This window comes from Bartonella sp. MR168JLCBS (assembly GCF_042194175.1).
This window is the reverse complement of record NZ_JBHIMP010000001.1, coordinates 367,354-470,007: the sequence shown is the minus strand read 5'-3', so window position 1 is coordinate 470,007 and position 102,654 is coordinate 367,354. Positions and strand designations below refer to the sequence as shown.

88 protein-coding genes, 1 tRNA gene and 8 pseudogenes are annotated in these 102,654 nt (G+C 39.4%); 48 read left to right on the top strand and 49 right to left on the bottom strand.

Going from position 1 to position 102,654, the window contains the following annotated elements:
* Together groL and groES are read right to left on the bottom strand one after the other, a co-directional pair.
* Positions 1 to 1,592: chaperonin GroEL (groL, locus tag ACFIK8_RS01890; RefSeq protein ID WP_375668901.1), on the bottom strand; the 1,592-nt coding region annotated here is incomplete at its 3' end.
* Positions 1,593 to 1,650: 58 nt separating this feature from the next.
* Positions 1,651 to 1,947: a co-chaperone GroES gene (gene groES, locus ACFIK8_RS01885; protein ID WP_005774667.1), complete on the bottom strand. Its 297-nt coding sequence runs from the start codon at positions 1,945 to 1,947 to the stop codon at positions 1,651 to 1,653.
* Between the two features lie 226 nt (positions 1,948 to 2,173).
* On the opposite strand from groES, the gene fumC (ACFIK8_RS01880) reads away from it, so the two are divergent.
* The 3 genes and pseudogenes from fumC (ACFIK8_RS01880) (at position 2,174) to ACFIK8_RS01870 (ending at position 5,887) form a co-directional block, all read left to right on the top strand.
* Positions 2,174 to 3,562, top strand: a complete 1,389-nt coding sequence (fumC, locus tag ACFIK8_RS01880) for a class II fumarate hydratase (protein ID WP_375635572.1) — start codon at positions 2,174 to 2,176, stop codon at positions 3,560 to 3,562.
* Between the two features lie 573 nt (positions 3,563 to 4,135).
* Positions 4,136 to 4,354 (top strand): annotated as a pseudogene (fumC, locus tag ACFIK8_RS01875) (class II fumarate hydratase); the annotation flags it as partial.
* A 642-nt stretch (positions 4,355 to 4,996) separates the two neighbouring features.
* On the top strand, positions 4,997 to 5,887 hold the full coding sequence (locus tag ACFIK8_RS01870; RefSeq protein ID WP_375652751.1) for an outer membrane protein: 891 nt from the start codon (positions 4,997 to 4,999) through the stop codon (positions 5,885 to 5,887).
* 1,350 nt (positions 5,888 to 7,237) lie between these two features.
* On the opposite strand, the gene ACFIK8_RS01865 is transcribed toward ACFIK8_RS01870, so the two are convergent.
* Positions 7,238 to 7,322 (bottom strand) — tRNA-Leu (locus ACFIK8_RS01865).
* Between the two features lie 221 nt (positions 7,323 to 7,543).
* Here ACFIK8_RS01865 and ACFIK8_RS01860 point away from each other — a divergent pair.
* The 4 genes from ACFIK8_RS01860 to ACFIK8_RS01845 all read left to right on the top strand — a co-directional run bounded on the left by ACFIK8_RS01860 (position 7,544) and on the right by ACFIK8_RS01845 (position 11,184).
* Positions 7,544 to 8,149 (top strand): YqaA family protein, encoded by a 606-nt coding sequence (locus tag ACFIK8_RS01860; protein ID WP_015856907.1) that lies wholly within the window; start codon positions 7,544 to 7,546, stop codon positions 8,147 to 8,149.
* Between the two features lie 12 nt (positions 8,150 to 8,161).
* Positions 8,162 to 8,734: a disulfide bond formation protein B gene (locus ACFIK8_RS01855; RefSeq protein WP_015856908.1), complete on the top strand. Its 573-nt coding sequence runs from the start codon at positions 8,162 to 8,164 to the stop codon at positions 8,732 to 8,734.
* Between the two features lie 294 nt (positions 8,735 to 9,028).
* Positions 9,029 to 9,553: a type II toxin-antitoxin system PemK/MazF family toxin gene (locus tag ACFIK8_RS01850; protein ID WP_375635568.1), complete on the top strand. Its 525-nt coding sequence runs from the start codon at positions 9,029 to 9,031 to the stop codon at positions 9,551 to 9,553.
* A 1,262-nt stretch (positions 9,554 to 10,815) separates the two neighbouring features.
* Complete coding sequence (locus tag ACFIK8_RS01845) at positions 10,816 to 11,184, top strand: hypothetical protein (RefSeq protein WP_375668900.1); 369 nt, start codon at positions 10,816 to 10,818, stop codon at positions 11,182 to 11,184.
* 761 nt (positions 11,185 to 11,945) lie between these two features.
* Here the strand turns inward: ACFIK8_RS01845 and ACFIK8_RS01840 are convergent.
* The gene (locus tag ACFIK8_RS01840) at positions 11,946 to 12,452 is read right to left on the bottom strand and encodes a hypothetical protein (protein ID WP_375668899.1); all 507 of its coding nucleotides are present in this window, start codon (positions 12,450 to 12,452) and stop codon (positions 11,946 to 11,948) included.
* Between the two features lie 1,065 nt (positions 12,453 to 13,517).
* On the opposite strand from ACFIK8_RS01840, the gene ACFIK8_RS01835 reads away from it, so the two are divergent.
* From ACFIK8_RS01835 to dut (ACFIK8_RS01825), 3 genes and pseudogenes are all read left to right on the top strand, one after another.
* Positions 13,518 to 14,327: a VIT1/CCC1 transporter family protein gene (locus ACFIK8_RS01835; RefSeq protein WP_375635564.1), complete on the top strand. Its 810-nt coding sequence runs from the start codon at positions 13,518 to 13,520 to the stop codon at positions 14,325 to 14,327.
* Between the two features lie 245 nt (positions 14,328 to 14,572).
* On the top strand, positions 14,573 to 15,103 hold the full coding sequence (dut, locus tag ACFIK8_RS01830) for a dUTP diphosphatase (RefSeq protein WP_375635563.1): 531 nt from the start codon (positions 14,573 to 14,575) through the stop codon (positions 15,101 to 15,103).
* A gap of 181 nt (positions 15,104 to 15,284) precedes the next feature.
* Positions 15,285 to 15,751, top strand: a pseudogene (dut, locus tag ACFIK8_RS01825) (dUTP diphosphatase).
* A gap of 835 nt (positions 15,752 to 16,586) precedes the next feature.
* Here the strand turns inward: dut (ACFIK8_RS01825) and ACFIK8_RS01820 are convergent.
* Positions 16,587 to 17,168, bottom strand: coding sequence for a biopolymer transporter ExbD (locus ACFIK8_RS01820; RefSeq protein WP_375668898.1), 582 nt, complete (start codon positions 17,166 to 17,168; stop codon positions 16,587 to 16,589).
* Positions 17,165 to 18,049 carry a MotA/TolQ/ExbB proton channel family protein gene (locus ACFIK8_RS01815; RefSeq protein ID WP_375635561.1) on the bottom strand — a complete coding sequence of 295 codons (885 nt, stop codon included), beginning with the start codon at positions 18,047 to 18,049 and terminating at the stop codon, positions 17,165 to 17,167. Before ACFIK8_RS01815 ends, ACFIK8_RS01820 begins: the two co-directional genes overlap by 4 nt.
* 1,002 nt (positions 18,050 to 19,051) lie before the next feature.
* Here ACFIK8_RS01815 and ACFIK8_RS01810 point away from each other — a divergent pair.
* Positions 19,052 to 19,381: a YqjD family protein gene (locus ACFIK8_RS01810; protein ID WP_375668897.1), complete on the top strand. Its 330-nt coding sequence runs from the start codon at positions 19,052 to 19,054 to the stop codon at positions 19,379 to 19,381.
* Between the two features lie 3 nt (positions 19,382 to 19,384).
* Complete coding sequence (locus ACFIK8_RS01805; RefSeq protein ID WP_375635560.1) at positions 19,385 to 19,828, top strand: hypothetical protein; 444 nt, start codon at positions 19,385 to 19,387, stop codon at positions 19,826 to 19,828.
* Between the two features lie 19 nt (positions 19,829 to 19,847).
* Here ACFIK8_RS01805 and ACFIK8_RS01800 read toward each other — a convergent pair whose 3' ends face one another.
* Positions 19,848 to 20,255: a hypothetical protein gene (locus ACFIK8_RS01800; protein WP_375668896.1), complete on the bottom strand. Its 408-nt coding sequence runs from the start codon at positions 20,253 to 20,255 to the stop codon at positions 19,848 to 19,850.
* A gap of 151 nt (positions 20,256 to 20,406) precedes the next feature.
* Positions 20,407 to 21,135: a nuclease gene (locus ACFIK8_RS01795; protein WP_375668895.1), complete on the bottom strand. Its 729-nt coding sequence runs from the start codon at positions 21,133 to 21,135 to the stop codon at positions 20,407 to 20,409.
* 158 nt (positions 21,136 to 21,293) lie between these two features.
* Between ACFIK8_RS01795 and ACFIK8_RS01790 the strand changes: the two genes are divergently transcribed.
* The 13 genes from ACFIK8_RS01790 to virB11 are packed head-to-tail and all read left to right on the top strand — an operon-like array spanning position 21,294 to position 31,305.
* Positions 21,294 to 21,644 carry a TrbC/VirB2 family protein gene (locus ACFIK8_RS01790; protein ID WP_375635557.1) on the top strand — a complete coding sequence of 117 codons (351 nt, stop codon included), beginning with the start codon at positions 21,294 to 21,296 and terminating at the stop codon, positions 21,642 to 21,644.
* A gap of 27 nt (positions 21,645 to 21,671) precedes the next feature.
* Complete coding sequence (locus ACFIK8_RS01785; RefSeq protein ID WP_375644477.1) at positions 21,672 to 21,995, top strand: type IV secretion system protein VirB3; 324 nt, start codon at positions 21,672 to 21,674, stop codon at positions 21,993 to 21,995.
* Positions 21,995 to 24,355 carry a VirB4 family type IV secretion/conjugal transfer ATPase gene (locus ACFIK8_RS01780; RefSeq protein ID WP_375644476.1) on the top strand — a complete coding sequence of 787 codons (2,361 nt, stop codon included), beginning with the start codon at positions 21,995 to 21,997 and terminating at the stop codon, positions 24,353 to 24,355. Before ACFIK8_RS01785 ends, ACFIK8_RS01780 begins: the two co-directional genes overlap by 1 nt.
* Complete coding sequence (locus ACFIK8_RS01775; RefSeq protein WP_375668894.1) at positions 24,352 to 25,125, top strand: type IV secretion system protein; 774 nt, start codon at positions 24,352 to 24,354, stop codon at positions 25,123 to 25,125. The genes ACFIK8_RS01780 and ACFIK8_RS01775 overlap by 4 nt, the downstream gene beginning before the upstream one ends.
* Before the next feature lie 24 nt (positions 25,126 to 25,149).
* Positions 25,150 to 25,551: an EexN family lipoprotein gene (locus ACFIK8_RS01770; RefSeq protein WP_375668893.1), complete on the top strand. Its 402-nt coding sequence runs from the start codon at positions 25,150 to 25,152 to the stop codon at positions 25,549 to 25,551.
* Positions 25,552 to 25,577: 26 nt separating this feature from the next.
* Positions 25,578 to 25,853, top strand: coding sequence for a hypothetical protein (locus ACFIK8_RS01765; protein WP_375668892.1), 276 nt, complete (start codon positions 25,578 to 25,580; stop codon positions 25,851 to 25,853).
* On the top strand, positions 25,846 to 26,268 hold the full coding sequence (locus ACFIK8_RS01760; protein WP_375615852.1) for an EexN family lipoprotein: 423 nt from the start codon (positions 25,846 to 25,848) through the stop codon (positions 26,266 to 26,268). The genes ACFIK8_RS01765 and ACFIK8_RS01760 overlap by 8 nt, the downstream gene beginning before the upstream one ends.
* 46 nt (positions 26,269 to 26,314) lie before the next feature.
* Positions 26,315 to 27,202, top strand: a complete 888-nt coding sequence (locus ACFIK8_RS01755; protein ID WP_375668891.1) for a type IV secretion system protein — start codon at positions 26,315 to 26,317, stop codon at positions 27,200 to 27,202.
* Between the two features lie 6 nt (positions 27,203 to 27,208).
* Entirely contained in the window at positions 27,209 to 27,496 is a 288-nt protein-coding gene (locus ACFIK8_RS01750; protein WP_208439391.1) for a type IV secretion protein VblB7, read from the top strand.
* A complete protein-coding gene (locus ACFIK8_RS01745) occupies positions 27,493 to 28,164 on the top strand; it encodes a virB8 family protein (protein WP_375661702.1) in 672 nt (223 codons plus the stop codon). The genes ACFIK8_RS01750 and ACFIK8_RS01745 overlap by 4 nt, the downstream gene beginning before the upstream one ends.
* A gap of 2 nt (positions 28,165 to 28,166) precedes the next feature.
* Positions 28,167 to 29,021 carry a P-type conjugative transfer protein VirB9 gene (gene virB9, locus ACFIK8_RS01740; RefSeq protein WP_375668890.1) on the top strand — a complete coding sequence of 285 codons (855 nt, stop codon included), beginning with the start codon at positions 28,167 to 28,169 and terminating at the stop codon, positions 29,019 to 29,021.
* Between the two features lie 27 nt (positions 29,022 to 29,048).
* Positions 29,049 to 30,233 (top strand): type IV secretion system protein VirB10, encoded by a 1,185-nt coding sequence (gene virB10, locus ACFIK8_RS01735; protein WP_375668889.1) that lies wholly within the window; start codon positions 29,049 to 29,051, stop codon positions 30,231 to 30,233.
* 19 nt (positions 30,234 to 30,252) lie between these two features.
* Positions 30,253 to 31,305, top strand: coding sequence for a P-type DNA transfer ATPase VirB11 (gene virB11 / locus ACFIK8_RS01730; RefSeq protein WP_375668888.1), 1,053 nt, complete (start codon positions 30,253 to 30,255; stop codon positions 31,303 to 31,305).
* Between the two features lie 842 nt (positions 31,306 to 32,147).
* Here the strand turns inward: virB11 and ACFIK8_RS01725 are convergent.
* The 12 genes and pseudogenes from ACFIK8_RS01725 to ACFIK8_RS01670 form a co-directional block, all read right to left on the bottom strand.
* On the bottom strand, positions 32,148 to 32,267 hold the full coding sequence (locus tag ACFIK8_RS01725; protein WP_375644463.1) for a hypothetical protein: 120 nt from the start codon (positions 32,265 to 32,267) through the stop codon (positions 32,148 to 32,150).
* Between the two features lie 163 nt (positions 32,268 to 32,430).
* Complete coding sequence (vbhT, locus tag ACFIK8_RS01720) at positions 32,431 to 33,948, bottom strand: type II toxin-antitoxin system protein adenylyltransferase VbhT (protein ID WP_375668887.1); 1,518 nt, start codon at positions 33,946 to 33,948, stop codon at positions 32,431 to 32,433.
* On the bottom strand, positions 33,935 to 34,123 hold the full coding sequence (locus tag ACFIK8_RS01715; protein WP_375668886.1) for an antitoxin VbhA family protein: 189 nt from the start codon (positions 34,121 to 34,123) through the stop codon (positions 33,935 to 33,937). Before ACFIK8_RS01715 ends, vbhT begins: the two co-directional genes overlap by 14 nt.
* Positions 34,124 to 34,292: 169 nt before the next feature.
* Positions 34,293 to 34,564 (bottom strand): annotated as a pseudogene (locus ACFIK8_RS01710) (HigA family addiction module antitoxin).
* Between the two features lie 16 nt (positions 34,565 to 34,580).
* Positions 34,581 to 34,691 (bottom strand): annotated as a pseudogene (locus ACFIK8_RS01705) (type II toxin-antitoxin system RelE/ParE family toxin); the annotation flags it as partial.
* Between the two features lie 300 nt (positions 34,692 to 34,991).
* Positions 34,992 to 35,234 carry a hypothetical protein gene (locus ACFIK8_RS01700; protein ID WP_375668885.1) on the bottom strand — a complete coding sequence of 81 codons (243 nt, stop codon included), beginning with the start codon at positions 35,232 to 35,234 and terminating at the stop codon, positions 34,992 to 34,994.
* A 221-nt stretch (positions 35,235 to 35,455) separates the two neighbouring features.
* On the bottom strand, positions 35,456 to 36,829 hold the full coding sequence (gene glmM, locus ACFIK8_RS01695) for a phosphoglucosamine mutase (RefSeq protein WP_375635540.1): 1,374 nt from the start codon (positions 36,827 to 36,829) through the stop codon (positions 35,456 to 35,458).
* A gap of 547 nt (positions 36,830 to 37,376) precedes the next feature.
* A complete protein-coding gene (gene ftsH, locus ACFIK8_RS01690; RefSeq protein WP_375635539.1) occupies positions 37,377 to 39,527 on the bottom strand; it encodes an ATP-dependent zinc metalloprotease FtsH in 2,151 nt (716 codons plus the stop codon).
* A gap of 114 nt (positions 39,528 to 39,641) precedes the next feature.
* Positions 39,642 to 41,129 carry a tRNA lysidine(34) synthetase TilS gene (gene tilS / locus ACFIK8_RS01685; protein WP_375635538.1) on the bottom strand — a complete coding sequence of 496 codons (1,488 nt, stop codon included), beginning with the start codon at positions 41,127 to 41,129 and terminating at the stop codon, positions 39,642 to 39,644.
* Positions 41,130 to 41,147: 18 nt separating this feature from the next.
* Positions 41,148 to 43,097, bottom strand: coding sequence for a tol-pal system protein (locus ACFIK8_RS01680; protein WP_375668884.1), 1,950 nt, complete (start codon positions 43,095 to 43,097; stop codon positions 41,148 to 41,150).
* Between the two features lie 52 nt (positions 43,098 to 43,149).
* Entirely contained in the window at positions 43,150 to 43,671 is a 522-nt protein-coding gene (pal, locus tag ACFIK8_RS01675) for a peptidoglycan-associated lipoprotein Pal (RefSeq protein ID WP_015856939.1), read from the bottom strand.
* A 202-nt stretch (positions 43,672 to 43,873) separates the two neighbouring features.
* Positions 43,874 to 44,569 (bottom strand): DUF1013 domain-containing protein, encoded by a 696-nt coding sequence (locus ACFIK8_RS01670; RefSeq protein WP_375611764.1) that lies wholly within the window; start codon positions 44,567 to 44,569, stop codon positions 43,874 to 43,876.
* A 367-nt stretch (positions 44,570 to 44,936) separates the two neighbouring features.
* Here ACFIK8_RS01670 and ACFIK8_RS01665 point away from each other — a divergent pair, with 367 nt between their 5' ends.
* Positions 44,937 to 45,683: a YebC/PmpR family DNA-binding transcriptional regulator gene (locus ACFIK8_RS01665; protein ID WP_005774608.1), complete on the top strand. Its 747-nt coding sequence runs from the start codon at positions 44,937 to 44,939 to the stop codon at positions 45,681 to 45,683.
* A gap of 1,080 nt (positions 45,684 to 46,763) precedes the next feature.
* Here ACFIK8_RS01665 and tolB read toward each other — a convergent pair.
* The 11 genes and pseudogenes from tolB to ACFIK8_RS01615 all read right to left on the bottom strand — a co-directional run bounded on the left by tolB (position 46,764) and on the right by ACFIK8_RS01615 (position 58,883).
* Positions 46,764 to 48,089 carry a Tol-Pal system beta propeller repeat protein TolB gene (gene tolB, locus ACFIK8_RS01660; protein ID WP_015856942.1) on the bottom strand — a complete coding sequence of 442 codons (1,326 nt, stop codon included), beginning with the start codon at positions 48,087 to 48,089 and terminating at the stop codon, positions 46,764 to 46,766.
* Positions 48,090 to 48,132: 43 nt separating this feature from the next.
* Positions 48,133 to 49,545, bottom strand: a complete 1,413-nt coding sequence (locus ACFIK8_RS01655; protein ID WP_375655758.1) for a cell envelope biogenesis protein TolA — start codon at positions 49,543 to 49,545, stop codon at positions 48,133 to 48,135.
* A 106-nt stretch (positions 49,546 to 49,651) separates the two neighbouring features.
* The gene (gene tolR, locus ACFIK8_RS01650) at positions 49,652 to 50,104 is read right to left on the bottom strand and encodes a protein TolR (protein ID WP_273787696.1); all 453 of its coding nucleotides are present in this window, start codon (positions 50,102 to 50,104) and stop codon (positions 49,652 to 49,654) included.
* A 15-nt stretch (positions 50,105 to 50,119) separates the two neighbouring features.
* The gene (gene tolQ, locus ACFIK8_RS01645; RefSeq protein WP_375652716.1) at positions 50,120 to 50,833 is read right to left on the bottom strand and encodes a protein TolQ; all 714 of its coding nucleotides are present in this window, start codon (positions 50,831 to 50,833) and stop codon (positions 50,120 to 50,122) included.
* A gap of 1,728 nt (positions 50,834 to 52,561) precedes the next feature.
* Positions 52,562 to 53,002, bottom strand: coding sequence for a tol-pal system-associated acyl-CoA thioesterase (gene ybgC, locus ACFIK8_RS01640; RefSeq protein WP_375635534.1), 441 nt, complete (start codon positions 53,000 to 53,002; stop codon positions 52,562 to 52,564).
* 213 nt (positions 53,003 to 53,215) lie between these two features.
* The gene (ruvB, locus tag ACFIK8_RS01635) at positions 53,216 to 54,310 is read right to left on the bottom strand and encodes a Holliday junction branch migration DNA helicase RuvB (protein ID WP_375613207.1); all 1,095 of its coding nucleotides are present in this window, start codon (positions 54,308 to 54,310) and stop codon (positions 53,216 to 53,218) included.
* 13 nt (positions 54,311 to 54,323) lie between these two features.
* A complete protein-coding gene (gene ruvA / locus ACFIK8_RS01630) occupies positions 54,324 to 54,938 on the bottom strand; it encodes a Holliday junction branch migration protein RuvA (protein ID WP_375668883.1) in 615 nt (204 codons plus the stop codon).
* A 13-nt stretch (positions 54,939 to 54,951) separates the two neighbouring features.
* Entirely contained in the window at positions 54,952 to 55,467 is a 516-nt protein-coding gene (gene ruvC / locus ACFIK8_RS01625; protein ID WP_273787693.1) for a crossover junction endodeoxyribonuclease RuvC, read from the bottom strand.
* 1,399 nt (positions 55,468 to 56,866) lie between these two features.
* Positions 56,867 to 57,027, bottom strand: a pseudogene (locus ACFIK8_RS13255) (DUF1465 family protein); the annotation flags it as partial.
* Positions 57,028 to 57,039: 12 nt separating this feature from the next.
* Positions 57,040 to 57,558, bottom strand: a complete 519-nt coding sequence (locus tag ACFIK8_RS01620) for a DUF1465 family protein (protein ID WP_015856950.1) — start codon at positions 57,556 to 57,558, stop codon at positions 57,040 to 57,042.
* A 182-nt stretch (positions 57,559 to 57,740) separates the two neighbouring features.
* Positions 57,741 to 58,883, bottom strand: a complete 1,143-nt coding sequence (locus ACFIK8_RS01615) for an OpgC family protein (RefSeq protein ID WP_375635530.1) — start codon at positions 58,881 to 58,883, stop codon at positions 57,741 to 57,743.
* 365 nt (positions 58,884 to 59,248) lie between these two features.
* Here ACFIK8_RS01615 and ACFIK8_RS01610 point away from each other — a divergent pair, with 365 nt between their 5' ends.
* Positions 59,249 to 59,917, top strand: a complete 669-nt coding sequence (locus ACFIK8_RS01610; protein ID WP_375668882.1) for a thiamine phosphate synthase — start codon at positions 59,249 to 59,251, stop codon at positions 59,915 to 59,917.
* A gap of 308 nt (positions 59,918 to 60,225) precedes the next feature.
* Positions 60,226 to 60,993, top strand: coding sequence for a TIR domain-containing protein (locus tag ACFIK8_RS01605; RefSeq protein ID WP_375668881.1), 768 nt, complete (start codon positions 60,226 to 60,228; stop codon positions 60,991 to 60,993).
* 305 nt (positions 60,994 to 61,298) lie between these two features.
* Here ACFIK8_RS01605 and ACFIK8_RS01600 read toward each other — a convergent pair whose 3' ends face one another.
* Positions 61,299 to 61,544, bottom strand: a complete 246-nt coding sequence (locus ACFIK8_RS01600; RefSeq protein WP_375668880.1) for a type II toxin-antitoxin system RelE/ParE family toxin — start codon at positions 61,542 to 61,544, stop codon at positions 61,299 to 61,301.
* A 17-nt stretch (positions 61,545 to 61,561) separates the two neighbouring features.
* A complete protein-coding gene (locus ACFIK8_RS01595; protein ID WP_375619989.1) occupies positions 61,562 to 61,750 on the bottom strand; it encodes an antitoxin in 189 nt (62 codons plus the stop codon).
* 496 nt (positions 61,751 to 62,246) lie between these two features.
* Between ACFIK8_RS01595 and ACFIK8_RS01590 the strand changes: the two genes are divergently transcribed.
* From ACFIK8_RS01590 to ACFIK8_RS01550, 9 genes and pseudogenes are all read left to right on the top strand, one after another.
* The gene (locus ACFIK8_RS01590) at positions 62,247 to 62,612 is read left to right on the top strand and encodes a helix-turn-helix domain-containing protein (protein WP_375668879.1); all 366 of its coding nucleotides are present in this window, start codon (positions 62,247 to 62,249) and stop codon (positions 62,610 to 62,612) included.
* A 366-nt stretch (positions 62,613 to 62,978) separates the two neighbouring features.
* Complete coding sequence (locus tag ACFIK8_RS01585; protein ID WP_273787687.1) at positions 62,979 to 63,344, top strand: helix-turn-helix domain-containing protein; 366 nt, start codon at positions 62,979 to 62,981, stop codon at positions 63,342 to 63,344.
* A 342-nt stretch (positions 63,345 to 63,686) separates the two neighbouring features.
* Positions 63,687 to 64,730: a tetratricopeptide repeat protein gene (locus tag ACFIK8_RS01580; RefSeq protein WP_375635525.1), complete on the top strand. Its 1,044-nt coding sequence runs from the start codon at positions 63,687 to 63,689 to the stop codon at positions 64,728 to 64,730.
* A gap of 603 nt (positions 64,731 to 65,333) precedes the next feature.
* Positions 65,334 to 65,693, top strand: coding sequence for a helix-turn-helix domain-containing protein (locus tag ACFIK8_RS01575; RefSeq protein WP_375652710.1), 360 nt, complete (start codon positions 65,334 to 65,336; stop codon positions 65,691 to 65,693).
* Positions 65,694 to 66,336: 643 nt separating this feature from the next.
* Positions 66,337 to 66,735, top strand: coding sequence for a hypothetical protein (locus tag ACFIK8_RS01570; RefSeq protein ID WP_375668878.1), 399 nt, complete (start codon positions 66,337 to 66,339; stop codon positions 66,733 to 66,735).
* 315 nt (positions 66,736 to 67,050) lie between these two features.
* On the top strand, positions 67,051 to 67,428 hold the full coding sequence (locus tag ACFIK8_RS01565; protein WP_375668915.1) for a helix-turn-helix domain-containing protein: 378 nt from the start codon (positions 67,051 to 67,053) through the stop codon (positions 67,426 to 67,428).
* 592 nt (positions 67,429 to 68,020) lie between these two features.
* Positions 68,021 to 68,596 carry an elongation factor P gene (gene efp, locus ACFIK8_RS01560; protein WP_273787683.1) on the top strand — a complete coding sequence of 192 codons (576 nt, stop codon included), beginning with the start codon at positions 68,021 to 68,023 and terminating at the stop codon, positions 68,594 to 68,596.
* 11 nt (positions 68,597 to 68,607) lie between these two features.
* Positions 68,608 to 69,399, top strand: a complete 792-nt coding sequence (locus tag ACFIK8_RS01555; RefSeq protein ID WP_015856959.1) for an inositol monophosphatase family protein — start codon at positions 68,608 to 68,610, stop codon at positions 69,397 to 69,399.
* Positions 69,400 to 69,491: 92 nt separating this feature from the next.
* Positions 69,492 to 69,767, top strand: a pseudogene (locus tag ACFIK8_RS01550) (inositol monophosphatase family protein); the annotation flags it as partial.
* A gap of 482 nt (positions 69,768 to 70,249) precedes the next feature.
* Here ACFIK8_RS01550 and ACFIK8_RS01545 read toward each other — a convergent pair.
* From ACFIK8_RS01545 to ACFIK8_RS01530, 4 genes are all read right to left on the bottom strand, one after another.
* The gene (locus ACFIK8_RS01545; RefSeq protein ID WP_375668877.1) at positions 70,250 to 70,726 is read right to left on the bottom strand and encodes a hypothetical protein; all 477 of its coding nucleotides are present in this window, start codon (positions 70,724 to 70,726) and stop codon (positions 70,250 to 70,252) included.
* A 45-nt stretch (positions 70,727 to 70,771) separates the two neighbouring features.
* A complete protein-coding gene (locus ACFIK8_RS01540; protein WP_375635522.1) occupies positions 70,772 to 71,287 on the bottom strand; it encodes a hypothetical protein in 516 nt (171 codons plus the stop codon).
* Positions 71,288 to 71,482 carry a hypothetical protein gene (locus tag ACFIK8_RS01535; RefSeq protein WP_375635521.1) on the bottom strand — a complete coding sequence of 65 codons (195 nt, stop codon included), beginning with the start codon at positions 71,480 to 71,482 and terminating at the stop codon, positions 71,288 to 71,290.
* 1,032 nt (positions 71,483 to 72,514) lie between these two features.
* Positions 72,515 to 74,305 carry an ABC transporter transmembrane domain-containing protein gene (locus tag ACFIK8_RS01530; RefSeq protein ID WP_375635520.1) on the bottom strand — a complete coding sequence of 597 codons (1,791 nt, stop codon included), beginning with the start codon at positions 74,303 to 74,305 and terminating at the stop codon, positions 72,515 to 72,517.
* Between the two features lie 187 nt (positions 74,306 to 74,492).
* On the opposite strand from ACFIK8_RS01530, the gene rpmE reads away from it, so the two are divergent.
* The 4 genes and pseudogenes from rpmE to ACFIK8_RS01510 form a co-directional block, all read left to right on the top strand.
* The gene (gene rpmE / locus ACFIK8_RS01525) at positions 74,493 to 74,714 is read left to right on the top strand and encodes a 50S ribosomal protein L31 (RefSeq protein ID WP_015856961.1); all 222 of its coding nucleotides are present in this window, start codon (positions 74,493 to 74,495) and stop codon (positions 74,712 to 74,714) included.
* Between the two features lie 243 nt (positions 74,715 to 74,957).
* Complete coding sequence (locus ACFIK8_RS01520) at positions 74,958 to 75,083, top strand: hypothetical protein (RefSeq protein WP_375635519.1); 126 nt, start codon at positions 74,958 to 74,960, stop codon at positions 75,081 to 75,083.
* A gap of 14 nt (positions 75,084 to 75,097) precedes the next feature.
* Complete coding sequence (locus ACFIK8_RS01515; protein ID WP_375668876.1) at positions 75,098 to 75,355, top strand: hypothetical protein; 258 nt, start codon at positions 75,098 to 75,100, stop codon at positions 75,353 to 75,355.
* Between the two features lie 67 nt (positions 75,356 to 75,422).
* A pseudogene (locus tag ACFIK8_RS01510) lies at positions 75,423 to 75,674 on the top strand (ABC transporter); the annotation flags it as partial.
* 1,974 nt (positions 75,675 to 77,648) lie between these two features.
* Here ACFIK8_RS01510 and ACFIK8_RS01505 read toward each other — a convergent pair.
* The 5 genes from ACFIK8_RS01505 to tkt form a co-directional block, all read right to left on the bottom strand.
* Positions 77,649 to 77,834, bottom strand: coding sequence for a hypothetical protein (locus ACFIK8_RS01505; RefSeq protein WP_375668875.1), 186 nt, complete (start codon positions 77,832 to 77,834; stop codon positions 77,649 to 77,651).
* Between the two features lie 892 nt (positions 77,835 to 78,726).
* On the bottom strand, positions 78,727 to 79,758 hold the full coding sequence (locus tag ACFIK8_RS01500; protein ID WP_375668874.1) for a class I fructose-bisphosphate aldolase: 1,032 nt from the start codon (positions 79,756 to 79,758) through the stop codon (positions 78,727 to 78,729).
* Between the two features lie 129 nt (positions 79,759 to 79,887).
* Complete coding sequence (locus ACFIK8_RS01495; RefSeq protein ID WP_375635658.1) at positions 79,888 to 81,081, bottom strand: phosphoglycerate kinase; 1,194 nt, start codon at positions 81,079 to 81,081, stop codon at positions 79,888 to 79,890.
* A 515-nt stretch (positions 81,082 to 81,596) separates the two neighbouring features.
* Positions 81,597 to 82,604 carry a type I glyceraldehyde-3-phosphate dehydrogenase gene (gene gap, locus ACFIK8_RS01490; protein ID WP_375635516.1) on the bottom strand — a complete coding sequence of 336 codons (1,008 nt, stop codon included), beginning with the start codon at positions 82,602 to 82,604 and terminating at the stop codon, positions 81,597 to 81,599.
* Between the two features lie 202 nt (positions 82,605 to 82,806).
* On the bottom strand, positions 82,807 to 84,813 hold the full coding sequence (tkt, locus tag ACFIK8_RS01485; protein WP_375668873.1) for a transketolase: 2,007 nt from the start codon (positions 84,811 to 84,813) through the stop codon (positions 82,807 to 82,809).
* A 334-nt stretch (positions 84,814 to 85,147) separates the two neighbouring features.
* On the opposite strand from tkt, the gene ACFIK8_RS01480 reads away from it, so the two are divergent.
* Positions 85,148 to 85,423 carry a DUF4164 domain-containing protein gene (locus tag ACFIK8_RS01480; RefSeq protein WP_005774573.1) on the top strand — a complete coding sequence of 92 codons (276 nt, stop codon included), beginning with the start codon at positions 85,148 to 85,150 and terminating at the stop codon, positions 85,421 to 85,423.
* Positions 85,424 to 85,435: 12 nt separating this feature from the next.
* Complete coding sequence (locus ACFIK8_RS01475; RefSeq protein ID WP_375635514.1) at positions 85,436 to 85,813, top strand: cell division protein ZapA; 378 nt, start codon at positions 85,436 to 85,438, stop codon at positions 85,811 to 85,813.
* 1,320 nt (positions 85,814 to 87,133) lie between these two features.
* On the opposite strand, the gene pyk is transcribed toward ACFIK8_RS01475, so the two are convergent.
* Both pyk and ACFIK8_RS01465 read right to left on the bottom strand, forming a co-directional pair.
* Entirely contained in the window at positions 87,134 to 88,570 is a 1,437-nt protein-coding gene (pyk, locus tag ACFIK8_RS01470) for a pyruvate kinase (RefSeq protein WP_375668872.1), read from the bottom strand.
* Positions 88,567 to 89,055: a DUF1036 domain-containing protein gene (locus ACFIK8_RS01465; protein ID WP_375661520.1), complete on the bottom strand. Its 489-nt coding sequence runs from the start codon at positions 89,053 to 89,055 to the stop codon at positions 88,567 to 88,569. The genes pyk and ACFIK8_RS01465 overlap by 4 nt, the downstream gene beginning before the upstream one ends.
* A gap of 263 nt (positions 89,056 to 89,318) precedes the next feature.
* On the opposite strand from ACFIK8_RS01465, the gene ACFIK8_RS01460 reads away from it, so the two are divergent.
* The gene (locus ACFIK8_RS01460) at positions 89,319 to 89,579 is read left to right on the top strand and encodes a DUF2312 domain-containing protein (RefSeq protein WP_005774567.1); all 261 of its coding nucleotides are present in this window, start codon (positions 89,319 to 89,321) and stop codon (positions 89,577 to 89,579) included.
* Positions 89,580 to 90,113: 534 nt separating this feature from the next.
* Here ACFIK8_RS01460 and rimJ read toward each other — a convergent pair.
* From rimJ to ACFIK8_RS01440, 4 genes and pseudogenes are all read right to left on the bottom strand, one after another.
* A pseudogene (rimJ, locus tag ACFIK8_RS01455) lies at positions 90,114 to 90,678 on the bottom strand (ribosomal protein S5-alanine N-acetyltransferase).
* A gap of 558 nt (positions 90,679 to 91,236) precedes the next feature.
* Positions 91,237 to 93,099 (bottom strand): ABC-F family ATP-binding cassette domain-containing protein, encoded by a 1,863-nt coding sequence (locus ACFIK8_RS01450; RefSeq protein WP_375635657.1) that lies wholly within the window; start codon positions 93,097 to 93,099, stop codon positions 91,237 to 91,239.
* Positions 93,099 to 93,485: a hypothetical protein gene (locus ACFIK8_RS01445; protein ID WP_015856972.1), complete on the bottom strand. Its 387-nt coding sequence runs from the start codon at positions 93,483 to 93,485 to the stop codon at positions 93,099 to 93,101. The genes ACFIK8_RS01450 and ACFIK8_RS01445 overlap by 1 nt, the downstream gene beginning before the upstream one ends.
* A gap of 103 nt (positions 93,486 to 93,588) precedes the next feature.
* On the bottom strand, positions 93,589 to 94,224 hold the full coding sequence (locus ACFIK8_RS01440) for a thiamine diphosphokinase (protein ID WP_375647356.1): 636 nt from the start codon (positions 94,222 to 94,224) through the stop codon (positions 93,589 to 93,591).
* Positions 94,225 to 94,371: 147 nt separating this feature from the next.
* On the opposite strand from ACFIK8_RS01440, the gene ACFIK8_RS01435 reads away from it, so the two are divergent.
* Entirely contained in the window at positions 94,372 to 95,949 is a 1,578-nt protein-coding gene (locus ACFIK8_RS01435) for a M48 family metalloprotease (RefSeq protein WP_375635510.1), read from the top strand.
* A 317-nt stretch (positions 95,950 to 96,266) separates the two neighbouring features.
* Here ACFIK8_RS01435 and ACFIK8_RS01430 read toward each other — a convergent pair whose 3' ends face one another.
* Entirely contained in the window at positions 96,267 to 97,178 is a 912-nt protein-coding gene (locus ACFIK8_RS01430; RefSeq protein WP_015856975.1) for an RNA polymerase factor sigma-32, read from the bottom strand.
* Between the two features lie 580 nt (positions 97,179 to 97,758).
* Between ACFIK8_RS01430 and ACFIK8_RS01425 the strand changes: the two genes are divergently transcribed.
* The 3 genes from ACFIK8_RS01425 (at position 97,759) to ACFIK8_RS01415 (ending at position 100,592) form a co-directional block, all read left to right on the top strand.
* The gene (locus ACFIK8_RS01425; RefSeq protein WP_375655787.1) at positions 97,759 to 99,339 is read left to right on the top strand and encodes a hypothetical protein; all 1,581 of its coding nucleotides are present in this window, start codon (positions 97,759 to 97,761) and stop codon (positions 99,337 to 99,339) included.
* Between the two features lie 21 nt (positions 99,340 to 99,360).
* The gene (gene fdxA / locus ACFIK8_RS01420; RefSeq protein ID WP_375635508.1) at positions 99,361 to 99,702 is read left to right on the top strand and encodes a ferredoxin FdxA; all 342 of its coding nucleotides are present in this window, start codon (positions 99,361 to 99,363) and stop codon (positions 99,700 to 99,702) included.
* Between the two features lie 305 nt (positions 99,703 to 100,007).
* Positions 100,008 to 100,592, top strand: coding sequence for a CarD family transcriptional regulator (locus ACFIK8_RS01415; RefSeq protein WP_375635507.1), 585 nt, complete (start codon positions 100,008 to 100,010; stop codon positions 100,590 to 100,592).
* The last annotated feature ends 2,062 nt before the right edge of the window (positions 100,593 to 102,654 follow it).

Genomic DNA, 102,654 nt, shown 5'->3' with positions numbered 1-102,654 from the left:
ATTGGTGTATCTTTCTTTGGAACTTCAGCAACCATTGCTTCTGTTGTAATCAGAAGGCTAGCAATTGAAGCCGCATTTTGGAGAGCAGAACGCACAACTTTCACTGGATCAACAATTCCCAAAGCAATCAAATCACCAAATTCACCCGTGGCAGTATTGTAACCATAAGTGTCAGCATTATTTTCCAGCACTTTGCCCACAATAATAGCGGCTTCTTCACCGGCATTGGTTGCGATTTGACGTGCTGGCGCTTGAAGAGCACGACGAACGATATGAATACCTGCTTCTTGGTCAGGATTGCTTCCTTTAACGGTCAACGCATTTGCTGCACGCAACAATGCGGTACCACCACCAGCAACAATACCTTCTTCAACAGCAGCACGTGTTGCATTCAAAGCATCATCAACACGGTCTTTCTTTTCTTTCACTTCAACTTCTGTTGCACCACCCACGCGGATAACAGCAACACCACCAGCGAGTTTAGCAAGTCTTTCTTGCAATTTCTCACGGTCATAGTCAGAAGTTGTTTCTTCGATCTGAGCCTTGATTTGATTGACGCGAGCAGTAATTTCAGACTTTTGTCCAGCACCATCAATAATGGTGGTGTTTTCTTTAGAAATGTTCACTTTCTTTGCACGTCCAAGCATATCCAAAGTGACATTTTCAAGTTTAATGCCCACATCTTCAGAAATAACCTGTCCGGATGTCAAGATTGCGATATCCTCTAACATTGCTTTACGGCGATCACCAAATCCAGGTGCTTTTACAGCAGCAATTTTCAAACCACCACGCAACTTGTTGACCACGAGTGTTGCCAAGGCTTCACCTTCCACATCTTCAGCGATAATGAGAAGTGGTTTTCCAGATTGCACAACAGCTTCAAGCACTGGAAGAAGAGATTGTAGATTAGACAATTTCTTTTCGTGAATGAGAATGTAAGGATCATCAAGATCAGCGACCATTTTCTCAGCATTTGTGACAAAATAAGGGGAAAGATACCCACGGTCAAATTGCATTCCTTCAACGACTTCTAATTCCGTTTCAGCAGTTTTAGCTTCTTCTACGGTAATGACGCCTTCATTGCCCACTTTTTCCATAGCATCAGCGATCATTTTACCGATTTCAGCAGCACCATTAGCAGAAATAGTTCCTACTTGTGCAATTTCTGCTGAAGTTTGGATTTTTTTTGCTTTTTTGAAGAGGTTTGCCACCACTTCATCCACAGCAGCATCAATCCCGCGTTTAAGATCCATTGGGTTCATGCCAGCAGCAACAGCTTTAACGCCTTCTTGCACAATAGCTTGTCCTAAAACAGTTGCTGTTGTTGTTCCATCACCAGCGATATCATTGGTTTTAGAAGCAACTTCGCGCAACATTTGTGCACCCATATTTTCGAACTTATCTTCAAGTTCAATTTCCTTTGCAACGGATACACCATCTTTTGTGATGCGAGGCGCACCGAATGATTTATCAATCACCACATTACGACCTTTAGGGCCGAGTGTCACCTTAACAGCATTAGCAAGGATGTCGACACCGCGCAACAAACGCTCACGCGCTTCACGGCCAAATTTGACTTCTTTAGCAGCCATTTAATTTCTCCTTGGAGTTTTCTCAAAATAGTACACAATGAAAAATTAAGCGCTTCAATTAGCCCATAATTCCCATAATGTCAGATTCTTTCATGATGAGGAGGTCTTCCCCATTAATCTTGACTTCAGTTCCGGACCATTTTCCAAAGAGGATACGGTCTCCTGTTTTGACTTCTAAAGGCACACGCTTTCCGTTATCATCGAGAGCGCCATTACCAACAGCAATCACTTCGCCTTCTTGAGGTTTTTCTTTTGCTGTATCAGGGATGATAATCCCACCAGCCGTTTTATTTTCAGATTCAACCCGACGGACAACGACACGGTCGTGAAGTGGGCGGAATTGTATATTAGCCATGTTTTAAATCCTTAAAACTGAACATAATTGCATTAATCTTAAAAGTTCTTGCTAGCACTCATAGCTTGAGAGTGCTAGTATAAGTTAGATATAAAATCTGCATCTCTTAATGTCAAGAATAGCCATAAAATAATTTCTCTAAATGAAGCTTCAAAGTCTTGCCTCTCATTGCACTTTCGCGTTATTTAGCTTTTTTAAGAACCCGTGAACAAAAAAGGATCTTATCATGGTTGAAACACGTCAGGAAACGGATAGCTTTGGAACGATTTCGGTACGTCAAGATCGTTATTGGGGAGCACAAACTGAACGTTCACTGCATAATTTTAATATTGGCAGTGAAAAGCAGCCTCTTGCCATCATTTATGCCTTAGTCCTTATCAAAAAAGCTGCAGCTGTTGTAAATATGGACAAAGGAAAACTACCAGCAAATATTGGAAAAGCAATTATTGCCGCCGCCGATGAAGTGCTTGCCGGCGATTTTGATACGCATTTCCCACTCTCCGTCTGGCAAACAGGTTCTGGCACACAAAGCAATATGAATGTCAATGAAGTAATTGCTAATCGTGCCAGTAAGATTTTGGGAGGAAAACTTGGAAGCAAAAAACCAGTTCATCCCAATGACCATGTCAATATGAGTCAATCATCGAACGATTCCTTTCCCACAGCGCTTCACATTGCCACCACGTTGCAAACACGCCAACACTTACTGCCAATCCTTGAAGCTCTTATTGCTACACTAAAACAAAAAGAGCAAGAATTTGCAGACATCATTAAAATCGGCCGCACCCATACCCAAGATGCAACGCCTTTAACCTTAGGACAAGAATTTTCAGGCTATCGTGCCGCATTAGAAGCCAATCTTCAGCGCATTGAAAATGCTCTAACCGATGTCCACATGCTTGCTCAAGGTGGCACGGCTGTTGGCACAGGACTAAATGCGCCAAAAGGTTTTGACATTGCTTTTGCGCAAACAGTGAGCGCTTTCACAGGAATAACGTTTCAAACTGCCAGCAATAAATTTGAAGCACTCGCCCATCATGGAGCCCTTGCGCATTTCCATGGGAGCTTGAATGCCTTAGCTGCTGATCTGTTTAAAATTGCTAATGACATTCGATTTTTGGGCTCAGGACCACGTTCAGGTTTAGGGGAACTCAGTCTTCCCGAAAATGAACCCGGATCTTCCATCATGCCAGGAAAAGTTAATCCCACGCAATGTGAAGCCTTAACCATGGTCGCATGCCAAGTTTTTGGCAATCACACCAGCGTAACCTTTGCCGCAAGCCAAGGACATTTTGAACTCAACGTTTATAAACCTGTTATTGGCTATAACGTTTTACAATCAATTACCCTTCTTGGTGATTGCATGCGCTCTTTTGATGAACATTGCATTCAAGGATTACGAGCCAATCGCATTCATATTCACTCGCTCATGGAGCGCTCACTCATGTTAGTCACAGCTCTTGCACCAGAAATTGGCTATGAAAAAGCTGCTGAAATTGCCAAAGCAGCGCATAAAAATGATACAACTTTGCGCGCAGAAGCAATAAAAGCTGGCGTTTCTGGAGCTGATTATGACCGGCTGGTTGATCCCAAAAAGATGATTTCTCCCCAATAAACAACTCACTAAAAAAAAGATGCAAACGTCTTAAAACAAATCTTTCTGTCAAAAAATCGGGGTGTTTACACCCCGACGATGACCGATAACGATTACCCACAGCGTTCATTTTAGGCTCTGGTCCATATTTCTGCTCTTGTCTCAATGAGATAATGTATTTATCTATAATGATAATCTCGCGTCATTCATATTGAATGAGAATCCTGAATACCGTAGGATTTTCTCATTTTAAATCTGTCCCATGTTAAATCAATCAAAATCACTTACTTCCACATCACAAGCGGGATAAATGTATGGATAGAAGTTGTATAAAATAAGAAATGACTAAAAACGCCTCTAACGAACCGCCTCAAGTGCCAAGAACTGTCACAACATTGTGGAGAGGGCTGTCACAACACCCACGAGCTGGTAAATATAATGATCGTACCGGCTTGCTTCTTTATGAAGCGTAAAGATAAGGGGGGCTCAATGGCTTTATCTTTATACCATTCACGAGCCACCGCCATGAAATGGGTTTGGGAGCATTGAGAAATGTCTCCTTTATGAAGCGTGAAGATAGAAGTGCTCAATAGAGGAACAGCTGTTGGAAAAAACTCAATGCACCGAAAGGTTTTGGCCTTTACTGAAACAATCAGCTCTCTGACAGGGATATCCTTGACAGTTCGCAAAAAATTTGAGGCATTTACCTATCATGGCGCCCTCACCCATTTCCACAAAAACCTGAGTGCACGCGCTAATCTCTTTAAAATTGCCAACGACATTCAGTTTTTAGGCTCTCATCCACGTTCCGGCTTTAAGCGAACGAAAAGAAGAATTTATCGTTTTACATGGTGCATGAGAAACCTCATGAAACATCAGATTCTCGCACTTTGCTCCTTCTTATTCTTCATATCCCATTCAATCAATCAAAACTATTCGCTTGGATTGTTATAAGCAAAAGTGGCATATAGATAAAAAAAGAAATAAAGAAATAAAGTCGCTCATCCTCTCAAGTGCTCAAAAGGCTATCGCAATACAAAGCTACGCAATATCAGAAACGAGCAAAGAATGTGATGGTGCCAATATGTATTTTTTACGATCAATTGAATATTAAGCACAATGATATCAATCATTATAGACAATATATTTAACACTGAATAACAAAGAGTATTTTTAATATATATATAATAATGGTTCTTTAAAAAAATTAAAATCTTATTTGCTATACTATATTTTTTTCTAAAACATAGAAAACACTGAAGGAATATATACAAACCCTGAAAAATTAAGAAAAACGCGGAATAATAGCACGAAAACAAGTTTTAAAAACACTTTAATATGGTTAATTATAGATTTTATACGTATTTTAGTTTTCATAATGATATTAACTATAGATTTTTTTAACCAATTTGTATATAATACGATTTGTATCCGAAATGAATTGGGGACGTTTTTATGAAAACAAAATATTTAATCGCACTATCTATTTTCACTTTCATTACCACTTCAACAGCGCAAGCAGCAGATACGGTAATCTTTGAGCAATCAAAACCGAAGGTTTCATTGCAAAATGATTCATCGTCACGTATCACACCGGTTACTGTTTCTGCGCCTTTTTCTTGGTCTGGTTTTTATTTTGGAGGACAAATTGGATATTTTTCCAGTAAAAATACTCTAGATTACGCAAAAGAAGCCAGGGACGGAAAATGGGCTTGGGTTGATAGAGATTTATCACCGAAACCATCAGGATTGAGAGCAGGTTTGTATGCAGGTTCTAATATTGATCTGGGAGAGAACCTTGTTTTCGGTTTTGATACGGACATAGTCTGGTCTGGGAGGAAAAGTACCCAAACAGACAATGGAAAGAAAATTCTAGATGAATTAGACTCTATTAACATTGCCTTTAAAGAAGCTGGGATTCCTATCATAAAACCTGCAGCTCAGGATGAAACGATACCCAACTATGGTGACATTGTTGTCAGCAGTGTAACATTGAAAGAAAAATGGTCTGGTGCTGCACGCGCGCGTATTGGTTTTGCTTCCCATCGTCTTATGCCTTATGTTGCAGGGGGTATAGCCTATACACAAATGCAATATATCATGTCACTTTTATCAAAATCACAAGAAGATTCGACAGTTTTTGCTTCTGGCGATGTGTTAGATAAAACAAAAACAATGTTTGGTTACACTATTGGTGGTGGTTTTGATCTTGCAATGACAGATAATATCATCATGCGTACAGAATATCGTTATTCAGATTTTTTGAAAAAGAAATTTGCAGACGATAACCTTGAAATCTCTTCTCAAACGCATGATGTTCGCTTTGGTATCGCTTATAAATTCTAAGTTTTGTAGAAAAATTGAACTCTTAAAAAACCCTGTTAAAACGGGGTTTTTTTATGCCTCTTTCCCTCCTAAAAAGACGCAGATTCTAAAAACCAAGACTAAACTGTAAACAAATCGTCACAAAACAATAAAGCCTCTCCCTCTTTTAAAGCAAGCTCCTATCCTCTCCCCCTTTCATGTATACATTTAGAATATAAAAGCTTTACCATCATATCACTGGCTACCATCGTAAAATAAATGAGAGCAGTTATTAAGAGATGTTTCTTTAAAAGAACTATGGATATTGTGCATCAATTGCAGTTTTATAGGATGATGTTGACTTGCCTCCCCACTCTCAAAGGATCAAGATTCTAAAACCCATTTCTAAAATCATGTCCGTTTGTAAAAACACAACAACTCTTGGGGACTCTTGGGGCAGGCTCCTCTTGGCGCCTCCCCATGGAATGCCCTTAAACCTAAAGTAAAACAAACACTCTTAAGAATATCCAACACACACTGAAAAAAAAATTACTGTAACGTTTCAAGGAAGTTTACAGACCCTATATGACCACACTTCAAATGACAGTGTTTACAGCTATTGTATACCAGAGTAGAGAGAGGATATTGCGGTTCTCTGTTTATGTAATTTCTGTAACGGGGAGACAGCTTCATTTGGGGAGAATATGAAATTGTCAAGGCAAAAACCAATTTCCAACCTTACTATTTCCTTTTACTTCGGTTTTACGACTTTCAAAGCCTCTAAAGCACTATCTTTTAAGCCTCTACAGCTCTGTCTTTTAAAGAAAGGAGTTTACGCATTGCCTCATGCTTGTGTTTCTCACGGGACTTTTTTGGATCACGCCCCTCATGTCATACGACAGCGCTCCAAACCAAACACACTCAAATCCCAAACACACTCAAATCCAAGACACTTGGGTTGGTAATTCACATTCGTGTTTTCAAGAAACATCTCTCAAAACCCTGACGCCCATTTTGCAACAACGCCCACAAGAATATAAAATCTATAGAGCATCATCTTTACACTTCATAAAAGTGCAAGCTGGCACCATCCATCATATACTCCTACCCCCCAATGATGCCCTTGAAACGGTTTATTAAGAGGCATTTTTATTCATTTTTTGTAAAATTTCATTCCACAATAGCGCATCTAGCTTGCAATGTACAAAAGACATGATTTCGGTTAATTTACTATAAATAAACTTAAAATAAACAAACTTAAAATGAAAGAATCCTATGGTATTCGAGGTTTTTCATTCAACATGCAAAACAGTGAACACTATTTATAAATCCCACATGTTTTATAAATTAACATGATACGCCATAACAGGATAAAGGAAAATCTCTATGAGATGGTGCGGGTGGTCGGACTCGAACCGACACTCCTCTCGGAACCAGATTTTGAGTCTGGCGCGTCTACCAGTTCCACCACACCCGCACATTGCTACAAAAGACAGTACTTAAAATACAGACTTGTCGATTATTCCTTTGCACTATATGAAGAAGCACAGATTCGTCAACAGCAGACTTCTCATTTTTTAAGAATTCATATCATTTTCTTATCTGTTTTATGAAATATTTTTTTTATTGGATTTCTCTACCGGATTTATAACAATCTCATTTGTAAAGTCTTTACCTCTTAAATTTATAGAAAGCCTCATGATATTAAACAAATTAAAGCTTTGGACGATTTCTTTGGCAAATCGGCGTACAGCACCACACTGGCTTGGTTTCATTGCCTTTATTGAAAGTTCTGTTTTTCCAATTCCCATAGATGTTTTATATATTCCGATGCTGCTTATCCATCAAAAGCGAGTTTATCGCTATGCTTTGATTGCGACTATCTGTTCTGTATTAGGAGGCATTGCCGGTTGGTTTATCGGACATTTTGCCTATGATACTCTTGCCAAACCCATTTTAGAAATTTATGGTAAGGTTGAAAGTTTTGAATCTCTGAAAAATAGTGCAACCCTGCAATTTCTAGTCATTTTACTGATAACATCAGGTTTTTTTCATCTTCCCCCCATCAAAATTGTCACAATTTTGGCCGGTGTAATGAGTGTACGTCTTGAACTTTTCATTCTTATTTGTATTTTTTCTAGAGGCGCTCGTTTTTATCTTCTCGCGTGGCTGATTAAACATTTTGGGCAAAAAGCAATGAATTTTCTAGTACAGAATTTCAAATGGATTATTCTCATTGGTTGTGTTAGTCTCGTTTTAATTTATGGGATTTTCATAGCTTTTTTAAACAAAAAGCTTTTATAAGGAACAGACTTAATGGCGTGCGTTTTGTCTTCTCACCCACTTTTATACAAGCACCTTCATCTTGAACCCAGCAGAAAAGAACAAAGTTTATGGGCTTTTTTTCTCGCTTTTTGCTTGTCCGCTACAATAGGTCTTGCCCTTGGTTTTGAATATTTTGGAGGGTATCTTCCTTGCGATTTGTGTCTCATAGAGCGTTTTCCCTATTATGGTGCCATACCCTTTTTGCTCTTAGCAGGTTTTGGGGCATGTTTTTTTCGCATGTCTGCTTGGATACAACTTTTATTTTTGTGTGTTTTTGTCTTAATGTGTATAAGCCTTGTTTTAGCCATTTATCATGCAGGTGTTGAATATGGCTTTTGGGCAGCCCCCCTCAGTTGTGGTTTAAGCGCAGTGAGAAAAACCTCAGACATTAACCAGCTTCTTAACCAATTAAACAACATTCATCCCCCTTCTTGTTCTGAAGCATCCGCACGCTTTCTTTTTCTTTCATTTGCCGGCTGGAATGTCGTTGCTAGTCTATTTTACATGCTTATCAGTTTTTATGTTGCCTCAAAAGGACTCCTTTCAAGCAATAAGAAACTCTAACCATAAAATAGAAATGAAGCCGCGTGCACTCGTTCTCTCCAATCGCTTCCCCCTAACCAACAACCCTCCAGTCACCAATCACCACCCAAAACCACCCACCGCCAAACCAACCCAACAACCCACCTATCACCAATATCCCTCCTCTAGCGTTGTACGCAAAAGACAAAAATAAGCAGATATATCCATTTTATGGTTTCACCTCTCTGTACTTATGAGCAACATTTTGATAAAAACTCGTGATAGAAAAGCCGTAAAATAATAAGTGAGGGGACCGATAAATATAAATGGTCTGCTATGGCTGAAGATAAGAACACAGCGCCTTCTACCCTATCACCTATTTCCTTAGATATAACCAAACTTGAAGAACCATGTGTTATGATGGAACATGATTATAATGCATGGCGCGAGCATATAAGAGAAAGAGATTTAAATGCTCCTTACAAAAAACCACCTCACATAAAACCACGAATCAAATCGGCACCACGCATCAGACAAGTTTTTTGGTGCGATTTTCCTCATGATTCGATACTCCCTGAATTTTGGAAAAAGCGGCCTGTTTTAGTGCTTTCTAAGAATGCAAAATTATATGGAAATGTGACAGTTTTACCTTTTTCAACGAAATCACAACCCAATAATCCCGCTGCGTATCCAATACAATCTCCCATAGAAAATAAAAAAGCATGGATTATCTGCAATTATGTCACAACAGTTTCTGTAAGTCGTTTAAGTTGCTCACGTACTGTTCCAAGATTATCCAGCGAAGATTTTCATAAAGTTGTAGCTCTGATGCTCAAACATTTACCGCATTTACACTATTGACTTTTGAAAAAAATAAGCGTATATGTATCACCATATACGGCATCAGTAATGGTGGCCGCTTCCCCGAAAGGGGAGATAGGAACGAAGGAGTGGGCAACCGCTCCTTTCGTCATTTTTGGTATTTTTTTTGAGAACTTTTTAGCCATTTTTTGCAACCTTCCCTAGAACATATCCAACATTCATTCTCCACCGTTGTTGTTTTGAAATATCTGCGATTTGGGGTAAGCAGAAAACACTATCCGTACTGTTGATCCGGTAAAGTTTCCCACGGAGATTACCGTGATGTTGTACATATTTATCATTTCATTGCACAAAAAACCGTGCTGCCGTTGCTTAAACTTTATATGATTTGCCACAATGGGAATATCTTTCCAAGATTGAAAAAAATTTCATAATTTGGCATAACAAATAATCCCTTGTTCTTCGCGCTCTTGAAGTGTTCAATCGCTCAATTTACCAAAAGATATTCGACCTCACAACTTGTTTATTTACGTCCCTCAATACGGATGAAGCGGATGAAAAAGCCAGCATTTTTGAAAAGAAAAATAAAGAGCATTTAATGATTCAAACGCTTTAAGACTACACAGAATACTCCATTCATCTTTGAACGCATCTATTTCTGTAAAGAGAGCTAATAATGCTTATATAATCTGAATAATATTAGTTTACTTACCATATGATAACCGATTGGTAACGATAACACTGAACACAGAACTTACATCACCCCACCGCAAAATAGTGTTTTTATGATATAACAAAAAACGATTACTTCACACCGCAATATATCTTAAAAATTGCATCAATAATCCATAGCATTTTTATAAAATACTATGAAATTTGAAAAAATCATACAGAACATATGTCATTTACACAACAATAAAACTACATTTTGTTTATTTAAAAAACATTTTGTTTATTTAAAATATCTCCGTTAATAATATAGAATTGCGTTTACGACTTACCAAAACAGATGATACAATAAAAACAATAATATAATTTAAACTTATTTCTAAATTAACAAAAAAATTACAGCTTATAATTTAAGTTAAAAACCAAAATTGAAAAGTTGACAGAATCAATAAACTATGGAAATTACATAAAAATATAATACAAAATGTGCAATTGAACACTTTGTATTAACAGCACATTAAATACATAATGAAATTATGCATCATAGGATGCCACGGTGCTTTTTTTGTTTTGTTTAGAGAGTGTAATGAAAAAACTTTTTTGATTAAATCTTTTAAATTTGGATCATTATAATGAAAATATTTCAAAAAATTGCGTTATATATTGTTACAATAGCCTTTTTCTTTTCACAGGTTTTGGAAGCTAATGCTTATTATTTGAATAGTCATTCTCAAGGTTCTAGTTTTGCTTCTACAGTGTCAAAAGAAAATAAAGTTGTTAAAGCTATTGATATGATTATGGATCATATTTCAACACAAAGCACTGAACAAGATTTTAAAAAAGGTGTTGTAAAGATAGGAGTTATGATGGGACTTGCACCAGCACTTTGGGGTCTTATTGCGTATTTTTCATGGTTATTTTCTAAAAAGCGGGCTCCCTATCGTACACCGGGTCAAAAAGCATTTGATGCTTTTGCGGACAGTGCGTGGATGCTCGTTTAAACAACGTTTCACTTAAATACAGTTTAAACAGTAAGCTTATTTAATACTTAATAACATAAACTGTAATTCAGATTACAGTTTATGTTTTTTTTATATTCAATTAATATTGTTAACTTTTCCCCACTCTACATGATAAATAAAATTTGATCAGCTATATTCACACAAATGCAATGCGATAAATTGAACACTGTTTGATATGATAATATCTCTCTCTCATTTATGCACTCCCACCTTTAAACCTACCCCTGAAATTGCAGCACAAAAGATAATTCGTTACACGCTAAAAAATCCACCTAAATGCAAAAGCTGTAACAACGCTCAACTTCGACTATTTGAATAACAGCGATCATTCAAACTTTAACCAACACGATAATACGCCTATTCTAAATGATTTATGTACCACCTCATCCGCAACACATTGCCAAATATCCGTACATTTCCCCGAAAAATTTTCACACTTTTACGCATAGTAAAAAAAGATTAACTTTAATCATGTTGCACTCCTTAAATTGATAACGGATTTTAAAAATGACCAAAAAAATCAAACAAAAATAGAGAGGTAAGTTACGAAAACTACAGGGTAAATTTTACTGCCCCAAAATATCTATTTTCCCCGTCTGAACCGTCAGAGGAACACTATAAAAATTATTTTCATTGAAAAACAATTACTTATAATCTAGGGAAGAAAAGTAAAAATCTCCCCCAGAAAAAGAGATTATCTTCAAAATTATCAAAAAAACAGCACAATTTTAGTGATCTTTTTATTTTTTTTCTTTTGATAAAAGAGAGCTGGCAGGTGTCTTAGGCGCCCCTCCGGTAGGTTCCCAATTCGCAACAGCCGCTAATTCCTCAATAACATCCTTTTTTAACTTACCATTTTTCTTATTGTGTAAATCATATTGATCAGCATTCTGTTGCAACCATTTTGCAAGCGTTCCTTTAACAGTTTTACCACCCTCAACCTCACTCACCGCTTCCCATGCCGCAACAATAGCAGCAAGCTTTGGAGCATAACGTGGATGCGTTGGATCTTGAAACGCATATTTTTGATCCTTAACGTCACGAGAATCATCCTCAGGGAAAAAAACTTTAGGTCTCTTACCACGCAATAAAAGCCATTTCCTCAAATCATCTAGGGAAACAGAAGAATATTCAGCAATAGGATCGTTCAAATGCCCCACCCGAAAACCACTAAGATAGTACCATTCTACCCTTAATTTTCCCTCTTTTGCTTCTCTTACTATGTCACTATAAACAGCTCGGAACAAAGCAATTTTATCAAACGGTACTCGCTTCTCTCCTTCACTACACAGAGATTATACTCCCCTCACATTGCGCACTTATCACACTTTTTAATAATCCCACAACCACACCCTTCCTTGTGATACACAAGAAAATGATTTGAATTGCTTCAATATAAGAAGTTTTGAAGTGAGAGGAAACCTACTAAACTTTGGGCTTTCATGCAAGATATCAGGCAAGTTACAAGGCGATAAATGCCCCTTCATAAAGCATAAATTTTTATGCGTGATCAAACAATTTGATATGATAATGTCTCTCTCATTTATGCACTCCCCCCCCTAAACCTGTATGCACTCCCCCCCTTAAACCTGCCCCTGAAATTGCAGCACAAAAGATAATTCGTTACACGCTAACAAATCCACCTAAATGCAAAAGCTGTAACAACGCTAAATGCGCGTAAATATCATAAGAATACTGGCTTACACCTCCACAAGCAGAATGAGTGGCGTAAAACTGTACAATTAAATGCCATACCCATAATAAACCGTGCTAAAGATTGTCGCAACACTGGGAGCTAAGGTGTATGATGATGCCGGCTTGCTCTTTTATGAAGCGTAAAGATTAAGAAGACTCAATAGAGTTTATATTATTTCATGGAAATTTTGTCGCTCTACCCTTCTATACTCTTCACAGGGGTCCCCTCGCGAAATGGGCTTTTGTCCCTTGAAAAAGGTCTCCTTTAAAAGAATCATCTCAAATTCCAAGAGCTGTTACAGTCTTTTGAACGCATAAAATGAATGATGACGCCAAGCCTATTTCTTTCCCTACATTCTCGAGCATCAATACATTGAAACACTTCATTCAAACGCCCCTTTAGCAAAATAAAGCACATTGTCTCTTAATTTTTTCACGCAATCATTTCTTTCATGTGACCATACTTCTTGATAAATCTCCTTTGCTTTCTTGACTTCCCAGCACTCTTTTTTCTCAGTGCAACCTTTTTGCAATTTTTCAGTTTTTAACTTTTAGATTGACTTTTGGTTTATTTTTCTTATGGTTTAGAACTATTCTAAAGTGCAGAGGGACAGAAAATGTTGAGATCGTTTTTTTCATTTGTACAACGTAAAGCTCTGTTCTTTCGTTCAGCACAAAAAATGATGCTTCAAGCGCTCAAAGTAAAAGAGCAGCATGCAGCGCTCTATTTGAAATATGCAAAAGCTCTAGAATCTTATTCCTCTAAGGAAGCGGCGGTTTTTACCGCCATGGGGCTTCAAGAGCTTGAAAATTATAAGGAACTTTTGTGCCTTACTTGCCATAATCGTGCAAACACTATCGGTTCATTATGTGACCGAACTTCTCTTGTAAAAAGCAAGAGTAGCCATCCCTCTAAAAAAACAACAGTGGCCAATAACACCGTAAAAAAACCTTCGAAAACGCAAAGACAAACACTTTTGACTTGGATTCAACCAGGTCTTGCAGGATTAATGGATGGCTCTGTCTCTACCCTTGCCCCCATTTTTGCAGCAGCTTTTGCCACAGGAGACACGCATCAAACTTTTTTGATAGGGCTCTCAGCTTCAATTGGTGCAGGACTTTCGATGGGTTTCACAGAAGCAGCCCACGATGACGGTAAATTATCAGGGCGTGGTTCGCCATTAAAAAGAGGTCTTGCCAGCGGCATTATGACAACATTAGGGGGGTTGGGCCATACTCTTCCCTATTTGATCAACTCTTTTTATGTAGCGACAGTTATTGCATTTATCATTGTTTTTTTCGAACTAGGCGCAATCGTCTGGATCCAAAACAAATTCATGTCAACTCCCTTTTGGCGCGCTTCTTTACAGGTCATCATTGGTGGTGCTCTGGTTTTTGCCACGGGTATTCTTATCGGTAGTATCTAAAAAATCTTATCTGTAAACATAATTTAGATCTCAAATAAGCGCATGTCCCTAGGTATAAGCCATCATTGATGATGCCATTATTGAAAAATACCATTAATGGTGTCAGATGGTGTTTTGGAATATTCTAGATCAGCAAGCTCTGGGGACAACCTATATCAACAAACCTTTATCGACTTGGTTTTATGGATATCTTTTGTTAAAGTACCATTTCTTTCTAGACCTCATATTTTGGAAATACCTTGATCATGTCGCACTCTGAAACCAACACCCCTCTAAACAATCACCCTGTCTCTTCTCAATCTTCACATGCCCTGACTTTATTTGTTCAGCGTCTTGCACACGGACAAGGTTTAGAACTTCCTCACTACGCAACGGCTGGTTCTGCGGGTCTTGATCTACGTGCAGCAATTGGAGAAGAAGAAACGCTTGTTCTTGCCCCTGGGCAGCGGGCACTTATTCCAACAGGTCTCATTTTTCATTTATCACGTGGGCTTGAAGCACAAATACGTCCACGCTCTGGCTTAGCCTTAAAACACGGCATCACATGCCTCAACACTCCAGGAACAATTGATAGTGATTACCGTGGTGAAGTCAAAGTCCTTCTTATCAATTTAGGACAAGAAGACTTTTCTATCCAACGAGGAATGCGCATTGCCCAAACAGTCATCGCTCCCGTATCCCAAGTCAATGTTTGCGCCATTGAACCAGAGCAAAATACCCAAAGCCATAACGAGAGCCGTGGAACAGGAGGTTTTGGTTCAACGGGGCATACTTAAGAAGCTCTGAAAAAATCGCTACTCTCAAAATATAACACTCGCAACCACTCTTTCACTGGAAGTCCTTTGGGCTTTTAAAGTGTAGAAGGAGTGTGCATGTGCCTTCAAAGTTTTTTACTAAACGGAACCTCTAAACAATCATCCTTACTCTTCCTCTGTCTCTTCTCAATCTTCACATGCCCTGACTTTATTTGTTCAGCGTCTTGCGCTTGGGACAAGGAAACTTCTTCACTACGCAACGACTGGTTCTGCCGGTCTTGGATTTACAAACAGCAATTGGTAAAGAAGAAACGCTTGTTCTTGCCCTTGGGCAAGCGGGCACTTATTCCAACAGATCTCATTTTTCATTTATCACGGGGGGCTTGAAGCACGCATCCATCCACACTCTGACTTAGCCTTAAAACACGCCATCACATGCCTCAACACTCCAAGAACGATTGAGTGTGATTATCCGAAAGTGAAGTCAAAGTCCTTCTTATAAATTTAGGCCAAGAAGACTTTTCTATCCAACGGGGAATGCGCATTGCCCAAACAGTCATCGCCCCCGTATCCCAAGTCAATGTTTGTGCCATTGAACCAGAGCAAAATACCCAAAACCATAACGAGAGCCGTGGAACAGGAGGTTTTGGTTCAACGGAGCATACTTAAGAAGCTCTGAAAAAATCGCTACTCTCAAAATATAACACTCGCAACCACTCTTTCACTTAAAACCCCTTAGGCTTTTAAAGTGCAGAAGGAGTGCGCATTTGCTCTCAAAGTTTTTTACTAAACGCACCTCTAAACAATCATCTCTCAATTACGTTTCTTGCGCTATACAAAACTTCGTTATCACCGGACACCCCTCCCCCATAACAAAAACATTGGCATTAATCATTGAGAGCCCACATACCGCTTGTAATGTCCACAGTCTATACATCATATTGATTTATAATAATTAATTATCTTGCAACTTAAATGAGAAAACTCAATACTGTAAGATTTTTTCATTGCAAATCTATTTATATTACATCAATCAAAAGCATGTCTCTCACGTTCCAAATGTGGCTGGCATGTAGATAAAAACTGGAAAAATACCTATAATGAATACTTGTACTAAGTACTGTCACAACATGGGGAGAAAATATAAATACTATAATGGTGCTCGCTTGCTTTTTTGTTAAGCATAAAGATAGTGAGGTTCAATAGATTTTTTATTATTTTACGGGGGCTTTACCGTTATACCATTTATGAACACCGTCGCAAAAAGGGCTTTAAGATGTATTAAGACACACAACAATCGCGCCTGCTGTTTTTCTTGATCGTACCTCTTGAGGCAAGATTAGTAGAGCTTAATCCTACACAACCGATTCAATATATGAACCCCATGCGCAATATCAACCCCATGCGTATTTGGTTTAATAAATCCACGAAAGAACCCTCTATCAATTTCACTCTACGATTTTGAGTCATATGCTTTGCTTCCTACAACAAAGGCTGTTTTTTATCACTGGTCAGAAGCAGCTCCTGAAATATTAGCGTTTACCGCAGTGCCCGTTGTTACGGCATCCACATGCCCCACAACGTTACCACCCGCTCCATCAACAGTAGCGTCCGCTACCCCTGTGGTTTTATTATTGATCACACCTTTTGAGGTAAGATTGGTAGAGTTTTGCAATCCTACAAGACCGATTTTATTATATCCAGCCATGCGTATTTGATTTAATAAATCGATGACAGCACCATAATCAATTTCGCTATCGGCTTTGATTAAAATTTTTGTCTCTAAATTTTGCGTAGTTTCCCTCAACAAAGCTTCTCTCAAAGCTGCTTGTTCTACAAGATGATCACCAATGTAAAGAGAACGATCTTTTTGCAAAGTAACATAAAGAGGTTCATCAGACTGAACCACTGAAGGTACTTGAGTTATAGAAGGAAGCTGAACGGGAATGACAGATGTTGCCAAAGGTGCAGCAACCATAAAAACAATAAGCAACACCAATATAACATCAATAAAAGGGGTCACATTGATTTCGCTTTGCAACCCACTCTCATCTGTATCCCTATCATTATTAAGGCTTGCTTTCATTTTTTATGACTTTTCTGTTGTCTTTGTCTATCAAGTTCACGGCTCAAGAGCCTTTCAAGAGCCGCAGCGATATCGCCTAAATCATTGCGATAACCATTCAAAGCACGCATAAGGCTATTATACATAACAACGGCGGGGATAGCTACAAAAAGCCCAATAGCTGTTGCGAATAAGGCTTCAGCAATCCCAGGAGCAACCACATCAAGTCGCGTTGTTTGAGACTGAGCAATCCCAATAAAAGAATTCATAATGCCCCAAACAGTTGCAAAAAGACCAACAAAGGGAGCAATTGCGCCAATGGTTGCAAGAACAGTGCTTCCACATGCAACACGGCGTGTAGCAGCCAACAAGCAGCGTGACAAAAGCGAATGAACCCTTTCTTTTAAACCTTCATGAACATCGCGAACCTTAACATCGCGAACATCGCGGGAAACATCTTCATATTGATTGCTCTCCTCATAAAAGAGAATGTCTTCAAGCGTTTGTGCACTTTCCCTTGCACCGGTTCTTTCCCCAGAGCTTTTATTTATCCCTTCAGGAGCAGAAAAATGAACCTGTTGTGTAGAAAGATACACCTCTTTAAGAACTTCTTTGAGAAAAAACACACCAGCCCCTTTGCTTTCTTTCAAGCTAGCTGCCAAACGTGTAAGAGTCTGAGCATTAAGAACCAATTGAAGTTCATGACGTACTCTTCGTTTTGCCAAAGTGATCTCAATAATTTTCACAAAAGCAATTGTCCAAGACATAAGAGAAGCAAGTAACAAAATAATGATAACGGCTTTCACCACCCAATCAGCAGCCATAAACATAGAAAAAGGAGAAAAATCATGCGCTGTCAATACAGCAGACATATTATCTAAAGGTACTGTTTCAGATTCCATTTCTATCTCACATTCTTATGGTCTTATCTTTTTTATGAGCTGGATCGTCACCCCGCACAGCATCGCTGTTCCACAATGCCACTACCCTTTTAACGTCATTTTCGCATTCCTCTTAAGAAAGAAAACTTGATAAATCAAGTATAGTTTTATTCCACAAGCTCTCTCTTATTCTAAAGAAATCACTCAAGAAATTTGTCTCTAACAATTCAACAAGTTGATCTTAGCCAATCAATTTATTACATAAATTTGGCAAAATGATAGACTCGCAAGGAGTATTGCATATAATATTTTAATTTATAAGAATAATTTATCATCGTTTCTGTTGAATGAATCCCTCATATCGCAAAGCTTCTCTCATTTCAGCAGCTCTTTTAAACCCAACAAAATATTTACTTGCAGAGAATAAGCAGCAAAAATATCATAAAACTCTTGAAGAAAAGGATATGCACATCTCTAACAACCAGTGCACTGAAGTACCACCTATCCCAAAATAAAAATATACCTTACATTTTTAAAAAAGAACTATCGCAATATCTTAAACTGACCACAAGTATAATGGGAGTGCTCGTTTAGCCCCCAAATACATAGAGAGCAACGAACAACAATATTATTTTCTTGTTCTTCTGCAAAAGCATAAAAATGACATTACTTCTGCCGCAAAAGCGCAACAACCATGTTTTTTATCTGTCACAAACCTAAAAAATAAGCCTCAACACGCTTTTAAAAAACTATTATAAGAACTGCGCCACAAGAAACTAAAGAATGGTGCTAACTTCCTGCAAAAGCATAAGACAATTTTCAACGGATGCAATCCTTTACGGGTATTGCCTATCGCATAGGAAAGATTTATTTTATCAAAAACAGTTTTAAATTCGACAAAATGAAAGGAACCAAAAAAAACTTTTGGCGTTACTCAACCAGTGAAAATTTTCACTCCAATGCAAATGATCACTATGAACACACCAATACAAATATAATAAATCAAGAGAGGGAAAGAATATCATGGCTCAGAACAAAACAACACAGCACAATAAAACAGCCGTAGAAGAAAAAGACCTACAAGGACAATTAGAAAAGTTACGCACTGAAATTTCAGGGATTACCTCAACCCTGACAGATCTTAGTGCAAACAAATTTAACGCCGCCAAAGACAAAGCGGAAAAACTATATCATTCAGCGAAAGAAAGTGGTGAAGACATGATGTCTCAAGCAAAAGACAAAATCAGTGATCTTGAACAAACCATGAATCAATGCGTTCGCAAAAATCCTGGCAAAAGCGTTTTGTTTGCCGCAGGGGTTGGTTTTATTCTTTCTCAATTACTGCGTCGTTAAGCAATGCATAAGTTTATCGCTCCTCTTTTAAACCATCTTGTCGGTGGAGGGCTTAAAAGCACTGTCAAGCAAGTACGCCTTCAAGCAATTTGCTATGGGTTTATTGGCATTTCATTCTTCATGTCTTTGCTTTTTTTATGTATCATCGTTTTTATTGCGTTATGTTCTGTTATGAAGCCTCTTGCCGCTGCGAGTATCATGTTTTTAATTTGTCTTTCTCTTGCAGGATTAGGTCTTATCATCAGTCGGGTTTTCAAGGCTTATCAACGCTATGACCAACAAAAAAAGACAGAAGAACAACGCCAAAAACTAATGACAGATGCAACCGTTTCCAGCCTTGCAGCTCTCAGTCAACATTTCCCTTTTGCCAAATTGAGAGTTCCCATTCTCGGACTTGTAACTTATTTTTTGTGGAAAAAAGGTAAAAAAGACCGCTTTTCAAAGTAAAATATGTAAAGCTGTCACTCTAATCCCCCAATGTGCTTTCTTTTATAGCAAAAGAAAGCACATCTTTTCTTATAGTCTCTTTAGCTTCTTCAAGTGCCTGAAAGGAAATCCCTTTCATTTTCGCTAAAAATTCCATGGATCCGATTAAATCTCTTTCAGATTGCAATCCATGTTTCATGAACATAGCAACATGAGGCAATGCTTGCATTAAAAATTCTGGTTTGATTTGAAGCAATGTAGTATTTTTTGAAGATAGAGATAGTTCGTTTCTGCTTTTCTCTATTTTTTCATAAGCCTTTTTTTCATGACCGAAGGTCACGTCATCGATTTGAATGTGTTCATATTTTTCTGAACACTCATGTTTGTTACAATGACTATTCTGTTTAGGGGAAGGAAACGCGCTCTTACATAGCGCTGTAGTAAACAACCTATATGCATACACGAGCTTTAAACACAACAATTTTTACTGAAGAGAGTTGTCCACCAAGGACTGTGTGGACTATGATTAACTTTTACCTGATAAAGTTCGTAGTGGAATATTGTCTTGATTTTTAAATAGCGCTTGAGAGGACGCTTTATCAATAATGGTCAATAGGATTATAGCTCCCGTGATCTCTTCGCCAATCTTCTGGTTGTTGAAATTTGCTCGACCATAAGCCATTTTGTGCTTTTTGAGCAGCAGATTGTAGAGTTTTATAGTCTGCTGGAGATGGAAAATTATGCTGATCTTTTGTTAACACCATTAACCCTTCTGCAAGCCCCAAACGTGCCAGATCAACCCCATCCACAAAACATTGTGCATAATGAACCTGTTGAATGACACGTGCTTGCCGACAAGTAACCTTTTTATCGATTGTTTTTGAGACAAGCCAAGCAGTAACAAAAGCACCACATGGCCACTTAACTCCGTTGCGTGAGGCAAATTGCCTCATTTCACAGCTTTCCACACCATATAAGCGGATATCACGGATAATCTTTTTTCTCCATCCATCATCCACAAGCGTAATCATTTTAAAGGTCACACCACTTGTAACCTGTATAGCACCTGAATAAACCGGCACATTTTCTTCATAAAATTGTGATGACAATGGTTCTGGATGCAATACCACATCTTGTTGGTTTGCATAATCTATCAATTGTGACTTCGGCTTTTGAACAAGGTTTTCTATTGTCTTTTCTGGCACTTTAAAAAAAGAAGATTGCATAAGTTTTTCAGTATGTTGACTGAAATAAAAGTATCCCAAAATAATAATATAAATTAAGAAAAGATATTTAGGCGATGCTTTAAGATATTTTAAAAGTATCATTTTGAATATTAGTATATTTTTTGTTTATTAATTAAGAAAAGATTAAATATTGTTAATTTATCGATAGAAAAATTTATTTTTTTCATTTATATGATTCCTGATTAATATTTTGAATATTAATCTTATTATCAACTTAAACATAAAGCGGGGAAATTTTCATGAAAAACATGAATAATTTGTTCATTAATGAACATACCTTACCAAAAACTACTCTATCCAACACACAAAAGAAATGGTTAACAGCAGCATTGATGCTGTTTATTGCCTTCATCGCACTGAGTGAGCCAGCATTTGCCGCAGGTGACTTTGGAAAAGTTGAAACTGCTCTTGATAAATTAGTCAAAGCTTTAACAGGAAACATTGCAAAATCGATTGCAACCATTGCGGTTGCTGGTATTGGGCTTGCATGGATTGCTGGTTATGTTGAAATGCGTAAAGCTTTCTTTGTTTGTGTTGGCATCGGCATTGTTTTTGGTGCACCACAAATCGCATCAATGTTTATGTCTTAATTCGCTTGACTCTAGCCTTTCAAAGCCATGAAAGAGCACGACAAGCTAACAGAAGATACGTTATTTCTTGCTTGCACACGCCCTGCAATGATTGCGGGCGTGACGGTGGAAGCTATGGGCTTAAATGCGATAGGAACGATGATGTTGTTCATTATGACAGGCAATATTTTTCTTATCACCTTTGGTGTGACGACGCATTTCATATTCAAGGAAATCCTAAAGCATGACCATAACAAATTTCGTATTCTTCTGACATGGCAAAAGACATCTATTTTTGCCAGAAATTCGAGTCTATGGGGTGGGGGAAGTATTTCTCCATTACGATTAATTCGTAATTATGAGGAATTATAATGAATAGAACAGAGCGCAAACGTGAAAAGCAGCCAGAGGCGATCATTCCTTACGTGCGCCATGTCAATAAACACATCATTGCGCTGGATTCACGCGCTCTCATGAGCGTTATTAAACTTGAAGGGATTAACTTTGAGACAGCGGATATTATTGATCTGAATGTGCTTCACGAACAGCTCAATAATCTGTTTAAAAACATAGCGGATGAACGGATAGCGCTTTATAGCCATATTATCAGAAAGCGTGAAACTGTTTATCCGGATGGGACTTTCAGATCGGCATTTGCCAAGCAATTAGATGATAAATATCGCGAGCGGATGGTTTCACAGGAGCTTTATCGCAATGATCTTTATCTTTCAATTTTGTGGAATCCACACGTTGATCAAACGGATAAATTAGTGGAGTTTTTCAAACGTTTAGGCAAAGCCAAGCAAGAAAAGACAGAAGTTGATGCAGAGTCCGTTCGCAAGCTTGAAGATATTACAACAGATCTTATTCAAAATTTAGAGCGCTATGGTGCAAAAAGACTAAGCCTTTATGAACATGAAGGTAATATTTATTCGCAGCAAAGTGAGTTTATCCACCAATTGGTGGGAGGTCGTCGTGAACGTATCCCCCTCACGTGGGGGACGATAGCTTCAACTGTTTATTCAGACCGTCTCATTTTTGGGAAAGAGATCATAGAAATACGCTATGAGGCGGAACAGCGGTTTGCGGGCATGTTTGGTTGGAAAGAATATCCAGCAAAAACCAGGGTAGGCATGGCGGATGGTTTGCTCACGCTTCCCTTTGAGTTTATTTTCACCCAATCTTTTGTTTTCAAGAGCAAAAACATTGCCAAGCAGATTATGGGGCGCAAACAAAACCAAATGGTCAATGCAGGCGACCGTGCGGGCTCACAAATTATGGAACTTGATGATGCGCTTGATGATCTTGAATCCAATCGTTTTGTTTTAGGGGAGCATCATTTATCATTGGCAGTTTTTGCTGATACGCCACAAGAGTTAGCGGATAATCTTGCCAAAGCGCGTTCTCGTCTTACAGATGGTGGAGCTGTGATTGCGCGGGAAGATTTAGGATTAGCCGCTGCTTGGTGGGCACAATTGCCTGGCAATTATGCTTATCGCACCCGCTCTGGTGCGATAACAAGCCGCAACTATGCAGCGCTTTCCCCTTTTCATTCTTTTCCGGTTGGAAAAATAGATGGCAATGTGTGGGGACCAGCGGTAGCCTTGATGAAAACCTCTGCTGGTTCACCGTTTTATTTTAACTTTCACTTTGGTGATTTAGGTAATACGTTTGTTTGTGGTCCCTCTGGTTCTGGGAAAACGGTTATTGTCAATTTTCTTTTAGCACAACTTCAAAAGCATGATCCCAATATGGTCTTTTTTGACAAAGATCGGGGTGCAGAACTTTTTGTCAGAGCGGGTGGCGGCACTTATATGCCCTTGAAGAATGGTAGACCGACAGGCATAGCACCGCTAAAAGGCTTAGACTATAACAATCCAGCAGATAGAGTTTTTTTACGCCAATGGATTATAAAGCTTGTTTCATCTGAAGATCAAAAGATCAGTGAATCAGAAAGACAAGATATTACGGCGGCTGTTGAGCAGCTTGCCTTGTTGCCAAAAGAACAACGGACGATCTCTGCCTTACAAATGTTTTTTGACACCACGCATAGGGAGGGGATATCGGGTCGTTTAGAAAGATGGTGTAAAGGCAATGCCTTAGGGTGGGTTTTTGACAATCCTGATGACGACATTGGCATTGATGCAAAATTTATTGGTTATGACATGACGGATTTTTTAGACAATGATGAAATTCGTCCACCTTTAATGATGTATCTTTTTCATAGAATTCTATCTCTGATTGATGGACGTCGTATTATCATTGTCATTGATGAGTTTTGGAAAGCCTTAGAGGATGATTCCTTTAAAGCCTTTGCGCAAGACAGGCTGAAAACTATTCGTAAACAAAATGGTTTGATGTTGTTTGCGACACAATCTCCCAAAGATGCGATCAATTCGACCATTGCTCACACCATTATAGAGCAATGCCCCACACAGATTTATTTTCCCAATCAAAAGGGCAATCATGGGGATTATGTAGAAGGTTTTAAATTATCGGACAGAGAATTTAACCTGATACAATCAGAATTAAGCCGTGAGTCACGGCGTTTTCTCATCAAACAAGGGCAAAGTTCAGTTGTAGCAGAACTGAATTTACGCGGCTTTGATGATGAAATAGCCATTTTAAGTGGCACCACCAAGAATATTGAACTCCTAGAGACCATTATGGATGAAGTTGGACAATCTCCAGAAAAATGGCTTCCTATTTTTCAAGAAAGGTCAAAACAATGAAAAAACTTTTATTGGCAACAGCCCTTTACGCAGCTTCATTTGGCTTTCAAACAAATGCATTCGCACAAATGCCTACATTCGATTTACAATCTTTTACGCAAGGGGGAAAGCAACTTGAACAATTGAAGCAACAAGTTGATAAAGCAAAACAGCAAGTTCAACAAGGTGCACAACAGCTTGAGCAATTAAAGAGCCAACTCGATCAAGCGAAACAATTATATAACTCCTTGAATGTCAAGCCTGACATCTCGGGATTGAAAGACATGTTTAACAAGCAAGGGAGCAGTGGCGCCCTCCCTTCTGACTTTAACCACTTTCAACAATCGATGGGCAGCGGTGGCGGTGGCGGCGGCGGTGGCGGCAGCAAAAACACGCAAAAATGGCAAGAAGAACTTAAATACAAAGAGCCCGCGGGGGGTGCAGGATCAAAAGAGGCAGTAGATGCTTTTTACGCACAGGAAGTGAAAAAAGCCGAACAGAACACGGTAGGACAAGCAGCCAAAGGCCAAGACGTCTACGAAGAAGCCAGTGAAACACAAAAAACCATTAACAAGCTCCTTGACGAACTTGGAAGTACTGAAGATGCGGGTAAAATTCAAGGCATTCAAGCACAATTATCAGCGATACAAGCAAAACTCCAAACACAAGTTCTCCAAATGCAAGCCGCCGCGATGATTCAACAAGCGGAATACAAAGCTGCCGAACAACGAGCTTACGAAGAATTTGCAGCGCGATATGCAGATTATGCCAAAAAACTGCGTGGTCAATAAACGAGAAAAAAGAGGGGCTTGAACATGAACAAGATCATCATAACAACATTGCTACTTTGCACAGGGCTCATCACAGCTGGTTGTGAAAAGACTTATAGCGTCGCAGAATTTAAAAAAGATAAAAAATTGATGGAAGAGTGGGATGCTAGATGTGGATTCGCAGGAACTTCAAAGAATTGTGAAAACATGCGGTTAGCATTTTTAGAACTTGATAAGGAACGTCAGGCACAAGCAGCAGAAAGAGAGCGTCAAGCGGAAGAGAACAATCGCAAAAGAGATGAAGAATTTATGGCTAAACAAAAAGCTTGGATTGAAAAAATGGAAGCTAATACTAAAAAAAAATTAGCAGAACAAAGAGCAAAACGACGTGCTGAAGAAGAACGAAGAGAAAAAGAACGGGCGGCAGAAGAACAAAATAACCATTAAGACATAATGAAGAGCGGAGCATCTCAATGGCAGTAGAAACCAACGGTGTATTTACCGAAATAGACAATATGTTAATGGAGCCCCTTACAGGGAAAATGGGTAGCACCATTACACATCGCTATTGCGCTTTAGCTGCTCAACTTAAAGAACCTTACAGACTATACAATAGATTTATGGCAAGATTATGTCGCTGCCCTAGATTTATCATCACTGGTTATAAAAAACCAGAACACAAGCAGAATTTAAAGATTGTGCTCAAACCTCAAAAACTGAAAGAAAGAAGGGGAAATATTGATGAATAAAGTTCTCATAACAACATTGCTACTTTGCACAGGGCTCATCACAGCTGGATGTGAAAAAACCTATAGCGTCGCAGAATTTAAAAAAGATAAAAAATTGATGGGAGAGTGGAATGCTAAATGTGGATTCGCAGGAACTTCAAAAAATTGTGAAAACCTAAGATTAGCACAACTTGAACTTCAAAAGGAATATGAAGCAAAAGCTGAAGAGAGAATTAGGGAACACAACGAAAACATGCGTAAAGCGCAGGAAGAATTTGAAGCCGAAATGCGAGCTGAACATGAAAGAAGGCAAGCCGAAATAGCAAAAAAAGAAGCTGAACTAGAAAAATGGAAAGCTGAAGAAAAAGCAAAAGAACAAGCCGAAAGAGAAGCAGAAGAACGCGCTAAAGCTAAACAGAACAACGATAATAATTGAATCAGAAATAATCGTATTTGCAAAAATTAGATAGAATGGACGTGCAATGGCATTCGAAAAAATAAATTTCTTTACCACGGCAGAAAATATGTTAACGAATCCTATTATGGAAATAATGACTGACTCCATTAAAAACCTTTCATTGGGTTTAAGTGTTCCGCTTAAAGCATCTTGTACAATCTACATTATATTTATAGGGTACAATATCATCTCAGGGCGCTCTTCTATGCCCTTATGGGAATTTATAACGACAGCTTTCAAACTTGGCATCATTGTTTCGCTTGCCACTAATGCTGCTCTTTATAATGAGTGGGTCGGTAATATATTTTTTGAGGCTCTGCCTAATGCCATTGCACACGCCACACAAGGTACAATACACTCAGATAAAAATATATGGGACGATATGTTAAACAAAGCTGTTGCACATGTTTTTGATGAAGCAAAATCTGCATCATGGCTTGCATTGGGTGCGTATCTTGTTGCTTGGATAGTTGGTTTTGCCTGTTACGTGATTGCTGCTGTTTTTTGCATAATTGGTTTTTACGTCACAATGTTTGCTAAGCTGGGTTTATTTCTCGTCTTATCAGTAGGACCGCTCTTCATAAGCCTCTATATATTTTCCTCAACAAGGCGTTTTACAGAGGCATGGTTAGGACAAGTTGCAAACTTCATCATACTTCAGATATTAGTCATCTTGCTTGGTGGTATGTATATCAAACTTGCACTGAAAATCTTTACAACAAACATTGTAGATATCATGTTTTCCTATGGCGCATTTATGGTGGTTGGCCTTGGTGGTATTTTTCTTTTCTTCAATTTACCTGGCATGGCTTCCGCTTTAGCCTCTGGGGGTGCATCCCTTACAGGCTCAGGAGGAGCTAAAACGATAACGAATGGTGTAAAAAAATTAGCATCACTATTAGCAAAGGCCTAAGTTCAAATGCGGGAATTTAAAAAAATTGGGATTATCTTACCATTTCTCTTTCTCAGTGGCTGTGTGTCTTCACCAAACACACTGAAGTCACTCCCAAAATGTGATGGATATTCTAAACGTCCACTCAACAGATCAATGTGGAATTGGGAAGGGAAAAAACCCACGCCCACGCCAATCATCATCAGTAACAACACCCCTTCACCCCTAAAAGAAGGGAAGCTGGAAACGCTTCTGGCACAAAAATTAACGGATGAAGAAATCAAATCTTACAAAAATTGCGGGCAAAAAGCATGAAAGAAAAAGACATAGAACAATACATTGCTGAAGCACGCTCGTTTGATCAAGATCGCATGCTCGCCTCACGCCGCACCACCCGCGTCTCGCTTGCCATTGCCGGCATCGCGGTTGCTGTTGCAATAATGTCTTCTCTCGCGGTCATCACCCTCACGCCCCTTAAAACCGTGGAACCTTTTGTCATCCGTGTGGACAATTCAACCGGCATTGTTGAAGTTGTGGAAGCCTTAAAAGAAGGTCCCACCAATGTCGACGAAGCAATCACACGCTACTTTGCTGCAAAATATGTCCGCTCCCGTGAAGGCTTCACCACAGAAGAAACACAACACAACTTCCAAACAGTCTCTCTCCTCTCTTCTTCTGAAGAACAGGAAAGATTTGCCAGCTGGTATGGAGCAAGAAATCCCCAAAGTCCTCAAATTCTCTATAAACACGCCACCGTTACAATAACAATAAAATCAATCTCCTTTATCAATGACGATGTTGCCCAAGTGCGTTACTACAGAACCATTCATGACAACGAAACCAAAAAAGAATTCATCACCCACTGGGTTGCAACACTTACCTTTGAATACATCAATGCCCCTATCTCTGTCCAAAACCGTTTGATAAATCCTCTAGGGTTTATTGTTAATGAATATAGAACCGATCCGGAAGTGGTCAACTGATCATGACAAAAAAAATTCTTTTTCTCATTCTTAACATCGCTATTACCCTTTCTCCTATAGCCTTGAGCCATGCCAGTATTTTTCCCACCCGTGCGCCAAGCGATAGCCGCATTCGCTTTATCAACTATGATGCCTATAATGTCACAAAAATTATTGGCTCTATACGCTCATCGGTACAAATAGAATTTTCTCCCAATGAAGAAATTGCCCATGTGGCAATTGGCAACAGCGTTGCATGGGAAGTCGCTCCCGCTGGCAATATTCTTTTCCTTAAAGCGCGGGAAGTCCAACCCATTACCAATCTCCAAGTCGTCACCACAAAGCTTGATGGCTCAAAGCGCTCCTATCAATTTGAACTCATGGTCAAAGATGGGGAAATTTCATCTGGACAAGAAACATATTTCCTTGTGAAATTTCGCTACCCACAAGAAGAAGCAGAACAAAGAAGACTCGCAGCCCTTATGCGACAAGAAAAACAACAAGCCCAGCGTATTGATAATGTCTTCAACGCTTCTGAAACCTACGGACCACGCAATTGGGCTTACACCGCTCAAGGATCAAGCACGCTCGAACCCGCCTCCGTTTATGACAATGGCAAAACCACAACATTTACATTTCCAGACAACCAAGAAATCCCTGCCATTTACATTGTCAGCAATGACGGTACAGAATCGCTGGTTCCCAAAACCACAAGAGGCAACATGGTGATTGTCCATGCCATTAGCGCACGCTTCACCCTAAGACAGGGAAGAAACGTCCTATGCGTCTTTAACGAAGCCTATCAACCAAAAGGCACCAATCCAAATACCGGAACAACCTCACCATCTGTTGAACGTAAAATTGCATCAGATCTTTAAATAAGCGGGAATTGAAGGGGACAACTTATGAGTGATAAACCAATCATCGAAGATCGAGGATCTATTGGGGATGGCAAAAACAATAGCGCCAAAACCGCCGGCAAAAAAATAGTTGTCGCAATCGCCTGTATAGGAATCTGCGGCTATGTACTCTGGAACATCTTATCCACCCCCACAGAACAAAAAGACACCGCAAAACCTCATAAAAAACAAGCACAAAACTTTCACAATTCCCTCGCCCCTTTAGAGCTCGCGCCCTCTGACCCGCGTGCAAACATAGCACCAATAACCTTACCACCCCCACAACCACTCGCACAAGAACCCAAAAAAGATGACCCATTACTTGATGCCGCAAGACGCGCCCCTGTTTTAGCTTTTGCCAAAGGCTCTCAATCTCAATTAAAAGACATTGTCAACACGACTCTCAACCCCTTTGACAAACTCCATGCCCTTGAAAATCTCGCGAATGCGCAAAATTCTCCTGCCCTTCAAGACACACAAAATTTTGCGACCCTATTAAAGCCTACCAAAACAGAAGAAACAAAAGCAAAACTCATCGGCAATAGAAACTTTATCATCGCCATGGGAACCTCTATCCCCTGTATCTTAGAAACCGCATTAAACAGTGAGCAACCAGGCTTTGCAAGCTGCATCATCAACCGTGATATCCTCTCTGACAATGGGCGCGTTGTTTTGCTTGATAAAGGAACCCAAGTGATTGGCGAATACCGCGGAGGGATAAAACAAGGTCAATCTCGCCTCTTTGTACTCTGGACAAGAGCAAAAACCCCAACCGGTGTCATCATCGACCTTGCCTCACCCGCAACCGACAGTTTAGGCAGAGCTGGGTTTGATGGCAACATCAACACCCATTGGTGGGAACGCTTTGGCTCTTCCCTTTTGTTGACCGTTATTGATGGTGCCACAACCGCCCTAACAAATAAAATAGTAGGCAATTCCAATAAAGAAGGTTCAAACAACTCTGGAGGCGGCGGTTTTGAAGGCACAAACAACACTGGAAAAGATGCCGCCAGTATTGCCCTTGAAAATCAAATCAATATCCCTCCTACCTTAGAAAAATTTCAAGGCGAACTCGTCAACATTTTCGTAGCAAAAGATCTCGATTTTTCCTCTGTCTATAAACTAGTCGTAAAGAGCAAAAGAAACCGCTCTACTCCCAGCTATTCCTTTTTTCATTCTCAAGTTCAATAAAAGCCAATAAAGTCACATTATGCCATCAGCAAAAAATGCAGAACGCGCCTCCATCGTCTTAACAAAATTAAAGATCTTAGATGACTTCCTCAATGATGAAAATTTATTTGAAATTGTTGTCAATCGCCCCGGTGAAGTAATCGTTGAGGGTCCCAATGGTTGGCAAACCCACATCTTAAAAGAACTAACCTACAGCGAACTAGAAGGGATTGCGAAAGTTGTTGCTGCCTACACAACACAAAAAATCAGTGTAGAAAACCCCGTTCTCTCCGCAACACTGCCAAACAACGAACGCATACAAATTGTTATGCCTCCAGCTGTTGCAGCCAATACCATCAGTATGACCATTCGTAAACCTTCATCACGCACTTTTTCTCTTGAAAGTTTACATGAAAACAATCTGTTTTCTGTCGCCCAAAACACCAGTTTCACACCCGCGCAACAAATGACAGAACGGTTATCCGAACTCTCTGATACAGACAAAGAGCTAACAGATCTCTTTATCGCCAAAGACTTTTGCAACTTTTTAGAAAAAGCCGTTATTACACAACAAAATATCTTAATATCGGGCAAAACCGGTTCTGGGAAAACAACCCTCTCTAAAGCTTTAATTGCAAAAATCCCTGAATATGAACGAATTCTCACCATTGAAGACACGCCAGAACTTGTCGTTCCGCACGCCAACAAAGTCCAACTCTTTTATTCAAAAGATAACCAAGGCTTAGCAAAAGCAGGCGCAAAAGAACTGCTTGAATCAGGATTACGCATGCGCCCCGACAGAATCCTTCTACAAGAGCTGCGTGATGGTACAGCCTTTTACTACATCCGTAATGTCAACTCTGGTCACCCCGGCTCCATTACCACCGTCCACGCCTCAACAGCCCTTGCAGCCTTTGAACAAATGACCCTTCTTGTCAAAGAAAGTGACGGTGGTGGTAATTTAGCACGCGATGATATCCGCGGCTTATTAATCTCGATGATAGATGTCATCATCCAATGCAAACGCCTTGAAGGCAAATTTCGTGTAACAGAAATCTATTACGACCCTTTCAAACGCCGTGATGCCTTTTAAAAAAAACGCGACCCTCACACCCCTTTTATACCAATAGAGCTTTCTTAAAAACACGATTATAAGCGACGGATATCATCGCGTACTAAATTACCACCATAGCTTCAGATTCATTTTCAATAATCGAAAGCAAAAAGCAAAAAGAAGTAAAAATATCATCCCCATTCCCAATCACGAATGCGCCCCACACAAAAACCACAACGTGCCGAAAATGATATCTATAACCCAATATCTTTTCTGATTTTTTTTGACATCAACATTTGCAGGAATATCGATACAAAATTTAGTGACATCCACTTCACCTTTAGCTTCAGACAAGAGCTTCACAAACACCTTTTAATATACCAGATCCTGCTTTATTTGTCTTATCCATTATTATTCTTTTCGATATTCATCAAGGCGCAGTATAAAAATTTTCTTCAACGCATTCCTCTCTGATTTTGCCAAATTGCCTCAAGATGATTAACTGTAAACATCTTCAATCAACACCGGAATATTTTGACCACCCCAAAAGGATATAACCCTATATCCCCCTCTTTTACCCTTATGCTTTTAAACCTGACATTCCCTAGCTTCCTCTCGTACCTTCCACAAGATCACCAGCATCTGAATGAGTAGCAATAAAAGAAACAATATCAAATAATTCTTCAAGCGATATGCCTTCTTCTTTTGCAGAAATTCAATAAGCTGCCATTTCAATCACAGTTTGCATACATCATTCAATATACGGAAACACCCATAACGATAATGATGTAAATTAAAAGCTAATTTGAAGTGAATGATCAGAAATATCAAATAACCAAATGACGAAACAAATCTTTCTTATCTTTAGCAATACATATCTCTTAACCCTTGTCACTTTTCTCAAAAGTTTTAAGCGTTTCCGCATAAGGAATATACATATCAAACGGCAATCCCTTTTCATAAACAACTTTTATCAAAACAATACGGATAAAATCAGACACCGTAAGTCCTAAATTTGCTAATATTTCACCGGATTTTTTTAACGCCTATCTATGCGGGATCGTATAACATCTTTTGTCACACCCACATTAAACCTCCTTTGATTACCTCTCTTTTACCGTATGGTTTAATAGGGCTTATACAGCATAAGACTTATCCTTGCCCTCACCGTATCACATCTCTTGATCTTGCACGCGCTATTGCGTTGATTTTCTCCTGTTGTCTCTGTTGCAAAAACTTAACTGCCATTTGAAGCTCTTTTATGCGTTCTTTATTATAAGACTGTTCTTTGGGGATTGCTTTTGATAAATCAAAACCATATTTATGAATGGCATCATGTCCAAAACGTTTATCTAAAACACTTTGTAGCTTTAAAAACTCTTGATTAACCTGCTCTGGTATCTTTGAATAACTATCACAACCAGCTTCAACATTTTTCATAAAAGTCACTGCTTCTTGTGAAAGTGAGGGGACTTCAACTTTTAACTGTTCACGCTCCCGTGTAACACTATCCATATGTGTCTCATAAGAATTCTTATAAAAGGATTGAAGCGCTCTCATAGTAGAAACAGCAAGAGGAACATGATAAAGCGCTTCTTTTCGTTCTTTTCCTGTAGCCTTCAATTTATCGATAAAACGATCTGACCCACGCAATTCACCCGCTCTATCAGGTTCCCTTTCCAAAATATCAGGAAGTTTATCGCCTTTACCTGCTAAAATCGTTTGCTCAATCCTAAACGCAGCCTCTTGTGGATCTCTATAAATAAATGCTAAACGACTGTTTAATTTTTTAAACATATCAATGTAAGATTTTTTATTTCTAAGGGCGCTTAGCACCTTCTGTTCTAGATTAGAGTTATCCGTATAAGCCGTAAGGTATGGCTCTCGTTCTGTTGCTTTTGCAACAACATTCAAATCATTTTGTAATTGTTCAAGTTCTTCTTTTTGACGTTTAGCAAAACTTGTCTTTTCTCTATCCCAAGGAGTTTCAATCTTCTCTTTTTGTTGTTCCAAGCACTCTTTATTAAGATCAACGCCAAAAGCAATATTTTTGCCAATACCTTGAGAAACATCATCCCTTTTATTTTCTGTAAACTTGGTAAGGTTCTTATAGATGAGTGCAGACAGATATTCTGAATTACCAAAATGTGCTTCAATTGACGCACGTGTCATTTCTTGTCGCTCAATACCCTTCCAGTTGATATGGTAACCAGCTTCACGAGCCAGTTGCACCATAAATTCACGCTGAGTACGCCCATTCCCCTCTCGAAACGGATGCAACGCATTCAACTCGCCCATGTAATACCCAGCCCTTTGGCTAAAGTCATAAGCGCCAAGACCACACAAATACTGTTCTTTTGCAAGCTTTTGTGTAATCTTCGGTGCATAACTTTCAATCTGATTATAACTAGCAAACATACTATTGCCTTTGGCAATATCCACTAAACGAACTTGTCCCGCCCATTCATATATGTCACCAAACAGTCTTCTATGGATCTCTTTCATGTAATTCAGATCAAACTCACCACGAATAGGAGTATGTACAAATTCGAAAGATTTTACATAAGAAATCGTAGATTCTACACGTTGCAGTGTGGCTTTGTCTTTAATACCAAGCCGATTATACATCACACCAGTTTCATGATCAGTATAAGGATCACCGCTCCCCTTATACTTCCCCACGTTTTACCCGCTCCATATAATCTTTGATGATATCACTTATTTCAAGCTCACCTATAATATAACGCTCTACTTGAGCAACAACCAGCGGATCTGGCTCTAATCCCTCTAAACGTTGGCTTGCCAATGCATTTTCAGCATAGAAGCGACGCAGCTTAATTTCCTCTTCACTCAACATATTAAAACCCTCATTCGCTTATATTTATTATAGCCAAACAGACTACAGAAACAAGATTTTATTCCTTATCTTACCGTGTTCACATCTTTTGATTTTGTACGCTCATACGCATGATTTAGCTCTTGTATACGTCTCTGTTGCAAAAACTTAACTGCCATTTGAAACTCTTTTATGCAATCTTGATCATGAGACTGTTGTTAAGGATTTTTTTTGATAGATCATAATTTGTTTGCATAGCGAGCCAAGCACATGCTGTGCTTACACCAGACATTTCAAGCCTAATAGCAAGATTAGCACTCATAGCGGCTTTTCCATTTAAAACTCTAGAAAGTGCCACTCGAGAATACCAAGCCGCTCTGCTGCTTCATTAACGGATAAACCAAGCTCTTTGATCACATCTTCACGCAATAATTCACCTGGATGTGAAGGATTCTTCATCATTGTTTGGATCTCCTTTTTAATGATAATCCAGATAATCAACCATTTCGACATCTATGCTATCGAAGCGAAATATTACACGACAATTTCCATTTACGGTAACTGACCAATAACCTTCGAGAACGCCCTTTAGTAGATGTAATCAAAAAGACGGAAAATTGAAATCATTTGGCGATATAGCAACTTCAAAGGCACCTAGAATACGCTTTAATTTTTGAGCATGGGCGGTTCTAAACCCTTTAGTCGTACCAGTATTATAGCAGGCTTCAATCCTTTTATGTTAAAATCTTAAAAGCATAAATTAATATAGAGTGTAACCCTCCAAGATACAAAAAATGTTCATTATTTTTACATCACAGGGCTTTTTTTACTTTATAAACATTAGAACTGTCGTGAAAAAATTGATCATTCTCATCTCTTTCTAATTATTCTACTCATTATCGGAAAAGTATAAGTTTATAATTAGGGGAGCTAAACGTAATAAGAGCGCATCATATCCCCAATTGGCAGCTGCGCTTAGAAACATCAAGATGATATAACCAATGACCATTGCTGTTTGATGTTCATAGGGCGCTGCACCCGCTGTATATCCAGTAAAAAGAATGAATAACAATAATAAACTCCCCCCTACTCTAAACTCTGTTAAAATAATAACCAGTTTACGAACAAGCAAAAGAAGGCATGGTTTTAATATCTTACGAACTATAGAACACTCTACGCATTATAGTTATTAGAACTCTATTTTTCTCTTTTTTATTTAATTGATTAGTAGATAGAGTATCCATTACCGTTATTACATCACTAACATAGCTACCATACCTTTTGTAATTGCCAAAATCCCGCATTACAATAAGAGCTCTATCAAAAGATGATCTGATAATTTTCTCAAAAAATTCAAGATTCCTCAAGTGCAGTACCCATGCGTACATCATGATGGATAATAACATCCATCAACTCTGTCACGACCGTGTCCAATACTTCTCGTGCATCGCCTTCAGCCATAAGGCGGATAAGCGGCTCAGTTCCAGAAGCGCGGATCACCAGCCGTGCCTCTTTTCCCAATTGTTGCGTTGCTTTATCGATTGCCGCTTTGACTGGATTTTTTTTCAGTACATTTTTATTTTTAATCGTTACATTTTTTAAAATTTGCGGTACAGGTTCAAACCGTTTACACAATTGGCTCATAGGGCTTTGACTTTCTTTCATACAGGCTAAAATCTGCAATGCAGCCACCAAACCATCACCCGTTGTACCAAAATCACTAAGCACGATATGCCCAGAAGCCTCACCACCAACATTATATCCCTTTTGGCGCATGGCGTCGACAACATAACGATCTCCAACATTTGTCCTTACAAGGTGCAACCCTTTACTGTTCAAGAAACGCTCCAGTCCAAGATTTGACATAATCGTTGTGACAACACCATTGCACCGTAATCGTCCCATTTTATGCCAATTTTCAGCAATTACAGCAATCAACTGATCTCCATCAACCGTTTGTGCTTTTTCATCAACAATGAGAACACGATCTCCATCTCCATCAAGAGCAATCCCCACATCAGCACGCACTTCATGAACTTTTCGTTTTAAAGAGCTTAAATCGGTTGATCCACATTTTTGATTAATATTGGTACCATTAGGCTCATCATGAATAGCAAAAACCTCAGCCCCCAATTCCCATAAAGCACGGGGAGCAGCTTTATAAGCAGCTCCATTGGCACAATCCACAACAATACGCAAAGCATCTAAGCGAACATCACGCGGCAAAGTTCGTTTAGCATATTCAATATAACGATAAATATCCCCCTCAACCCGTTTTGCATAACCAATTTCAGAAGAACTTGCTAAAGACTTTGAAAGATCTGTATCGATCAATTGTTCAATTTTCGCTTCCATATCATCTGAAAGTTTAAAACCATCAGGACCAAAAAGTTTAATTCCATTATCATAGAACGGATTATGAGAAGCAGAAATCATCACCCCAAGATCCGCTCGCAAAGAGCGGCAAAGCATTGCAACAGCAGGTGTTGGCACTGGCCCCAATAAAAAAGCTTCCATTCCCGCAGCAGTCAACCCTGAAACCAAAGCATTTTCCAACATATAGCCAGATAATCGTGTATCCTTGCCAATCACCACACGACGCGATTGATGTTGTGAGCGAAATAAAACCCCTACAGCCATCCCCACCTTCATGGCAAAATCGGGTGTCATAGGAAATGAATTGGCTTTCCCCCGAATTCCATCTGTACCAAAATATTTTTGCACCATGCCTCTTTCCTTTAATATATAACTCTTCCCTTGGCTTTTCTTTAAAACCCTAACAAGCCCCCTTGGTACAATAGGCCCCCTCCCCATATAAAATCAGATCATTGGTCTAAACCTTCATGCATTTAGACAATCAAGAACCCTATTCACCATCTACACATCTAAACCCCTCTCAACCAATTATGTTTACACCCTCACACATACAAGCAATATTATCTCCTCAAAATGCTTTACACATCTCTTGAACACAACCAAAGGATAATCTCACACATTTGCTAAATCCGTAAAGAAACCCAGCACCTAACCTCAAACCTTACCAAATCCGCAAGGAAATCTATCGCCTAGCCTCACACCTTGCTAAATCCGTAAAGGAAAATACCACCTCGCCTTATAGCCTGCTAAAACTGTCATCATACAACAGCTTTGCTTAATTTTTTGCTTCCATATTTTTGCAAATATTACATTAAAGGCGCAAGCTTTGCTTGCGCCTTTCTCAAAGAATTTAGAAATTTTCCTAAAACATCGTTACTCAAGCGTTATTAAACAGTTCTTATTTTTCTTTATCATCTCCCGCAGTACTGGACTTCTTTTCAGCATTACTTTTAGAGCGGTTGACTGATTTTGTGGTACCTTTTGTGCTTTGCGCTTTTTTCTCAGTCTCATCCGATTGCACTTCTTTAGACTGAGCCTCCTTAGGCTCAACATTACCGGATTTTGCTGTTTTTTTCCCAACAGCTTCCTCTGCTTTACCTGCCTTGCCTTTATCGGTCTCTGCTTTATGAGGGGCTGCTTCAGCATCTTTTTCATCTACCACTGTTGTCTCTGTCTTCATTTTTCCAGTTTTTGGAACAGAAGATCCCCGTGGCGCAGCACCCTCATCTTTCTGTGTGCGTGAAGGAGGCTTTCCTGCAATAACTTCGTTAATTTCAGCTCCCGTTAAAGTCTCATATTCCAACAAACCTTGTGCCAAAGCAAACCATTCTTTTCTTTTTGTTTTCAAAATGTTAGTCGCATTTTTATAGGCATCATCAATAAGCTTACGCACTTCCATATCAATCATGCGCGCTGTTTCTTCAGAGACATTTTGTGTTCGCGCAACAGAATGACCCAAAAAGACTTCATCTTGGTTATCGCCATAAGCTACATTTCCAAGCAGATCAGAAAATCCCCACCGTGTGATCATTGCGCGCGCCAATTTAGTTGCTTGCTCAATATCAGAAGAAGCACCGGATGTGATATTTTCCTTTCCAAACTTTAATTCTTCAGCCACACGTCCACCCATCATAATGGCCAAACGAGAAATCATCCATCGATAACTCATGGAATAGCGGTCACCTTCAGGCAATTGCATCACCATTCCCAATGCTCTTCCCCTTGGAACGATTGTTGCTTTGTGGACAGGATCAGCAACCGGCACATTAAGAGCCACAATAGCATGTCCTGCTTCGTGATAAGCAGTGAGTTCCTTTTCCTCTTGTGTCATAGCGGTTGAACGACGTTCAGCCCCCATCATCACCTTATCTTTGGCATCTTCGAATTCTTGCATCGTGACAACTCTTTTATTACGGCTCGCAGCCATAAGAGCAGCTTCATTTACCAAATTCATCAGGTCCGCACCGGAAAATCCTGGTGTTCCCCTTGCCAAAATTTTTAAGTCAACGTTAGGTGCTAAAGGCACGTTGCGCACATGCACTTTCAAGATTTGTTCACGCCCAGAAACATCAGGATTTGGCACAACAACTTGTCGGTCGAAACGCCCTGGTCTTAACAACGCGGGATCAAGCACATCGGGACGGTTTGTTGCAGCAATAAGAATAATACTTTCATTGGGCTCAAACCCATCCATTTCGACAAGCAACTGATTTAAGGTCTGTTCACGTTCATCGTTTCCACCACCAAGTCCAGCCCCCCGATGACGTCCAACAGCATCGATTTCATCAATAAAGATAATGCAAGGTGCGTTTTTTTTAGCCTGTTCGAACATATCGCGCACACGGCTCGCCCCAACACCAACAAACATTTCAACAAAATCAGACCCTGAAATGGTAAAGAATGGCACATTAGCTTCACCTGCCACAGAACGTGCTAGCAAAGTTTTACCGGTTCCTGGAGGACCAACAAGCAAAACACCGCGTGGAATACGCCCCCCTAAGCGTTGAAATTTTTGTGGTTCACGTAAAAATTCAACAATTTCTTGAAGATCTTGCTTTGCTTCTTCAACGCCAGCAACATCTTTAAAGGTAACACGTCCTTGCGCTTCATTAAGCAATCTCGCTTTTGATTTCCCAAATCCCATTGCACCGCGTGATCCATTTTGCATTTGCCGCATAAAAAAGACCCACGCCCCCACGATAATAATAACAGGCAATAAGGAAAAGAGAAGATTGAGGAAAATGCTATTTCCAGAGCTTTCAGGAATAGCTTTAACATTAACGTTTTTGCTTTCCAATTTTTGTATCAAACCTGGATCACGAGGAGCATAGGTTGAAATAGCTCTATGTTCAATGGTTTGTCCTGTTAATTTTTGACCTTGAATGGTCACAGATTTCAACTCATTATTCTCAACTTTTTGCAAAAATTCAGAATAGGAGACTTCTCCACCACCAGAACGCTGACTATCTCCATTAAAGAGAGAAAACGACACAATCAAAATGAAGGCAATAACTCCCCAAATGAGGAGAGAGCGGTAATTGGAATTCATATTCAGCCCACTTAATCAAATATAGATTTCAAACAGTTCCCCTTAACATATAACCTTGTCAGCCCCTTGCCAAGGGATGAGAAGCTGTTTATTTTCTTTTAACGTAATTTTCCTTTATCTTTTCACCTCAATATTAAAAAAAGGTTCCACAATATTTACCACAGCAGCATCTTCTCGTGAAGAAAGCCAATCGAAAGGTGCCATAATCCGCTTGATTATAACATGTTTATGAACAACTGCTTGAGAAATCAACTCTGGAATATCATACCCTTTGTGATTTGAGATCATCAGCAGCGATTGTAAAGAGGGAAAATGAGGCTTTTCAAGCTCAAAATCGCTATTTTTCAATAAAAATTTCAGCTGTTCTAAATTTGCGGCTCCAATCTTTATAGCCTCAGATCCATGATTTGTGATCTGATAGCGCCCATCCCATATAAAAGTTTTATCTGGCTCAACGATAGCCTCTTTCATATTCCGCCCTTCACGCCACAAAGAAATTCCGTACTTGTTATATTCAATAACAGAGCCCGCATAAGTAAAACGCTTCTTTTCTGGAGAATCGAGACAGAGTTTTTGAACAAGCATGCTTAATTTTTGATTGGGAAGCAAATAAAATCCCCCTCCCATCAACACCGCAAAGAGCCCCACCACAAAAGGAAAACTGGAATGTTTCTGTAAAAATAGCGCAGGCTTTGCTATGAAACAACGCCCATGTTTAACAGTAATATCCAGCGCTAAGATCAAATCAGCAATATTTTTCGCTTGTTGACGACGCTGCAATGCGGCTTCATTTATTTTTTGAGCAATATAAGCCAATTTTTCAGGATGAAGAGATTGACGCACGCGCACACGTTCAAAATTGCGATCTTCATTGGTTGGATCATCAATCCATGTTTGTCCTTGTAAGCGTAAATAATTCCGTAATGTTTGGCGTTTTACACCAAGGAGCGGCCGAATTAAACGCACTTTTCTATGCAACAACGCCTCACGCGGAATACAGGATAAACCACGCTCATATAGGGGACCATAGTTTTTTTCGGCAATATTTTTTCCCGTTTCTCTGGCATGATCCTCATCATGTATACCTTCGGCTTCACCGCGCAAAACACCGGCAAAACCACTGGAATAAACCTCATCACGCATGGCACCAACTTCACCGTGCAACGCACCTCTATTTTTTTGGAGACGTTGATACCGCATTTGATAGGTTTCAACCTGATCATTGAGTGTATGGCCCGTCATAATAACTGATGCGCCTTGTTTTTGTGCTTCTTTAACCAAGAGATCATAGCGTGCAACACGAGCACTGGAAGCAATATGCGTCTTTGGTTTTTCACCTTCCCACCGCACAGCAATATGTTTAATGTGATGGACTCGACAAATTTTCGCAACAGTTTCTACTTCACGCGTTGATTCTTTACGCAATTGATGATCAACCGTGACAACAATCATTTCTGGAGGAACTGAGAGAGTTTCCAAATGCTCTTTGACCAAAAACATCAAAGCCAAAGAATCACTTCCCCCTGAGACGGCAAGAATCAACTTCTGACACTGAATAAAATCCGATGTTTTAAAGAGATTTCTTGCCAGTCTAACGCACACCGAAAACAACCTCGCTATTTATTTTGCAGGTCTACAAAAAATAGACTCTAATGTTTTTTGATGTTTTGATTTTTTCAAAAAATGAGCACAATCGTCTTTATTTGGCTCAAGAGCGATCATACTTCTTGCTAATTTCAGCAAAATCTCGGAGGTATAGAGCTTCTTTTTATCTGCATACCATGCGGTAAGATAAACTTGCGCTGCTTCATGATAGCGTTTTTGTCCCAACAAAGATTCAGCCAACCAAAATAAAGCATCATCACTCAAAGAATCTTTTTTGTAACGATTTTGAAAAGCGCAAAAGCTTTTTTCAGCATCAACATAGTTGGCAGAACGAATAAAATCATACCCTTCCTTATACAAAGCTTTAGAAGAAGAAAGATTGTCACTCTGATGTGCTTCAATTGGAGCACTTACTTCATGCACTTTGTTAAAATAATGTTGACTGTTTTCATGATCATGGCTCTCCACCTTAGCTTCCACAGCAGCAACCTTTGTCTGATCACCTGTACTATGCTCCTGCTCTATCTCTTCTTTTACAGTCTGAGATTTTTCATCCACAGCGGACTTTTCAAAAGAGCAAGAATAAACGGACGGGGATTTTTTATCAAAAAGCCCATGAAACTGCTTGTTAACATTTTTTAGATTGTTATGCTCAAGCACCATTCGTATCTTATGCAAAAGCTTATCTAAATCATAATCTTTAAATAAAGCCTGCTGATTCTCTAAAATAATCCCTTGGTGCTCCACAACACTAGTGGCTTTTTCCTCCGCGCTAGATGCTGCTTTATCAGCTGCTTCAGGTGCTTTCTTCACTGCATCAATAGCCTTATTAACAGTGTCAGTGGCTGTTTCCTCCACGCTAGATGCTGCTTTATCAGCTGCTTCAGGCGCTTTCTTCACTGCATCGATAGCCTTATTAACAGTGTCAGTGGCTTTTTCCACCACATCAGATGCTGCTTTATCAGCTGCTTCAGGTGCTTTCTTCACTGCATCGATAGCCTTATTAACAGTGTCAGTGGCTGTTTCCACCGCGCTAGATGCTGCTTTATCAGCTGCATCAGGTGCTTTCTTCACTGCATCGATAGCCTTATTAACAGTGTCAGTGGCTGTTTCCACCGCGCTAGATGCTGCTTTATCAGCTGCATCAGGTGCTTTCTTCACTGCATCGATAGCCTTATTAACAGTGTCAGTGGCTGTTTCCTCCACGCTAGATGCTGCTTTATCAGCTGCTTCAGGCGCTTTCTTCACTGCATCGATAGCCTTATTAACAGTGTCAGTGGCTTTTTCCACCACATCAGATGCTGCTTTATCAGCTGCTTCAGGTGCTTTCTTCACTGCATCGATAGCCTTATTAACAGTGTCAGTGGCTGTTTCCACCGCGCTAGATGCTGCTTTATCAGCTGCATCAGGTGCTTTCTTCACTGCATCGATAGCCTTATTAACAGTGTCAGTGGCTGTTTCCTCCACGCTAGATGCTGCTTTATCAGCTGCATCAGGCACTTTCTTCACTGCATCGATAGCCTTATTAACAGTGTCAGTAGCTTTTTCCACCACATCAGATGCTGCTTTATCAGCTGCATCAGGTGCTTTCTTCACAGCATCAATAGCCTTATTAACAGTATCAGTGGCTTTTTCCTCCGCGCTAGATGCTGCTTTATCAGCTGCTTCAGGTGCTTTCTTCACTGCATCAATAGCCTTATTAACAGTGTCAGTGGCTTTTTCCTCCGCGCTAGATGCTGCTTTATCAGCTGCTTCAGGTGCTTTCTTCACTGCATCGATAGCCTTATTAACAGTGTCAGTGGCTTTTTCCTCCGCGCTAGATGCCTTATCAACTTCATCAACTTTATCCGTATCATGTGCAGGATATTCGGAAGCCCTTCGTGCCGCACTTTGAACAAGTGAAGTAGAACAAGCTATGAAAACCGCCATATAAAAGAGTGTTTTCCAATTGATTTTACGATACATTCCTTTTTCCCCTTAAGAGCTTATTGAATAGTTGAAACAAACAATCTTCTTTTTAATGACTATTCATGTCACTCAACGTTGTCACAGCACGTCGATTTTGATTCCAACAGGAAATATCATCACAGACCGCTACAGGTCTTTCTTTTCCGTAAGAAATTGTTTGAATCCGTTGTTCAGACACACCTAGAGACACCAAATAGTTTCGCACAGCAACAGCACGGCGCTGTCCAAGTGCCAAGTTATATTCACGTGTTCCCCTCTCATCAGCATGACCTTCGATCATAATAGAATAATAAGGATAATGAAGCAACCATTCCGCTTGGCGCGTTAAAATACGTTCAGCATCAGCATCAAGTGAAGAAGAATCGAGACTAAAAAACACGCGATCACCCACATTAACCGTAAATTCTTGTCCTGAGCCTGGTGGCACCTGATTCAAACCAGCATCATTCATATAAGCGCCATTCATACCGTTAAGTGCACCGACATTTTTTTTGCCACACCCAGCCAAGCATAGTGCGAAAAAAAAGAGGACAGCTAAGGAATGAGAGAAGGTTTTTTGGGTAGAGCGCATAGTCCGTTTCTCCTTGAGTGTCGTAAAGAAGGGTAAATTCTTAAAAATATTTTCAAGAATAACCGTTAATTCCTAATGAAGACGAAATTTTTCTGTTTTTTTGGTCATCATTTTTATTTTTGAGTCTCTGCCAATTTTTCTTCTCTCCAGCCACTCCTCTAACATTTCCATAAGAAATGTTTCCCTTATACGTCATGGCTTTTTATGCATCATCTTGATCTTGACGATTTTTTTGCAGCGCGTTCAGCTTTGCAAAAACTTTATCAGCATCAAAAGTCTTATGCAGATTTTCTTCACTCTCATTTTCCTCTAGGGCAGCGTTTTCCGTCACAGAAGCGGGAAGCAACGACCTATCTTCTTCTGCAGCAACAGGGCGATTTTTCGCCGCACGCTGGAGCTCAAAATCTAAATCGATTTGCGAACACAAACCAAGTCCTACAGGATCAAGAGGAACCAAATTTGCACTATTCCAATGGGTTCTAAGGCGGATTTGTTCAATTGTCGCTTTTGTTGTCCCAATCAACCGTGCAATTTGTGCATCTTTCAACTCAGGATGGTTCGTAACCAACCATAGGATACCATTGGGACGATCTTGGCGTCGAGAAAGAGGGATATAGCGCGCCCCTTTGCGTTTTTTTTCAGGAATATGCACCCTAGATTGAGAAATTTTCAAGCGTGCGTTTTGATCAGCCTCCACCCGTGCAATTTCACTGCGCGTCAATTGCCCAGAACTAATCGGATCTAAACCTTTAATACCATAAGCCGCATCACCATCGGCAATAGCTTTTACTTCCAAAACATGCAATTTACAAAATTCTGCAATCTGATCAAAAGAAAGAGCTGTATTATCAACCAACCAAACAGCTGTTGCTTTGGGCATCAAAAGTTGCGTTGCCATTTTTTATAAATCCTCTTCTGCGCCTCTTCTATGAGGCCGGTTACCGCCCACTCAAGAGCACTAGAACTTTTTATATGTTAGGTCTCTCCAACCACTCCTAAAACAAAGCGAGGCATGGAATAAACCATTTTGCCATGAGATTACATTCTGTTATAGCGTTATTTTTGCTCAACGACAAGAGATCTCTCTTGTAATGATCCTCAACTAAGGTGTCTTTACCTTTAAGATGAATTTTCTTATAAAGGGTTTATTCGATTACTTCACCTCATGCTGTGGCACATTTATTCTGGTGGGATGCGTGTTTTGTCGCCTTAAATTCTAAAGAGTATCCAACTGGAAAGAAAGCCCTAAAATAGGAAGGAAAACTATGGCTGGCCATTCACAATTTAAAAATATTATGCACCGTAAAGGGCGTCAAGATGCAATGCGCTCGAAAATATTTTCTAAACTTGCGCGGGAAATTACCGTAGCAGCAAAACAAGGTGCTCCTGATCCAGCCATGAATCCACGTTTAAGGCTGGCTGTTCAAAATGCCAAAGCACAATCGATGCCGAAAGATAATATTGAACGCGCGATTAAAAAAGCTTCAGGTACCGATGTCGAAAATTATGATGAAGTACGCTATGAGGGCTATGGACCAGGTGGCGTTGCCGTCATTGTTGAAGCTTTAACTGATAACCGCAACCGCACCGCTTCAAATGTGCGCGCCGCCTTCACAAAATCAGGAGGAGCCCTAGGAGAAACAGGATCGGTCAGTTTCATGTTTAATCGGATTGGTGAAATAATCTATAAGCCAGAAGCAGGGACAGCCGATAACATCATGGATGCAGCAATTGAAGCCGGTGCTGAAGATGTGCAATCAGAAGAAACCGGACATCATATTACCTGCGCATTTGAAGATATTGGTGAAGTTTCCAAAACACTTGAAGCAAAACTTGGTGAAGCAGAATCGATTAAAACGATTTGGAAAGCCACCACCCTTGCACCAATAGATGAAGAAAAAGCTTTGTCCGTTTTACGACTGATTTCAACATTAGAAGAAGATGATGATGTACAAAATGTTTATGCCAATTTTGATGTCAGCGATGAGATTTTGGCAAAATTATCTGTATAATTCCTATCATTTGCACAAGCCCTCTCTTCATTCATGAGGGCTTCAAAAGCATCTGTCACCTCGCCTCTTTATCCGCACATATAAAAGCCCCGCGTCAATAGCGGGGACTAACCATTGGTGCAACAAGAAAACCGCCATTAATTCCAGAAAACATAACCCAAAAAAGAAAGCATAAAAAACTCTGTAGCCTCACGCCTTTCTTACATGCCCCAAAGATTATCCCTATAACCCCTCTCTATTTAATCTTTTTGTTCTTTAAGATTAACCTCCCCACCCTCAAGTAATGAAGATGATCTGGTCTGTAAACAATTCGGATTTTCTTGACGTATTCCTATAACGAATCACTCATGGAATTCATTTGAAACTTAAGGCTCAAAAAATACACACTCCCCTAAATATTCGCCATGCACTTAAAAAACACTTAAATATCTCAAGGAAGTTTATATGCCTTATATCGCCACACCTCAAATGACAGTGTTTTTACAACATCACAGAATAAAAATAAGCAAATGGAAAGCCAGAGCTGATTGTTTAGCAAAGTATTATCCAAAAAGCCGATATATCTCTCTAATCCGTTGCGGATAAATTTTTGACTTTATAGCATTAACTTTATGGCATCGTATGTTTCATAAAATAATGTCATTTATCTTAAAAATCTGTCCTTTTGCTATTACCGATCAATCAATATTCTGACCTAAAACAACAGCGTACTTGAATAAAACACATCAGAGAGCAGCAGAAAAACACCCTTGACAAGAGTCTGGACTCTTCGCAAACCAAATCAAAGAGGAAGTCAAAAAAACATAGAGAGACACTTTGAATAAAAAGTTGAAATCTAGAGACCTCAGAATTTTCTGACTATATTTTTTCAAGATGTTGTTTTTGAATTTTTTAAGCATTTTCCCCCAAGGAAATTCTATTGTCGATAAACAACCGTAGATGATAGATGAAATCTACATAACTCCCCATGCCCACTATAATCGATTCCTTCTTTTAAATAATTAAAGACAATTGAGATTGTGTAAACTTGAAACTGTATAGACTATATTCCTTCTATGTTCTGTTTTTAAGCATTTTGTTTTACTGTATATTGAGCAATGGCGACCATGCTGGATCCGAAGCATCATTGGGGGTGGGTAATTGACGTTCATTGCGTCCTGTAATGTCAATCGTATAGATTTTTGGTCCCATACCGGGATTTTTGCGAAAGAACATCAGCACACGACCATTGGGTGCCCAAGTTGGTCCTTCATTGTGAAACCCTGTGGTTAAAATTCGTTCTCCTTGTCCATCAGGGCGCATAACACCGATAGAAAATTGTCCGCTTAATTGTTTTGTAAAGGCGATATAGTCACCCCGTGGAGACCAAATAGGTGTCGAATAACTCCCCTCGTTTGAAGAAATACGCTGAATATCACTCCCATCCGCATTCATTTTATAGATTTGCGGCTTTCCACTACGATCTGAGGAAAAGACGATTTGTTTTCCATCCGGTGAATAAGAAGCAGAAGTATCAATAGCAGAAGTTGTTGTAAGTCGCGTCATCGTACGGGTTCGTAAATCCATGGTGTAAAGATTTGCACTGCCATCATTTTGTAACAAACTCATAATGACCTTTTGTCCATCAGAAGAAAAACGCGGAGCAATTGTCATGTTATTAAACGTTCCGATCAACTCTCTTTGTCCCATTTCAATTTGTTGAAGATAAACATGAGGTACTTGATTGTCCTCATAAGCCATATAGGTCATTTCTTGTCTTTTTGGGGAAAAACGTGGTGTGAGCACCAATTCACTTCCATCAGACATATAAATCAAATTTGCGCCATCTTGATCCATCATTGCTAAGCGTTTAATGCGTGCATTTTGGGGGCCTGTTTCATCGATAAAAACAATTCGTGTATCAAAATAACCACTTTCTCCTGTCATCTCACTATAGATCTCATCTGCGATCATATGTGCCACACGCCGCCAACGTTCTGTCGCGGTATAAAAACGCCGTCCTTTCAATTGTCTTTGTCCAAAAACATCCCATAAACGAAAATCGACCCTCAAACGTCCATCGATTTCTCTCATGACTTGCCCCGTAACTAAACCTTGCGCTTTTATTTTCTGCCAAGACGCAAAATGCGGTTGTTTATTAGGATTAGAAATATTTTCAAGAAAATTTTCTTTATTAAGCGGTAAAAAAAGCCCCGACCGCTCAAGATCGGCTGTCACCACAGCAGATATTTTCAACCCAATCGAATCATTGGAAATAAAGTCTGTAATTGCAATGGGAATGGGATTAAAATCAGCGCTCGAAATAGTCCCTTTCAATTGCGCATAGCCCGATGAAATACTTGAAAGCCACAACCCACAAGTGACAATAAACCAAGCAAAAACTTTATGTCTCGTTATAGTCATCATGGAATGTGTCCTTTCGTTAAGCCAATTTATTTTTTCTCATTTATCATCTGATTTCTTGGAGGGGATCAACATTAAAGTCAAAACCTTGCCCCCATAGATCATATTGATCACGTGGGAGATCTGCATAAGGTTGGCATGAAAAGACAGCGGCGTACACCTGCCTTATCATAATAGCTTGTTGACTCTCAAGACCGCTTACGGGATCAATGATAGGATCGCCCACAACCATCCCTTCACGATCTAAATAAAATCGCAACCGCACAACCGGACGGTTTTTTAAATCGCCACCAAGCGCCACAAGTTTAAGCTTCTGTTGAATACATGCCCCCGCAATATTGACCAATGTTTGTGCCATTTTTGTGGTATCATCAATGTTTTTTCTTGCGCCCAAAGCTTCTGGTGTATGAGAACGTTTTGCTCCCCCTCCTTGTGACCGCGCACGATTGAGCAAATTATTTTCCTCCAGTGCTAAAATATCTTCAATAGTCTGTTTTTCTTGGTTTTTCTTGTTAAGCTTTGGTGTCTTTTGATTCAATGCAGCCGCATTCTTCCTTGGAAATTCTTCGTCAAATTTTGGTTTAAACTGTGGAAGAAGAGATTTTTCTGGAAGTGTAATTTTGGGCGCTTGATGAACAATCTGTTCTGCTGGTACCTTCTGTACCGTTGGAGCCAATTCTTTTGGCGATATCATCTCTTCATTTTTGTGCGCAGGCTTGAGCGCATCTTCCGGCGCCTTAAAAGGCATCTCAGGTGCAACCTTGGGGGTATCCTCCGGCGCGCTCAAAGGCATCTCAGGCGCAACCTTGGGGGTATCCTCCGGCGGCGCGCTCAAAGGCATCTCAGACGCAACCTTGGGGGTATCCTCCGGCGGCGCGCTCAAAGGCATCTCAGGTGCAACCTTGGGGGTATCCTCCGGCGCGCTCAAAGGCATCTCAGGCGCAACCTTGGGGGTATCCTCCGGCGCGCTCAAAGGCATCTCAGGTGCAACCTTGGGGGTATCCTCCGGTGCTCTCAAAGGCATCTCAGGCGCAACTTTGGGAGTATCCTCTGTTTTTGCTTCTAATAATTCTGGTTTTGTAAGTTCGGGTGCAAATGTTTCTGACGTGTTCTTGCTTGGTGGTAGCGATGCTGTTTCAACAGGACGCAGTTTTTCCTTTGGTTGAAAAGGTGCTAGACTATCTATTTGTCCCTCTCCAATATGGCGTGCATCTTCTTTCTCTTGTGGTTGCATAGTTGGTTTAACGGCAGGGATTGCACGGATGGGAGCCTTCACGGATCCTTGTTGAGAGGACAACTCGTCCACTAAAGGAGCAAGAGTGATGGGAATTGCTTCCAATGGTTGTGGTAAAGAGACAGAGCTTGTAAACTGAACGGCTCCCCAACTGAGAAAAATGACATGGACCACAAGGGATAAAGCCAAGCCTCGTTTCATGCTATGATAGGAGTCTTTGTTCATTCTTTATGCCTTATTTATGACTTATATTTTTTCATTTTTAATCACTCTGAGCTCTATTAAACACTTTAAAAACAACAGGTTATGCGAAAATTTTATTACTTATTATTTATTGTGCTAGACTTGCTAACGCAACTTGAGAAAACCCCGCTTTTTGAATATCCGCCAGCAGTTTTAATACTTGCTGATATTCAACAGTTTTAGCAACCCGCACAAAAACCCGTTGATCTTTTTGTGTAGCATCTTCTTCCAGAAGAGTTTTAAGGTGTGCAATCAGTGCTTGTGACGTTTCATAATAATCTTGATTAATGGCAAAGCGCCCTTGCGCGTCAAGTGAAACCGTAAGGGGCGTTTTTTGAGCTCGTACGGGACCCGCTTGACTATGAGGCAAATCTAGAGGAACACCGTTCACTAAAAGGGGGGCAGAGACCATAAAAATAATCAACAAGACCAGCATGACATCCACAAAAGGAGTGACATTGATCTCACTCATCAGTTGGCTTCGTGAATGATAGCGCCTGCGTGTATTTTTTCGAGAAGAAGAAGCAACAGAAATTCCCATGGGATAAGCTCCTTTTTATAATGAGGAAGGTGCTGTGCGTGTTTCATCAATACGCCGCGATACAATTGTTGAAAATTCATCGGCAAAATTTTCTATTTGTGCAATGATGCGCGCACTTTCATGAGTCAACTTGTTATAAGCAATAACGGCTGGAATTGCTGCAAACAAACCAATAGCGGTTGCTAAAAGCGCTTCTGCAATCCCTGGCGCGACAATGGCAAGTGATGTATTTTGAGAAGCTGAAATAGAAAGAAAAGACTCCATAATACCAATAACTGTTCCAAAAAGTCCGATAAAGGGCCCCGCAGATCCCAGTGTCGCAAGAAAACTTAATTTTGATTCTATTTTTTCACTTTCACGTCCCAGCGTCAAATCCATAGCCTTATCAATTCTGCTCTGCAAACTTTTCGATGTATGGGTCCCTTTTTCAAGAGATTTTTTCCATTCAATCATCGCCGCCATAAAAACGGCGGATATACTATTGGTGTGTTGACTTTTACATGATGCATAAAGATCTTCTAGCGCTTTGCCTGACCAAAATGTACGTTCGAACTGCTTTATTTCACGCCGTAATCTCCGATACGTAAAAATTTTATCAAAAATAATTGCCCAACTCCAAATGGAAGCGAGCAGCAACCCGATCATAACACCTTTCACGATCCAACTCGCTTGCATAAACAAATGCAACATTCCAATTGTTTCCGGATTCGTTAGTTCACCATGCGGCATAATTTTTGTCCCTCTAAATAAAAGGTGTATTTTTTAAAATTCTATAAAACAGATTATTTTATAGTTTCTAAATTTAAGTAAAAAACCTTAGTTTCACATAAATTCATGTGCTAAAACAAGACTTGTTTCTTAAATTTCTTTAAAAAGTGATGACGAGAGACATCCCTCAACACACGCCCCCCCTCATTTCACAACAGCATTTATGAAAAATATAACGATAAAGCCTTCCCCATAAATGCTATAAAAACAAAAGATATAAAAATGCATGATATCAAATCTATTATGCACCACCACCTTTACGCTCATGAAAAAAAACTAAAACATCATACACGTTTTAAGCTCAAAATGCAGCGATAAATCTTAGCACTTGAAAAGATTCATAAGAGGCATTTTTATTCCTTTCTCAAGTGTTTCTGTATCCACTCACCAACCCCGCTTGTGACATGTAAGAAAATGTTTTTGATTAATTCACAGCAATAGGGCTTGAAAAGAAAAAATCTTACAAGTTTCAGAATTATCCAAAAGTGACAACGCAATGAATTATCATTATAAATAAATATGTTATAATCATGAAAGATTACGCTTTGCCTCAGACTATTGTTTCTCTCATTTTTCATCGAATTTAATACGGGGATACCCTCGGGCACAAAAACGACAATAAACCACCATAAAATGCCTCACAACAATGCGCCTCACCCATGCACCCCTATTGTAGTCCCATATAATCTATTGTAAGTCTCATATAGTCTCATTGTGTTGTGAATTCGCCCCTTTCAATGCCCATCATCTCTCTGACACCATAGTATAACGTAAAAGCTTCTATGACGTAAAAAAAGCCTTTTCACATCTTTACTTCATGAAAACCGGCTTCTTCGCTCTCTTTGCTCACTTGCGATATTTGATCGTTATTGCATTGAGAATGATCCATAAGAAACATTTTTACAATTTTTTCAATGATTTATATTGCTCATCTTATGATGTATAAGCAAATGATTTTAATTGTTTCAACATGAACAGATTTGAAATGAAAGTATTTTACTCTATGACTCTATTGGGGTTTGTACCCGTGAGAAGTGATAATTTATCTTTCTAAGTCAATCTATTATATAAAATAATATGCTTTTGAAACTTTAAATCCAGAATACATTTCTGCTTTGTATACATTAATCTCTCACTCATTCACTGCGTTTAGGAGCGCAGATAAAGTCATGCATTATGGATGAAAATGGATGGGACATGCGCTCTTGTGATGCCAAATGACAATCCAGTAAAAAACAAATCAAATTGCTTAAAATACTCTTTGGGTGTTTTGAGAAAATTTTTGACCTAATAGCTTATTATCACTTTATTGCAATATTGTGCTGGGTATGTGCATTTTTATAAAAATAAATCTTAATCCATTTTTTATTTCTTTTTTGTTTTGTACTTTTCTGCTGTTTTCTTATGCCAACGAACCTTTCTTCAAAAGAAAGAAAATATCTTGAGTTTATAGCAGAAAATGGATGATGAGACATTGATTTTGAATCATAACATGGATGAGGCGTGTTTAATTTTGTGGGATATCATCTTCAATTTAGTGTAGTTATTGTAGCAGAGGTGCTTTCTTTTGATGTATCATGTGACCTTGTTGGGAAACATTTAGGCTATGATAAATGTATGGTCTTAGATTGTAGGTTACTTTACATCCCCTGATCTCTCCTGAAGCTGCTCGCTCAATGAATAACACTTTTAACCAAGCATTTTTGCAAAAAGTTCTTTGGGTAAACGTCGCGGTTTTGCCTCCTCATTAATCAGAGCAATTTCAACTTTAGCTGTTACCAACGTGGTCGCCTCATGCAAAATAGATTGCTCCATAAAAAAGCGTGCCCCTTGGATATGAGTAACACGTGTTTTAACAACTAAAAGATTATCAATTTTAGCTGGTCTTGAAAAATTAATTTCCATATGACGCACAACAAAAAACAGTTTTTCCCCCTCAACCCCTGCTGCTAACATCTTATTATTAAAACCGGTATCCCGTAAAAACTCTGAACGTCCTCGTTCAAAAAACTCAAGATAACGCGCATGATAAACCACTCCGGAAAAATCTGTATCCGCAACATAAACGCGGACCTGAAAATTATGAAAAGCATTTGTATGATTGCTCTTAAAAGGAGTTATTTCTGTCATTGGCTTCATGTCCCATAAAATCATCTAATATAGCAAATTATTTATCAATCAAAAGATTGAACACATTTTTGTGTTGAAGTTGTGAAAAGAAAAAGCCCCCCCTTAATCGTGCAAGACCTTTTTGGTCAGAATATACTAAAAGAAGCACGTCTCTTGTATTTTATGACCTTGCTATAAAATATTCACATAGTTTCTTTTAATAAAGAGAATATCTTAGTCATCTTCCCCATCCCATAAAGACGTCTGAAGTGATGAATTGTCTTGAGCATCAGAAAGTTGAGAACGCCTTTGTATAGAGGTTGTAGAGGCAGGAGCAGAAAGCCCTAAATGGCTCCAAGCCTTTTCAGTTAGAATGCGCCCACGAGCGGTTCTTTGAATAAACCCTTGTTGGAGCAAATACGGTTCAACAATATCTTCAATGGCATCGCGTGGTTCTGATAAAGCAGCAGCAATTGTTTCAATCCCCACCGGTCCCCCTAAAAAAGTTTCCGCAATCAGGAGCAAGTAGCGGCGGTCAAGCGGATCAAGCCCAAGATGATCGACCTCAAGGCGCGAAAGCGCTTCATCGGCGATTTTTTGGTCAATTTGTTTTGCCTGTTTAACCAAAGCAAAATCACAAACGCGCCGTAAAAGCCGCCCAGCAATACGAGGAGTGCCCCGTGCTCGGCGTGCAATTTCATGAGCACCATCATCACTGATCTTGACGGCAAAAAGCCGTGCATTACGCTGCACAATATATTCCAATTCTTCTATAGTATAAAAATTTAGACGAATTGGGATGCCAAAACGGTCTCTCAGCGGTGTGGTCAAAAGCCCCAAACGTGTAGTTGCCGCTACCAAAGTAAATTTAGCCAGATCAATTTTCACCGAACGTGCTGCCGGCCCCTCCCCAATAATCAAATCAAGTTGATAATCTTCCATAGCTGGATAAAGAATTTCCTCAATCGCCGGATTTAAGCGATGAATTTCATCAATAAACAAGACATCCCGTTCTTCGAGATTGGTCAAGAGAGCGGCTAAATCTCCTGCTTTAGCGATGACAGGTCCTGAAGTAGAGCGAAAATTAACGCCTAATTCTTTTGCCATAATCTGTGAAAGCGTTGTTTTTCCTAACCCCGGAGGTCCTACAAACAAAACATGATCCAGCGCTTCTTGCCGCGTTTTTGCTGCTTCAATAAATATTTTTAAATTAGCCCGTGCCGCTTCTTGACCAATAAAATCATCGAGAACTTGTGGTCTTAAGGAACGATCTGGATCGTTAGGAAGGGGAGCGGAACCCAGAAGGCGTTTATCTTCATCTTTATGCATTGTTACCTTGATTTTAAGTAGGAGAAGAAAGCAATTTGAGACTATGGCGGATCAGCAGGGCAGAAGAAACAGTTTCCTCCTCAAGAGCGTTCATCGCAAGAGCAAGAGCACGGGATGCTTGCTCCCGTTCAAACCCTAGCTTCATCAACGCGGAAAGCGCGTCATGCGCAGGTTGATTGGTCATCTCACGCTGAGAAACCGAAACAGTCTTGAGCGCTTGTTCAAAGGGGAGTGTTTTACTTTTCAGTTCACCCACAATTCTTTCACTGACTTTTTTACCAACGCCCGGCGCTCGACTAATCATCGCAACATCGTTTAAGGCAATAGCTTGTGCGAGTTCATCTGGCGATAAAGTACCCAAGATTGCCAAAGCAACCTTCGCCCCTACTCCAGGAACATTTTGTAGAAGACAAAACCACTCCTGTTCAGCTCTTGTAGCAAAACCAAAAAGGCGGATTGCGTCTTCCCGAACATGCGTTTCAATAAAAAGGCTTAACGCCTCCCCAACAGAAGGCAAAGAAGGACGCAGCCGATTTGACACAAAAACAACATACCCCACACCGTGCACATCAAGAAGGATATGATCATCAAAGATATGTTCAAGGGTGCCCTTTAATTTGCCAATCATGTTGCCACCCCACTCATATCGCCATCCTTGCCTGATAAGATCGGTCAATACTCTTACGATGCATACTATGACAAAGAGCAAGAGCAAGAGCATCAGCCGCATCACTGCTATCAAATTCAGCCCGTGGGAGTAGAACTTTTACCATCATATGGATTTGTTCTTTAGCCCCATGTCCAACACCAATAACCGATTTTTTCACTTTGTTGGGCGCATATTCAAAAACAGGAAGAGTTGCTTGCGCAGGAACCAGCAGTGCAATTGCACGCGCTTGCCCAAGTTTTAAAGTTGCTGTAGCATCTTTGTTAACAAACACATGTTCTACAGCGGCTTCATGGGGCATAAATTGATGCACAACCTCTGAAAGACCTTTGTGGATCTGACATAATCTGGAAGCCAGCTCACACTTTACATCAGAAGAAACCGTCCCTGCTGCAATAAACTGAAGACGATTACCAGCAACATCGATAACGCCCCACCCTGTACGCCGTAATCCGGGATCAATGCCTATAATACGAATCGTCTCTGCCATAAACTACAGTCTATACACTTTTCCCCCCTGTGAATAAAGATGTGAATAAAGACAAGACCACAAACAAAACAGCAGCACAAGACAAAACCAGTCAAAAGATGGTCATGCCCCCCAATTTATACAATTATAAAACGCAACGAACAGCATCTTTATGGAACATACTTTATGAAGCATAACTAAAATCAATCAAAACCATTCACACATCACAAGCAAACACCCTATAAAGCACCCTATAAAGCATAAAAATTCCCTTTCTGTATCATTTCCAATGCCATAACAGTTAAACATCGCAAGCGAGCAAATAGAGAGTGCTGGATTGTACATTCATTAAGTGTAAAGAGGTTATGCAATGGATGCTATACACTTTGCGGAAACTTTTTACGTTATAACATGACGCTACCATAATAAATCAATACATTGATTTATAGAGATAATTCATTATTTTGTATGTTGAATAAGAATCCCGAATATCGTAAGATTTTCTCATTACAAACCTCTTTATATTGAATCAATCAAAATCTTTTGTCTGCACATCACACGTGGGATTTCCGTGTGAAGTGAAACTGTACAAGAAAGGACTAAACATGCCTCTAATGAACCATCTCAAGAGCCAAGAACTTGTCGCAACACTGGGGACTGGCAAATATGATGATGGTGCCGGCTTGCTCCGTTGCAAGCGTTAAGATGAGGGAGCTCAATGGATGTGAACAAGAACTGAGAGGTGTTTTTGAATATGCCCATTACACCACAATGTCATTGCATAGAGAGGGGACATTGCATGGGGGCACAGAGAACCCCTGAGGCATTCATTATATGGCACTTTATTTTGGATGTTTTATTTTACGCGAAGAAAATAACTTCCATTCAAAACAAGAGAAGCCCAAAAACTGACACAATGTGTATCATCCTCATTAACACACGCTCTACAGCAACTTTATAGGCATAAGTTATAGAGCATAAATAAATTGATATACAATCCCTAGCTCTATCTAGCGCCCGATCATTATCATAGCCAAAACAAAATCACACGACAGATCAACAGAAAGTGTTCCAGCTGCAATCAATCAAAGCCGATTTCCACAAGACCAACCATACCCCATCCCATGCCATAATTCGAAATCAATACCTCTCAGCTATAAGCTCAAGATATTTCCTACGCTCAAATAGAAATTAGGCAGAAAAAAGCACTCTAGATTGGTTTTAGTTGTGACATTTTGGTTGTAAAAAATGGGTAGATTGCTCTAAATATCGCAAGAAAGAAGCAAGGCGCTATTCTTCTCAAAACACCCCCAAAAGCTGTTTTCAGTAATTCGATTTGTTTTCCCACTGGATCGCTTAAACTACAGCCTCCCCTTATTTACCAGAGCGCTTAAACTACAGCCGCATATCTAAACGAAAAAAATGCGCGCTTCTAAACGCAATGAATGAGAAACAAATTGGCGGAAAATTTCTGGCAATTCATGCCAATGAAAGGGAAAAATTCCAATATTGGTGTATGAAGTGACACTTTTACAATTGCTTTTTTATTTGTTCTGATGACATTTCCCCTTCGCGCAAAGCAAGGGAATACCTCTAAGAACGCCCAAAGGCTGTTTTGAGCAATTCGATTTGTTTTCCTACTGGATTATCATCTTCTAAGGCACAGGAGGCTGCAGTTTCCCACCCAGCACGCATATACTGTATGCGCGCTTCTAAACGCAATGAATGAGAAACAAATTGGCGGAAAATTTCTGGCAATTCATGCCAATGAGGGGTTTCAAGTTCCAATGTTGGTGTATGAAGTGACACTTTTACAATTTCTTTTTTTATTTGTTCTGATGACATTTCCCCTTCGCGCTCTGCCCGAAGAAGAAGGAGTTGAGAAGCGATTTGCATCAGTCGTGTACTTAAATACATAGCCTCTTTCGCATAGATTGCAGAAACTTCTGCCGAAAGGGAACGTGCCACTAATTTCCCTTCTGAATCAATATACGCTGCGGTTTTTTCAATCAGCGCCATTGTTTCTTCATAGAGACGATTAAAAGCATTTTCAAAAGCATTATGCTCAATCATGATAATAGGTTCATCATATGGACGTTTATGTACACTCACGCTTTTATACTCCAAGTATCAGCACAAAATTACACCACTCAACGAATAGAGTATTAAAAAGTTTCTTTTGTTGCTGTGTAGAACGCTTTTTTTTTAAACTGCTACCTCTTTTAATTTTTTTGCGCAACGCGCTTTTTATACTAAGGTTAACGCACCCAACAAACACTACAGGAGCGTTTTTCTTATAAACGGATCAGTTTCCTTGAAAAGGACCACTGCCAAGATCGCCGTCTTTCACAATAATAGGCGACTCCAAATTGCAGAGCAATACCCGTTATTATTAAGAGGGTATCGGAAAAAAACGTTCCTGTCATCACTGTTTTTATAATTTGTCCAAACATCGCAAAAATGGTTCCCGTTACAAAAACCGGTAAACTATGTTTTCCTAAGATTGCTAAAGGATGTTTCTGAGAGACATAAAACCATTTATTGATGCAGGGCAAAGAAAGAATAAAAAAGGCTAATGCAAGAACATGGAGTAAACGTGGCAAGCTTAAAAAGGTTTTATTAAAGTTCAACAATGGGGAAGACCAGCCAAGCCACCCCAAAATACCCCACCAGTTTAAGCGAACCCATAACAGTGCCAACAAGAGATAAGCTGCCGCACAAACAATCCAAAAAGACTGAAAAGCGATTGTTTTTCCTTGTTTAAGCGCTAAAGTACTGGTCAATCCTATGACGAATAAGAATTGCCAAGACAAAGGGTTTAAAAACCACTTTCCTTCTAAAGGATAAGAAGGAGGAGCAATTTTATAAAATCCGCAGATAAGATACAGTGTAAAGGAGCCCAAAAGCAGCCACTTTGTCTGTTTACAACTCAAATAAAGGATAAAAGGCGCAAAAAACATCAAAACGATATAAAGAGGAAGAATATTATTATATCCCAATTGATGCCCAAAGCTTAAGGTACTCAAAAATGCGATACCAGGCTCTTTAAAAAAGAGTCCCACATTGTTCATTGATAAAAGTTTTTCTGTTTTCCATAATAAAAAGGCAGCAAAAAAAAGACTTAACGTGACAAAAGTAGTAAAAAGATATGCGCCATAGAGCTGCAAAGCTCTGTACCACAGTTTTCGGATGATAAAAGCAAAGGATTTTTGCTGTAACCGTCCATGAAAACTTAACCCAAGAGCAATCCCTGAAAGCAAAACAAACACTTCTGCACAATCAGAAAAACCGAAATTTCTATGGGTAAAAGACTCATAGATCGTTCTGGGAATATGGTTGATGAAAATCGTCAATAAGGCTAAAGAACGAAAAACGTCAATACGCGTATCACGGTGAAAAGGTTGAGTATTATGCTCAAGAACACCTTGGTATTTCATCAGTGGACTCCCACACGCCACAAACCCCTTGAAGTCCCATAAAAATGGTGGTTACCCTTATTGCCAACAAGCATAAACAGGATGAAATTTTAATTTTTAAGAGTCAAGTTTCATTTTAAGCGTTTATTTTTTAAAAGGCAAAATTTTTTTAAAGGTAAAAGAACGAAAAGAATCCATACATGTATCACAGCAAAAAGGCGACATATTATGCTTAAAAACACTCTCATTTCTCATAAGCAGGCTCCCACACACCCACAAATCCTTTAAATTACGTGAAAATGGTGGTCACTTTCATCGCAAATAAGCATAATAGAATGAAACTTTAATTTTAAGCATTATTTTTCTCTAAGAAACAGGGATTTGACATGACAGAACAAAAAAATAAACCAATTGATCCGCCTCTTTTCCCTCAGTTGATTTTAACACTCGATGTTCGGCGCAACACCCCACACCCATTTTTGCAGCAAATTTTGCAAACAAAGTCTTTTGCATGCGTCATCCTCTATGATTCTGAAAAGTTGAAAGATGATAGCTCTTTTTTACAACAACAAGCGCAAACTTACGCAGAAGATATTCAACATCATAACGCAGCCCTTCTCATCGCTGATGACAGCCGCATTGCTGGGCGCATAAAGGCTGATGGATTGCACATAGAAGATGATCTTAACGCTCTTGAAAGCTTCAAAAATCAGCAAAAGGAGCAAAAAATCATAGGCTTTGGCAATCTACGCAATCGCCATAGTGCTATGCTTGCAGCGGAAACAGGTGTTGATTATCTATTTTTTGGCAAATTAGGGGCTGATAAAAAACCCCATGCGCACCCCCGCAATCTCCAGTTAGCAACATGGTGGGCAGAAATTATGCAAACCCCCGCCATTATCCAAGCAGGAAGCGATTTTTCAACCTTTGATGAAGCCTTAAAGACTGGATGTGAATTCATTGCTGTAGAAGAAGTGATTTTTGGGAACGACAATCCCTTAATACTGCTTAAAACAATGCAAGAAAAATGTGAAAAAACCCCCCTTGTAATATAGGAGGAGAATTTATAAATAAAGTGTTAATAAAAATCCAAACACTCACCACTATATTACTTATGTAGAGCACACAATAACAGATAAAGAAGATACCTCGAAACTCAATAAAATTGCTTAATAATTCAATCAAATGAGATGAAAAGCTAGCATCTTTTTTTGATATAATAAATAGAGAGAAGAATCATAAAAACTTTCTAATTCAAAATCTTATAAAAAGAAGCCTTTATGATTGCGGGGGAATTTGTCATTGTTAATGTTGATCACTAATACCAACAACGAATGATAGAGATATGAAGGGGACATAAAAAATGGAATACAAATACAGAGGGCCGTTTGAATACAATGGAACACTTGAAGATCTTAAAAACATAATTCGCAAAGCTGGATATCAAATCACAGATGTTAAAGCCATACAAAAAAGTCCCTATGGTTTTACGTATAAGATTGAAGCCTCTGAAGGAAGAATCATTCTTTGGGATGATAACACAGGAAAAACAGTCATACTAGGTGAAAAAATTTTCTGCCATGAGCTAGAAAAAGCTTTAGCAAAGCATCTAGAAGAAACATCAACGATTCCTTCCTCAAAAACTGCCCCCAATACCTCAAATAAAAAAATCTTTATCGTTCATGGTCACGATCGTTATGCCTTAAAGGAGCTTGAACTTATTCTTCTCAAGCTTGGTCTCGAACCATACATCTTACAAAACACGAGTGGTAATGGTTTAACCATCATTCAAACTTTGAAAAAAGAAATTTGTGACAGTTCTATAGGTTTTGGTATTGTACTCCTCACGCATGATGACATGGGTTATGCTATATCTCAAGGTGCAGAAAAAGTTCAACCCCGTGCACGACAAAACGTTATTTTCGAAATGGGCATGTTAGCTGCCGCACTTCCTCTTGAGAGGATTGCTATTCTACAAAAAGAAGGCATTGAAATGCTTTCAGATGTTGGTGGAGTTTACTACCTTTCTTTTAAAGAACACGTAAAAGAAACATTTCCCAAACTTATAGAGCGCTTAGGAGAAGCTGATTTCTCTTTTAATATAAATGAAATTACTCGTGCATTAAATTAAATTTGAATAATGCTTATGTTTATTTTTTAAAGCGCACGCCCAAAACCACAAGGCACCCTACCACATTCCACAGACACACACATCCTATAGGCTCAAAGAAACGATCACCCCCCACCCTTCCTCAAACAGCAAGCAATTGTGCAAATTTAAATGAAGAGACTGCGTGTGAATTCATTACCATAGAAGAAATCATTTTAGTCTCTTTGATAAACGCGGGGCTGTTGTCATAATTTTGGTAATTGTTCCAGAAAGGTTTAAGAGGCAGATAGCCTCTGATTAGATTAAAGAAAAATAGGAAATTCACGTCAGGCATGTACTACAGCTACAATTTCGATTTGATTTGCAGCTACTCGATACAATATAAGGTAATTTGGATGCGCTACAATTTCTCGTAATCCTAATACCTTCTCACTCTGTCTGTATAAATATGGATGTTCTGCCAATGGCAGTACGGAGGCTTCTAAAAACCTTTTCATTCGGCGCGCAGCAGATGAATTTTCGCGAGCAATGTACGTTAAAATCTGACGCAAATCGTCGCGCGTCGAAGACAACCAAACAACCGGAAGCATCACTTTTCCTGTTCAGCTTCAAGCTGACTGATTATAACTTCCATTTCAGCCATAACCTCATCATGCGGAATAGGAGGATATGGATTTGCAAGACTTCTCGCTACCTTATCGCGCAGCCATGCAGTGTAGCTGCTTTCCTGTTCAACAGTTTCGAACTCTGAAATTAGCGGAGAAAGGGTGGTCTTCATAATATATGTCCTTTCTATTCCTGAATATTGAAAATAATTACTCTTGGCTATGTTGTCAATACTAGAGAATTGAAAATGTTTAACTTTTAAGCGTCCAAAGTTCTTTTGATCTTAAAACTTAAGGCTTTTTAACCCTCTCAAAAAACACGGATCTGATATCATGATTTTGGTAATCGTTCCAGAGAGGTTTAAGAGGCGAATAGCCTCTCATTAAAAAACAAATTTTGTAAGTAAAAAACTATTTTTATTGTAAATTTCCTGAAATTACTTTATGAATTAAAAGATGTTTTGGTCGCATACGCAACGACCAAGAGGGTCTTGAAAGCCCGAAAATCTAAACATGAATTTACCCCACTTTGTGGGTATCCCGGAATTCCGGGAGTTTTTGCTATGTCCAGGTGCTTTAAGCACTAAAAGCAAAAAAAGCTGATTAGATTTCAGTACTTTCAAGCTCCCGGAATACTCATGCGAGGGCGCTCGCAACCGGCGGGGAAAAATGCAAAGTAAAAATCCTCATATTGATCTTTTTGTTGGCAAAAAAATTCGCTTAAAACGAAAAATGTTGAAGATGTCTCAAAAAACATTAGGTCAACATTTAGGTGTCACTTTCCAACAAATCCAGAAATATGAAAAAGGCTTAAATCGTGTCAGCGCAGGGCGTTTAATGGAAATTTCTGATATTTTGAATGTTCCACTTTCCTTTTTTTACGCGGATATCTTAACAAAACAACAGCCCCCATATCATCATGATGAAATCGCATCGAGCACAGAGGAATATCTGCTGCTCAAAAGATTTAGAACTCTCACAACGGTAAAAAAGAAAGCCTTTTTACAGCTCATCGCTGATGAGAATGCAAGCTAACATAACGCGATAGTGTGTGCTATTCAAAGTCCCCTTTGTGAACGCTTTATTGCTTGAATGCAAAACATGCCACCCCTCCATTTTAAGAAACGACACGGTAAGAGACACTATTTTAATTTTTATTGTAAATTTCCTGAAATTACTTTATGAATTAAAAGGTGTTTTGGTCGCATACGCAACGACCAATAGGGCTCTAAAACCCGAAAACTCAAACATGAATTTATCCCACTTTGTGGGTATCCCGGAATTCCGGGAGATTTTGCTATGTCCAGGTGCTTCTTAGCACTAAAAGCAAGGTGCTGATTTGAGTTCAGTTTTAGACTCCCGGAATACTAATGCGAGGGCGCTCGCAACCGGCGGGGAAAAATGCAATCTCAAAATCTTAATATTGATCTTTTTGTTGGCAAAAAAATTCGTTTGAGACGAAAAATGTTGAAGATGTCTCAAAAAACATTAGGTCAACATCTAGGCGTCACTTTCCAACAAATCCAGAAATATGAAAAAGGCTTAAATCGTGTCAGCGCAGGGCGTTTAATGGAAATTTCTGATATTTTGAATGTTCCACTTTCCTTTTTTTACGCGGATATCTTAACAAAACAACAGCCCCCATATCATCATGATGAAATCGCATCGAGCACAGAGGAATATCTGCTGCTCAAAAGATTTAGAACTCTCACAACGGTTAAAAAGAAAGCCTTTTTACAGCTCATCGCTGATGAGAATGCAAGCTAACATCACACGGATAGCGCACTATTCATAAGCATTCATACGTATTTTAAAAAGCAGCCCCCATTGTAAGCATTTTTTCATTTTAGGAGGAGATGCCCTTAATATAATAGAAGATAAGCATTTTTACACACGACACCCCTTCATTATTATTATTTTTAACAAAACTGTTTTAAACAGTCTGGCTCTCGTCGACATTTATGCTATTTTTTTAAACTTACCCAACCCTACCTTAACTAAGATGAAAAACTGAGAAATAAAAAGTAATATAGAAATGAGATTCTTATACGGCTTGTAATGATGAAAGAAAAATGTGAAAATTCTGATCGGTAATGAGGAGAAAACACCATGATCAAGAGAAGCGTCAAGCTGCTTATCTTAGGCGTGATTGGACTTGCAAGTTCTGCTGTCAATTCAGCTGGAAACACTGAAGAATTCTCAAGTTCTGAAGGCTCTTTCAATACGATTCAAGAAGCTTCAAACACTCAAGAACCTTTTCAGCCCTTAAAAGCAGGAGACTATGATCAAGCCTATGACTATTACATCCAAGGTTATTATTTAAAAGCTTTTCGTGAAGCACTCCGACGTGCTGAAAAAAATGATCCTTTTGCACAAACTCTTCTTGCCCGAATTTATATGGAGGGATGTGCTGTCCCTATTGACGGTGCGCGTGCTGCTTTATGGTTTGAACGCGCCGCAAAACAGGGGGAACCCCAAGCACAACTACGCTATGGACTTATGTTGTTTGATGGTCACTTTATAAAACAAAATCAAGAACTTGGTGAACAATTCATTCAAAAAGCTGTCAATGCAGGCGTCAAGGAAGCCTATTTTTATTATGGACAACTGCTTCTTTATAAAGCCTCACAGGAAAAACAAGCTCTCCCCGGTGTTTCTTCCCAAAGTCGTGAAAATGAAGCAATCGAGCAAGCCTTAAAATTGTACTTAAAAGGTGCAGCTCTTGGGGATGCTGAAGCTGCTTTTTCTGCTGCAAAAATTCTTGCCTTAGGCACGTTAACACGACCCAAGGATGATCGCAATGCCCGCAAACTCATGGAGGTAGCGGCTCAAAACAACCACTTAAAAGCTCAACTTCATTTAGCACAATGGCTTATACAGGGGCGTGGAGGAGAAACAGATTTTCCCCGTGCTTTTCATTTACTTCAAAGAAATGCTATCAACATGATAGCACCAGCACAGATTTCTCTTGCTAGGCTTTATCGAGATGGCACAGGAACAAAAGGCGATATAATAATGGCAGCGGCATGGTATATGCTTGCAAAGGAGGCAAAAATGCAAGCCCCTGATCTTGAAATGATGCTCCAAGGCATGGACAAAACACAACTAGAAAAAGCGCACAAAGAAGCAATAAAGCTCCTTCCTGTTTTTTAAAATACTCCTCTCTGCTTCAAAAAGATAAAATTTATAGAAATTCCGGAAGATTTTGCACTGTCTAGGGGCGATAAGCCCTAAAAGCAAAATGCTGATTTGAGGTCAGTGTTTTTAGACTCCCGGAATACCAACGCGAGGGCGCTTGCACCCCGTCGGAGGGAAATGCAAACCAAAGATCTTTATAACGACATTTCCATTGGTAAAGAAAACGCACTGATGTCATTTGCTTAAGCAAACAATATCCAATAAGCAAAAGAACTAGGCTATCACGCAAATTCCAAAAGCTCTATTTTTTCATTCTTTTTGCTTGGATGAAAAACACGCCGTCTCTTATAAAAAAACTATTTTTTATTGTAAATTCCCTAAAATTACTTTATGAATTAAAAGATGTTTTGGTCGCATACGCAACGACCAATAGGGCCTTGAAAACCCGAAAACTCAAACATGAATTTACCCCACTTTGTGGGTATCCCGGAATTCCGGGAGTTTTTGCTATGTCCAGGTGCTTTAAGCACTAAAAGCAAAAAGGCTGATTTGAGTTCAGTATTTTCAAGCTCCCGGAATACCAACGCGAGGGCGCTCGCACTCGGAGGGGGCTTTAAAATGCAAGCCAAAAATCTTGATAACGACATTTTCATTGGCAAAAAAATTCGTTTTAGACGAAAAATATTGAAGATGTCTCAAAAAACATTAGGTCAACATTTAGGTGTTACTTTCCAACAAATCCAGAAATATGAAAACGGCTTAAATCGTGTCAGTGCAGGGCGCTTAAAAGAAATTTCCGATATCCTAAATGTTCCGGTTTCCTTTTTCTATGCTGATATCTTAACAAAACAACAGCCTCCATACCACCATGATGAAATCGCATCAAGCACAGAGGAATACCTGCTGCTCAAAAGATTTAGAGTTCTAACCTCGATAAAACAAAGAGCCATTTTACAATTACTCTCTGAATCAAAATGAAAACTTTTAACATTATGATATAGGGCGCTACACTCTCTGTTCTTAACTTGCCTCCCACCCCTCAAAGAACAGAAGTCCCTTCCCTATCCAGTTGGTAAACAATCCGTCTTCTCAGAACAGAACTCTTTTAGCTTCCCATTTCATGTGGTTCATTTCACAAGATTATCCGGACAAGCCCCCCCCTCATATATTCACCACACATTCTCATAAAAATATCACATGTGCAAAGTTTGATGCCTTACAGCACCACACCTCAAACGATAGTATTTTACAGCAAACAAAATAAGCATTCATGCGGATTTTAAAAAAAATAGCCCTCAAAAAGCAATGCTTGAAAATTTTTTTGGTCAATCTGGAACAGCACCTAACGCATGATTTTATAATGGTGACAGAGGACGTGATCTTAACATGCAAACGCAAAAAATTGCTTTTTTATCACAATCACCAAAAACAGCTGTTTATTAAAATATACGCCGCAAGAAGCACTTCAAGCAACCTTTACAGCTGAAACCATTATTCATTGATTAATTAACCGATTGATTAGATACCGATATGTTGTTAAGTAGCTATAGGTAAAGTTGCTCTTAATTTTTGGAATAGGAGCTTCGCAAAAAAGAGCAACAATAAGTAAGGGGAATTAACGATGTTAAAATATTTATTGCTGTCACCGGTTGTGGTGGTGGCAGGTTGCGCATCTGTAGGCAATTATTCATCAAATTATGTTGATCAAAGTCTTACAAAGCGTCAGGCACAATTAGTCGCTAACAAATTTATTAGCGGTAACAAAGGGTTTTTACCACCCGCTACAACCACACTTCTTATAAAGAAAAATAATACAGCAGACAACTTTACTCCTGTATTTATCAATCTGTTGCGACAGAATGGATATAATGTGATTTATACAGATCAACCCCAAAAACAACAAAACATGGGTGTGAATTTGAGTTATAGAATAAGATTAAATAGTAGCACTATAGTGTCTCTTTTTCAGTATAACGTGAACGGAGAGCCGCGTTCTTATATAAATACTCATCCCAAATGAACCCGCTATTTCATGTAACCATTCTCTATATTTTAAACGTAAAAACTTAAAAGCTCTTGCGAAAGGCAAAGAGATTTGCAGCTTAATAAAAAACCTCATTTTTAGCCAGAGTGGATAAATTTTATTATAGATTGTGACAATACAAAATAGTGTAAGTTACAGCTTTAAGATTTAAGGAAAGAAGAATACTAAAAATAATGAAAATGCCCCACACCCTAGCAAATTATTACGCGAAGATGCAAATGCAAAACTTGGCTTATCTGTGATTGAAGCAGCTGAATAGCTTTCTATATCCCGTGTAGCATTTTCTAGGGTATCGGTAAAAATCCTTATAACGACATTTTCAGTGGGAAATTCATTGGCAAAAAAATTCGCTTTAGACGAAAAATGTTGAAGATGTCTCAAAAAACATTAGGTCAACATTTAGGTGTCACTTTCCAACAAATCCAGAAATATGAAAAAGGCTTAAATCGTGTCAGCGCAGGGCGTTTAAAAGAAATTTCCGATAGCCTAAATGTTCTGGTTTCCTTTTTCTATGCGGATATCTTAACAAAACAACAGCCCCCATACCACCATGATGAAATCGCATCAAGCACAGAAGAATACCTGCTGCTCAAAAGATTTAGAGTTCTAACCTCGATAAAACAAAGAGCCATTTTACAATTATTCTCTGATCAAAATGAAAACTTTTAACATTATGATATAGGGCGCTACACTCTCTGTTCTTAACTTGCCTCCCACACCTCAAAGGACAGAAGTCCCTTCCCTATCCAGTTGGTAAACAATCCGTCTTCTCAGAACAGAACTCTTTTAGCTTCCTCTTTTATCTTCCCATTTCATGTGGTTCATTTCACAAGATTATCCGGACAAGCCCCCCTCAAATATTCACCACACATTCTCAATTAAAAACACCTCATGGTTTTACGGAACTTATATCATTGCCATCAATGATGATATTTTACGACACAACGGGATAAATTCCCCCAAAAATTCTAAAAAATTTTTGTGCAAATTTTTAAAAAGCTTGCGTCTGAGCGCTTTTTATGGTCTTGCAAAGAACTGAAAAGCAAAAATACATCAAGGTCCTTTTTTACTTAAGCTTTTCTCTTTGCAAAAAACATGAGAAAACCTATGGAGCACACAGGACCATGAGAGAGCCGCAAGGCTAATCAAAGAGATTTGAGCCCGAAAATAACAAAAGAGCTCACTGTTAAAGGCAGCAAAGAAAAGCGCCATAACGACAACAAAAGAGTTCTTTTTGCAAGAATAGAATTGGATAGAAACGATGAAAATTAATGGCAATGAAATTCGCCCTGGTAATGTGATCGAACATCAAGGAAGCTTATGGGTTGCTGTTAAATGCAACGCTGTAAAACCAGGAAAAGGTGGTGCATTTAACCAAGTTGAAATGAAAAATTTAATTGATGGTACAAAACTTAATGAACGGTTTCGTGCTGCTGAAACGGTTGAACGCGTGCGCCTTGAACAAAAAGATTTCACATTTCTTTATCAACAAGGGGATGCTTTGGTCTTTATGGATTCAGAATCTTATGAACAACTTGAACTTCAAAAGGATTTTGTTGGTGAACGTGCTGCGTTTCTCCAAGATGGGATGACTGTCACAGTTGAACTTTATCAAGAAAAGCCTATTGGCATCTCACTTCCTGATCAAGTTGCTGTCACGATTGTGGAAGCCGATCCTGCCATCAAAGGACAAACGGTTACCTCCTCTTATAAACCCGCCATTCTTGAAAACGGGATTCGTATTCTTGTTCCCCCCTTTATGAATGCTGGTGAACGTATTATTGTAGACACCAATGAGTTGATTTATTTGCGTCGCGCAAATGAAAAAGATAAATAAAGGAATAAAAAATGGCCCATTCTGCAGTCATGAATGTCATGGTGCAAGCTGCAATGAAAGCAGGACGCTCGTTGGTGCGTGATTACGGTGAAGTGCAAAATTTGCAAGTATCTTTGAAAGGACCAGCAGATTATGTCAGCCAAGCAGATCGCAAAGCAGAAAAAATCATTTTCAATGAATTAAGCAAAGCGCGCCCCAAATTTGGTTTTCTAATGGAAGAATCTGAAGAAATCATTGGCGAAGATTCCCAACATCGTTTCATTATTGACCCTCTAGATGGCACCACAAATTTTCTTCATGGCATTCCTTTTTTTGCTGTTTCCATTGCCTTAGAAAGTCAAGGGAAAATCGTTGCTGGTGTCATTTACAATCCCGTAAGTGATGAACTATTTACCGCAGAACGCGGTTGTGGTGCTTTTTTCAATGACCGGCGCTGTCGCGTTTCTGCTCGACGCAGACTAGAAGATTGTGTCATTGCCACAGGTATGCCGCATTTTGGTCGCCCAAATCATGGAACCTATCTTATTGAATTACGCAATGTGATGGCGGAAGTTGCCGGACTTCGCCGTTTTGGCGCTGCTGCTCTTGATTTAGCTTATGTTGCTTCTGGCCGAACCGATGGCTTTTGGGAAGATAACCTGCAAATTTGGGATATGGCTGCTGGAATATTGATGGTTCGCGAAGCCGGTGGTTTTGTCACCGATAAAGAAGGCGGCAGCGATATATTCCGCAAAAAAAATATCATTGCTGGCAATGAACACATTCGCATCAAACTAGAAAAAACCCTCAAAAAAGGCATTTAGACCTCAGAAGTAGTGTCTTTTTAAAAGGCAATGCTAAAAGTTCAACTTTGCAACATCCCCATAGAGATATCTCTCATCACGCAACCTTATCTCTTATTGAATTGCGCAAGTAATGATGAAAGTTGCTGGACTTCGCCGTCTTAGCGCTGCTGCTCTTAATTTAGCTTATGTCACCGCAGGAAAAACCGATGGCTTTTGGGAAGATAACCTACAAATTTTTGATAGAACTACCGGCATACTGATGGTTCGCGAAGCCGGCGGCTTTATCACCGATAAAGAAGGCAACAATATATCCCGCAAAAAATATCATTGCTGGCAATGAACACATTCGCATCAAACTAGAAAAAACCCTCAAAAAAAGTATTTAACTCTTACAGTTTTTTACAAAAACCTTAGAACCTTAAAAAACCACGTGGAGAGAGAGTTTTAAATTTTCTTTACATAAAACGATAGGAAATAACTGATCAGATAGTGACAAAAACATCATCACAAATAAAAAATATACTCGCTATACCCCCCACAAAAGCAATCCTCAACAGCTTACCTTATTGACGTTTCTGTTATTCAAATCCCCCTCCAAACAAGCTAAAAAAGGCAATAAACAAAAAAACATCATAACAAAAAGCTACAAAAAGCAATTATCGAACCCAAAACAAAAACACAATCCATTTCCTCCTCAATATATGCTCTTTATAGTGCGCTATCCATTGATCAAAAAACTCTCCTCTCTCATAAAAGCTGCCGCATATGTTTAAGAGTTTTCACGTCTTTTCCACCACTGCATAATAGCAGAGATTTCCGAAAATCCACTGATTTATAGGACTGTTCTCTACCCCTTTATTCAACCGTTTTACAAATAGTTTATCAAATGCCGACGACATTTATAATAATGAAAATCTTTGTTTTCCAAAATTGCTTTCTGCATTTCACTTGCAAGCTGCTCTTTATCTTTTTCAATAGCCTCTTCCAGCACCTTTACCTTCTCATTACAGAAGATAATTTTTAATTTTTCTTTTAACTTTTTTTCCTCAACAAGCTTCTCCCAAAAGATCAATCGGTTATCGCATTTCTCATTTGATGATTTCATCCACTCTTTAACGCCTAATTTATAAATTTCTTCAAATGTTGGATTCCCTTCAACAATGGAAAGATTTTTTGCTCTATTTGTGTCATTCTCTTTACAAGTATTGATTACATCTCTAACTGTGACAGAATGGCAACCATTATCAAAGGCAACATAGCCCTTTTTCACTGTTTTAATAAGCTTCTTATAGTAAATGAAAGTTTCTCTTGCCGCCTTATAATCACTGGAAATATCACACAACAACAACACATTCTTTTTACAATATAATAATAAAGTACACTCACCAGATCAAGATTTCGAAAGCGTTAGTATTTCCTCTATCTCTTCATGTTCTGTACTTATAGAGATGCTGTCCCACAAAGTATCTGTAAACTTTTTCTTTTTATACTCCCCTGTAGAGTTTTCCTTTTGGTGCTGTTTACATTCAGCTGTAATCATATCATCAAGAACATATAACCACCAATGAAGTAATAACATCGTAGGTTGACTCCGTTTTTTGTTCGTAAGAGGATCTACAAACTTTTGCAGAGTTATTCCATTCTTTCTCATTAATCGCACTGCTTTTACACAAAATTTCTTAAAATACGAGTTATCCAAGACACTACATATTTTTTTGTAATGTTCATAAGTAAGTTTTTTTCCAAGTGCTTGCTTGTACAATAAACGCACTTTGTGCTCACCTCGAACACAAATATCCTTTACCAATGGAAGCCGATCTCCACTGAATTTCATATCTTCCCTAGGATTTTTTATCCCCAGTACGTCTCTTTCCCATAGCCTTACTCCCTCATCCCATTGTTTCAACTATTCCTGCGATACTTTTTGAGTTTTTGCCAAAAGTCTCTGTTCCCCTTCTGCAATAATATCTTGATATCCAACGCAATCTTGCTCTTTTGGCTCAAGTTGTTTAGTTAAATGCTTGTTTTGATAAATTGCCAATGCAAGCATTAAGCTTCCTCCACAACACACTATCATTGCAAAACCAAACAAAAAATCCACTGAGTATCCCAAATACCACGACTTCCCCATCAATATGATGCAGAAAATTATAACGCCGAATCTTCTGCTCCCACATTCTTTCCCTCATTTCCAAATGACCTTAATTGTAGCTATTATGAAAGCTATTGCCCATTTTATGTCTTCTTCCATTCTTGCTCTCTTTTATTCTCACCAACATTTAACGCAGCTCTTTTATCGATTTCTCGATATTGTATCATTGTGTGTACATCTGATTTGAAAATCACTACATATTATATTTTAATAAAAACAATACACAAAATATAGATATTTTTGTTGGTAAAATAGAACAATTTGTATTTAATAATGCTGTTTTAGTGATTTATGTACTTTAAAGAAAAGCCTTATAAGCCCTCAAAATGCATGATCCATGAAATATTGATTTTCAAAGTAATAAAAACCTTAACTCAACCAAACAGCAAAACAAACTGCGTGCTTTGTTCGCACTGTTTTATAACATCGATAAAAAGCGCCTCTCTGCCTATTTATCAGTTCTTCTTTAAGTAGCCCAGCACCATCATACTCTTATGCCAGCGCCCCCCGTTGTGACAGTCCCTACAACTTGTGACGATTCATGAAGAGGACTTATTCTTTCTAAAGTGTTTTATTCACGCGGGCTCTCTCTGCTTGCCACATACAAGAGACATGGTTTTGATTGATTTAATATAACTAAATTTGACATGAGAAAATCCTATAGTATTAATAATCTCTCATAAAAAACAATGAATTATCCTTATAAATCAACGTGACAGTGCTGTTATGAAGAGAACTCCTTGCACATCTTAATAGTTCATAGAGATTAACTGGGTGTCATTTTATATTCTGTACACAGATGAAGTATTTTTATAAAAATGCTCCGTCTCACGCAGAAAAAAGGACAGCCCGTTAAGACTTTAAAAAGAAAAACCTCTCAATGCTTGCCCTCTTTTTTCCATGAGAGATTCAAATTGATAAGCCTGTCTGAAAGGAGTGCTGGTTATGTCCTTAAAGATACTGCTCTTGTATCAAGATCACTTACTCCGGTGAAAATTGGAGTTTTGCGAGGTAAGCATAGACGCCATTTTTTGCCACAAGTTCTGCATGGGTTCCTTCTTCCACAAGAGCGCCTTTATCCATCACGAGAATACGATCAGCTTTTAAAATTGTTGCCAAACGATGTGCAATTACCAAGGTTGTACGATTTTGCATCAATCCTTCTAAGGCGTCTTGCACCAACTTTTCACTGTTTGCATCTAAAGCAGATGTTGCTTCATCAAGTAGCAACAGGGGTGCATTTCTTAGAATTGCCCGTGCAATACCAATGCGTTGTTTTTGCCCCCCAGAAAGCATGGTACCACGTTCTCCTACTTGCGTATCCAAGCCATCTGGTAAAGCTTGAATAAATTCAAGTGCATTAGCCGCCTTAGCGGCAGAAAGGATTTCCTCTTCATGAGTATTTTCAGTTCCAAAAATAATATTATCACGCAATGTTCCATCAAAAATGGCGACATCCTGTGGAACATAGGAAATTGCGCTGCGTAAATCTTCTAAAGAAAGGCGATTAATTTCCATGCCATCCAACCGAATTGTTCCACTTATCGGGTCATAAAAACGAAGGATCAAAGAAAAAATGGTGCTTTTTCCTGCTCCTGAAGCCCCAACAAAAGCAACCGTTTCGCCTGCCTTCACAGAAAACGAAAGCGAGCGTAAAATCTTCTCTTGTGGTCTAGAAGGATAAATAAAATCAACCTGATCAAAAACAAGTTCGCCTCGAACAGGTTGTTCCAATGATAAAGGATTTTTAGGAGCTACAATAGTAGGTTGTTCTTGTAGCAATTCGGAAAGCCGCTCAGCAGCGCCTGCTGCTTGGATTAACTCTGCCCCCAGTTCCGATAATTGCGCAAAAGTAGAAGCTCCAAAAACCGCATAAAGGACAAATTGCCCTAATGTCCCACCTGTCATCGTTCCATTCAAAACATCGCGCGACCCAATCCATAAAACAGCAACCACACTGCTAAAAACCAAAAAAATTGCAAACCCCGTAAAAAAGGAGCGCAGGATCACAGAAGCACGTGCTGTTTGAAAAGCCCGTTCTATCAATTGTGAAAACCGTGTTGCAACGAGTTTTTCTGCGGTAAAAGCTTGCACAGTGCGAATAGCACTTACCTGTTCTGTAGCAACAGCATTGGCATCTGCCAGACGATCTTGCGCCGCACGCGTACGAGAGCGAACTTTCCGCCCAAAAACCACCAAGGGAATAGCCACAACAGGAATAGCAACCAAAACCAACAAAGACAATTTAGCATTGGTAATCACCATCATCACGACGGCTCCGATCACTATAATCAACTGACGCAAAGCAGTAGAGGCGGTAGAACCCACAGCTAATTTTATTTGTGTGGTATCTGTTAGAAGCCTTGAAACAATCTCTCCTGAATGCGACCGATCAAAAAAAGCAGGAGAAAGTTTCATAATATGAATAAACACATCACGCCGTAAATCGGCAACAATCCGCTCTCCCAATGTGATAACACAATAATAACGGCCAGCAGAAGCAAATGCGAGAAGCAAGGCTAAGATAAACAAAATTCCGAAGTAAAAATTGATATGTCCATGGCTTGAAGTAGAAAACCCATGATCAAACATTTGGCGGATAGCCACAGGCAAAGCTAATGTGACAAGAGCAGCAACAGATAACGCTAGAAAGGCAAAGATAAACAACCAACGATAGCGCAAAAGATAAGGAAAAAAAATTGCAAGCGAAGAGAATGAAGATTTTTTAAGGGAAGACTTTGTAGATTTTTCTGAATGATTGAAGAGATTCATAAGGTTTCGCTCACTATATTGAATTTATAACACTTGATACAATGATGCATCTTGAACACTTGTTTTTTTATGCATGCTCAGCTATAGGAATAAATACTTTAATCAATGTATCAAAAAGACAAAGGAAGCGCACTTAAAAAATCGAGCAAGTGCTGTTTCATTCTGTAAACGCAAAAGGTTTTTACGCATGAAAGCGAATATTCATCCCAACTATCACACAATTACCGTTGTTATGACGGATGGAACCCAATATAAAACGCGCTCTACTTGGGGAAAAGAAGGCGATACTCTTAATCTAGATATTGACCCAAGAACGCATCCAGCATGGACAGGTGGCTCCCAGACACTCGTAGACCGTGGCGGTCGTCTTTCTAAATTCAAAAATCGTTTTGGTAATATTGGCATGTAAAAGCCTATTCCTGATTATAAAGAGCACAAGTTTTAAAAAATGATTGCTCTATTGTAAGTGATTGGTTTTTTTATGCTGTAAAGAGTGCACTTTAAATATTAATTCAAAAACGCATCCAACATAAATAGATGGGATCTTAGGCACTAATAAATCTTGGTGGCTGCGTTTTTTAAATTTAAAAATCAGTTTGAAATACGAGCATAAATCCTTCCTCGTAGAGTATAACTACCTGAAATAAAATAATTGCAAACCATTCTTCTTTTTTTGGAACTGAAAAATACCCGTGAAGAGAGTATTCTTGTCGCCGCTAAAGCGGCTAATGCGCTTGAACTGATTCAAGCTTTACCAGATAGCTTGATACGTGAATAGGAGAACGTGGTACCATGCTTTCTGGGGGACAAAAACAACGCATTGGTATTGCACGTGCAATTCTAAGAAATGCACCCCTGTTGCTGCAAGCCGGCACCATCATTATATTTGCCAGCTCATGGGTATTGCTACAGCCCTTGGCACTTGAGACGATTTATTATAAACATTTTAAGTCCTTCCTTAATATTTTTTTATTCACGCGGTCTCTCCCCACTTGTAACGTACAAGAGACATGGTTTTTGTTGATTCAACATGGAACAGGTTTGAAATGAGAAAATCCTGTAATATTCGGGATCCCCATTCAACATACAAAACAGTGAACTATTATTATAAATCAAAGTGTTGCTGCTTGATGAAGCAACATCTGCTTTAGATGCAAACAGTAAAAAGTTGGTGCAAGACGCCTTAGAAAGATTGATGCAAAATCGTACAACCTTGGTAATTGCACATCGTTTGGCAACAATTTTAAAAGCTGATCGTATTCTCGTGATGGATAAAGGCGCTCTTGTGGAAGAAGGAACCCATGCAGAACTTGTGGCAAAAAATGGCGTCTATGCTTACCTCGCAAAACTCCAATTTTCACCGGAGTAAGTGATCTTGATACAAGAGCAGTATCTTTAAGGGCACATAAACAGTACTCTTTTCAGACAGGCTTATCAATTTGAATCTCTCATGGAAAAAAGAGGGCAAGCATTGAGAGTTTTTTCTTTTTAAAGTCTTAACGGGCTGTTTTTTCTGCGTGAGATGGAGCATTTTTATAAAAATACTTCATCTGTGTACAAAATATAAAATGATCCCAGTTAATCTTTATGAACTATTAAGATGTGCAAGGAGTTCTCTTCATAACAGCACTGTTACGTTGATTTATAAGGATAATTCATTGTTTTTTATGAGAGATCATGAATACCATAGGATTTTCTCATGTCAAACCCTCATAGTGAATCAAACAAAATCTCTTGGCTTGCACATCACAAGCAGAGTTAGCGTGTGGAGTGAAGCTTTACAAAAAAGAACAAAATGCCTCTCTTATCCCTTTAAATACCAAGGGCTGTCACAACATTGGGGCGCTGGAAAGAGTATACGACTGGCAAAGAGTATAATGGTGCTCGCCTTACCGAGGAAGCCCTTATGCGGCCCACTTTATAGGCTGGATACAAGCTCTACCCTAAAGACTGATCACACTCTTAAAAAAACTGAATATGAAAAATTTTTCATGCCCTCTATCACCGCCCTAAACAATAGTGTTTACCGAAAATCATGACAAATTGTAATTCACAAATAGGCTTTTCTCATCTGCAAGAGTATCCTTTTATTCTCTTTCAAAAAAACGAACACTTTTTGAACATTGTTTGCAGATCCGTACTATTGAAAAAGAGCAAAAACTCTTTTAGCGCTTTTGGGCTTCTTATAACTTTTGTGAGCGCGTATAAGCAACAGCTTTTATAATAAACCAGCTGTTGGCAAAATCGTAAAATTTTATCAAATTTATTGTTTGTAAATATCACCACAACCACTGTTCTGCTCTTGCAGACACGCATCCTCAAAACACTTTCTCTTTGCTCACAAATTGTCTCTCCAGCTCTTTCTTCCAGTCATAGCCTATAAAAATAAGGATAGCGTACTTTAATTGGACACCATCTTCCCACACCACCACCAACGCCATCATTTATATTTACAGCCCTCAATTTTATAGCCACCCCCTGTCGTGCTTTAAGAAGGCACATTAACGATGATAGAAACATGTACAAAGAGGATATATTTTTAAGGTATTTATGTTTTAAAGCTTACACCAAATCATAATTTTTTTATAGCTAGTCAAGCGTCTGCAGAACTAACACCCTAACCCTTTTAAACCGTTCAGCTGTTTCAGTCACAGATAAGCCAAGTTCTACAATTATATCTTCAACCACGAGTTCACCGAGGTACAGAGGATTTTCCATCATTTTTTAGCACTCCCTCTTCAGTGATCCTCTGGATAATTAACTCATTCAGCATCTATACCAGCAAAGCCAAACATTACGTGCTAATTTTCCTTTACAATCATTAACCAATAGCCCTCAAAATGACCTTGTAGTGAATAGAGCTAAAAGGATAAGTCATTCAAAGTCATCTGGAGATATAGCTATATCAAAAGCACCTAAAATACGCCTTAGTTGCTCAGTATAGGCGACCTTCCCCCTTTTATCGTATCAGCTTGTAGAAGACTTTAAATCCTTTATGTTTAAATAAAAAAATCATAATTGGATTATATTGCATAAAGATGCTTTTTCTGATTTTTCCATTTAACACACGATAAGATACCATTTAGGCACCATGAGAAGCTTTCCCCTTATATCATGATTTCAGAGCCGCATGAGAAAAATAAAATAAGCCGTTTGGGTGTCTTAGGTCAAGGATGCCGTTAGACGCAACCTTTAAAGAATTTCCTTGAGCTTAAGGATCAAGGCTTGTTAGTCCTCTCATTAAACGCAGGTCTAATGTTATGATCTTGGAGAGCGATTATTAAGAATTTGAGAGGCAGACAACCTCTCATTTTGATTTATATGCAAACAAATTGCACTCTATTTATTCAGGGAGAATAAGAACATACCCAGGAGGTGCTAAACGGAATAAGAGAGCGTCGTAACCCCACGCAGCAGACAGGCAGCAAATAGAAGAAACGCCTTCAAGAATTGTTAAGAATAATGCGTACGATATAGCGGCTTCATCTGCTGCTTCACGGCGTTCTATGAGATATCCGAAAAAAAACAAAAAGCACCCTATTCCACTCACCGACCCAAAGACTTTTAATGCGGTATGAACCGGTCCACGTATGCTGAGCAAGATAATAAAAATTATGAAAGTAAATACTGTAAAGATCCCTTCGAATACCCCACGCACCATATTGCACAATTTTCGCATCATAATTACAGAAAAGCTCTGTTCTGCGTATCGATTTTTTCTTTTTGTGCTTGTATTCTTAGAAGATATGCTGTCCACAACTCCCCCCCATTTTAAGCCAAAATGCTGTAAAATTAGCTATTTGTAATTATATCATCATAAAATACAAGAAAAATTTATTCATTTTAACGAAAAATAGGTGTTTTATTGAGGTGCAAATCTATTTTGTTAGCAAGAGTTATTCAATCCGTTCGTCAATAGAAAGGCTACCCCCTTGCAGAGGAAGCTATCCTGACGCACAAAAACTTCATAAGCTGTATATTAAAATCCACTCAGACATCGCAACTCTCTAATCTACCCGCTTAATCCACCTTTGAAACTGCAATCAAATGAATTCTGCTGATGACAAGTAATGATAACATGAAAAAGAAAAAATATCACAATATCAAACTCTTCAATACAGTCTTAGTTTTATGATTTTCATTCAAAAAGCAAGTGCCCACCCATGAACGACACCATACTAAGATGCTGCGCATTCACAAATTTCCTTTAAAGCACCATCTCCCCTTCCCGCAATCGCACCTCTTGCGCAATATTATCTCTCGATAGTACCCATTAGAGACTTTTAAAAGGTCCAAGGAGAAAACTCTCTGAGAAAACTTTCAAGCCTAAAACGCCCCCGCCATTTTTATCATGATGAGGGCACCCAAAATCACGCAGAAACATGTAAAATCTCTCCGCATTTAGGTATAGGGCTTGTGCTTCAAGCGCACGCTTTTTCTCGTTCTGTTGTCCATTGTCCCAAAGCCGCAAGATGATTCATCAAAGCCCGATGACTAAATGCCTTCTGTGCAACAGCAATATTCTCATCTTTTCCAGCCCATGCTTTTAAAGCAGCTGCTTGCAATGCTCGTCCATAAGAAAAAGTCAATTTCCAAGGCAATGCGCCCAAAGAATTCATGGCAGATAAATGCGCCGTTGCTTCCTGATCAGACTGCCCTCCAGAAAGAAAAGCAATTCCTGGAACAGCGGCAGGAACAGTCTGTTTAAGCACCTGGACGGTCTTTTCAGCAACTTCTTCGACAGAAGCCTTGCGCGCATCCTTACCATCAATCACCATATTGGGCTTTAAAATCATCCCCTCCAAAAGAACACGAGCTTCAAATAATTCTTTAAAGACGGTCTGTAAGACAGCTTTTGTCACCTCAAAGCAGCGTGTAATGGAATGCCCACACGATGGTCCATCCATCAACACTTCGGGCTCAACAATCGGCACAATCTTGAACTCCTGACACAAAGCAGCATAGCGTGCAAGAGCTTGTGCATTTTGTCTTATTGCTCCTCTTGTTGGCAAAGTGTGTTCATCAATAGCAATCACCGCACGCCATTTAGCAAAACGTGCTCCCAAAGCATAATAGTCTTTTAGCCGTTCACGAAGACCATCCAACCCTTCGGTAATTGTCTCTTGAGGAAAAGCGGCCAAGGGTTTTGCACCGGTATCAACTTTAATCCCTGGCAAAGCGCCTGCATCCCGAATAAGATCCGTCAACATTTTCCCAGTTGATGCTTTTTGCCGAATGGTTTCATCAAATAAAATAACCCCAGAGATGGCGCTTTCCATTGCTTCTTTTGTACTAAAAAGCATTTCACGATAAGCACGGCGTCTATCTTCATTGGATTCAACACCAATGCTTTCAAAACGCTTTCCAATGGTCGCCGTACTTTCATCTGCCGCCAAAATACCTTTACCCGCATGCACCAAAGCAAGTGCAATATCTTCAAGCCGTTCATTCATAAAAAAATCCTCTTTATTTTGTCTTAAAATTTCATTTTGTCTTAAAACTTCCAAAAGTGCGCAACACTATCAAAACACCCTTAAACGACCGTATAGTTTTTCTTTAACCTTCTTCTTCAAAGAAGCCCTCTAAGCCTGCATAAGGGCAAGAATTCCAGGCAGAACCTTACCTTCCATCCATTCTAAAAAAGCCCCTCCAGCAGTCGAGAGATAAGTAAAATCATTGGCAACACCAGCATGATTAAGAGCAAAAACTGTATCGCCCCCTCCCGCAATTGAAACCAACTTTCCCGTCAAACTACGTTCTGCTGCATGGCGTGCAACTGCAATGGTCCCCTTATCAAAAGGAGACATTTCAAAAACACCAAGGGGTCCATTCCACACAAGAGTAGCAGCTTTATCTATCACAGTATTGATATGCGCAATAGAGCGTGTCCCAATATCCAATATCATGCCATCTTGTGGAATATCTTCAATGTCATAAAGACGATGCGGTGCATCTTTTTCAAAGCGAAATCCAACGACAGCATCCTGAGGGAGCAGAAGCGTACATTGACACTCTTGCGCTTTTTTAATGATTTTTTTTATCGTGTCCATCAGTGCATGTTCACACAGTGACTTACCAACAGACACACCTTGCGCTACTAAAAAACTGTTAGCCATGCCCCCACCAATCACGAGATGATCAACTTTTTCCACCAAATGATTGAGCACAAAAAGCTTGCTGGAAACTTTCGCTCCTCCCACAATGGCAACCACAGGGTGTGTTGGATTGCCAAGTCCCTTTTCTAACGCCTGCATCTCACCTTGCAAAGAACGCCCTGCATAAGAAGGCAACAAATGCGTTATTCCCTCCACCGAAGCATGGGCACGATGAGAAACTGAAAAAGCATCATTGACATAGAGATCCCCATTATGAGCCAAAGCTTCCGCAAAAGAACAATCATTCTTTTCTTCACCAGCATAAAAACGAACATTTTCAAGCAGTAAAATACCCCCATTTTGTAATGACTCAACCGCAACCTGCACCACCGAACCGATGCAGTCAGGAGCAAAAGAAACAGGCTGATTAATGATCTTTTCCAGCACTTGCACAACAGGACGGAGTGAAAACTCTGGCTCTACCTTTCCTTTGGGGCGACCACAATGAGAAAGCAGAATAAGTTTAGCACCCCGCTTTTGTAGCTCAACGAGTGTCTCTTTATGTCGCTCTAAGCGTGTCGTATCACAGACCTTGCCCTGCGCCATTGGCACATTAAAATCCACCCGCACAAGAACACGTTTTCCAGTGACATCAACATCATCAAGTGTACGAAACCCCATCACTGCTTCCTCTTCACTTTCCATTGTTTCAAATAAAAACGCATCCAACAACCCTGCCCACTTTTCTTTCCACTTATCCCCTCTTTGCTTTTACAAGAGATCCACGACAGCCCATCTCTCACCCTCTGCTTCTGAAAAGCCAAAGCTTTCATCATCAAATGTACAAAAGCCCACCATTGCTCTTAATCTTCATATCCCATTGTGGCAAACAAATGCATTGGCTCAACTTGATCTCTATTAAAGCTTCCTTTTACTTCTAGGCAAAAGAATTTACATCTCCTAATTTTCTGACGTTTTCTCAAAGAGTGTCTCGTTCAGATCTTACTTTTTCAAAGTTTACTCTTTCATGCAGCTTTTAAAAGCACGTATTGACCCAGTATTAAAACAAAACACACCATCAATTTTTCAATAGTTTCTTCTCTCCAGCGCATGAGAACAACAGCCTCTATCTGTTGTTCTCAAAATTGTACAAAAATGAGACTTTTTCCTATAAAAAGGAGGACCCTGAGGTCCTCTTATATTGTCTTAGCAAAAGCCACAGCCGTATCACTCATACGGTTAGAAAAGCCCCATTCATTATCATACCAAACCAAAACGCGACAGAGCTTACCATCAATCACTTTTGTTTGATCATTGTGGAAAATAGCTGAATGAGGATTATGATTAAAATCACAACTCACGAGTTTTTCTTCTGTATAATCCAAAACGCCCTTCAAAGGACCTTGTGCAGCAATAGCAATGGCTGTATTAATTTCTTCAATTGTTGTGGAACGCTTAGCGGTAAATGTCAAATCAACCACAGAAACATTAGGGGTCGGAACACGAATCGATACACCATCAAGCAATCCCTTTAATTCTGGCAAGACCAATCCCACAGCTTTTGCCGCTCCTGTTGAGGTAGGAATCATAGAAAGAGCTGCCGCACGTGCACGATAAAGGTCACGATGCATTGTATCCAACACAGGTTGATCACCCGTATAAGAATGGATTGTTGTCATAAAGCCCTTTTCAATGCCCACCGTGTTGTGCAAGACTTGTGCAACAGGCGCCAAACAATTGGTTGTACAAGAAGCATTTGAAACAACGCGATGCTCGCTGCTTAAAGATTGATGATTAACCCCATAGACGACCGTAAGATCTGCTCCTTCAGAAGGCGCAGAAACAAGAACACGCTTTGCCCCCGCATCCAAATGAGCACTTGCTTTATCACGCGCAGTAAAAATGCCCGTACATTCTAAAGCAATATCAATATCCAAATCTTTCCAAGGCAATTGAGCAGGATCACGCTCTGCGCATACCTTTATTAAACCACTCCCCACATCAATGGCATCCCCTACCACCTTAACGGTCCCAGGGAAACGCCCATGAACTGAATCATAGCGCAACAAATGGGCATTTGTTTCCACCGATCCCAAATCATTAATTGCGACCACTTCAATATCTTTCCGTTCACTTTCCACAAGTGCACGTAAAATATTGCGACCAATACGACCAAACCCATTAATTGCAACACGAACTGTCATTTCACATGTTTCCTCATCAATTTTTTAAGCACAACATTTAAAATACAATAAATGGGTATTTCACCAATCCCAAATCATTAATTCCCACAATGTCAATATCTTGATCACTCACTCACTTATCCACAATAATGCACAAGATCATCCAGAACACTGCACAGAATATGATGCCCTAAAACCACCCCATTCATGACAACACAAGCTGTCATTTTGTCTTTTCCTCTTTGATCTTTCCAAGCTCTTTTTCAACAGTGGCGACCACATTCTCACAAGTAATACCGAAATGCGCATAAAGGGCATCAATTGTTCCACTTGCCCCAAAGCCCTCCATACCAATAAACACACCATCACAGCCAATAAAACGGTCCCATCCTTGGGCGACAGCAGCTTCAATGGCAATTTTAATCGGCGCATCTCCAATGAGAGCACGCTGATAGGAGAGAGATTGTTGAGAAAAGAGTTCAAAACAAGGCACAGAAACCACACGCGTTGGAATGCCTTTTTCTTCTAACACCGCATGTGCCTCCACCGCAATTTGCAATTCTGAACCAGAAGCAAACAGCGTCACTTGTGCATCATCGCTAGCTGTTAGGAATTCATAAGCACCGAGCATACAGAGATTTTCTTCTTCATACTCTTGACGCAAAAGCGGTAGATTTTGTCGACTCAAAGCCAAGGTAGAAGGCGTTTTGCGTGCTTTCAAAGCCAATTGCCAACACTCAACTGTCTCCATAGCATCAGCAGGGCGGAACACAAGATGATTAGGCATTGCGCGCAGGCAAGCCAAATGCTCCACGGGTTGATGGGTAGGACCATCCTCACCAAGACCAATGGAATCATGAGTCATGACATAAATCACCCGCAATCCCATCAAAGAAGAGAGCCGCATAGCGGGACGCATATAGTCAGAAAAGCATAAAAAGGTTCCCCCATAAGGAATAAAGCCGCCATAAAGGGCAAGACCATTCATCACGGCTCCCATTGCATGTTCGCGAATTCCATAATGCAGATAGCGCCCTGAAAAATCTTCAGCAGAGATACTTTTCATCTGACTGCTTTTGGTATTATTAGATCCGGTTAGATCAGCCGAACCACCAATGGTCTCAACAACGACTTCATTGATCACTTCAAGAGCCATTTCCGAGGCTTTACGCGTAGCAACAACGGGGCGCTCTTCAACCAGTTTTTGTTTATAAGTATCAATAGCGCCATCAAATCCACCCACGAGATCGCCTCGCATCAATCTTTCGAACTCCACACGCTCTGAGACAGGAAGATCAGCAAATTTTGCTTCCCACTTTTGACGTTTTTTAGCAGCATTGAGACTAGCCAAGCGCCAACTATCGAGAATATCGGCTGGAATAACGAAAGGCTCAGCCTCCCACCCTAAAGCGATACGGGTTTCAGTGATTTCTCGTGTGCCCAAAGGAGCTCCATGAACTTTATTGGTACCCGCTTTATTTGGCGCTCCAAAACCAATTGTTGTTTTACAAGCAATCAAAGTTGGTTTATCGGAATTTTGTGCCGCCTCAATAGCCCGCGCAATTGCTGCTTGATCATGCCCATTGACTTTATGGGTCTCCCAACCAGAAGCTTTAAAACGCGCAATCTGATCAGTACTATCAGCAAGTGAAATCTCTCCATCGATGGAAATATTATTATCGTCCCACAACACAATCAACTTATTGAGTTTCAAATGGCCAGCAAGGGAAATCGCTTCTTGAGATATCCCTTCCATAAGGCATCCATCACCCACCAACGCGTAAGTGTAATGATTGATGAGATCACCAAAACGGGCATTTTGCAAACGCTCCCCAAGAGCCATTCCCACGGCATTTGCCAACCCTTGTCCAAGTGGCCCAGTGGTTGTTTCGATTCCCGCCACATGCCCATATTCTGGATGCCCAGCAAGCTTTGCCCCTAATTGGCGAAAATTTTTGAGATCCTCAAGAGAGAGATCCTCATAACCAGAAAGATACAAGAGAGCATAAAGCAACATAGACCCATGCCCCGCCGATAACACAAAACGATCACGGTTAGGCCAGCGAGGATTTTTAGGATCATGAGCAAGGAATTGTGTATAAAGGACCGTAGCAATGTCGGCTGCCCCCATTGGTAAGCCCGGATGACCAGAATTTGCTTTTTCAATCGCATCAATAGCAAGAAAACGGATAGCATTGGCCATCTGATTCTGTTGGTGGGTATTTGTCATGAATAATCGACCATTTCGTTAAATACGTTATTCTGTTGCTTTTTCCGTATTCTCTTAAAATTCTCAAGGAATACTATTTTTTAACCATTAGCGTGAAACTTTTTGCCACCACTTCAATAACATTAACAACATTCCCCTCACGCGTCCTGTATATCCATGTCATTTATGTCAATACGCGCAAAAAATCCAGCTTTTAATTTATATCTATCCCCTGCTTTGCTTGCTAAAATATCCTACATACTTAAAAATAAAATGCACACAATACAAAATTGAAAGTGATTCGTTTTTGCATAACACATTGATAAAGGATACAATTACCCAAAGGATAAAAGCAATGAACCAAGAAACGACGGTTCTACAAGATGCTCTAGAGCACCTAGAAAAAGCACTTAGAACTTTAGAGATCACCATAATAAACCGCAATGCCGTTATTGATAAAAATAACGAATGGGAAGAAGAAATTCAACGAATGAATGCTGACCGCAGCCATCTTGCTCAAGCGCTTGACAAAGCTGAAGCCCAAATTGAACGCTTAGAGTCCGTAAACAAAGAAGTTTCCAAACGTCTTATTAAAGCAATGGAAACAATTCGTGTTGTCATTGATAGATAAAGGTTTGAATGTATGGAAACTGTTTCCGTTACCATTGATGGTAAAATTTATCGCATGGCTTGTGATAAAGGACAAGAACGTCGTCTTATCGCGCTTGCTGCTCAATTGGATCAATATATCACACATTTAAAGAACAATTTTGGTGAAATTGGCGACCATCGTTTATCGGTTATGGCTGGCATAATGATTATCGATGAAATGGAAGAAATAAAACGAGAAAATAAAAAACTACAAGAAGACTACAATGCTCTTTTACGACTCCACAACGAAAGAGACCGCACCATGGGGAAAATTATGCGTGACACCACACAACGCATTGAAAATCTCACCAACCAATTGCTCAAAGATGATCAAAACAGCACAAACTTTCAAGAACAGGAAGATTTCTAAAAGTACATCAGCGCGTAACAAACCAGTGATTTTACTTGTCCGCTACACCTCACAGGATAAAAACTCTTAAACCCACACCAGTCTGTAAATGGTCCAGTTTTTTATAGAGAGGATTCCAGCTACTCACCACTTATGGGATAAACTTAAAACTCAACAAGAAAAACTCGGCCCTGAATATTTCACCCCTGCACAAACACTTCTTATATCAAAGAGGAAACCTTATATCACCACCCTTCAAATGAGATGTCTTTTAACAGCACAACAAGATAAAAAACCAACATCATTGTAAAAAAATCATATAAATGACAACAGAAATAAACAAATAAAGCATGCTTCGAGAAAAGAACTATATTCATGTTCCCTACGAATGCATACCAAAAGTCCTTGCCCCTAGATAATACCAAGCAGATTCAATATATATTCAAAATATATTTAAAAAATAACCGTATCTATTATCCCGTAAAACACCGCCATTTGATAATATAAGCACCATGGAGTCTTTGCACCTAGAATGTCCATCAGATGAAACCCACCTAGAAGAACCGTATCATTTATAAACCAGCGTGAACTTTAGTATTTTCATCCTTTAGAGCAGGAAAAAAGCCAAACCCGAAGATTATGTTAATCTGAGACAACTTCAAACATCATAAACGACAATAATAACTCTTGCAAACATTCTCTCCCGACATCTTTATCCTTATAACAAACAATCCATCCATATCTCTCTCCCCAGTCCTCAAAATCTCCACGCTTAATAAAAGAAAGAGCAAACCGGCACCATCATTATAACCGGCCCCCAATATTGCAACAGCCCCCTTGGCTCTTAAAACGATTCATAAGAGAGGACAACCTTTCTTGTACAGTTTTTACCCACAAGCCCCCCAGTCGTGACGTACAAGCATGACTTTTTAGGCACATAATTCTAATTTTATTCAATTCTGTTTGCAAAAGTTTAAAATGAGAAAAGTTTCAAGGCTCTCATTCAAAAAGCAAAAGAATGAACTCTCATTACCAATGAACATCTTGCTCGTATAAACATCAATAAAGCAATCCCCAATATGCCTTAATGAAATAAAAGGGGGGGCTCCCATTAAATGCCCTACCGTAAAAGCAGCTTCCTCAGAACTAAAACAAAATCAACAGACAACATCACCGCATCTGCTCCCATCCCCAAACCTGACAACTTAAAGCAACACCTTGCTATCTTTACAATGGGAGATAAAAGAATAATAGGTCTATGGAAGCATTCACAAAAAGCGCACACGTGTTGTGTTTAAAGCCTGTTCAAAGGCGCATGAAAAAACACCATGCGTAAACGGCTCAAATCCCTTTCGTTCCATCTTGAGAGACAGAAGCAATACGCAAGAGATTTGTCGCTCCAGGCGTTCCAAGGGGAACACCAGCTGTCACAAGAAAGCGATCTCCCCCTTTGCAAAAACCTTCCTGAAATGCAATGGCTGCTGCACGATCAACCATATCCTCTAAATTCCGTGCATCTTGCGCAACCACACAATGAAGCCCCCAAACTAAAGCTAAACGCCGTGCTGTTTCCACAATGGGAGATAAAGCAATAATCGGTCTATTGGGACGTTCACGAGAGGCGCGCACCCCCGTTGTTCCTGAAGCCGTATAGGCAACAATAGCTGCTAATTCAAGTGTTTCAGCAATCTGACGCGCGGCAAGAGAAATCGCATCTGTTCCTGTTGATTCTGGTGCTGGATGTTGTGCCCCAACCTGAGCTGCATAAGTGTGATCTTGTTCGATTTGCCGCGCGATTCGATCCATCATAAGCACGGCTTCTTCAGGATAACGACCAGAAGCAGATTCAGCAGACAACATCACCGCATCTGTTCCTGCATAAACTGCTGTAGCAACATCCGACACTTCTGCGCGTGTCGGAACAGGAGATGAGATCATTGATTCGAGCATTTGTGTTGCCACCACAACAGGCTTTCCTGCTAAACGACAAGCTTTTATGAGCTCCATCTGAAGTGCAGGAACCCTTTCCAAAGGCATTTCCACTCCAAGATCACCCCGTGCAATCATAATACCATCGGATACATCAATAATTTTCTCTATATGCTCCAAGGCTTGAGGCTTTTCGATTTTAGCCATCAAAGACACCTTGCTTTTCGTCAATCGACGTACCGCTATAATATCTTCTGGACGTTGAATAAAAGAAAGAGCAACCCAATCAACAGGCTGCTGTAAAAGAGTCTGAAGATCCTCTTTATCTTTTGACGTCATCGAATCAAAAGGCAAAATTGTATCGGGAAAACTGACACCCTTTCGATCAGAAATACGGGTTCCAGCAACCACGCGACACTGTACAGAATGACCATCGCAAACTTGCGCACGCAGTTCCAGTTTTCCGTCATCAATCAACAACCGATCCCCTGGTTTAACAGCCGAAAATACATCCTCATGAGGGAAAAAAACACGCTGTGCATCACCTGACACATCGCGATTATCTAACGTAAAGCTTTGCCCAACACGCAAATCTTCTTGACCCTTAGTAAAACGACCCACACGCAGTTTTGGCCCTTGAAGATCGACTAAAATACCAATGGGTCGCCGAACTGTTTTTTCAACTTCTCGTATAGACTTGACCAAATCAACCATCATATCACGGTCAGTATGGCTCATATTAAGACGAAAAACGTCTGCTCCTGCCCTAAAAAGCTTCTCAATTATTTCACTGGAAAAAGAAGAAGGACCAAGAGTCGCTATAATTTTCACTTTACGTGCACGTTTCACGGCGGAGCATTTCCTGAAAGAGAAGGGACAACAGAATTGTTTAACAAAGACTCATCCGTCAACTGTACCATCCAACTGGTTTGATTTCCGGTATCGATTTCTTTAAATTCAGCCTTTTGATATCCTCGAGGGAAACAATCATGAACCCCTTGAATGGTAAATTGGCTATCTTGCACACACATGGTTACAGAGCCTGCCCAGTTCCCTTTTTTTTGTGCCCCTTCCGCATAAAAATAATAAAACCGTGAAGCAAGTGGCCCCTCAATTAAGGTTTTACACTCCGTCACGGGTACCGTCCACCAGCCTTCGCTCACCCACCCTGAAAATGTACGATATCCAAGAGCAACCCCTACAGACTGTTGGGTTGTATTACAAACCCTAAAGTCAGCTTTTGCAAAAACAACAAGGGGAAACAAGAACAAAATGCTCAAGAGAAAAACCTTTAATCCTTTTTGAAACACCCAATATCGTTTTTTTAAAATCACAAAACTTCCTCTATGATGTCAAATTCTCAAAACAAATTACACACTTCTTTTTCAAAAGCTTTTCAAGTCTAAAACGTATATTTTTATATTTTTCTTTTTATAGCCCTTTTATCAATGCATATATCTTAAAAATTTTACAAAATATTTAAAGTCAATTTGTAAAAAAACAGTGTAGCTTGATTTACTTTTTGTTTTTCAAGCTTTTTCAACATAAATTCGTCGTCGAAAAACAACTTAAAATATATAACTTGGAGAAAAATACAATGAACGATACAGTAACCGATCAAACACACGCTATATCCGTAAACCAATTACGCTCTTTTATCGAACGTATTGAACGACTAGAAGAAGAGAAAAAAACCATTTCTGATGATATTAAAGACGTTTACACTGAACTTAAAGGCTCTGGTTTTGATAGTAAAGCTGTTCGAAGCATTATACGGTTGCGTAAAAAAGAAGAGCATGAACGAATGGAAGAAGAAGCAATCATTGAGCTTTATAAAAATGCGCTTGGTATGAATTAAAATCATTGATACCATTGGAAATTTTCTTAAGAAAAGAAAATGCAAAAAAAAATGAATGTATAAAAATTTCACCCAACAATAAGCAGTTTGTGTAACTTGTAACGAGACTATCGGTCACAGAATACACAATATTGCAACAGCCCTCACATTAAAAGGATTTATACAGAGCATTTTTATCCTTGTCCTCCAATCATTTTTATCCACACAAACCCTCACTTGTACGCCAATCCAGTTTGTGATGTGCAAGAGAGGTGATTTTTATGATTAAACATCTATAGATTTGAAATGAGAAAGTCTTACGATATTGAGGACTCTCTTCCTTCAAATTGAAAAAATGAATGATGATGATAAATCAATTCATTATCTACGAAAAGAAACATATAAAGTGGTTAGCAGTTGAAATCCGCTAAATGAGAGTCTGAACTGTTTACAAAAGAAGAGGTGGTTAAGGATCTTCGTCTTTTAGGATAGGCAGAAATTCGGCATATTTACACATTTGATAAAAAGCCCCTTGATAGAACTTTTAACAAAACTTTATTCGAATCTATTAACGGGCTCATACAGATCATTGATTCGAGAGGTTAGAATGTGGTCTCTCCATTTTCCAGAAATCATCAAATAGTCTTTGGCATAGCCTTCTTTTTCAAAATGAAGGCTCTTTAATAAACGTTCGCTTTTTATGTTCTCAGGTATATAATTTGCCATCACTCTATGCAGATGATAAACATGAAAGATATGCCGTATTAGAGCCGATAAACTCTCAAACATGAGACCTTTGCCTTGTTGTTTTTCATCAAGAGAAAAACCAAGATGACAAGCTTGAAAAACACCCCGAACCACATTTGTAAAATTCACAACACCAATGACTGTTTTTTCATTTTTTAATCGTACGGCATATCGGTATGCTTGTCTTTGTGCACTTTCACAAGCAAATGCATTAGCTCGTGTTTCCCAAGCTGTTAGGCTGTGGTAACCATCAGATCTAACAGGTTCAAAAGGACGCAGATGATTCGCATTACGGAGGTAATAAGGAAGACAGTTCAGCTGCATCTTCTAAACCGATCAATGTGGAAATTGTTCGCTTTGTTTTAATTGCCATCATTTTCTCCTCCTCGAAATGTTACAATAACACGTTGGTTTATCCTAACAAATCATCATTTTTAAACTTAAATCATAACGTCGAATACAGTAAGCTTTCCCCATCACAACACTTCTCACGTTAGAATCAATGAAGATCATTTGCTTTTCCGTCAGAAGCGGGGTTGGTGCATTTAGGATATAAGGTAAAGATAAGGGAATGTTTCTTATGAATGCTCTCAAATTCCAAGGGGGCTGTAGCAACATTGGGGACTGGCAAAGTATGCAATGGAACTAGCGTACTTCTATATACGAAATTTTGAAAAAACTCACGGCAAAGATAGTTTTGTTTCTTTGCCTTGTAAACTCAGAGCATGCTTGTTTTGCGCTATCATATCACTGCACCCGCATACAAATCCCAATGACCATCACCTTGAAATGCTATATGTTACAGTGCGATCTAAAAAGTTTCTGCCATGACTCATCAACAACACTGTTCTCGCAAAATCAGCCATAAGATCTTGTAACAAATCCAAGAAAACGTGATAATGAATACAAATCTCTTAAAATGTTTTAGACATTACCGTGAACACGCTTCCATTTCTTCGCGTAAAATTTCAAGTTCTAACCATTCTTCTTCTTTTTGTGTGCAAGTATTTTTCTTTTTTTCCAACGCTGTTGATAAACGCTCAAAACGCTCTTTATCACTGCGATAAAGAGCTGGATCAGAGAGCTCTTGTTCAATTTTTTTGATTTCATTTTGCAAAACAGCAATTTCTTCAGGCAATCTTTCCAATGCATAAACCTGCTTATAAGACAATTTACCTCGTGTTTTTTTCTCCCGCACTATCAAGCTATGATCTGTTGATGAGTCCTGCTTTGAAAGCTCTCCCACATGAGATTTTGAAGGTGCTTTAAGCTGCGATAATTCTGTTTTTTTTCGTTGTAAACTCAGAGCATGCTGGTTTTGCGCCATCATATCACTATAGCCGCCCGCATACAAAACCCAATGACCATCACCTTGAGGTGCCAACATATGCGTTACAGTACGATCTAAAAAGTCTCTGTCATGGCTGACCAACAATACTGTTCCCGCAAAATCAGCAATAAATTCTTGCAACAAATCCAAAGTTTCCATATCCAAATCATTGGTCGGCTCATCAAGTATCAAAAAGTTTGCAGGACGTGAAAGAAGTCGTGCAAGCATGAGGCGTGCTCTTTCTCCCCCCGAAAATTCTTTAAGGGGAGTGCGTGCTTGTTCAGGCAAAAATAAAAAGTCTTTCATATAAGAAACTACATGCCGCTCCAGCCCATTGATCACAAGAGTATCACCTCTTCCTCCCGTTAAATAATGCGCTAAAGTCTCTTCTTCATTTAAAATACGTTGCTGATCAAGCAATGCCATAGAAAGGTTATAGCCATGCCTCACCGTTCCACTATCCACGGCTTCTTGCCCAATTAATGCAGAAAGGAGCGTTGTCTTTCCGATACCATTGGGTCCTACCAACCCGATTCGATCACCACGCTGAATACGCAAAGAAAAATCTTTCACGATAATGCGATCACCATAGGATTTTGAAATTTTCTTTGCTTCAAGAACCAATTGCCCAGACTCATGACTTTTCGCTGCTGTCAAAAGTGCATTTCCAGGCTGCCCTTTATAGGTTTGATGACGCTGTCTTAAGTTTTTTAATTCGCCTAAACGCCGTACGTTACGCTTACGCCGTGCACTCACGCCATAACGCAACCATTGTTCTTCACGGGCAATTTGGCGCCCCAATTTATGCTGCTCAATGGCTTCTTCTTGCAACGCCTTATCACGCCAACTTTCAAATTCTGAAAAACGCTTTTCCAGTCTTTTGGTTGTGCCACGATCAAGCCATACCGTTGACCGCGTAACATTTTCTAAAAATCGCCGATCATGGGAAATCACCACAATCGCTGAACGCAAAGACGATAAAACAGCTTCCAGCCATTCAATGGTTGGTAAATCGAGATGATTGGTTGGTTCATCTAAGAACAAAATATCGGGTTTTGCAGCAATGGCCTGTAACAATGAAACACGCCGCTTTTCGCCTCCCGAAAGCGTTTCCAATTTTTCCGCCCCCGAAAACCCTAAATTTGTGCGAAGCGTATTGATCCACTGAACATCAGATATATCGTCCAGCCCCGCTTCCATATAAGCGTTAATATCTTCAAATCCTGAACAATCCGGATTTTGTGAGACATAACGGAGCGTCACTCGCGGGTGGCGAAAAATTTCGCCACCATGAGGCTCTAATATTCCTGCGGCAATTTTTAATAGGGTTGATTTTCCACAACCATTACGGCCAACCAGCGCGATACGCGCCCCCTGCTCAACCGATAAACAAGCTTGATTGAGCAAAGGCGTTTTTCCAAAATTTAAGAAAATGCGGTCAAGCCGCAGGAGCGGCGGCGCCATTAACGAACGCGGTGCGGACAAGGTGCTTTATACATCACCCCTCTTGCATCACGGTAAGCACACAATTGCCGTACAGGGACTCTTTGTGCACAAGGTGCTTGGTAAACATGCCCTCTACGACCACGATACGTGCACAATTGTGATGCCTGTCTTTGTTGTTTTCTTTGATTTGCAGCCGCACCTGTTACTGTTCCAGCCAAAGCACCAAATGCTGCACCGGTAAGTGCTGCTCCAGGAGTACTTCCAGCAATAGCAGTTCCAGCCAAAGCACCAATTGCTGCTCCTCCTACGCCGTAACGTGCAACGCGTTCATCGTTTGTGGTACAAGCGACTGAACTGAAACCAATGGCTGAAACAACAGCCACTTTAAAAATTGATTTTAACATATCAAAACCTTTCCTTCTCAAGATCAATACATAATATATCGTTTATGTCGGCACTTAATCACTAGGCCCCCCCCTGCCTTATTCAAAATATATTGGAAGAGCTTTATGGAATAGGCACAGACGCTAACAATATAGCTTTTCCAGAACCTAAATGGCAAGAAAAGGTTCCCCAAATACGGTTAGAAAGTGTTAAAGAAGAGCCAAATGACACATTTTTGTCACAAATTGGCCATTTTACCCCTGCAAGAGTTAAGCCTTTTAAATCAGAAAAACCGATAATACTAAACAAACATCCCTTAGGCAAATCATACGAACAAGGTCTTGGCAAAACCGGCCAGCCTTCTTCCAAACCGCTTGTCAACAACACTGAAATGCCCCTTTCAGCCATCACCAATGCTTGCGTCATATGAGAAAGGCTATGATCACTTCTTTCACCTCCCAAAGCACCGCACAAAATAAGCTTTTTAGCACCATTTTGCAGCGCTCTTTCGCAAGCTAGAGCACTATCTGTCATATCTTTATCAGAGGGAAAAATCTCACGCGGAACATGACTATATTCGCGTATTAAATTCTCATCCGATGAATCAAAATCGCCTAACCACAACTCAGGCAACACATTAAGCGCTGCCGCATGACGCATACCACCATCAGCAGCAATCACCCGACTGTTTTGAATTTGATTAAGCAAGCGATCAGTGATACAAACATCTCCATTTAACAATATCGTAAATGTTGTCATGCCATACTTTGCCTTTCACAAAATTTCCTTTATAGCGCACCCTTTTATCAGTGAGAGTCATTTTTTATAAACAAAAAGCGTGATATAGCCAAACGAATCCTTATCCCTGATGACTCTCTTGAAGAAACATACGATACAAAGATACAAATGCAATTTGCCAAATTACTCCGCAGAAACAATGTGCACCATGATCCAACGCACTCCATTTTTCAACGCAAGTTTCTTTTTCGCTCACGCCTGTATAAAGCAACTTTCATAAGTTTAACGTTTCTCCTTTCGGCTTGTCATACGCCCCTCTCTCAAAATGATAGGCTTTCTTCCACTTCTTCTAAAACGATCAAACGTACCAACAATCACAATATCTATGTCACATTAAGCGCTCTGCAACACCCACGTATTTTGCAAATGTATGGCGGCGCTTATTATGATGTAAAACTTGAACACCTTTTAGCAAAGATTGTCCGTAAACTGACAGTTGCATCCCATAGTTCTCATCAAAGCTATTCTGTAACCATTTTAAACTCAGAAAGTATTAACGCATTTGCGCTCCCCAATGGCGCGATCTACATCACTCGTGGTATGCTGGCATTAGCCAATGATTCTTCAGAAGTTGCAGCCATTTTAGCCCATGAGATAGCACATATTAGAGCCAATCATGGCATTTTACGCCTGCAAAAAGAAGCCCAATTAAAGATGGCAAATCACATATCTTCACATCTTCTTTCTTCTATTGGCAAAAAACTTCATAACCCTACGCAAAACAAGCAACAACTCGCGCAATTTTCCCGCAATCAAGAGCTAGAAGCTGATTCCCTTGCACTTGAAATGCTCCAACAAGCAGGATATGATCCATTTGCTTCACCACGCTTTCTTCAAACAATGGAAGCCTATAGTGCTTTGCGTAATATCTCCGGCACCCAAAATGCCTCTCTAGATTTTCTAGCCTCTCACCCAACCACCCCTCAACGCATTCGGCTTGCGATAGAAAAAGCGCGTAAAATAAGTAAAGGGAATAGTAAAACAACCGATCGCGATTCTTTTCTCAAAAGCATTGATGGCATGATTTTTGGAGGAGGATTTTATACAGGTTTTGTACGAGGCAACCAATTTATTCACCCACAGTTGCGCATAGCTTTCTCTGTTCCAAACAATTTTACAATAGAACATTCAGCACACACTGTTTGGGCCAGTGGACCAGATAAAATTGCGATTCGTTTTGATGCTATTCCGCATCCTGCTGGAATATCTGCGAGTGATTATTTGAAAAGCGGCTGGATTATCGGGCTAGACCAATCATCTATCCGCCCCATCACAATTCAGGGACTCCCCCATCAAGAATTTACGCGTCAAGGATTCCAAAGCCAAAGTTTACTTGGAGCACGAGCCCATGCTACCAATGAGCAATGGCAATTTGATGTAGTTGTCATTCCATTCAACAACCACATCTTTCGTTTTCTGACAGCCGCCCCACATAATTCTCAAAATTTTGTAGAGGTTGCCCAAAAAACGCTACAAAGCTTTCATTCTCTTTCATCTTCACAATTAAAAAAACTGAAGCCCTTAAAAATCCGTGTTGTCCGCGTTAAACAAGGAGAAAACGTTGCAAACCTAGCCAATAAAATGCAACACACACCAGATAAAGAAAAACTCTTTCGCATCCTCAACGCCCTCTCACCAACACAAACTTTATCCGCAGGTACAAAAGTGAAAATCATTACAGAATAAGCCTTTTTTCTCATCTGCTACAGTTTTGATTCTTTTCTATCTGTATGACTCCCTCCCCCTTAAAGCATATTCACAAATGAAGAGGGACATTTCAAAAACCAATTTCATCATACCTTCATACGACTCCGTTTGATACATACTTCCTCGAACTAATATCACCCCCAATCTTCCTCTGTTCATCAATAGCACCAAACACATCCCCAAGGAGGCATATCCCTAGACAAATCTGGCAATCCTCTAAATCCAACTTCATCATACTCTCATATACCCCCTTACTTATACGTTCTCTCTCTTCCTCCCACAAAGCCTTTCACTGCTTATATATCGTAAGCATCTTCTGAATGAACCGTAAGAAGAGCAGAACGCAATTTCTGCAAAGCCCGAGCTTCAATTTGACGCACGCGCTCTTTTGATATTCCTAACTTTTCACCCAAAACTTCGAGAGTTGCACCCTCTTCATTTAAGCGACGAAAGCGAATAATTTCCAACTCCCGTTCATTGAGAATTTGTAACGCGTCGTAAAGCCATTGTGTACGCCGTTGACCATCAATTACTTGCTCAATTAAAGCATCAGGAAGAGGACTATCATCCACCAAAACATCCATCTTAGCAATGGGATTATCACTGTTCTCAGAAACAGAAACACTCAAGGAATTATCAGAACTGGAAAAACGAAAATCCATCGTTTCAACATCGCGCACGGAAACGCCAAGCTTTTCAGCGATTGTGCGAAAAATATCCTGTTTTGACAAAGCACTATCATCTTGTATCAGCTTTGCACGCAAACGCCGAAGATTAAAGAAAAGTGCTTTTTGCGAAGAACTAGTTCCCCCTCGAACGATTGACCAATTTCGCAAAATATAATCTTGAATAGAAGCGCGTATCCACCACGTTGCATACGTTGAAAAACGCACTTCCCGATCAGGTTCAAAACGTGCAGCTGCTTCCAATAGTCCCACATACCCTTCTTGTACCAAATCCCCCAATGGCATTTTGAAACGTTTAAAACGGTTAGCAATAGCAATCACTAAACGCATATGAGCTGCTGCAATTTGATGCATGGCATCATCATCACGTTTGTCTTTCCACCGCAGAGCCAAATCATGCTCTTTTTGTCGTTCAAGATAAGGCGCTTGCATAGCAGAACGCATCATATTACGTCCTAAGCTTTTGTCTGCATCGCTATAATTTTTGCTGCTTTTATAAACAGCATTTGAAAGATTACCCATAATAACCCCTTGCGATTAAAATTATCAAAATTGATTTGGCAACGACATCATTGTTCTTTGCTTAAAAAGAACGCAAAGGTTGTTAACTTCTGTATCCACTACTTTAACGTGTATTTTTATAATCGCAATTGTTTTTTTTTACTGTCATGGTAAAATTTCTTGTCATAAGACACAATTTCACCTGCAAAATGCCTTTACAATATGCCTTTTAGCCTATGAAATATTTGAAAAAACTTTCTCTTCGCTTTTCATGACAAAACAGCAAAAAAAATAAAATGATCATGTAAAACAAAAGCTGTTTATTAATAACCGGTTCTGTTTCCTTTTAAATTGAAGAATTTATTTATGCTTTCATCTTTACAATACAACTAATAAGTGTAATTTGCAAATATAAAGCATCCAAACTGAATGAAAACTGAATAAAAAAAGAATCATCCAAGTTTTAAAGGCGCAAAAAGAAACAGCAAAAAACGACAAGAGTGATTGAAGCAAACGCAACAAACATGTTAAAGAAAAAGAAGCATTATGAAATTGTCGCAAAAAGCTTTTGACCAATTTCGCACTGAGAAAGAAAATGATCATGGATAGCAAGATTGTTCAACAGGATGAAATTCTTCAAGATGATATTCTCATTGAAAAACACGGAAGGGGTAAATTTGAAGGTTTTCGTTTTTATGCCAACAAAAACAGTACCGATCAAATAGCTGAGAAGCAAATTTCAACAGAGAATGAAAATTTGATTCTTGCTTTTTCCAAACGTGCAACACGTTTTTGTGCTTGTGCAAATGGAGATTTTACCCTCGGTTCTGATGGAATTGTGCGCTGGATTGGTCAGCCCGTAGGACAGCTTGTAGCAACAGAAGATTTTTTCAAACCAAAACTGATTGTTTTAGCAGATGAACAACTCACAGGAGAATCTCGCGATAACGTTGTGAAACGATTAGAACGCTTTGTCACCTTTCATTTTGAAACGACTTTAAAACCTCTATTTGATTTGCGTAATGCTGATAATTTAACGGATTCGACAAACAATCTTGCTTTACAACTTTTTAACTCTTTAGGGATTTTACCACGCCGCGAAGTCTTAGACATTGTCAAAGAACTTGCGCAAGAATCACGTGCCGTGCTTCGGCGTCTAGGTGTGCGTTTTGGCGCTTTTCACATCTATGTTGCCGGAATGCTTAAACCTGCTCCGGTTCAAGCCATTACTCTCCTGTGGAATCTTCAAAATGCGGGACAAGATCAAGCTGGTTTGGGTGAAATTTTGTCAGCATTATCTGCTGGTCGAACCTCTTTGATTGTTGACCCTACCTATAACCGCCAATTTTATCAATTAGCCGGCTACCGAATCTTAGGACAACGTGCTGTACGGATTGATATTTTAGAACGTCTCGCCAATCTCATCCGCCCCGCACTGCATTGGAAACAAGGAAGTGATCCCAAACCCGATGGCGCCTATGATGGCAAAAGTTTTTTTGTTACACCAGCTATGATGTCCATTCTTGGGGCTAATGGAAACGATATGGAAGAAATCCTCAAAGGACTTGGTTATCAATCGTACAGCATAAGCAATACTGTTTTTGAACAAAATCTCCTTGCACACCAAGCCTCTTCCCCTATCAATGAGACAATGCAAGATGTTCCCGCAGCAGAATGCGTTGGCAGTCAATGGAAAACAATAAGCGATTCAGAAACAACACAAGAAGAAAAAAATACCTCATACCCAAATACTTTATCCTCTGGTATTGAAAAACATCCCCATAAAACCAATCGTTTACCGGCGGCTGAACCTGTTGGGAATTTTGCCAAAACCCCTCTCCCTACAGAAGAAGATAAAGTTATTTTACTATGGCATTATAGACATCAATTTCATCACCACGCGCAAAAAAAACGTGATAAATTAGGAAATAAGTGGCAAAATAAATCGAAGAGCGCTGTAAAAAAAGGGGAACACACAAATGAAAATTCCCCTCAAGAAGCGCTATCACAAACAAAACGCTCTCATAAGTTCCACAAATCCCAAGGCAAACATGCAAATCATAAGCCTTTTCAAAAAGAAAAGCGCCTTAATCCTGATTCACCTTTTGCAAAACTAGCTATACTACGCGATCAACTCACCAATCATAAAAACACGCACACACTTTCCTCTAAAGAGAATTAAAATAACAAATGGAGTTTGATCTTGACCCACGTAGTAACCGACAACTGCATTCACTGCAAATATACGGATTGCGTTGAAGTCTGCCCTGTTGATTGTTTTTATGAAGGGGAAAACATGCTTGTTATCCACCCAGACGAATGCATCGATTGTGGTGTTTGTGTGCCAGAATGCCCAGCAGAAGCGATTTTACCTGATACAGAACCAGGATTAGAAAAGTGGTTAGAACTTAATCTTCATTATGCAGACAAATGGCCTAATCTAACCACCCAAAAAGATCCTCTTCCTCAAGCAAAAGAAATGGATGGCGTTCCAAATAAATTAGAAAAGTATTTTTCAGAAAATCCAGGAAGCGGCGAAGAGTAATGATACAGTGTACACCCTCCTCCTCCAACAATTGAAAGACTTCTCTTGTAAAAATAAAAAAATCCTTAAGCGAAATGATTGATTCTTTGGAAGTTTGATGTTAATGTTATTTTAACATGATCATCTTTCTAAGTATTTTTCTTTGCTTTTTATAGTAAAGCGATGTATTTTTTTTGGATTTAAAAGTACTCGGCTTTTATGCTCGCTTAATTGGTACAATATACTTGGTTAAAGAAAACTCAACCCTCAGGTTTATAACCTGTTTTCCGATACATTTGTTGATCATAAGGGAGTAAACTAAAATTATGGCATCCCAACATGGAACGTCTTCCAAGACCAAAGAATTTGCAACCTCTGAATATATAGTCTACCCTACGCATGGAGTAGGACAAATTATAGCGATTGAAGATCAAGAAGTTGCAGGACATAAATTAAAACTTTTTGTCATTCATTTCGCGAAAGATAAGATGGATGTCAAAGTCCCCATTGCAAAAGCCCTTTCCGTTGGAATGCGTAAATTATCTGCTAGTGATTCTGTCGACCGCGCCTTAAAAGTTTTACGTGGAAAAGCACGCGTTAAACGAACCATGTGGTCACGTCGTGCGCAAGAATATGATGCTAAAATCAACTCAGGAGATCTTATTTGTATCGCCGAAGTGGTCCGTGATCTTTTCCGCTCTAATCTACAGCCTGAACAATCTTACTCTGAGCGCCAACTTTATACAGCTGCTCTTGAAAGAATGGCCCGCGAAATTGCGGTTATTAATAGTCTTTCTGAAACAGAAGCTATCAATCTCATAGAGATGCATCTCTCCAACAAACCGAAACGCGAATTTAAAACTGAGAGAGAAGAAACAGATGAAAGCAGTAAAGCTGTCTACGCTGCATAACACACTCTTTCATCATAATGAGATATTTTGATAAAACCAGCTTTTGCTGGTTTTATTTTTTTAACATCCTCTCTGCCCTTAAGGACAAAGTTTCTTAACCTGCGCCAACCTATAAACAATCTAACTTTTCGACAAATTCCTTCTCCCTATTTGCTTGCTTCATAGATAACAAATTGATTAATCATCATAATCTAGCATTATTCATATTAAATTAGAATCTTGAGTATCGTAAGATTTCTCATTTCAAATTTCTCTCATGTTGAATCAATCAAAATCACTTGCTTTTCGGTCGCAAGCGGAGCTGATCTGTGAGTAAAAACTGTACAAAAAGAGCTAGTAGAACCGTCTCAAGCACCAAAGGATATACCAACATTGGAATCTGGCAAGATGTGTAAGGATGCGGGCTTGCTTTTTCATTAAGCGTAAAGATCATAGTGCCGTTTATACACTGCACCGAAACTTTACCATTTACCCTTCTACAAAACCATTATAACATTCAAAAACGCCGTCATAAAATGGATGCAACAAATATTTCTTTTAAAAAAAACGCGTGACAGTACAACATAAGCATATTTTGTCTTGGGCGCTCTATTTTGCATGAGAAGCATTCCCCATTAAAGAACGCGATAAACAAAAGCATGAAATAAACCATTATCTCCATTCTGTAACAGGCATTCCAAATACTTTTGAAAGTTTGTAAAGCTAACTTAAAAAAATAACAATACAAATGAGCGTTGATATTGCCCCTTGCAACTTCATATTTTTCCAAAATGAGGTTATATTCTCATTTCAGAGATTACGAGATATACGCAATATTCTTACTCCAATCGGACATACAAAATCTAAAACGATTCATAGAACTCTTAAAAGTCTTAACCTCTGTTTTAAACAGACCGCTAAAGATTAGATATTGATGAACAGATAACAAAAAAATCACAAACTTAGGTAAGCAACACCATAAAACCATTCATAAACCAGCGATGAACTGGAGAGTCATACCGGCTTTGATAAAATACCTCGCTCAACCCCATACATAAAACATCTGGTTCTAAGTTTACTTATTTTTACAAGCTGTTCGTAACAAATCCCTTATATTCACAAAAATAAGAAAAAATATATGGACAATTCTTAGTTCAAAAATATAAAAAGAAAGCGTGATATTCATAGAAAAGTCTCATGTGCCTTTATCATCAAAAGCACTAAAGATTATTGAATGTGTACACCTTCTGTCTTGTAACGGTTTTCTCTTTTCTGCTTATAAGAAAACACCCTGGTATCAGCATACACTAACCCCCAATATTACAAAAATCCTTACATTTGAAAGTATTCATTATAGACATTTTGTCCTTTCTTATAGAGTTTTTACCCACATACCAGCCCCACTTATGACCGAAAAGCAAGTGATTGCCATTGATTCAACATGAGCGAAATTTGAAATGAGAAAATCCTACGATAGATCTTTCATTCAAGACGCAAAAAAAACGAATGATCTTTATAAATCAATGTGATGTAAATCTCTATTTTTTTATGGGGAATCACATGTCACAATATAAGCCTATAGACAAACCATTGCCTTAAATATTCTCATAAAAAACACCGGTATGCTTAAAGCCTTACATGGGTCAACCACCTTAAACGACGATATTTTACGGTTTAATAGGATTCCCTCTACAGTCAATAAAAATTAAGTGCGATACAAAATGATTCCATTCCTGACCTAACTTATATCAATACCCCAGCTCTTAACGAAATCATCATAAAAGACACTGACACAAGCAATCCTTTATAGCCTCTCAAAAAAACAAAAAAATCATCTCCCACAATAGAATCATTTTTCTATGGCCAAGCCTTACACATGTTCTCAAGAAAAAGCGAAAATACACGCTCCAAACGTGCATTCACTCATGAATCAAAAGAAGTTTACTACTGGAAAAGAGATAAAACGCTAAAGTTTTAACCACTAAAACGGAACGCCCGCGATACATTCCCGTTTTCAAATCAATGTGATAAGGGCGACACAAGGAGACCTCAACATCCACCTTAAAGCGAAAATGCACGCCAC

Excerpts from the sequence above, each read along its gene's own strand:
- ACFIK8_RS01475 (WP_375635514.1), top strand. The coding sequence starts at position 85,436 with ATGGAAACTGTTTCCGTTACCATTGATGGTAAAATTTATCGCATGGCT.
- efp (WP_273787683.1), top strand. The coding sequence starts at position 68,021 with ATGAAAATTAATGGCAATGAAATTCGCCCTGGTAATGTGATCGAACAT.
- ACFIK8_RS01845 (WP_375668900.1), top strand. The coding sequence starts at position 10,816 with ATGAAAATATTTCAAAAAATTGCGTTATATATTGTTACAATAGCCTTT.
- gap (WP_375635516.1), bottom strand. The coding sequence starts at position 82,604 with ATGACAGTTCGTGTTGCAATTAATGGGTTTGGTCGTATTGGTCGCAAT.
- ACFIK8_RS01430 (WP_015856975.1), bottom strand. The coding sequence starts at position 97,178 with ATGGGTAATCTTTCAAATGCTGTTTATAAAAGCAGCAAAAATTATAGC.
- pal (WP_015856939.1), bottom strand. The coding sequence starts at position 43,671 with ATGCGCTCTACCCAAAAAACCTTCTCTCATTCCTTAGCTGTCCTCTTT.
- tolQ (WP_375652716.1), bottom strand. The coding sequence starts at position 50,833 with ATGCCGCATGGTGAACTAACGAATCCGGAAACAATTGGAATGTTGCAT.
- ACFIK8_RS01755 (WP_375668891.1), top strand. The coding sequence starts at position 26,315 with ATGGCATTCGAAAAAATAAATTTCTTTACCACGGCAGAAAATATGTTA.
- ACFIK8_RS01585 (WP_273787687.1), top strand. The coding sequence starts at position 62,979 with ATGCAATCTCAAAATCTTAATATTGATCTTTTTGTTGGCAAAAAAATT.
- tolB (WP_015856942.1), bottom strand. The coding sequence starts at position 48,089 with ATGATGACTATAACGAGACATAAAGTTTTTGCTTGGTTTATTGTCACT.
- ACFIK8_RS01435 (WP_375635510.1), top strand. The coding sequence starts at position 94,372 with ATGCAATTTGCCAAATTACTCCGCAGAAACAATGTGCACCATGATCCA.
- ACFIK8_RS01515 (WP_375668876.1), top strand. The coding sequence starts at position 75,098 with ATGCTTTCTGGGGGACAAAAACAACGCATTGGTATTGCACGTGCAATT.
- ACFIK8_RS01745 (WP_375661702.1), top strand. The coding sequence starts at position 27,493 with ATGAAAGAAAAAGACATAGAACAATACATTGCTGAAGCACGCTCGTTT.
- ACFIK8_RS01815 (WP_375635561.1), bottom strand. The coding sequence starts at position 18,049 with ATGGAATCTGAAACAGTACCTTTAGATAATATGTCTGCTGTATTGACA.
- ACFIK8_RS01780 (WP_375644476.1), top strand. The coding sequence starts at position 21,995 with ATGAATAGAACAGAGCGCAAACGTGAAAAGCAGCCAGAGGCGATCATT.
- ACFIK8_RS01500 (WP_375668874.1), bottom strand. The coding sequence starts at position 79,758 with ATGAATGAACGGCTTGAAGATATTGCACTTGCTTTGGTGCATGCGGGT.
- ybgC (WP_375635534.1), bottom strand. The coding sequence starts at position 53,002 with ATGACAGAAATAACTCCTTTTAAGAGCAATCATACAAATGCTTTTCAT.
- ACFIK8_RS01555 (WP_015856959.1), top strand. The coding sequence starts at position 68,608 with ATGGCCCATTCTGCAGTCATGAATGTCATGGTGCAAGCTGCAATGAAA.
- ACFIK8_RS01670 (WP_375611764.1), bottom strand. The coding sequence starts at position 44,569 with ATGGCAACGCAACTTTTGATGCCCAAAGCAACAGCTGTTTGGTTGGTT.
- glmM (WP_375635540.1), bottom strand. The coding sequence starts at position 36,829 with ATGGTGCAAAAATATTTTGGTACAGATGGAATTCGGGGGAAAGCCAAT.
- ACFIK8_RS01765 (WP_375668892.1), top strand. The coding sequence starts at position 25,578 with ATGGCAGTAGAAACCAACGGTGTATTTACCGAAATAGACAATATGTTA.
- ACFIK8_RS01530 (WP_375635520.1), bottom strand. The coding sequence starts at position 74,305 with ATGAATCTCTTCAATCATTCAGAAAAATCTACAAAGTCTTCCCTTAAA.
- ACFIK8_RS01805 (WP_375635560.1), top strand. The coding sequence starts at position 19,385 with ATGCATAAGTTTATCGCTCCTCTTTTAAACCATCTTGTCGGTGGAGGG.
- groES (WP_005774667.1), bottom strand. The coding sequence starts at position 1,947 with ATGGCTAATATACAATTCCGCCCACTTCACGACCGTGTCGTTGTCCGT.
- ACFIK8_RS01450 (WP_375635657.1), bottom strand. The coding sequence starts at position 93,099 with ATGGCGCCGCCGCTCCTGCGGCTTGACCGCATTTTCTTAAATTTTGGA.
- ACFIK8_RS01860 (WP_015856907.1), top strand. The coding sequence starts at position 7,544 with ATGATATTAAACAAATTAAAGCTTTGGACGATTTCTTTGGCAAATCGG.
- ACFIK8_RS01810 (WP_375668897.1), top strand. The coding sequence starts at position 19,052 with ATGGCTCAGAACAAAACAACACAGCACAATAAAACAGCCGTAGAAGAA.
- rpmE (WP_015856961.1), top strand. The coding sequence starts at position 74,493 with ATGAAAGCGAATATTCATCCCAACTATCACACAATTACCGTTGTTATG.
- ACFIK8_RS01795 (WP_375668895.1), bottom strand. The coding sequence starts at position 21,135 with ATGATACTTTTAAAATATCTTAAAGCATCGCCTAAATATCTTTTCTTA.
- ACFIK8_RS01570 (WP_375668878.1), top strand. The coding sequence starts at position 66,337 with ATGTTAAAATATTTATTGCTGTCACCGGTTGTGGTGGTGGCAGGTTGC.
- virB9 (WP_375668890.1), top strand. The coding sequence starts at position 28,167 with ATGACAAAAAAAATTCTTTTTCTCATTCTTAACATCGCTATTACCCTT.
- ruvA (WP_375668883.1), bottom strand. The coding sequence starts at position 54,938 with ATGATTGGCAAATTAAAGGGCACCCTTGAACATATCTTTGATGATCAT.
- tkt (WP_375668873.1), bottom strand. The coding sequence starts at position 84,813 with ATGACAAATACCCACCAACAGAATCAGATGGCCAATGCTATCCGTTTT.
- ACFIK8_RS01580 (WP_375635525.1), top strand. The coding sequence starts at position 63,687 with ATGATCAAGAGAAGCGTCAAGCTGCTTATCTTAGGCGTGATTGGACTT.
- ACFIK8_RS01425 (WP_375655787.1), top strand. The coding sequence starts at position 97,759 with ATGGATAGCAAGATTGTTCAACAGGATGAAATTCTTCAAGATGATATT.
- ACFIK8_RS01590 (WP_375668879.1), top strand. The coding sequence starts at position 62,247 with ATGCAAAGTAAAAATCCTCATATTGATCTTTTTGTTGGCAAAAAAATT.
- ACFIK8_RS01715 (WP_375668886.1), bottom strand. The coding sequence starts at position 34,123 with ATGTTGAGTGAAGAGGAAATTAAGCTGCGTCGCTTCTATGCTGAAAAT.
- ACFIK8_RS01575 (WP_375652710.1), top strand. The coding sequence starts at position 65,334 with ATGCAAGCCAAAAATCTTGATAACGACATTTTCATTGGCAAAAAAATT.
- fumC (WP_375635572.1), top strand. The coding sequence starts at position 2,174 with ATGGTTGAAACACGTCAGGAAACGGATAGCTTTGGAACGATTTCGGTA.
- ACFIK8_RS01750 (WP_208439391.1), top strand. The coding sequence starts at position 27,209 with ATGCGGGAATTTAAAAAAATTGGGATTATCTTACCATTTCTCTTTCTC.
- ACFIK8_RS01460 (WP_005774567.1), top strand. The coding sequence starts at position 89,319 with ATGAACGATACAGTAACCGATCAAACACACGCTATATCCGTAAACCAA.
- ftsH (WP_375635539.1), bottom strand. The coding sequence starts at position 39,527 with ATGAATTCCAATTACCGCTCTCTCCTCATTTGGGGAGTTATTGCCTTC.
- ruvB (WP_375613207.1), bottom strand. The coding sequence starts at position 54,310 with ATGCATAAAGATGAAGATAAACGCCTTCTGGGTTCCGCTCCCCTTCCT.
- ACFIK8_RS01595 (WP_375619989.1), bottom strand. The coding sequence starts at position 61,750 with ATGAAGACCACCCTTTCTCCGCTAATTTCAGAGTTCGAAACTGTTGAA.
- virB10 (WP_375668889.1), top strand. The coding sequence starts at position 29,049 with ATGAGTGATAAACCAATCATCGAAGATCGAGGATCTATTGGGGATGGC.
- ACFIK8_RS01835 (WP_375635564.1), top strand. The coding sequence starts at position 13,518 with ATGTTGAGATCGTTTTTTTCATTTGTACAACGTAAAGCTCTGTTCTTT.
- ACFIK8_RS01605 (WP_375668881.1), top strand. The coding sequence starts at position 60,226 with ATGGAATACAAATACAGAGGGCCGTTTGAATACAATGGAACACTTGAA.
- ACFIK8_RS01870 (WP_375652751.1), top strand. The coding sequence starts at position 4,997 with ATGAAAACAAAATATTTAATCGCACTATCTATTTTCACTTTCATTACC.
- ACFIK8_RS01820 (WP_375668898.1), bottom strand. The coding sequence starts at position 17,168 with ATGAAAGCAAGCCTTAATAATGATAGGGATACAGATGAGAGTGGGTTG.
- ACFIK8_RS01610 (WP_375668882.1), top strand. The coding sequence starts at position 59,249 with ATGACAGAACAAAAAAATAAACCAATTGATCCGCCTCTTTTCCCTCAG.
- ACFIK8_RS01785 (WP_375644477.1), top strand. The coding sequence starts at position 21,672 with ATGAAAGAGCACGACAAGCTAACAGAAGATACGTTATTTCTTGCTTGC.
- ACFIK8_RS01775 (WP_375668894.1), top strand. The coding sequence starts at position 24,352 with ATGAAAAAACTTTTATTGGCAACAGCCCTTTACGCAGCTTCATTTGGC.
- ACFIK8_RS01760 (WP_375615852.1), top strand. The coding sequence starts at position 25,846 with ATGAATAAAGTTCTCATAACAACATTGCTACTTTGCACAGGGCTCATC.
- ruvC (WP_273787693.1), bottom strand. The coding sequence starts at position 55,467 with ATGGCAGAGACGATTCGTATTATAGGCATTGATCCCGGATTACGGCGT.
- tolR (WP_273787696.1), bottom strand. The coding sequence starts at position 50,104 with ATGGGAATTTCTGTTGCTTCTTCTTCTCGAAAAAATACACGCAGGCGC.
- dut (WP_375635563.1), top strand. The coding sequence starts at position 14,573 with ATGTCGCACTCTGAAACCAACACCCCTCTAAACAATCACCCTGTCTCT.
- ACFIK8_RS01615 (WP_375635530.1), bottom strand. The coding sequence starts at position 58,883 with ATGAAATACCAAGGTGTTCTTGAGCATAATACTCAACCTTTTCACCGT.
- ACFIK8_RS01655 (WP_375655758.1), bottom strand. The coding sequence starts at position 49,545 with ATGAACAAAGACTCCTATCATAGCATGAAACGAGGCTTGGCTTTATCC.
- ACFIK8_RS01440 (WP_375647356.1), bottom strand. The coding sequence starts at position 94,224 with ATGACAACATTTACGATATTGTTAAATGGAGATGTTTGTATCACTGAT.
- ACFIK8_RS01850 (WP_375635568.1), top strand. The coding sequence starts at position 9,029 with ATGGCTGAAGATAAGAACACAGCGCCTTCTACCCTATCACCTATTTCC.
- ACFIK8_RS01680 (WP_375668884.1), bottom strand. The coding sequence starts at position 43,097 with ATGTATCGTAAAATCAATTGGAAAACACTCTTTTATATGGCGGTTTTC.
- ACFIK8_RS01445 (WP_015856972.1), bottom strand. The coding sequence starts at position 93,485 with ATGTTAAAATCAATTTTTAAAGTGGCTGTTGTTTCAGCCATTGGTTTC.
- ACFIK8_RS01415 (WP_375635507.1), top strand. The coding sequence starts at position 100,008 with ATGGCATCCCAACATGGAACGTCTTCCAAGACCAAAGAATTTGCAACC.
- ACFIK8_RS01480 (WP_005774573.1), top strand. The coding sequence starts at position 85,148 with ATGAACCAAGAAACGACGGTTCTACAAGATGCTCTAGAGCACCTAGAA.
- virB11 (WP_375668888.1), top strand. The coding sequence starts at position 30,253 with ATGCCATCAGCAAAAAATGCAGAACGCGCCTCCATCGTCTTAACAAAA.
- ACFIK8_RS01855 (WP_015856908.1), top strand. The coding sequence starts at position 8,162 with ATGGCGTGCGTTTTGTCTTCTCACCCACTTTTATACAAGCACCTTCAT.
- ACFIK8_RS01790 (WP_375635557.1), top strand. The coding sequence starts at position 21,294 with ATGAAAAACATGAATAATTTGTTCATTAATGAACATACCTTACCAAAA.
- ACFIK8_RS01495 (WP_375635658.1), bottom strand. The coding sequence starts at position 81,081 with ATGGGGTTTCGTACACTTGATGATGTTGATGTCACTGGAAAACGTGTT.
- ACFIK8_RS01665 (WP_005774608.1), top strand. The coding sequence starts at position 44,937 with ATGGCTGGCCATTCACAATTTAAAAATATTATGCACCGTAAAGGGCGT.
- ACFIK8_RS01770 (WP_375668893.1), top strand. The coding sequence starts at position 25,150 with ATGAACAAGATCATCATAACAACATTGCTACTTTGCACAGGGCTCATC.